This is a genomic window from Anaerocolumna sp. AGMB13025 (assembly GCF_029689925.1).
Lineage (GTDB): Bacteria > Bacillota > Clostridia > Lachnospirales > Lachnospiraceae > Anaerocolumna.
The window spans coordinates 1,713,088-1,828,430 of the sequence record NZ_CP121445.1 but is presented as its reverse complement, the minus strand read 5'-3'; the positions used below and the strand labels follow the sequence as shown (position 1 = coordinate 1,828,430).

Genomic DNA, 115,343 nt, shown 5'->3' with positions numbered 1-115,343 from the left:
TTTGATTTAATTTAAGTTTGGAATCTCTATATTGTAGATAAAAGGTTTTCAAGCAGATGGCACTGTAATCTCTTGTAGTAATAAAAAGATCCTGAACATTGTCATCGACGTCTATATCCGCCAGACTGACAGTATAATACTGGCATTTCAATGTTTTCTCAAATACAACTTTATCATTAATATATACGGTTAATGTTTTCTTAGTTTCATCGTTTTTCACATCTATTTGCTTACAAATTACCTTTTCGTATTTTCCATCGCTATCCAAATCCTCATTGTATACCGTTTCTAAATCCAATTCTTTAAACTGTGTCGGCGTCGGCGCAGACGCACTTACCTTCGAACTATTCGCAACACCAGATAGTAGTGACAGAACTATTACCATACATATTATTTGCTTTTTCCTAAACATAATAAACTCCTCGTACAATAAATTTATATCCTAGTTAATACGTTACTGACTTAATATTTTTGTGGCATATATGAACGGGTATCTATTTATCTGCAAGGTTCCTAACGTATTGATATTTTATCTCGTCTCTCAATCTATGCAGTTTACAGTTACGCTTAATAAGGAATCATCCTAATGTTAAAATTGTTCCTAATGGAACATTAGCTAATGTTACTCACTTAAAGGTTTTTCTAATACTATAATTATTATGGAATATTATAACAACTAATTCTTAATTTTTTCTTATCATTTGTTTAACGTTTTACTAAATATTACATGTTTTTTTACATGTAAATGCTATCTTAAAAGGAAAAGGCAACTCTCATTTTAGCCTAAGATATCTAGTTATTATTTTCTCCGTATGCAGCACCTTTTTGAACCAAAAACGGTTTATACTAAATAGCACCTGTTTTTAAATTAAAAAAATCTCTAAACCTTATTCTAAAGGTTTAGAGACCATTCTAAGATAGACGACAACCAGATTTGAACTGGTGATCAGTGTGTTGCTGAACCCGACCATCAAGTCCTACAATACCAGTATATTCAAGGGCGGTAGCCATTCTGTAACCGACTTACTCAAATGTTATACACAAAAAGGAAAAATTCTCAAATTTCACTTAGAATACTCTTTTTCCAAACATTTAAATTAAGGCAGGAAAAGCTCCTGCCCTAAATTTTGTAATACAGTTCAAACAAATTATCAAAAATCTTTTATTTCCTTAGCTAAGCTAAAAGGAATTTCTTGACCATCTATAGTTTCCAGATATGCTATTTCATGATGCATGTAATCAACTATATCACTTGCCTTGTAATTTCTAAATTTATTTATAATTTGGTCTAGTATATCCATTTCATGTGCATCTATAAAAGAAAAATCAATATTATTGTTAGGGAGAATATGGTATCTTGTATTATCATAATCTTCTTCTTTTTGTACATTTATATTTTCTAATTCCAAAATCTTATAATGTCCTTTGGGTAAAGCCCCCAAATCTTCATGACAATATACCAGACCCGTCATAGCTTTACCTTGTAATTTATAGCTCAATGCATCAGAATACCACAACATTTTCATAAGTTTAACCTTATATAAATTATTAATTCTTTTTGCAAAATATGAAACAATACTTTCTAGTTTATCAATATCTAATGTTTTATAACCATTAAAATCGGATGGTTCTATATAATTTAAGTATTCACTCTCTAATATTTGGCGTTTTAAATATTCTTTACCATATTGTAATAAATTCTTATTTATTTTATCTTTTATTATCAAAAACTTGGATTCACTAAATTTATCTTTATTTTTATTTAGATATTCATATGTCTTCATGGGATTGTCACTTATAAGTCTTAAAATATTATCATACGCTTCATCTTGAATTGCTTTACTTTCATATCTTGAAATTGTTACTTCTCCCCATCCGAGTAAATTGGATAAATCACTTTGAGATAGCCCATATTGTTCTCTAACTTTTATGATTTCTTCAGAAGTTAGCAGTCCCTTTTTTACTTTATATGCGTTTCTTGCATTTTTCATATTTTCATCTAATATTTTGGCAGGAACAAATTCATTTTCATCTTCGTCTTTCATATGATTACAAAAATAATAACATTCTTCGTATTCTACTTCTTCTCCTTTAATTGTTATAGCAGATATTCTTTTTCTCTCTTCGATTTCATGCTCTTTCTCACACAATGGGCAATCCATCAAGATTCTCCTTACTAAATAATCTTGCATTGTCGCTCCTCCTTTTAATAGGCATTTGCTAACACTGATTCATGCTTTATGTTCTCAAATGTCCATTCCTTCCAATTTTTATTTACTATCAACTGTATTATTTACAGTATACTTTTAAAACATAAAATTACCTAAAGTAATTTCTTCTATCTGTACGGGTGTTGCATCGAATACTCTGCATAGTGAAATGACAGACATATGACTTTATTTTTTTCATCTCTTACTTTAAGTTTTATGTAAATCTCTTTTCCATTAATATTTTTACCAAATACAAACAACAGTGGTGGGTTATCATCGTCTCTATCATACAAAGTTTCTGAATAATCTTTTACGGTTAATTCTTTTACCCTTTCTAATACATCTGATGAATCATAATCTAAATCTGCCAATGTATAAGGTGTTGAATATTTCTCTTCTTCTCCATATTTTTTCTTGCTTATAAAAACTAAATTCTTTTCGATAATAAAATGTTCATTGTTTATAACTGTAAATAAATCATTTATAAATTTTAGGACATCTTTTTCTGAGGAACTTATTTTTATTTTTATATCTGACACCTCCAACTAATACTATCTTATTATTTACTATCTACATATATTATACACTATCATTTGATAGTAGTCAATGTCAATTGATTGTTCCATAATATTATTATAATAATTTGCACTTAAAATTACCCATTTCCAATAATTCTAAATTAAATTAAAGACACCTGTTCGTTTTACAAGAGAACTACCACAAAATATCGTAAAAAAAGAACTCAGCAAAAATTCTCTGAGTCCTTATCGTAATCAAGTAATAATAACAATCCATATCAAAAAGATTGTCGAATGTTTTCATCGTAGCTGTTTTACAATTGTAGACCATGGAATGTACCTTTGTCGTATCGCACCATTTACAAGAATTCACATACCCCTCAAGGAACCTTTTTCCCTGTAACCTTGTTATTATCGACTATAGAAGGGAATGCTCATAATTTTTAGGCATTATCCGATTTTCACTCTCATATCCACTTCCCAATCATCGGGTATCTCAAAAAAGTGGTTTATATCATTATCATCGGTTAAATAAAAATGTAACTTTCCTTGTTGTATCTCTTCGTTGCGGTCTTTAATATTCTGCAACCTTTGTTTTTCCGATATATCAATATAATGTAATTCACACTCAACTCCCATATCCGCGTAAAACTGACGGAGTTCATCACGTTCTGAACGTGACCAGAATCCATTTTCACATATGACAATTGCCCCTGCTTTTGCTGCTTCGCCCGCTTTCAGCTTTACATAATCTTCAACTTTTGCGCAATATTCTTCATATTTTTTCGGCTCATTATCATACAACTCTGCCCCAAACAAACCAAGCATAAGCTCATCTTGGCTGATATTTACAGCATTTAACTGCTTTGCAAGTTTATTTGCATAAGTGGTTTTGCCAGAACCGATTTTGCCGCATATTAAAATGACTTTACCCAAAGAATCACCTCCATATATTAGGGTGACATAGAATATCATGGAGTCACTCCATTTAATATTTATATGTTAAAATCCTGTCCCATCTGAGTTCTCCGTTTCGAAATCATGATCTTCTCCCTGTAATTCTCCACGTTTAAATCTCATGTAGCTATCCACAGGCTTTGATGTTATAAGTACTATGCCAATGGCAATGCAAATAATATCTACCGCCAGCAAAACCAAATTAAATACCGATAATAATGCTAAAGTTCCAGCTAATCCATTAAATAAGGCATAAATTACAAGCAACCATTTTGCCACCTTATTGCCTGCGTACAGGAAATAAAGGAGTGCTCCGATAAATGCTAACCGCACTAATCCTTGAATTACGCTCGTTGATCCCCCTTCTGCCGACCCATAAGCCATTACACTAATAACTGAAATTACATTAATCAGAACTAACGCCAATGCTACTCCATTTAAAACTTTCCTACCCTGTTCTACCATATTCATTTTTCTTCTCCTTGTAGTATTATTATATCATTTATAGCTTAAAGTATTGGGGGTCTGTTAATACAGCTGGACATAGGATGAGGCGTAATTCACCCACATATTCTCCGATAAATGAAGAACGTAATCTGCCAAAACTTTTAACAATCCCAACTCTTCGTTCATTACTTCATTATAACACTCCAATTTTGTAACAACAACAAAAACCAGATCAAAAATTCGCCTATACTCAATAGAAATGCCAATGTGAAGATAAAACCTGCTTCACATTGGCATCCATTATTATATATTGAGTTGTTTTCTATACAATATTTTAGTAAGAATTTAGGAATTCTTTTCTACCCAGGTAGCAAAAGCACTTAAAAAGCTGTCTATAAACTCTTTTGTACCCGCATTGCTTAACGCACCGGTCTCATCAATTAAGGTGTGGTAAGCGCCAATATATGCTTCCGGCTGGGCAAGTGTAAGAACATTTAAAAAAGCAAGTACCTGACGCAGGTGATGATTTGCACCAAAGCCGCCGATTCCGCCAGGAGACTGACTGATAATGGCAGCCGGTTTGCCGCTCCATACATTTTTGCCATAAGGTCTGGAAGCTACATCAAGGGCATTCTTTAGAGCTGCAGGTATGGAACGGTTATGTTCCGGTGTGATGAAGAGGAAACCATCCAAAGCCTGTATTTCATTGCGGAATACCGTATATGCTTCAGGATCTGCACCGTCATAGTCCTGATTGTAAAGAGGAAGTCCGCTGATATCAATCAATTTAAATTCGAAATCTTCTGGTGCATGATTCTTCACATACTCAGCAATACTTCCGGAAAAAGAATTCTTTCTTAAACTACCATTTATAATACCTATTATTTTACTCATAATAACATACCTCCAATTTTTTATTTTTTTTGTGATAATTACTGATTACATACTGTAAATCTTGTACGGATAAACCGTGGATTTTCTATTTCATTTAAAATTGCGACTGCCATTGTTCCGCTTGTTACAAGGGATTTGCCTGTTGCAGAGGTCAGCAGATGATCCTTACCTAAAACAGGAACCGTTGCCTCTCCGGCAACAAACTCTGCCGAAGGAGATACCCCAACCCAGTTAACATTTTCGATACTGCGCAGGAAGTTAAGAGTTTTATAGGCTTCAATAGGAATAGAAATCCAAGAAGCAACTTCCGGAGCGGTTTTTAAGGTATCCAAAAACAGCTTATCCTCTTTGTCCAGCAGACTGGCTGCGCCAAGAATAAAGAATAACCGCGGGTTATTAGTTTCTCTGAACATAGTAATTAGCTTTGCAGCTAAGTCTAAATGTAAATATGCTTTATCCGGGGTAGTTGCAAAAGCATTGATGATGACATCAAAACTATCAAGATCTGCTTTTGATAAATCAAATACATCTTTATCGATCACGTTTACACTGCTGCCCAGCAAGGAAACGGCTTTCTCTCTATTTCGCACGATTGCTGTAACTTCATGTCCCCGTGATATACTCTCTTTGTAAAGGGCGGTACCGGCCATACCGGTAGCACCGATGATTGCAAGTTTCATACTATACCTCCTTACTATGGAATAAATTCCTTTGTGATTTCTGCCAGCGTAATGACTGACAGCTCTTTTTCTATGGATTTTTGAATATTACCGTATACATGTTTTAAAGTTTCTTCAATATTTGCCCCAACGGGACATTGCTGGTTGGTATTGTCATGTATACCAAACATCTGTGGATGATCCTCTACAGCAAGTAATATATCAAGAAGTGTAATATCCTCTTCTTTTCTTGAAAGCCCTGTGACACCAAGCTTAGTGCTGGTCTCAATCAGCTTCGCATTCTTCAAACGGCTCATCAGACGCCGAACCAGCACCGGATTGGTGTTAATACTGGAAGCAATATACTCAGAGGTAACGGGTTTAACCTCCGTCAATGCAATTACACTTAAAATATGAATACTAACCGACAGTTTCGTTGAATACATAAGCAACTCCTTTTGTAACAATTATAGTTACAAATACGGAAGTTGTCAAGTACTTTATTATGCATACAACATATTTTAGAAAATTTTTTTAAAAACATGATAAGATTACGCTTGAATGATTTAAAAAAGGCGTAAAAGTTAAGAATTTTTACGCCCCAAAATTACCACTATTCATTTTTTCATTTTTCATATATTAGAACATCAGCAGATTTGGACTGGTAGCGATACTCGCCGGTATAAAGGTGAATTTTAATTTATTCCGTCTGAGAGTATCCACCATGCCCAACGCGGTGATGCTATAAAAATCTGGGATGCACCTTTAGGATTCCATCGCACTACTTGTTAAAAATACATTGTGTCTCCACTCCAAAACATTTGGTACAGGATATACATTTTGCTGGCGTTCTGTCACCGCTAACCCAGCGATTAATCAGTTCCGGTTCACGGATAAAAGGACGGCACATGGAAAGATACTCAATTTTTGTTTGGTTCACAATATCCTCTAACCCGTTAATATCTCTGATGCCACCAACACATATTACTGGAATAGAAAGATTTTCTGCGAGTTCTGCGGCATAATTTTTAAAGTATGGTTCTGACTCAGGAGTTACTTTTCTGATCGTTCCTTCACCAGCTCTGGAAAGTGCTGTACCACCGCTGATTTCAACGGCACTTAAGCCTGCTTTTTGTAACATTTTACATAAGTCAAGACATTCGGTAAAGGTCAGTCCCTGCTCCATAAAATCCTCACAGTTTACTTTAGCAAGCACCGGGTACTCTTCTCCGACAGACTTAACGATACGTTCAACGATTTCCACAACAACTCTTGCTCTGTTTTCAATAGTTCCACCGTATTCATCCGTCCTTCTGTTGTAGTATGGAGTTAGGAATCTGCTCAGCAGATAGCCATGAGCAACATGAAGCTGTACCCCATCAAACCCTGCTTTTTTAGCCCTGACAGCTCCGTTTACAAAAGCAGCTTGCATTACTTTTATATCTTCTTTTGTCATTTCTGTTGCCCCTGCTATCGTCGGTTCATTATCAAATACGCTGGGAGCCCATAATACGCCTTCGTTCCTGCTTCGGTTCTGTGCACCGTTACAGACAAGTTGAAGTATAATTTTAGAGTCATATTGATGCACGGTATCGGTTAATTTTTGATATTCGTCTATAAAGGAATCATTATAAATAGCCATTTGTCCCGGTACTATTTTTTCAAGATCCGTAACGTTAGTCAGTCCGGTAATAATCGTTCCTACGCCGCCTTTTGCCAGCTCCTCAAAATGAGTGATCAACTTTTCTGTCACATGGCCTAAAGCATCTGCCATTCCGTCATGGGTTGCAGAACGGACAAATCTGTTTTTAAGTTTCATTCCTGATAATTGAGTTTCATCAAATAATGTTTTCATACTAATGCTCTCCTTAATCTCTTTTAATTTCTTTTAATCGATTTCATTTCTTTTAATTAATTTTATTTCTATTAATCGATATTAATTTCTTTCATTGATTTTAATCGCTTCTTTATCACTTCGATCATTAACTTTCTCTATCACATGACTATACTAATTTCTTTAATCGTATTCTTAAGATGATCATTTTTGAGAATGCTCGTTCTAATTACGACATAAAATAAACATTAACTATCAAGAATAGCTAACGAGAACTCAGTAATTCTGCGCAGTTTCTCCTTATCAGCAGAATTTCTGGAAAGTATTCGAATTCCAAGTAATGCATTGTGCAAATACTCTGATAAGATATCAGCATCTAAGCTGCAGTTAATTTCTCCTGCCAGCTGTCCTTTAAGAACAAGGGCTTTAAAAAAATGTTCTGTTTGTGTAAATGCTAGTTCCACTCTTTCTTTTACTTCCTTATCCCTTGGTGCTAACTCTGCTGCTGAGTTTACAAACAGGCAGCCCCATTGTTTGTTATCCCACATCCCTTCTACTACCCGATCAAAGATCAGTCTGATTGATTCTTTCGCTGTTTTGGCCCTTAATGCTTCCCTCTTTAATTCTTCTTGCATATAGTCCCCAAAAACATCTAATGTTTTCATAAATAGCGAGTGTTTATCACCGAAGGTATCGTATAAGCTTCTTCTATGGATTCCCATATGTTCTACCAGTTCACTCATAGAAGTTTTCTCATAACCTTGTTCCAGGAATAATTCCATGGCTTTCCATAGAACAACACTATCTTCAAATTCTTTACAGCGACCCATATTTTTACCACACTGCACCACAAGTTACTTGCGATACTGCCACAGATTATAATGTGAAAGAATCATTTTGTGGCATCCTTTCAATTCTTATATTTTCTTTCATCTTTACCCTCTGGACACATTATACTTTTTTGAGAACGATCGGTCAAGTATTTTCTTCATTGAATTTACTACACATTAATATACTACTTATTAGTAAATTAACTTTGTGAATATTATCCGAGCTTCTGTTATCCCAGTTAAATATAGTCATAAGACAAAGATTGACAATGGGCTTATTCTATTATCCGAAGAGGTTAATTGAATAAGCCCATGACAATAATTTTAATAATCCTAAAAATTTTCAGAGCACTACTATTCAAATGCGATTTAATATTTTTTATGTGCATAATCTGCAACGCAAAACATTTTGACGAATAGTAACAATTAGCAAAATGAACCTGCCTACCCTGAACTGCAAAAGGCAGGTTTATATTTATGCTATTTTTCTTTTCCACTTTCTACCTTCCGGTATTGCCAGAACGTGATTTCAAACATCCCTCTTCCCTCCGTTATGGTAAAAAGCTGTGTCGCGAAGTCTTTACAGGCATCCAGTGTCACTTTACCTTTTGTAATCATTTCCGATTGGGTATATTCCGTAGCTTCCATAGAGGCCTTCATCCGTACCAGCTCGGATATGATTTTCTTTTCGTAGCCCTGTGGAGCCGTCAATGTATAGCTCATAACCGGCTCCATAATCATTGTGCCGATTTCCCTTAAAGCCTGATACACTACTTTTTCCGCCAGCCTCCTAAAATCCGCCGGTGTACTGGTAACACTGTCGTAATCAGAGTGCATAAAAGTTACCCTGGTGTCCACCACCTCTCCGGAAATCCCTTTTTTGATGCCTTTTTCCACTCCTTCTCTTACACCATTTTGAAAGGATTTGGTCAAATCCCCGTAAGAGACCTTTGTTTCGTATTGAAACCCACTGCCCTCCTCTAACGGCTCTAAGGTAAGACCAACACCTGCCTGTAACAGATTCCCTTGTTCAAAAATGGGTACAATACAAGTAATTTTATCCAAAGGCTTCTCTTTCTTTACCGTCATTAGGCTATCAAATTCTGTATTAAGATGAAATCTCTCCGTTAACAGTATCTGCAATATTTCTTTCTGCAAATTACCAAATAATTTTAACTGAATTTCCTCTGTTTCATCGTCAATATTTAAGTCCAGATAAGGGTCTTCCAGAGCAAGTATCTGCAAGGCTTCTAAGAGTTCCCGCCTGTTTGAGGCAGGTACCGGTCTTACCCCGACTTTTAGCAGAGGCTCCGTCTGTAAAAAGTTGTGAAGCTTAGTCCTGACTCCAATCCAGTCCCCGCATTTTATTTCTTTCTGATCCATAATAACGGCCACATCACCGGCATTAACGCTATCCACTGGTGTGATTCCGCCATTTACACATCCAAATAAATTACGGATTATAATCTCGCTGTTATCTTTCTCAATAATTGTACGCATTCTTAAAGTAAGTTCACCGGAAAAGACACGAATAAATATCAGCTTATGATTATGTTCATCAAACACTACTTTGTAAACATAAGCAGAAAGTGCTGTGTTTTTATTATCCTTCGGCAAAAATAAGCTGCTGACCCCCTCCATTAATTCTATAATCCCAACATCCTTTAGCGCAGTTCCATGATAAACCGGATAAAGCTTTCCATAATTCACTCTGCTTTGGATTACTTGTTCATAGTCTTCCTTTGTAATCATATCATTGTTCAAATATTTCTCTAAGAGCCTTTCTGACATAACAGTTATCTGTTCTGCCAGTTCCGTTTCCTGATAACTTCTTTCAGAAAGACAAAACCTTTGCACATTTCCTTCATACTCGTAGATCACTTTTTGCATCAATATGAAATTGCCTGTAAGCTGCAATTTAATCTGTTCATAAACTTCATCTATATTTACACCCATACGATCAATTTTATTCATAAAAAAGATAGTAGGGATCTTCATCTGCTGTATTTTGTGAAATATAGCCCGTGTCTGGGGCTGGACTCCTTCCTTCGCAGAAATAACAAGAATTACTCCATCAAGTACTGACAAAGCTCTTTCTACTTCTGCAATAAAGTCCATATGTCCCGGTGTATCAATAAGATTAATTTTCGTTTCACCAATCATAAATGATACCGTAGCAGAACGGATGGTCATTCCCCTCTGTTTTTCCAGTTCCATAGAATCCGTCGTGGTTGTACCGTTATCCACATTTCCCATAGAATTTTTAACACCGCTGTGGAACAGGAAGCCTTCTGTAACTGTTGTCTTTCCTGCATCTACATGTGCCATAATACCAATATTTAATTTTTTCATATGATCACCCATTCTTTCCTGGCCTGAACATTTATTACTCAGGCTTTATTTGCGATATATTGCTTTCGCATCATTCATATACAGGTAATCAGCAGCTTCCCTTATGAGAACGGGCGGGTTGCCTGACATGGGTATCATGTTCTTATCTAAAATTAAGCGCAAAAAACCACAGTCAACGACTGTGGTTAAAGTTCAAATATAAATTCGAATCATCTGTTAGTCTGCTTATCTTAAATAACAGATCTTACATGAATACCAAGGTCGGCTGATTGCATCTTACTTATTCTGTTCTCAATTAAATTAAGCTTGCGCATATTTTAGCCTCCTTTTTATTCTATCTAGTAATAAAAATACAACAAAATCCTGGAACTGTCAACTATTATTTGTAAATCGACATCATTGTTAGCAGAAAGTTTATTCTTACTTACCCTTCACTTGGCTGGTATCACACTATTATGCAAAGTATTGGTCAATAATCTTCTTTATAGCAGGGTGATCCCTATCATCCTGTACAAGATAATCTACAAAGAAATTCTCTACTTCTTCATCTTTAATCTTTGCAAGAAGTTCATAGATATCATACCAAACAGTTACATAAGCATAGTTTTTGCAAAAATAAAACATCACTTCTTTAAACCTTGGATTTGATGAATAATATAACGCAGCTGCAATATTAAGGCAATCTTCATTAGATAAAGGCTCTTCCTTATTTACTATGCGATTCAGCCTTTCATCCGATATGTCTCCTGCCCACTCTATTCTTGCAGCACTTAATGCGTCCGGAAAGACTCCTTCTGCTTCCAGTATTTCCGGAGGCCATTCATAGTTCTTGTCGAAATCTTCATTCTTTAAGGATAGGTACTCTTCTGCTTTATCTTGTTTCAATTGATTCATTTTCCATAGTTTCATAATATCCGCTACAGGTGTAAGCAGTTCGTCTTCTTGTAACACTATGCCGTTTATTGATATTCCACCTTTGATATTCTGTTCCTTATTCGCTACCCGAACGGAACTTGCAGGAACTATAACAAGGGATTTTACCTTTTTCTTATCAAGTGCTGCAGCTACAGCCTTATGATGTCCATCCAGCAAAGCACACAAGGATCCGTCAAAATGATACGCAATCGCCCTATAACCATCATTTTTTCTATAATACTCAGCCTGTTCAGGATTATAAAGGCTTGGTGGCTGTGTGGGTAAGATATAATTTGGAATTCCCTCACTCCATAGACCATCTCCGCCGTATACCGGGCAGGAAGCTTTATTATAGGTTGGTTCATTATTGAGCTTCCAAAAGAACTCGCCATTCCCATTTGTAGGGCACAATTCCGTATCAACAAGGGCATAATATCCAGTTGGCAGAAGTCCTAAAAGAGGTTTCAGATTGGTAAGGGACTCTTTAAGTGAAACAAAATTTTGATTTATTACATCCCTTAGTTCAGATATTACTTTCTGATCGCTCATGTTCAATCCATATCCAGCCGCTACAAGCTTTTCACAGGTTGGGCAGAAATAGGGGTCATTTCCTTGGAATTTAATTAAGGGAGTGTTTCCGTAAACTAAGGTGGCTAATGCTTCATTTTCTTGATAGCTATATTTTACGGACAATAAACCTTTCCCGTTTTTTACATAGAAAACAATTCCATTGCCTCCCCAGTTTGACTGATGGGTATTAAATGATTTTATTGAAATTATATCGGTGTTGGATTTCTTAAAGAAATTATGAAACACTGTTCCCTCCTATTACCACTTTCATTACATTAAGTATTCCCCACCTGCTATAATGTCATCTCGTATTGCTCTGGTGATGTCATCTTTCGTTATGATAGAATATACTTTGGTTCCATACTTTTCCTCTATTCTTTGAGCACCGGTCATTAAATCACCCTCTCTTGTTGACATAAAATCTGCAATAACTATAACAGCGGTAACTTCTATGTCAGCCAATTTTCTCAATCTTTCTATCCTCTCAATTAAATTACTACCTGAAAAGATCAAGTCATCTATGAATATAACCTTTTCTTTATCACTTAAGGTATGACCGCATATTATCCGCCCCCTGCTATCAGGAACAAGCCTGTCATGACAGTAATTTACCGTCATTCCGTATTTTTCATACAACGCAATGCTTGCAGCAGAAGAAAATGCTATTCCGTGGTAAGCCAGCCCAACTAATGTATCATATTCAAGGTTATTGTCCCTGATAAAATCAGCAAAAAATCCTCCGACTTTAGAGATCTGATCGTTTGTCTCAAATTTTTCTGTATTAATACTAAATTTCGTCTCCTTACTAGAACTATCATTATCTACGACTATTTTTAGCATCCCATTGTTTACCATGAATTGTATAAAGCGCTCCTTATTCGTCAACGCGTTAAGCTTAAACCCAAATAATTCATCGATGGTCACTCCAAAATAATTAGCGATCACAGGTATTATAGAAATATCCGGCTGTGCCACTTCATTCTCCCATTTACTTATTGCTTGATATGAAATATGCAAAACATCAGATAATTCTTCTTGTGTAATCCCTTTAAGCTTTCTTAAATATTTGATTTTTTTACCAATTGAAACCACTTAAAAACCTCCTATAGTTATACTAGTAAAGAGCTCTTTTACAGTTTCATTATAACACTAATACAATACACTACAATAACATGAAAGTTTAGTTCATCTCAACCAACAGTTGAAAAAACTAATTGCTGGATTGTCACCTGGGCTTAACACTTTTCACAATATTAAAAAATGCTTTATAACTTACCACAACACTTCTTAAATTTCTTTCCGCTGCCGCAAGGACAGGGATCATTTGGGTAGACTTTTTTCGTATTCTTCGTCATCGTTCCATTCATTCCGTTTTCAAAAGAAAAAGATGAGATATCGGTGGCTGTTGCATCCAGATCGATCTTTATCCCCATCTGACCTAACTGTTCTCGTCCTTCGACCAGCATTCCAGCTGCTTTTGAACTTCCTGGAACTATTGTAGTTGAGTCAGAATACAATGTTGTCTGACGCATCGCTTCATCCGGGGTACACCCATGATTGCACCACAATCTAACAGAATTCATAATCTTCATTGCATACCCGAGAAATTCATTTACTTGATCGGTATCTTCAAAATCAATGCCATACCCTTGCATGGATTCAAATATAAACTGTGCATATTCGTGTGGATCTCTCTCTTCTCCGGACTTTCCCATGTCAGTCGCCTGATCATGAAGTTCATTCATAAAATCATCCATACATTCGTTCACGGTTACTCCGGCCTTTTGAGCAACATTTTCAAAGTTAGGCAGAAACTTTTTCTCAACATACTTTCGCATTTGTTTTTCTGCATTGGATATTTCATAATAATTATCATCCGTATATCGCAGAAACTCTCTTTTAGACGGATGATACATCTGCTTTAAACCTGCATCTTCATATAGAATACGAAATGAAGACGCACCCACGGATTTATAAAAACGTTCAAGATCTTTTTCCGTCACTTCTCTTTTCATTTTACTAAAGAACTGCAACATTTTTTCCTGTTCATTCTGATACGCATCCACAAAGCTACTATGAAGCAAAAGACCATCCATAGTTGTACATACGACCGGAACTGCATCTCCAATCAATTGATGCAACGTACATGTACACATAAATTCAGGGGTAAACATCACCGTATTTTTATAGTTCCCATCAACATGGTTATATCCTTTATCATCAAATTTATTCTCATATTCAAGTATTAGAGTCTGCAGTTCTGCAACATGTATAACGCCGTAAAGGTTTACAGCTGCCATTGCATAATCAGCTACTAAACGCATGTACTTTTTTCTCTTTTGATACACTTCATTTTTTGCTAATTCGTTATATCGTTCCGGACAACCAAAATTTTCACATAAACCCAACAGTGCTTCATCTGTTTCATAAAAAGTCAAACAAAATCCTTCAAAAAGGGTATCATCTCCCAGGACATCCGCCATCAATTCTACTCGCTGTGCTTTCTTTAGCTTCGTCTCTGAAAATTCCAGTTCTTCTATCTTTTTAAATGTTTTTAGAGCTTCTTTTCCTATTATGGTATCTAATTGGTAATCTATTGTTTTACCGGTTTCTTTCTCTATTACAGGAAACAGATCATCCCTATCTGCTTTTTCTACTAAACGGAAATCATTATTTCCTAAAAGAATCCTAACCATCAGCTCATATAATAATGTCACGTGCTGCGGTTTGTATTGTTTTATATGATTTGCAATTTGATCTCTGCTTTCCCTCATTCTTCTCCTTCTCCTATCCATGGAATCGAAAAATTTTCATCAGAAATTCCATCCTCCATCCCCCACCAAAAACCAGCGAATGCATCAAGAACACTTCCAAGTTTTGTAACCATTATATGTCCAGCCCTTCTGTTCTTATCTCATATGGAACTTCATTTTCCTCACACCAGTTTTTTGCCTTTTTACAAAGTGTAATCAGTCTCCATGCATAGTAACTTTCTGAAATTCCTAAACGATTAATTTCGTCCTTAAAATTTCGATATGGTTTACGCCCTCGCAGCACGCGTAAGAGCTTTTCCTGATTTTGGGGATTCGGAGTAGCATATGCAAACTCCTCCATGATCTCATATTCATGAATATCATACTGATTCGGAAGCCGTACATATTTATCTGTCGTATCAATTTCTTCAGCCAAAGCCTCAGCTTCGTCATCCCTTTCGATCCAGGTTCCATCTGATAAAGATACGATTTCTCCGGTTTCCATATTCAAATATTGTTCCCAACCATCCATTATCGCTTCCATAGCATCAGCTATATATTCAATACTAACAGTTACTTTTTCCATTATAAACATCTCCTCTGACGGTAAGTTTATTAGTCAAAATTATTAAATGCGGCACAATCATCCTGCCATACTTTCATATTATCTTTGATTATAGAACAGAGATAATTATAATCTTCTTTCGATACGTATCTATGTTTATTCATACACTTGTAGAATTTTTTGATACTTGCTGCCGTTGTCTTTATTGTTCCTGGAGTAGACCACATACACTTATGTATGAAAAAGTAGCCTAAAAACATATCAATCTTACTACCACAGCCTTCCTGCATCTCGAGAGGAGCTTCTCTTGGAAGATAATCGTTAATGTAAAACTCTACATTATCAACATGATTACTTATTGTTTTGTGAGTAAAACCGGATTCCATCAAATCTCTTTCAAATATTTCAAGATATCTATTATTTTTTTCTTGTTGCTGCTTGCACTGCATATCATACTCTTCGTAGTTCATTGAAATCCCCTTTCATCTATTACAAACTCCTAATCAAATGGTAACTCTTCTACTTTCTTTTTAGGCTTTAAACTTTTGTTATCTGATTTAACCTGCTCTGCCAAATCTATCTTCATACATTTCCCTAATCCATATTTTCACAGGGGCTTTCCACTGTTCATTTTTATTTGGTATATTTTTTAATAAGCTCTTAGGATTGAGTCCCATTTCTTTTGCCATTTGAATTTCTTCATCATTAAGCTTGCATCTTCTCTTGGCTTCAAGCCATAATTCCTTACTGTATGCCATTAATTGTTATATCCTTTTCATCAATGATAGATTTCTTTACATTATCCCAGTATGCTCCAGTGCCTCCTTAATTGCTTTTCAATTGGACACTGTAACAGTTTACATCCTCAGACTTCGGCTTGTTATAATAAGCACAAATCGATTTTGCTCCTTTATTTTACATTCATTTTATCATTTCACAACGAATATTACAATTATTTTCAAATTTCCTGTTTCAATTTACTCTACACTATAACACACAAGAAATAAGTTAATAGCCATCATATTTTCTAAACTACAGACTATACATTGTTCTGCATATAGTTCTTTTCCCTGCATAGTAACAAATATAAAAGCCCCCCAATTGAAGCACTTAAATATAGCACGCTAACTGGGAGGCTGGCTGATACGACGGTATTAATTCCATCGTTCTTCTTTATTCACTTAATTTTCTAATCTTAAAATACAGCTTTATTTCACTACTACTTTTAATTTAACAGAGGTACTACCGACGATGCAACAACATAAACAGTTCCTTTTGAGGGTATACGGAACCTATGCCAGAAGTAGAAATCCAATCCGATCATTCGAATACCAACCGACAAGGAGCGGCAGCCATCCACAGAAGTTTTTGAAAGGTGAAGGTTGCTCCTTATAATCAGATATGATCTTTTAATTATTATCTTCCGCTATTACGATCAGATAATCCTCCTCCTGGAAGGAGATTCTTTCTGATTTCTTAGGATTTGTTACAACGCGAATACCATCCTCTGCCACTTTCTTATAGCCGACAGCAATTTCGCCTCTCTCCTTCGCTATTTCTGTAATTGTATAAAAGTCTGTTTCCACACCGGTCTTAACATAACGTGATGCTTTCTTCATATATAATTCCGAACCATCCGCATCCAATAGATCTTCAAAAAGAAGCGCCAGTTTTCTGTTCTCCGCGACTTGCGTTATAATCAGGTTTGTAATTGTACTTCCAACGACAAAATCATTCACATTAGCAACCTTGGCAAGCTTCTGGTTGCTTACGGAACACATTTCACTGGTAATATTAAATTCTCTTTTCCACTTACTTTCAATATCTCTAAGCTGTATCAGTAATAAAAGTGTTTTAGCATCCGCACTTTCCATATCGCTCTGCATATCGCTCAACAGCAAGATATCCTCCGCTGATTCCTTAATCAGCTCCTCTAATTCACTGCGTTTATAAATATCGCATTGCTTTAATACTACTGATATATTCTGATATCTATTGCTCTCTATATCATCTGGAAATTCTGTGTTAGCTACCGTTATCTCAGTTCCCGGTTCAGTATAATTATCTAATTCTGCTAAAATATCCGGCATAAAATTATTATATCCGAGTATGAGAAGTGGTCTCTTGCTCTCTGTTACTCCGTTGTTTGCTTCCGTCTTGACAGATAAATCCAGTTTTACTATCTGGGAATTTGGCTTTGAAGTGCCATCATCCTCTGCAAGGTGAATGATGTAATCCTTCGAACTTATTTTTGTATCCATGGGGGGATTCATCATAACAAGCCCATCCTTCTGCAATCCGATTACAGTTGATATTTCAAACAGATTCAGCACCTCTCCAAAGGTTTTGCCCTCCAGTTCCGGAAAATTTTCAAAATAAAATTCATCTCCACCAAAATCAAAAAACTCGGTAAGTACCATGGACAAACCAGGCTGCCTACAGGTATGGGCAATAATTCTTGATATCGCATCCTCAAAGAATAATATCTCTGCCTTACCTTCTCCTGCAATTTTAGCCGCTCCCAGGTTAGCTTTATCATGTATGATAGATGTAATATGAAGGTCATTATCAAATGCATTCTTTGACTTTAAGTAGTTTAGTGATGCTAATATAACCTTGATAACCGAAAAGTCGTCTTCTTCATTGATAATAATTGATTTGCTGTTCTCAAGCGCTGCCCTTTCCAATAGATAGGGCTCTGTTACTCTTCCTGATTTACATATCACTCTTGTGGTTTTAAAATCCTTTATATTGCCTTTAATTCTTTCCTCCATAATTTCTTTTTCTTCGTCACCCAGTACTACAATACAGTTTTTCTTATGATTAGCTCCTGCTTCTATCAGCTCGGTTAAAATCGTATATATACTGTCATTGAATCCGATTACTACAGTATGTCCGGTTTCGATTACTTTTGAAGTACCTTTTCTTAAATCATTCAGCTTTGATTCAAAACCCGTACTGATAATACCGATTAATATACTTGTTATGAAAATTCCGCAAATTGTAACCAGTGACATTAGTAAGACGTACCATACATTTGTTGTGTTATCACCGGCCAAAGTTCCTGCATCAATTGCATGCATGAGACTTTGCCAGATAGATTGACCTGTTGCAAGATCTCCATTGGTTAATGCACCCAAAACACCTGCTATTACTACCACAATCGCCGTTATAATAAATAACACCTCAACTAATGCAATCGTTCCCTTTGACATCAGATTATCAAACTGGTATCTGACTTTGTCCCAAAACCTCGGTTTATTCTTTTTCATTCTATCCTCCGTGATATTGTATAAATAAATTTATACTTATTATACCATATATTGGCACTTTGTGTATAATTATGTCTATCCATTTATTCAAATTATTTGAACAAATGGATCGAAGTGCATTATACTTACAAATATTTAGTTGTCGCTTATGGCACAAAATTTATCATGTCATAGAAATCTATCATCTTTATCATGAGACTGACTAAATTTTATTTCATATAATATAAAATTAGTTATATTATACTGCTGTAACCAATACAAAAAAGTCCGATTACTATGAATCGGACTTTTTTGTATATCCACTGATTATATTAAGTATTAACTACCTGCTATAATATCATCTCAAACTTTACCTTATTGACAATTAATTTCAGAACTATTCGATACTATCCAAAATTTTTTTAAGCATAACAACTTCTTCTTTCGTCAAAGTAGTCCCTTTTCCCATCTTCTCGTGTTCTGGTGCCCAATCACGAATATCATATTTGGGCTCTGCTCCATTCCAACTGATTAGATTAATTTCTTTTCTCCAGCCCTTCGCATTTTCGGAAAGCACTCCTATCTCTTTTACAATATCATATTTTATATCTGCCATATTTATCGTTTCCTTTCATTGAATTCCTTCTTATAACCTCTGACATTAATTCTTTAAAATTTGTAATTATATCATATTTACTATTTTCAGAACTGATTGCTTTAATTCCGTTGATTAAGGTAAATTATAAACTATCTAATGTGACATAGAATAACAAAAAAGACCGTTCAATGTAATAATCCCGTTCAATAAATTATGCATTAGTATTGGACCAAGAAGGCTCTTTGTCTTAAGAAAAGTTATCCCATAAACCACTGCAAAAATCAAGACAGTCAACTGCTGAAACCCGTCTATGTAAGTTATCTGTGGTGGAAACAGCTCATAATTGATATGGCCTATCAAGAAATTAACTGTTGATAAAAGAATTACAGTAATGTACAATCCTGAATTATTCTTATAATAATTCTTAAACAGTACCAGTAAAACTGTTATCACAAATCCTCTGAAAAATAACTCTTCGCTCGTTCCGCTAAGCAAAGTTTCAAATAAGAAATAGCCTATAACATTTCTTGTATTCACTGGAAATCCCATATCGAAAATCAAACCATTTCTGACCATCAGATAAGAAACACCAAATTGAAGAACTGCCCATACTACACAAAAAACTATTGTATATTTAATGCTGACCTTATAATCATTCAGGTTAAATCCAAAGTCACGTGTTTTTAGATGAAACAGCTTAACTGCCGCCCATATTAAAATCAAATAAACAATTGCCTGAAATATGTGATGCAGAATTAAATACATAAACGCATCGTCTTGATCAATATACTTATAAAATGGATATAGCTTGAATGCCATCCCGTATAAATAGTTACCCATATAGTGCTGAATTACAATTGATAGTACCAAAAACAGCGTTATGATTCCGACCAATTTTATTCTTCGATTTACCACCATTTTATAATCTCCCTAACCAATTACATTATTTTTTATCATAATCTTTTTGATAGATTGTTTTTCCATCATCAGATTTACATTCAATTTTTGTCAAAGAGTAGTCAGAGTTTATATTAATGTCAACAAAACCATGTTGATTTTCACCTATATTTATAGTGATAACTTTAGATTCAGGATAATAAAGAATTACTTGTTTTATTTGATCATTATTAAAATATCCTGAGGTTACATGGAACTTTTGGTCTTCTGTATCAGGGTAGCTTCCAATAAACTGAGTAATCTTAACGGATTCATCTTGTTCGTTAGCATAATCCTCAAAATAAGCTAATTCCCATTCATCTTTTTGTTGTTTCGCAACTGTAAATCCATAATATAATGATTGATCATTTTTTATAAGAAAAACTAAATAACTAATATTATCAATATTAGAATAATCTTCATAGGAAATACTATTTGCTTTTTCATATCGCTCATTAATACTGTCTTCTGTTAAGTTTTGTATAGATGCTGCAGCTGGAAGCAGCGCTTCCTTTTCAGTAGTAGAATAGCTGCTAAACGTACTAAAATCAGCATTTTCAACTTTTTGTTTATTGCTGCAACCTGATAATAATACTATAAATAGGCATGCATACACTACTATAAGCTTAAAACTTTTAGGCATATCCAAAAGTAGTTATTACTATCAAGTTATTGCTTTAACTATAACAGTAATACATTGATTTGAGAATACCCTTTTTACAAGGGAATCAGACTTCTTTTTCTCCAATCCAAGTTTTTGTATTAACTAATATCTCTTATCTTATTTTTCATCTTTTAAAACCTCAATCATGATTAATGCCCCATACTTAAAACCACATTCAAAAGCATCCGCTGTTTCAAGTGCTACAGTTTCAGTATGTAATTCCATTAGCTTCATGATAGTTTTATAGTCTTCTTCCGAAACTTTGTTTTCTAATGATTCCATAACCTTAATTGCCTTATTGTTGATATTACGATATTCCGGATTTTTATCATAAAAAAATTGATCCCGGTTAAGATAGGCATAATATAGCTTTTTAAGTATTGACTCCATTCTGTTTCTTTCCTTTCATTATAATTGCTAGTTTTATTTTCTCTTATAATTATAATATTTCAACTATTCCGAATCATCCATATACCTTTCTGACCTAAATTTGCTTTTACTATATTTATTGCATCTATGTTTTAAACAAAATCCTTTTATGTTCTTCATTAGAACATTATTTATCATAATTTGAGATAAAATAGTTTTGTGTTCCAATAAAGAACAGAGGTGAATATTATGAAAATAGTTTTAGATTCCGAAGATCGCAATGTTATAGGTTATCGAATAAAATCAGCAAGATTAGGTTGTAAAATGACTCAGAAAGAGTTATCAGTAAAGCTTGAAACTTTAGCAGTTTATATCGACAGAGCAAGTATTTCTAAACTTGAACAGAAGAAAAGAATTGTTACTGATATTGAGATATTAGCTCTATCAAAAGTATTAAATGTTAGTATTCCATGGTTATTTGGTTTAGAAAAATAGAAAACCAATGTTCTAATAAAGAACATTGTAACATGAAGCGTATAAATAGTAAATAGACATTATATAATGTATAAATACCTCCAAAAAACGATATCTACTTACATCTCAAGAATTGTGGTAAAGGCATGTACTCGGAATAATACTTATCCCAATTTCTTCAACATAATTATCTGCTTTCCCTTTGCTTATTCTACGCTTTTATTAATCTCTGTAATTTTTGATAATTCATGTTTAATATCATCTTCAATAATAGCTGCATGGGTTGCTAACCTTAATATTGGTATACCATATTTTTCAAATATAACGTCCTTCTTTTTATCTCTTTCTAACTGATCTGGATTATTTAAATGAAATTCTGTACCATCTACCTCAATGGCAAGAACCGGGTTATGGTTAAATTTATTAAATATAATAAAATCCACACTGCTTCTTGGTTGTTTTATAAAATTTTTTTCAATTTCAGTACATTTATCCTGATTTAAAAAGATATCAGAAAGCCTAACTTCATGTGCAAATGAATAACAATGATAGATATCTTGCTCGAGTAATTCTGATAAAATTGAATATATAATCTTCTCACTTTTAAATTTTATTTTTTCTTTAGCATTCTGCATTGCTTCTTTTCTTGCCAATAATCTGATAGAATAATCCTTATAAAGTAAATCAAAAACAGAAATGACTCGTCCTTCTTTTATATTATTTACATTGTGATATTCTATGTACTTTATCAAATCACCGACGTCATTTCCATTCTTATAAAATGCATCTGCATTAGTAATAAGAATTAACTGATTTTTCGCTCGTGATACAGCAACATTAATCATTTGCGGGTTATTTATAAATGACATCTTTACTTTTGCTTTTGCTGATTGGTCTAGTACCGTAGAGAAAACTATAATTGGCTTTTCTCTCCCTTGATACTTGTGAATTGTATCCTTTTCAATTTCTTCTGAATTTATTTTATTTGCATATTCTATTTGCATTCTATAAGGTGAAACCAATCCAATATCACTCAGATTTTCTGAGTAGAGTTTTATGTTATAGTCATTCTCATTTTTGAGTAAATAATTTAGTTCTTCTAATTCTCTCTGATTAAATGTTCCTTTTCTTCCCTTATTGAGTTCACGCATATGGTTTCCCTCAGACGTTTTTATAACATTTATCGCATTACTATTTGAGTTACTGCTATATATAATTAGGTCACCCTCATAATACTTCATATTACAAAATCTAATAATATCAGGATGGCATCTATAGTGTTCTTGCAGTAAAGTCCTTTCTATAGTATCCCCATATAAACAGTCAAGAGAGTCCATTATATTTTTCGTATTATAATCGTAGGCTTCATTTTCAAAGTTCATTTTAATTTTTTCTGGTATATGTGGTAATTGCTTTTGATCACCTACAATAACAATTTTTTTAGCACATGATAACGGTATCACCGATTTCACAAGATCTAATGTGGAGGCTTCATCAATGATAACATAATCAAACATAAATTCTTTAGCTATTGAGTACGTCACAGAATAAGCTGTGCTTAGAATTACCGGATAATCTTTAATGAAAGAATCAAAGTTTATTTTATATGAGTCAATTATATATTTTTTCTTTTTCTTAAATCTTTTACTTAAATAATGATGAAATATTATTTTTGATATTTGATGATGCTTATCTGCTAACTCTTCGAAATTTTGACTTTGCAGTGTTTTATCATATTCTACTAGCTTATCTTCCAAGTCTTTAATCTTTAAACTATAATAAATTTGTTGAAAACGAGTAATTACCTCATAGTCCTTTTCTTGAAGATACTTAAATCTATATATACCATACTTCACGAAAAGCTTAAACTTATTCTTAAGTGTTAGCTTTTCTTTATCCGTTATCATAATTTGATGATCAATCAAAAAACTAATTATTTTATCATACCCTAAATTTATAAAACTAATATATTTATTGTCAAAACCATTTATATTATGTGCATTATTATAGTATTTTTCCTCTAACTTTAATGCATTCAATTGCTCAGTTGTTATTCTCTTTTGCCTATCTTTTTCCATCAATAATTCCAATTGATTGCTCAATTCTACTAACTTACTTTGAAGCATTTCTATATTTTCTTCATCAAGATCCTTGTTATATAAATCTAATGAATCTATACCTTGATTTTTAAAAAAATTCTCTTGATTCTCCTTGCTTCCTAACAAAGCAAAAATATAACTATAACCATCTTTTATAAGCTTATCTTTGACATTATCAACTGCTGCATTATTATTAGATACAATTGCAACATTCTCACCTCTAATAATAATATTCGCAATTATATTTAATATTGTTTGTGTTTTACCAGTTCCAGGAGGTCCTTGAATGATGCTCAATTCATTTTTTAAAACTTTCCTTGTTGCTTCCAGTTGACTCTTATTAAATCTAAATGGAAACAGTAAGGGTTTGTCATCTTCAAATGTTTCAAAAGGAGTCCCATTAAGGTATTTATGCAATAATGAATTCTCACTTATAGAGATATTCTCATAGTATTTACCTAGCGCTGAAAAATCATCACCAACTTTTATACTATTGGCAATTTGGGTGAATTTCGCAAAAGGTCCAACGGATTTCTTTCGAATAATCACTCTATTTTTCGCTTTAAAGAATGTATAGGGGATGTCACTAGCTTTATATCTTACTATATACTCATTCTCATTCTCTTCATAATCAGCTATTTCCTTAGTTTTATCAATACCATCAATAAATATATTTTCTATAACCATATTAATTCTCGCCTCTGTTATTATAGCTTCATCATAATTTTACTGCGTAAAATATGACATAAAAACCTTCCCTCAAATTTGTTATTAATGAAAGACTAGCACATTTTGTAAATCTTTGCAATATATGTGTGTGACAAGAATGTATAATTACACCTGGACTGAAAACTGGTAATTTCACCTCTTCCTATGTTCCAAATCGAAAACAAAAAGGAGCCAAGGATTCTCTTACTATACTCTCTAATATAACCTTTTGAACTGAGATTGAGTCATTGAAAAACAAAGCACGATTCCAAACCATCACTATAGCTTATCTTGCTACAATTACTTTATATCATGCAATTAGAACATAATTTACGTCTATTCTGTTTCCTCAACCTATACATTTTTAAGTAGTATATATGTTCCCACAAACAATAAAAAAGGGGTCACTGGCATCAAGATCTCTGCTTACATTTTACCACAGAAATTTCAAAGCCTATATCAAGCCTAATCAGTTCAAGTTATATTTACATAAAGTATTTCTTATTTCTAAAAAGCTTATATACTTCCGCCCGCTTGTGCTATAAAAAAAGATACCGCACCAGAAATATTAATTACGGATGTATTAATCTCTCTTTGTGCGGTTCTATTCTACTTAATAATTACATCATATTTGGTAATATCCATCGTTACTTCACCCTCAGTTACAAAAGAGATACCCTTCGCTTCCAAAGAAGTATAAATCAAGGAGGTCATAGCCTGTTCCCCGTCGTTTGCAAATACCTCTACCGAGTATTTATCCATTAAGATACGTAACCTAATCCTCCCGCCCTGATCTTTTACTTTCATGGTACGTGTATGTATAATATCCCTGTTAAGACCGGAGTAAGTACGGTCAAACGTAAGGCTGTTTTCTTTTGGATTATAAATTATTTCAGAGAAAAACTGACTGTCTGATGCCAGTCTGACAGTGAATTTCCGGTAGCCGCCCTCTTTTACATCTACCGTGAAATCCAGTTCTCTTCCACGTATATCTTCAAATTCTTTTTTCCCATTTATCGTTACGGCATCATATTTCACTTCATTCTGATAATACTGTTCCAGCTCCCGTACCGGATTCTGATACAGTCTGTTATGAATAACCTTTAGTTCCCTTGGAATCGTCATGAGCCCAGACCATTTAAAATGAGACGGAGTAATATGATTATCCCAGCTTTGCATCCAGGCAATCATAATCCTTCTTCCATTTGCAGTTTCCATTGTCTGGGGTGCATAAAAATCCAGGCCGTAATCAATTGCCGCTGCCTGCTTTCTGATTAATGTATTGTTTTCCTTGTCAAATTCTCCAATTAGGTACAGCGTATTATTGCCATTGTGAAATTCTAATCCAACAGCGGACATCTCCTGCGGCGAGGTAATCATCACATGCCTGCCATCCACCTCGAAAAAATCAGGGCATTCCCACATCTTTCCATAGCTGTTTTGACTACGGTCCACAATACTTACGAATTTCCACTTCTTTGCATCTTTAGAGGTGAATAAAGCGATCTGACCACTGGAATCACTGCTTCTGCTGCCGACTACCGCATAAAAAGTTTCTCCCTCTTTCCATATCTTAGGGTCCCTGAAATCTTCCCTGCTGCTTCCTTTTGGAAGTAAATCACTGGTTATGACCGGATTGCATTCCAGCTTTTCATAATTAACACCATCTCCAACCGCAATACACTGAACCTGTCTGACTCCGCCGCCTTCTTCCGGTGCTGCCGCCGATACACCGGTATACATCAGGATATGTGTTCCCTCCTGTTCAACTGCACTGCCGGAAAAACATCCCTGTCCGTCATAAACAGTATCCGGCGCCAAAGCACAGGGCAGCTGCTCCCATTTAATAAAATCCTTTGATTTACTGTGTCCCCAATGCATTGGTCCCCAAACGGTACGATAAGGATGATATTGGTAAAATAAATGATATTCTCCCTTATACAGGGAAAAACCATTGGGATCATTAATCCAGCCAACGGGAGCACTCACATGAAAGGAGGGCTTTTGTCCTTCCGGTATTTCTTTCTTAACCTCACTCTCATACTTCCTGGCTTTTTCTAAAGCTTCACTCATTTATACTTCCCCCTTCAATTTTTTGTAGTTTTTCTAACAACGGGATGCTATGGAGATGCGAAATTTTATTACAGACTATACGAAGAACTTTTTTGATTATTACATACTGCAGAAAGCTGTAAGTGTGGAAAGTCTGACATACGATGGCGTAGACTTGATAAAGAAGACCAGCAACAAGTGACATAACCGAGAGGTTGCTAATAAACGCATGTCAAAGATTCGTATCATATGTATAGCACTATATGAAAATTATTCCATGTTATCCTTTTTGCAAACATTAAACAAAGAATCATGCGAATAGTGGCACTAGGAAAAACACTAGTGCCACTTTGTTAAAATAAATTATACTTTTTTCCTTAAAACTAATTCATATCCCATACTATTTACTATTTTACAAATGGTTTTCAAAGCAGGGCTATGTTCCCTTTTTTCTAATCTAGAAATTTCTTGTTGAGTACTATTTGATATAATTGCAAGTTCTTTCTGAGTTAAATTCATCTCTTTTCTTATTTGTGTGACATCATGCAACAATATATATTCATTCCTACTATTTTCCCAAGCTTTTTTAAACTCGGTATCCTTAGCTGCTTTCTTTAATATTTTTTCTTTTATATCTATTTGTTTAAATGGCATAATACACACTCCTTTCAAAAGAACTTAGATATATTATACATCATTTTTGTTGTATTGGCAATACATCATTTTTGCTGTATTCTAATTAGTTAAATATTGTAACAAGGGTTCTGCCTTTCTCGGTCAATTAACATTCCACTCTAGGAAAGCGAGTCTTGAAAGTGCCAGTGCTGCTATGGAAAATCTGGTACTTACCTCTATTGATTTATATACAAATAGAAAATTTCTCCGTAATCATATTACTGAGCCTGCTAAGTACAGTAATATTAGCAAATCAAGCATTCCTAAGTTTTAAAGGATATTAATACTCAAAACATCTGCACCTGCATATGGCTCATGCCTTTTACTGCCCGCTTTAGAGATGTCACCATCTCCATTTTAAATGTCTATTTATCAATCAACCCAAGTTCAATCATGCTTTTCGCAGTTGCCATAATTGCTTCTTCTGCTGATCTTGGCTGCCAGCCAAGCAATTTTTTGGCTTTTGCATTGCTGCAGGCGGTGTTCTGACCTAAGAACGTCGCCGGCATACGCAAATCTTTGTTAAATACTGCCAGGAATTTCACGAGAATATCAGGCATCACTTTCGTGGAGACTTTTTTCGCTGCACTACCTAAGTTTCTCTGCAAAATTTTCGCTTCCTCTTTATAGGTCAGGTTTTCGCCTGACGTAGCAAGGAACCGCTCTCCTGCGGCTTCTGGACGTGTCATTGCGAGCAAATGTAAGTCTGCGACATCTCTCGCATCAACGCAGTCAAAGGCGGCTTTCAAGAGGAAACGCATTTTGCCGTCTAACATCCCTTTAATAATTTGGTTGGAATGGGAATAGTCCTGGCCGAGTACCGGCCCCATGACCGCCACCGGATTGACCGCTGAAAGCTCCATATTTTCTTTCTTGGCAAACTCCCAAGCTGCATGTTCTGCCATTGTTTTGGAACGCTGGTACGCATCAATATTACTCGTTAAATCCGTCCAGTCTTCCTCTGTAAAAACCTCAGGATGAGATTTGTGTCCTGCAATTACCGACCCGGAAGCTGAGGTTAAGACTACACGTTTCACTCCCGACGCTTTCGCTGCCTTCATCACACGCAAGGTGCCCTCCACCGCCATTTTAACCATCTCATCGCCATCCTCCGGACGCGTAGCTGGTGTCGGTGATGCTACATGAATAACGTAAGAAGCTCCGGCTGCCGCCTCCATCCAGTTCTTATCACTTGTCAAATCTGTCTGGATGAACTCCAGATTGGTAAACTCAGTTACACCACCCCGTGCCAGCATTGATTTGACTTCGTCCTGCCGTGATATGGTACGAAGGGTCGCCCGAACCCGGTATCCCCCCTTTAAAAGTTTTAAGATTATGTGTACGGCGATAAAACCGCTTCCGCCTGTTACTAAGACCAATTCTTTTTCCATGATAATATCCTCCTTCAACTAATGTTTCACTTGTAACGTCTGTGGCTTTAGTATATACTATCATCAGATTGAAATCAACTCAGATACGATCATCTGTGACAGGGAAGGAGGTATTGTAATGGCAGCTACAAAGCATGCACAGGAAATTAAATATGATACCAAAGATTTTATCACAACAGCCCTGCTGCAAATGTTGGCTAAAGAAAAGCTGCAGGCGCTGACCGTTTCTCAGGTCTGCAAACGGGCAGGCGTAAGCCGTATGGCTTTTTACCGCAATTTTGACGGACTTGAACAGATTTTATATGAGTATTACCAGCCAAAAATTGCGGATGTCTTTGACACGATTCGTCTAAATTCACAAGATTCTGCCAAATTTAACAGCCAGTTTAATTTTTTCAATATGTTTGGTGATGCTTTGCTCTCGTCTGCGGACCGTGGATTTGAGCCAATTATTCAACAGATTTTCATAGAAGAAATTAAGAAATTTTATGCCCCTGACTGCGAGGGTTACCGGACAACTTTCATGTCTGCCGGTGTTTACGCGATTTGGCGAAAATGGTTACAGGAAGGGCAGCAAAAGCCTCTTAAAGAGATAATGAAATTTTTGAAGCAATTTGATATGATAAGGGATTGTTGAAAGTGAGCATGAATGGTAAGATGAATGGACTTCACTAACTAGTGAATATCTTTCGGTATCATCTGACTCAATCATATGGAAAGAACCATAAGCATTTCCTCTCATGTTTTTATGCATTCCTTGTGTAGTTAAAAAAATATCCTGCCACCAAGATACCTATTTTCTCTTAGTGGACAGGATATTTTCTTAAAGTGTATTATCTATTGTGGTGATTGTTTGTCTGTCATGATTCCATCCTCTGCTAATCACATTCAACTCCGCAAAACCTTCTCCATTGGCTTGCCTTTTGCCAATTCATCCACCAGTTTATCAAGCCACCTGATTTTCTGCATGAGCGGTTCTTTGATTTCCTCGACGCGATGCCCACAGATCACACCTGAAATTTTGACGGCATTTGGGTTTATCCCCGGGGCTTCCTTAAAGAAGGTTTCGTAATCTACATTCTTTACGATCTGCACTTGCAAGCCAGAATCGTCATACCCTGTCAGCCAACAAATCACAGTATCAACCTCTGCTTTGGTCCGACCTTTACGCTCCGCCTTTTGAACAAGCAGCGGGTAGACAGTTGAAAATGCCATCTTGTATACACGTTCGTTTGTCATAAAGTATCATTTCCTTTCGCTTTCTTCTTTAACTTCCAGTTAATCCCTCATGCTTTCGATTCGCCTTAGTTTCTCCGTGTCCCGAGCCGGAGAGGAACCAAAGAAGCGGGAGTACTCTCGATTAAACTGTGAGGGACTCTGATAACCAACCTGATATGCGGCACCGGCTACTGTAAAGCCTTCAAATGCAATGAGGTTTCTAGCCTCCATAAGCCTTAACTGCTTCTGAAATTGAATGGGGCTTAAACCCGTTGCCCGTTTAAACTGACGGTGAAACGTATTTACAGCCATACCAGTTTTTGCTGCCAGCTCACCGATGTCTATTGACTTCGCATAGTTATCACGAAGCCATATTATAGTCTGTGAAATCTTTGAGACATTACTTTCCCGCAGACCAAGCTGCCTTAAATACCACCCTTGCGGTCCCATCAGAACGCGATAAAGGATTTCCCGTTCATAAGCCGGTGCAAGAGCGGGAATATCTCTGGGTGTTTTCGTTAACCGCAATAAGCGCAGCCATGCTTCCATAAATTCCATGTCTATATCACAAGCATCGAACTGTTCAAAAGGAGCCGGTATCAGATCTTCCGGAAGATCTCTTAATAAACTCTGAAGAACATTCTGCTTCAGCTCAAGACCGAGGGACATGTAAGGACGTCCATCGCGGTCTGAATGTACACTTCCTGCTGCGGGAACATGTACGGGTAATACATAATAGGATGGTCCTTTCAGGGTAATGTTTCGCTCTCCAATGGAAAGAATCTTTGTTCCCTGAACCGTAAAACCAATCGTCGGCTTGTATAGCGCTGTTAGTTGATGTGTGGGAATGTCTCCCTTAATCATACTTAGCCCCGGTACTTCCGTTTCAAGTGGCCGGGTGCCTGCTCTTTCCATTAAATTGATAATTTCATTTAAAATTTTATTCATACACATATTCTATCACATCACCTCCTGTTTATCAACACAGTTCTATAAGCTTCCGGCATTTTTAGGCTCTTTTTATATTGCTACATTTGATATTTATGGTGATTAAAAATCATCATTGGTGTTTTTAGGCAATGAAAAGGCATCATTGGACCTAGCTTATTTCAGTAGAAACGGCTAAAATAAAATCCAGATCAAACAATAAAAAGGAGGATCTTATGAAAATTGCAATTATAACAGGTGGAAGTAACGGCATTGGAAAAGCGAGCGCACTTGAGCTTGGAAAACGTGGAATCAGCGTCATTCTCACCTACAATTCCTATAAGGACCGTGCAGAAGCTGTTGTTAAGGAAATAGAGAAGAATACAGGAGTTCGGGCTGTCGCACTGAAGTTGGATCTGACACAACTGTCAACCTTTAAAGGTTTCGCTCTGGAAGTGAAAAAGAACCTGAAAGAAATTTGGAACAGAACTACCTTTGATTACTTAGTTAATAATGGGGGTGTCGGTGGACCAATGATGTTCACTGAGATGAGCGAAGAGTACTTTGACAAGATTCTGAATACGAACTTCAAAGGACCCGTTTTTTTAACACAACATCTGGTCAGATTCATGGAAGATGCCGGAGCAGTTGTAAATACCACGAGTTCCTCAAAGAATCAATCCTTTCCGGGGTACTCTGCCTATGGCTCTTTAAAAGCAGCGTTTTCAACCTGGACCCGCTATATTGCCAAAGAACTTGCACCGCGTAAAATTCGGGTCAACGCAGTTTCTCCCGGTCCTACCCACAGCAATTTTGGTGATGGAGCCTTCGATAAGCATCCAGAATTCATACAGCCCCTGGCAGAGCAATCTGTATTTGGCAGAATCGGACAACCCGAAGATATTGCAAAAGTCATTGTAAACCTATTGTCCAATGATTTCGGCTGGGTTACAGCTCAGGATATAGAAGTGTCTGGGGGACATTTGCTTTAAGAATGAAAGGAATTTTGGGGGTTGCATTTTTTTATGAGCATCCCCCATGTTTCTTATATAGCACCGCTCTCCCATTAAGATAAAACATATCCATGTGGGAATTCCTCTATTACCTGCCAAATCCCGAAGTAAAATAGCCCACAGGAGTAATAATAGGTATAAGTAAGCTCATCCTTATCAACGGCAACAATTCAGATTGCGTTTCCATCTAGGTAAATAAATAACTTGTCATCGATAAGGAACCCAACACACAGCTATCGTTATAGACCGATATCTTATCCTCTTCATCGGACGCACCCAATATATATAAGATTGGGTAAAAATGCTCCGGTGTTGGTACTGCTAATTTTGCTGTTTTTTCTAAATGTAGATAATTTATTACCGTTTCATGATTTCTATTGATTATACTTTCTTTGATATAATCGTCAAACTGATATGCCCATTCAAAACCTTTATCCTCTATTCCCCAATCAATCAGTCCCAGATTGTGAACAATATTTCCTGAACCAAACAAAAGAACACCTTGATTTCTTAAGGATTTTAACTCCTTACCGATCTGATAATGGACCTCTGGCGGTGCTGCGGCATCTATGCTAATCTGAAAGACTGGGATATTCCTTTCCGGGTACATATGGACCAGAACTGACCAGGTACCGTGATCAATGCCCCAGGAATTATCAAATGCACTTTGTTTACTGATTAAGTTTTTTACCTTTCCTGCAAGTTCCCGATTACCTTGAGCTGAATAAAGAATCTCATATAACTCATTCGGAAATCCGTACATATCATGAATCGTCTTTGGATTTTCCTCATTCATAATCTTTGTACCTTTTGTATACCAGTGAGCTGAAATTGATATGATTGATTCCGGTTTTGGTATTTGCTCCGCAATTTCCTTCCAGCCTCTTGTATAACGGTTATCTTCTATTGCGTTCATAGGGGAACCGTGACCTACAAACAGCATCGGCATTTTAGACATATTGCCAACTCCTTTCTTTTATCTGGACATGAGGTATAAATACTTAAGATATAGTTTCATTTTACACCAGACTATAGGTAAGATGCAATAATCATGTTTTTGAGTGACAAACAATACGTGACGTCTACAACCTGTACACCGGCAGGAACTATGAACTGTGAATTATCACTAGTTGAGAATACATCCGGATGTTAAGTCGTTAATCATTCCAGCTAATTATTTAGCGATGTACCACCATTATGGGAGATCTCTTTCCACTAATTATAACCAAACGTATCCAACTTCAGTGAATCTGGCGCCTCCGACTTTCGTTAATACATTGTTTCCGGTATTTTATTTATCAAAATAAAGATGCCCCCAAATGATGGTTGATTTCATCATTTTGGACATCTTTTTATCTTTGATACTATTACTAATATAGTAATGTTAACTTGCAGCAGAACAGAGATAACTAAAATAGGATTACCCTAGTTTATCTTTTTTACATTCAGCATTCGGATTGCATTGAGAATTGCCAGGATTGCCACACCTACATCTGCGAAGATCGCCGCCCACATAGTTGCCATGCCTAAAGCACCCATCAATAGAACCACAGCTTTTACTGCAAGAGCAAAGGTTATGTTCTGTTTTACGATACGAAGGGTTTTCTTGGAAAGCTTAATGGCAGTTGCCAGTTTGGAGGGTTCATCCGTCATGATAACGATATCTGCGGCTTCAATGGCTGCATCGGAGCCAAGACCTCCCATGGCGATACCAATATCGGCTCTGGCTAAAACCGGGGCATCGTTAATGCCGTCACCTACAAAGGCTAGTTTTCCCTTTGCTGATTTCGTTTTAAACAATTCCTCCACCTGCTGTACCTTATCTCCTGGAAGCAGTTCTGTATATACCTTATCAAGTCCAAGCTGTACAGCAATCTTTTCACCGATTTTCTTAGCGTCACCTGTGAGCATTACTGTCTCACGAATATGAGCTGCTTTTAATTCCCTGATTGCAAGGGCTGCATCTTCCTTAACTTCATCGGCAATCACAATATAACCTCGATAGGAACCATCAATCGCCACATGTACAACGGTACCAATAATATCCTCAGATTCTTGATAGGAAACATTTAATTTCTTCATCAGCTTGACATTACCTGCCGATACAGTTTTACCATCTACGATTGCCGTCACACCATGACCTGGGATTTCCTCTACATTAGAGATACGGGTGCTGTCTATTTCCTTCCCATAGGCCTTTTTAAGGGAAATCGAAATGGGGTGATTGGAATAACTCTCCGCATAAGCGGTCAGCTCTAACAGTTCTTCTTTTTCAATATTCTGAGGAACAACTTCTTGTACCTTAAATATTCCCTTGGTCAGGGTACCGGTTTTATCAAATACAACTACTTCTGTTTGGGCAAGTGCCTCCAGATAGTTGCTGCCTTTTACTAGGATACCGCGCCTTGATGCTCCGCCGATGCCACCAAAAAAGCTTAGTGGTATGGAAATGACCAGGGCACAGGGACAGGAAATTACAAGGAAGATAAGCCCACGGTAAATCCAGTCACTAAAGGTTGCCCCCGGTATTACAAGGGGTGGAATGACTGCCATCAGTGCTGCAACAATTACAACTACCGGTGTATAGTAACGGGCAAACTTGGTGATGAAATTTTCCGAGTTTGATTTTTTGGTACCGGCGTTTTCTACCAGGTCTAAAATCTTGCTTACGGTGGATTCTCCAAATTCCTTAATTACACGGGCAGTAAGCAGACCATTTATATTAATGCAGCCGCTTAAAAGACTGTCTCCCTCAGTAACTTCTCTGGGAAGGGATTCTCCGGTTAGTGCGGAAGTATCTACCGTAGAACTGCCTTCTATAACAATCGCGTCCAAAGGCACTTTTTCACCGGCCTTTATGACTATGATTTCATCAATCTGCACTTCATCCGGATCAACCTTTTCCAGGTTATCCCCCCGCTTTACATTGGCATAATCGGGTCGGATGTCCATAAGACTGGCAATGGATTTTCGGGATTTATCCACTGCATAGCTCTGAAATAGTTCACCTACCTGATAGAACAGCATAACCGCAACACCTTCTGCAAAATCGCCAACAAAGAAAGCACCTACTGTTGCAACACTCATCAGGAAGTTTTCATCAAATACCTGCCCGCGAAAAATGTTTCGTACCGCACGCCAAAGCACGTCTCCGCCGATAATCCCATAAGCGGCAAGGAATATGACAAGAGAAATCATCCTATTATCTGTTTTGTAGAAAATACCTACTGCATAAATGGCGGCTCCAATCAGGGTTTTCAGTAGTCTTTTCTGATTCGATGTCAGTTTCATAATTAAGCCTTCTTTACGATAACATCAGGTTCCAGTTTTTTCACAATAGCCTTCGCTTTTTCTACAATACCTTCAAAGGCTTCATCGTCACCCTCAATTACCATTTTGGTAGTCATAAAGTTTACAGTAGCGGCTGTTACACCCTCCAAAGCTTTCACTGATGTTTCAATTTTTGCTGCACAGTTTGCACAATCCAGACCCTCTAGTTTAAATGTTTTTTTCATGATAAAATCCTCCTGCTTCCTTATTTTATATTTAAATTCATTTTAATGACAGTTGTTTGTTCGTTCAACTGATAATCCTATTATAGTTGAGCAGACGCTCAACTGTCAAGTGTTTTTTATGAAAATTTTATAAACTACTTTACTTATCAGCATAATAACGGCTATACTTTACTTATGAGATGGAGTTGGAAGCGTGAAAGAAATATATTATAAGAAAGGTTGCCACACTGTGCATCTTTCACACATTCTTATTTGTGGCAGTATCCCAGGCCAGCCTGGGATATGCAATGGGTGTAAAGCGTGAAAGAAATTTACTATAAGAAAGGTTGCCACACTGAGCATCTTTCACACATTCTTATTTGTGGCAGTATCCCAGGCCAGCCTGGGATATGCAATGGGTGTAAAGCGTGAAAGAAATTTATTATAAGAAAGGTTGCCACACTGAGCATCTTTCACACATTCTTATTTGTGGCAGTATCCCAGGCCAGCCTGGGATATGCAATGGGTGTAAATCATGAAAAAAGAGGAATTATTCTGTGATTGTGACGTAATCCACTCAGAGGTAGTGGAGGCAGTAAAAAATAATATGCCCGAAGATAATGAGCTCTATGATCTCTCGGATTTTTTTAAGGTTTTAGGAGACAGTACAAGATCAAAAATCATCTGGGCTTTGGACGAGCATGAATTATGCGTCTGCGATCTGGCTGTACTGCTTGGCATGACTAAATCAGCAATCTCACATCAGCTGCGTGCATTGCGTGAAGCTAATCTTGTGGTAAACCGCAGGGATGGCAAAAATGTATTTTATTCCCTGGCTGATGATCACATAAAACAAATTTTTGAAAAAGGGCTTGAGCATATAAGAGAAAAGAAGCTGGAAGACTAGCCATATTAAAAAAACTAATTTTGTTCTCGTAGCAATATCAGTAAGTTCTAGTATTAGCATTTATGGACTATTAGATACCTAAATTATGTTTTAATATTCTAAATGGAAGGAGGAAATCAAATTTAAGATTTCCTCCTTCCATTTATTATTTCTAAAATCAAACCAAACTCTGAATAATTGGAGTAATTGTATACATGGACCCAGACTGCTCCTGAAGGATTTTTAATGAATCCCATGCACCGGAATCACCCTCTATTCTAAGCACTACTTTGTGATTCCGGTTTTGGGAAAATGTTCAGGAGTTTCATATAAGGCTATTCGGTTATAGGGGGTGCGGCATCAGAACCGCTTTGGGATATAGTCTCATAATCATCCTGTACAGCAAGGGAGGAAGAACTTAGGTACTGCTTCAACCAGGTAAGTGCAGGTCTTTCGGTACCATTACTGCGCAGCAGATAAGAATTGGCAATCCAGGTATGACCCTGTGCATATCCCCAGAAAGTAACACCTTTTACGGATGCATGCTGATAGAGTACCGGGAAAAGCTCCTGCATCTTATTTTTCTGGGTAGTATCATCGGCAATATTAAGATCCAGTTCAGAAATATAAATCGGCAGCCCTGTAGCTCCAAGCCTGTCCAGTTTTGCCTTGACATTAGCGACATTGACGGTTTCAAGACCATGGGCTTGACAGCCGATACCATCAATAAGTCCTCTGGATTTTAATATATTAATAACTTTAAGGTAAGTATCGATGCTGCTGTAATTGTCGGTTAAAATGTTATAGTCATTAATTAAAAGCTTTGAATTTGGGAAATACTGACGGGCTTTTTCAAATGACCATACAACCCAATCCCAACCAGTTCCATACAGGCCGTTGTCACCACCTATATCATTTTTCCAGCTGGGAGGATTATGTCCCGGCATAGCTTCGTTTACAACATCGACAAATTCTGCATTGGGAAAATTCTGGCCGGCAGCTTTTATCCAATTTTCAACTGCCGTTTTTCTGTTGGCGGAGGAGAGATTGTTTACCCAGCTCGGGTATTGTGCTCCCCACACTAAGGTATGGAACTTAAATGGAATCTTGTTGGATTTGCAGTAATTATACATTGACTTGGCAGTACCAAAATTGTAGGAGCCCTGCTGTGGTTCACAGGATGCCCACTTAGTGGCATTTTCAGGAGTCAGCTGGTTCCAGTAGTCAGCAAAGCGGGTAGGCGGATTCCCGTCATACCAGATATTGCCAACCCATTTTTGCTTGCCTGTAGCCATAGCCGCCTTGACTGTTGGTCCAAAGCTGCTGCTTACAAAACATAAAACCAAAAGCGCGATTACCAGAAGATGAAAGCTTCTAAATTTGTGATTATTTCTCATATTAAACATTTAATACCCTCCATTCTTATTTTTAATATAATAACTTTTTGTACCGCGTAAATAAACTCTTCCATCCCCCCCTTATAGAATAATATTTCGCGTAAATTAGCACTAATCCTGTTATCATTCTGTCGAACCAGTTGAGTTGTTACCATTGGGTCTTTTAAGAACAGGCGGCTTGTAATGCCGTACTTCAATCACTTCACATAATAACTATCAGGTACAATTTAGACAATCACAAGGAAACCTACTGCACCGATCAGTTTCTTTATAATTACATAATAAACTTTGCCATACTTCATTACTATAGACATATTTTTACTTCGTTCTCTTTTATTTACCCATTTGTAAGAACGTGTCTTCTTACCTTAACAGCTTTACTCATGTTTGCTTGATAATACTTCAATATGATATTCTTGTGGTGAACGACCGGTAGCTTTCCTAAAAAATCTAGTGAAAGAGGCTGCTGTTTCGTAACCGACCATTTTAGCAACTTCGTAGATTTTAACATTTTCATTTTCCAATAGTTCCTTCGCTCTTTTTATACGGACACTGTCTATGAAATCAGAAATGTTAACCCCCAGAACCTGTTTGTAAAGTCTGGATAGGTAGGATGGATTTAAGTAAACCTGCTCTGCAAGTCTTACCAGAGAAAGATCTTCATCCATATGCTCCTCAATGAATTGTTGTAAATAGCTGATTGCTTTATCCGCTCTCTTTTTTTGCTCTTCGCTCTGGAGCGAGAAAATCAGATCGGATAGTTGATATAGGTAAGCCACCGCCTCTTCCCAGGATTCAAATTTATCGATTCGCATCAGTCTGTTCTGATCGAGGTGGAAGGCGATTTTTTCGGTAAGCTTGCAGCGGTTGATATAAGACAAAAGAGTTAAAGAAATCCTATAATAGGCTTCTATTGCTGCATTGCTGTTTTTACTCTTCATTACTTTTAAAGGTAAGACCCATTCTGTTAAGGTTTCAAAAAACTTGTCCTTTTGTCCTGACTCAAGATATAATTCAATGGTTTCCAGTCTCTGCTGCCTAATCAGCAGCTCCAGTACTTTGATATCGGCTTCCAGTTCAGGTACCTCCGAACTGGTATTGATAATATCGCTTTTCAGTTCATTATCTACTAATAGCATTTCTATATTTGAGCCGATTCGGTAATTCAGTAATTGATTCAGGGAATAATATTTTTTTGATAGGTGCTCCCACCTGCAGGGTTCACCACTTAATACAAAGCTGATGGAGGTATCTAGAGACTCCCGGCAAACAGACTGAATCACCTCAAGGGTTCCTTTTAGGAATGAAATTGTTTTTTTATAATCAGCAATCAATTCTGTTTGAAGCTGGCTTACTTTAAGTAAATCCTTTGGTTGCAGGAACAAAACAAATCTATAACTTTCGTCCATTACACAGACACTTGTAATCCTGGTGTTCAGATACTGGTCAATCATTAGCCTTATGGAGTACAGGTATTGCATTTTGCTGCTATAGGATAAATCAGTCGGAAAATTGTCAACATGACCCAACAGCAATAATACCGGCTTGTCCGGATTCATTGTAATTTCTAGTTGTTCAAATTGGGACCTCGTTATATTTTCCGGCGGATCTTCGTGGAGCAAATGTAAAAAGAAGTCCTTCTGAAATAACTCCAGCGCCATATTCATCTGTTCGTTAGCCATATGGATCAATTTCTCTATGTTTATCCCATTCTGTATGTCTTTAATGGCATTTTCAACAGCTTTTATCAGCTTCTCGTGTTTTTCTGTTTTTCCGATATAACTTATGCCATTGTGCTGATTTGCTTTATATATATATTTGAATTCATTATAACGGGTAAGAAATATAACCCTGCATTGAGGCCAATTTCTATATATTACATCCCGTAATTGCAAACCATCAATCTCAGGTATTCGTATACCTGTAAGCACGATATCAATTCTAGTTCTGTTCAGCCATTTTATTGCTTCTTCCCCGGAATATGCCTTATAGACATCTAAATCCATATTTTTGTTTATAAATACTTCATATAACCCGTTTACAATAAATTCTTCTTCATCCACAATCAGTAATCTGTACATATTTATACCCCCTCGGTATTTTAATATTTAATGTTACTATTGCTCCCCAAAATTAATATAGATACCTATAAAACACAACAAACCATCAACCAGTTTACAAGCCGATGACAGATGATCATTTTAGTCACCTCCAATTCTTACTTATTGCACATAAGTGTACTTTTCAAAGTTAACACACCAGCATCGTCATGACAGATATATTAACCAATACTAGTATATTTGTTCAAATTCAGCTTTTACGAGCTGATAAAAAAGGATATCTATCGCTTATCCTTTTCAGAAGTAAGTCGGCTCCATATGTTATGAATGAATTTAGAATGAGCCTTTGTATTTTTGATTTTTGTATTCTCTAAGATGCCTTGGTAACAGAATGAGATTTTCATCCCCTATTCTGGTCATGTTTTTTTTGCTGATAAACTAAAATTAAGAAAAAGGGGATTAATTAATGATTGTAGCTGCTTTATTCAGCCCGCTGCATAAGAATCTTCTGATGGTATACCTAATTTTGTGTCTCTTAGTTTCTAGTCACTTTGGATGTCAGTAATATTATACTGCCTTATACATAATTTTACAATATATTTTAGATAAGTATCGATTGAGCGTGATTGTTAAATTCATTAAAATTTTTGCTGCTTCTGTATTATATATCGCATAAAAAACCTCTTGACAGTTGAATATATGTTCAATTATAATACAGTTGAGTGGTTGTTCAACTGTATTATAGTCGCTCAACCGTATGCATTTGCTCAACTGTATTGCAGTTGCTCAACAGTATATCTTTCGTTCTACTGCATTGCATTCGCTCAACTGCATTGTATTCGCTCAACTGCATTGTATTCGCTTAACTGCATTGCAGTTTAGTAACAAATTAACAATTTTTTGCAGGAACGGTAATTGAACTGTTAACCCTTCAGAGAGAATATACCATAATTGATATAATTATTGGCGGACTTGATTCCGAAATGAATATTTAAGTTACAGAAAGTATTAGAACTTACAGATTGTATTAGCACAAGGAGGATATGTATGAGCATATTATGTAATTTAGGTTTTTGGGTTTTTATATTGTTTTATGGAAGTTATTTGAGCAAACAGCTGTTGCTGAAACAACAGGGGATAGCAAGTGACCGGCTGGGACGAGGCAATAAACCGAAGCAGACTCTTATCATTGAAAAACTCCTTAAGGCTGCCACCTTTTCGATGGCGGGAGTACAGATCTTTAGTTTATACAATGGCGAAGGAATTAATCTGTTTAGCTGGTCTAACCGGATGCAATATACCTGGTTATTCATTTCCTTTATAGGCGTTGCTGTTTTCATTACCGCCATGATAACTATGAAAAACAGCTGGCGTGCAGGTGTGGATGCGTCGCAACACACAAAACTTGTGAGAAATGGAATATACCGTATCAGCCGTAATCCGGCTTTTTTAGGCTTTGATTTGTTCTACCTTGGATTTGCCCTGGCATACTCCAATCCGCTTCAGATTGTTTTAGCGGTGTTTTGCATTACTATGCTGCATCTTCAGATATCAGAAGAGGAAAAGTTTCTGCCCGAGGTATTTGGGAAGGATTATCTGGATTATAAAAAGTCGGTTGGACGCTATTTTTTATTTTTTTAAATATCTAAATCATTCTTTTTTGCCCTTGCATATCCGAAGATATTTGGACATCAAGGGCAAAAAAATGTTTTTGAATATCATAATAGGATTGCTTTCATACGTAGTATTTCTTATTCAATGACGGAAGAACTATTATTCAGTTTGTTCAAGCCGGTATTGGCTGTTCCATCCTACCTGCTGCTGCCATAGAACCAGTTCCAGCTATGACAATCAGACGGAAATTATCCGATATAGAATTTGGCTTAATGATTGGTGTTATCTGCAAAAATAAGAAATTGGAAAAAGCTTCGGAAAGTCTTTATAATGAATTGCTTCATGTGTTGAAAATTATGACCAAGCAACAAAAAAATCAACAAAGAAATCAATAAAAAACCAAAGAGGTTGTTGCAAAATCCAAACTGCAAATTACCAGGAAGAGAATGCGGATTCTTTTTTGCAACAATCCCCTGCTTAATTTATGATTTACTTATCCTTACTATATGACTTTAACTTCAATATGTTTTAATAAAACTGTGGCAAATCCTAATAAGATACCAAGTTAATTATTCATCCCCATAAAATTGAAACCACTTAAAATCAAAACTACTGCCTGGTAAAAACAGAAAGCTTACCTTCTGTTTTCCAGTAACTTTATTTACCTCGAATTCATATTCTTGATAATCAGCCGAATATGGAATCTCAAAACTTTGTCTTTCTTCCGATTCATCACCTTCGAAATTAATGTTTATGGTGTTATTATCCGTTCTTGATTTTCCGCAGATAACCACTTTTTTTATACCGCAGTCTCCAAAATCCATATCCTTAAAATCAATGGCCACATTATTTCCTATCTTTTCTATTGCTTCCTTTGTAACAGTAAAACAATCGCCATATATGTTACTGTATTCCCTGGCTGATAGTCTGGCAAAGGCCTTTTCATAATAAGTAAAAGTAAAGCCCTGGATATCTAATTTGTCCTTTATCCCGATACAAAAGGTAGTAATTCCTCTTAATCGTTTGGGAAGTTTATAAGTCTCGGTTTGATACGTATTCCAAATAAAATCCTTATCATATACCGTATCCAAAAGCAGCCTGGAACCTTCCTCTCCCGGAATCCCCTCCCAGAACTCAATCTGGGTCGAATTATGGCTTAAATGATAGATTGGCAGTGTTATTTCATCTGATCCATAATCACCAAAATCTACATTCCTAAAGCCTAAATAGTTCAAAGTATCATCGGTTGCTACTCCCCCTAACAGCCCGCTATGGAATTCTCTGTTGCCATAGTTGTAAAGACCGGCTGAGACAAACTGGTATGGATTTATTAAAACCTCACCCAAACCGGTTATTTGAAATTCCAGTTCCGAAATAACCTTCGGACTTTTACTTCCGTTTTTAGCAGTAGCGAGAAGGCGGAACTCACCGTCTCCGAGTGCTGTAATAACTGCCTCCCTGCCTTTTGTCTCTACCCTGGCTATATTGGAAATAATGCCGTTTACCGTCATGACTTTCCATTCAATCTCGTCATAGGTAGCATTTTCCGGAAGTATCCTGGCAGATACAATTGTTTCTGGGTTTTCTTTGGTTAAATGGTTTACCCCTTGGTTTACCAGTTCAATTTTACGGATCGGTATTTCTTTCACCTCTGCTGACGGCGTATTCTCAGTTACGGCGGAAACTCCGGGTATCTTTTTGCAGGGCAGGACTTCTAAGTGCAGGACTTCTGTTTCCATTCCCGGTGAGGAAACCTGGCAGGTAATACTGCCTGCCTCCTGCTTTGACGCTATCATGGCAAGAAGTTTTCCGGAGAATAACCTTCTATTGGTCCCTTTATAAGAATCATAGTCCGTGCTGTCACCATTGTCCAGACCTACAAGTCTTCCGGCACCGCTTACCCTTACTTCCACCCGGTTATTAGCATTCCTGACAGGAGTTCCATCCTTATCGGTCATGGAGATTTCTACAAAGACCATATCCAGACCATCCGCCTTTAGTGCAGCTTTATCCGGTTTTAAAACAATATTTGCCGCATCCTCAAAGGAGCTTTGGATATCTGTTGCTATAACCCTGTCATTTTCATCATAGGCTACCGCTTTGATAATGCCCGGCTCATAGGGAATCTGCCATTCTCCGCTAAGTTGTTTTCCGTTTTGATGATCAATACAAAACACGCCTAAAGAAGTATCCTGAAAGAACAGTTCTATTTTTGGTGCATTAGAATAGACTCTGATATCGATTAACTGCCCTTTATTAAAGTCCCAAAAGGGAAGAAGGTGTATCATAGGATTTACTTTGTAATCAGTCCATTCAGCCTGATAAATATGGAAGGCATCTTTTCGAAAACCGGCGGTATCGATCTGCCCGAAATAAGAATTCTTCGTAAAGTAAGGCGTTGGCTCACCTATGTAGTCAAAGCCGGTCCAGATAAACTGTCCAAGACAAAATTTTGCATCCCGGTCATCTATTATATTTTTTTGTGAATTTTTTGCGCCCCAATTGGTTGAACAATTTCCCAAAGAAGAGCATTGCTCGTCTTCATGGGTGACAAGTATATTACTGGCCGGGAAATGATAGATGCCCCTGCTTTGTATGGTAGATGCCGTTTCACTGCCATAGATAATCCAATGAGGATATTTTTTATGATGTTCTTCATATAAGGCTTCCCCGTAATTATAGCCTGCGATGGGAAGTTCTTCGGTACATTTTTGTGCATTCTCCCATTTCATATAATTAGAGCCTATCGTTACCTGGCCGTTTTTCTTAGGGTCGTGCTTAAGAACCAGATCCCGAAGCATTTTGGTTATTTCTAATCCTCTTTCACTGGCATGAGTATCATAAATCTCATTACCAATACTCCACATAATAATGCTTGGATGGTTTCTATCCCGTCTAATCCAACTTGCTACATCCCTTTGGCACCAGGTAAGGAAAAACCTGGCGTAATCATATTCTGTCTTCGGTCGTTCCCACATATCGAAAGCCTCTGAGACAATTAAAAACCCTAATTCATCCGCTAAATCCATTAATTCCACCGCAGGCATGTTATGGGAAGTCCGGATTGCATTAACCCCCATTTCCCTGAGTATCATAAATTTTCTCCGAAGGGCAGCTTTGTTAACAGCCGCTCCCAAAGCTCCCAAGTCATGGTGTTCGCATACACCGTGAAGCTTAATCCGGTTTTCATTCAGGTAAAAGCCATCGTTATTGTCAAACCGCAGGGTACGGAATCCAAAGTTCTGGCTCACTGAATCTGCCTTGCATACTGAATCTTTCTGGTTTACTGAATCTTTCTGGCTTACCGAATCTTTCTGGTTTAGCGAATCTTTCTGGCTTACTGAATCTTTCTGGCTTACCGAACCTTTCTGGCTTACTGAATCCACTTGGCTTTCCTCAATGAAAATCTCTGTCTTTAATTCATACAAATTGGGTTCATGGAGATTCCAAAGGAGGGGATTGTTTAATGTTAAAACCTGTGTATACCTTGTAACTTCTTTATTTAATTCAATATCCTCCTGAAAGACAGCTGCCGTGTTCCCTGCTTTATCAAAAACTGTATTCTTAAGGATACCCTTCTTATAAAGTCCAGACTCATCGATTAATTCTGATTCAACCTCAAGCTTCCAGCCCTCTGCTTCCTTACTGGTAGTTATATAGATACCATCTGAAATGAAATGGACCGGTTCTGTGACCTTCAGCCAGACACTTCTGTAGATACCGGCGCCGGAATACCAGCGGGTATTTAGATTCTGGTAAACCACCCGAACTTTAATCTCGTTTTCCCCTGGTACTAAATAATCCGTAATATCAAATTCAAAAGAGGAATAACCATATTTCCATTCCCCCACCATACGGCTTCCCACATATACGGTAGAATCCATATAGACTCCTTCAAAATAAAGAAAATAATGCTTATTATCAAGGTCCTCTACCTTCAAATTCTTTTTATACCAGCCTTCACCAGTCTCGTACAAATCCTTAGTATTATAAATCAGCCAGTCATGAGGTATATCAACCACCTGCCACTGGATGTCTTCCTCATTTATTCGTTTAAGAGAGGTTCCTACATCCTGTTTTGTAAATTTCCACTCATCATTCCATAAATATTTCATTTTTACACCCATTGCATATCGCAAGTTTACTTGCGATACTGCCACAAATATAACTGGTTGAAAGAATCATAATGTGGCATCCTTTCTACTCTTTTATTTTCTTTCAACCTTTAATTCCTCCCTCTTATTTCATACTGCCGTTAAATGAATCAGATATCCCTTAAAGTCTCCAGATAGTTTCGTTAGATTCAAACCAGCGAACATTAGCGTATCCCCGCCATAAATCCTGTCTTCCCCTTCAATTTTATAATTCTTATTAGGGTTAAGACCTTTTAGATAAATCCTTCTGCTATGGCAATTGGGCCTGTTTAACACCTGAATATAGGTTACCAGTGCTTCTTCTTTCTCTTTTGATACTACCTGATAACAGTCGTAAAAATGATTTTCCCTATATGAGGCAATCCGGTAATAATCACCGGTGCGGATTAACTCATTGTACTTCTTATATAAGGCGATCTGCTCCGGTATCAGTTTCCGGTCTTCTTCCGGTATTTTGGTTACATCCAATTCGTATCCAAAGGTACCGGCAAGTGCAGCATACCCCCTTGTTTCAAAAGGTGTTACTCTTCCCACACTATGATTCGGACAATCGGATACATGAGCACCAATGGAAGAAAAGGGGTATAGGAGTGCTGTCCCTTCCTGTATTAAGAGCCGTTCAATGGCATCCGTATTATCGGAACACCAAATCTGGGGACTATAATACAGCATTCCCGGATCAAATCTGGCTCCGCCGCCGGAACAATTTTCAAGTAATAAATCAGGGAATTCTTTTAAAAGGCGTTCCTGTAATTCATAAACCGCAAGGACATAGCGATGGCTTAATTCACCTTGTCTGTCTTTTGGAAGCCCCAGGCTGCCTAAATCCGCCAGCTGTCTGTTCATATCCCATTTTACATATTCAATATTGGCACTTCTAAGGATACCTGCCACGCTTTCATAAGTGTGTTCCAATATCTCTTTTCTTGTTAAATCCAGAACATATTGGTTTCTGCATAATCCCCTGGTACGTCCCGGTATTCCGATTGCCCAGTCAGGGTGCTGACGGAATAAATCAGAATCCGGCGATATCATTTCAGGCTCAAACCAGATACCGAATTTCATTCCTAATTTATTTACTTCCTCCACTAAATTCTTTAAACCTTTGTTTATTTTTTCCTCATTTACCTTCCAATCACCCAATGCCCGGTTATCATCATATCTGTTCCCAAACCAGCCATCATCCATTACAAGCATTTCAATTCCAAGCTTTGAGGCTTCTTTGGCTATGGCTATCAGTTTATCTGAATTAAAGTTAAAGTATGTCGCTTCCCAATTATTAATTAGAACCGGCCTCTGCTTATCTTTATATTGTCCTCTGATCAGATGGTTTCGGTATAAATCATGATAGGTGCGGGTCATTCCGCCAATCCCTTCTAAGGAATGGACTAATACAACCTCCGGTGCTTGAAAGGTTTCTCCCGGTGCTAATTTCCAGCAAAAATGCTCGGGATGAATTCCCATGACTGCCCGGACGCAATCAAATTGATCCAGCGAAACATTCCCGATAAAGTTACCGGAATAGACAAAATGCATTCCATAAACCTCTCCTGTCTCCTGGGTTGCACCTCCTTCCTTTAGAGCAAGAAACGGATGGTATTGGTGGCTGGATTCCCCTCTGGTAGACCCAATTCCCTGAAACCCGTGACATACTTTGCTCTCCTGAATATGCCTCTCCCTTGCCCAGGAACCATGGAGGGTAATAAGCTCAAATTCTCTATTATCCATGTCAATACAGGCGGATAACACTTTGGTTAAATATAGTTCCTTTTGTGAAGTATTTTTAATCAGGACACTTCTTATGATAGCGTCTATTTCTTCAAAGACAGAATAGAAAAGCGTAACAGCCAGCCCAAGATTGGGATCTGTCAGCCTTAATTCCAAGGTCGCACATTGGTCTTTGTCTGCAAAAACCGCAGGTAATCCCATCAGCTTCGGTTTTCCGCCGTATATTTGATAGGACTCATAACATAATTCTAAGGCCTCATATCCCTCCTGATCCCTGATTTCTATTGCACTCTCTCTAAAATCACCAACCCCACCGGTTGGGTATTCAAAGGGAAACGTATCTAAAAAGGGAAGCTTATCCCGTTCGTTCGTAGAAGGGGTAAATGGCGGTTCTTTTATTCTTAACAGGTCCGCCCCATCTATCCCCCTTAATTTTTTCCCATAATAAACGTGCCCTGCATATTTTTGATCTGCAATTTTTATTAAATAACTACTGTTTTTTGAATCCAGTTTAAAAAGACAAACGTCTTCATAATATTTAATCGTCATTTTATACCTCACATTTTAGTTGATTACTTTATTGATATGTCTTTTCTTTCTAATATTTCAAGGGGCTGCTGCAAATCCTTGAATAAATTACCTGTAAGAGAATAAGGATTATATATTGCATCTATTTTGTGGAAAGTATGGGCGTATGGCTGCAAGAAAGAGAAAACAGCCGTTTATTCGCACATACTTGGAACAAAATTTTTACAATAATATAATCCTTATTCTAAATCCAGGTTTATATCCTACAATGTAGCGACAGCCCCTTTTCTATTACTTGAACAACGATTTAAACACCGGCAGAACTTCTATTTTTTATTTTACAACTGCTGCTCTGGCCTGTTTTTGTGCTTCTGCATTTGCCTTGTCTACTGCTAACACCTTATCGTAACCAAGACCCAGGGCAGTATCCTGCATATCCTTAATGTACTGATTAAATTCTGTCTCATTTTTAGCAAATACTGCTTTCCAGGAGTATTCCTTAATGACTTCCTGTATCTGGTTTCTAATTGTGGTAATATCAGACGCTTCGGCCGGAGTGGAAAAACCGCTGCCAGGAGAAACTACGATCTGATTGTTTTTTGTAAAGTAATCAACTGCATTTTTAGCAGCCATATGTGTCTGCCAGTCCTTTTCAATATCAGAAAGGCTCTTTTGAGTGAAGGAATCCCATAAACTATAATCATAAGGGAAGCCTGTATCAGGATTCACTTCTCCGGCAGATATGGTTTTATAATTTAACTGTGACATACCATCCTTATATTTTCCGCCGCCTTGTTCCTGAGGCATATCTGTATTGGCTGGATCTGTCATGCACTGATAACCTAAATCCGTTAACTTCGGCTGATTATCTGCCATATCCCAAGTAACTCCTTCTGCTCCTGTTGTAATTAAGGTAATCGCTTCCGGAGAATAATACCAGTCAATAAAATCCATTAATCTTTCTTTATCCTTTGCTTCACTGCCAATCATCATACCTACACCCGGATTTCCTTTTGCATAACATCCCCAGGTATATAATTTGAAATCATTGATTGCTGCCGTATCAAAGAGCTTGCCTTCCCCTTTATGTTTATCTGAATTATAACCGGCAGACAGCCAAGGCCAAGGAGACCAAAGGATAGCACCATCCACATATTTATTATAGACGGTATCATAGCTCTGGGTTGTAGAGTCCGGATCAACAAGCCCCATCTGATTTGCCTGGTAAAAGAACTTAAGTCCTCTGATATATAAGGAATCACTATCCAAAGTACTCTGAGGTTCTGCGGAATCATCTGCTTTTTGCCATAAAAATCCCGTATTGCCATATCCATAATAGGAAGGTATCTGAGTTGCTATATTCATAAACGCTCCATCCCAGTCTTTAAAGAAGGAGAAAGCATATGCTTTCTTACCGGCGTCGCTTACTACATTCATATCCTGCATTTGCTTCATAACCGGGAGCAAATCTTCCATGGTTTTCATTTCGGGATAACCCATCTGCTTATATAAATCCCATCTTAAGTAAGTACCAAAATTCAAGGTAGTACCACCTAACGGTTGTGTAGCCGGATTCTCTGAAACTTCCGAGGGAATTCCCCAGGTACCTGGTGTTGTGCTGTTATTCTGATTGGAAAAATCGATAGCATCCTTATATTTCTCCAGATTTTTCTTACCATTCATCATATCTGTCATATCAACAATTAATTTCGCCTCAACTAAATCCTGGAGTTTTCCTCCCGACATAGGATAAATGATTAAATCACCAAGATTACCGGCGGCACTGCGTGTCTGATATAACGTTTCTCCGCCGCCAGCTACATTGGGAGAAATAATATTTAATTCCATATTAAATTTGTCTTTCACAATTTTTGCAAACCAACCTGTTTGAATTCCTTGATAATTTGCAAGTTGATCGAATACATCTACGGTTATGAAGTCCTTATATTTACTTCCATCACTGACAGCAGAACTCTCCTGGGTAGTAGCAGTATCGTTTTTTGTCTGACCGGTTTCCTCTTTATCTCCTTGTTTACTCCCTGAACAACCGGAAAGCAGAGATGCGACCATACCCAGACATAAAAGTACACTAATAATTTTTTTCCTCATTTTTTTCCTCCTATACATTATAAGTTTTATAATAAAATATAAATTTTATTATCCTTTTATAGATCCCATCATAATTCCCTTAATAAAATACCTTTGGAAAATAGGATAAATAAATAATATGGGCAGTACAACTATGATTGAAACCGTCATTCTTATGGAAGTCGGTGTCTGTTGTGTTATTAACGACTGTACATTTACACTGCCGCTGGTATTCGTCTTAACCAGCTGTGCAAGGGAATTAGCCTGGTTAATGTATACATAGAGCAGATACTGCAAGGAGTAAAGCTTTTGGTTTGTTATATAGATCAAAGTATCTCCAAACGAATTCCATTGTCCTACGGCAGAAAAAATAGTAATTGTTGCAAGGATTGGTTTTGAAATTGGAAATATAATCCTGAAAAATACGGTTAATATTCCTGCTCCGTCAATTTCTGCCGCTTCCTGCAAAGAGGCAGGCGTTGATTCTATATAAGTCTTAACGAGAATGATATTAAATGGCTGTACAATTGCAGGAATAATATATACCCAGAAGCTATTTGTTAAATGAAGATTTTTCATAGTAAGATACATAGGTATCAAACCGGCGTTAAAATACATGGTTACTACCAGCATCCGATACCATAATTTTCTTTTCCACATATCCTCCTGGGAAAACAAGAACCCGAGAAAAGCGGAACTCATTACGGTACAGGCGGTTCCAATTATGGTCCTGCCAACTGAAATCAAAGCTGCCCTTGAGAGCCCTTCCAGCTTTAGGACCTGAATATAATTTTCAAAATGTATCTGCTTTGGCAGGAAGCGGATAAAGCCATTGGCACTTAAATCATTTGCGCTTATGGTATTGATGATAAGATAGTAAAACGGATAGGCGCATGCTATGGTAAACAAAGCAAAAAAAGTATAGTTAACTATGTTAAATGCAATATCCTGCCCAGTATTATTCTTTATTTTTTTAAGTTTTTTCATATGAAATCCCATCGCACTGCCACAAATAAAAGTGTGAAGAATCAATATGTGGCATTCCTTTCAGTTATTATATTTTTTAGATTCACACGATACACCCATTATATAATTGACTGTCCCCGGGTTTTTTTGGATACAAAATTGATAAAAACCAGCAGTGTGACGCTAACGATACTTTTCATCATGCTAATAGCGGTAGCCAGTGATAAACTGCTTCCAGACATACCAATGTTATAGACATACAGATCCAATACCTGTATATGTTCTTTGTTAAAGGCATTCTGAAATACATAATATTGATCCATACCATTATTAATAAAATTCGCCACACTTAACATCAGCAATACAAAAAAGGTAGGCATTAATTCAGGAATCGTTATATATCTCATTAATTTAAAACGGTTTGCACCATCGACCTTGGCTGCCTCATATAATTCCTGATCGATACCTGCAATGGCTGCCAGGTACATAATTGCTCCCCAGCCAAGTCCTTTCCAGGTTCCCCAGAGCCACATGGCTAAATAGGTGTGCGTATCACTATCCAGGAAATTAATTACACCCTTCGTAATTCCCCACTCCTGTAAAAGTGTATTTACTAAGCCCGTATTGGAGAATAAATTAAAAGCAATCGAATAAACAAGAACCCAGCTGATAAAATTGGGTATGGTAGTTAAGGTCTGTACAAGTTTCTTAAAGGGAGTGCACTTGATTTCATTAAGAAATACGGCAAATAAAACCGGAAAAAATGATGTTGCTATACCAATGGTACTCATTGCGAAGGTATTCTGCATTACTTGCCCCAGCTGTTTTAGCTGCATTTGATTTGCAAACAAAAGCTTAAACCATTTAAGACCTACAAAATCAGTTTGAAATAACTTCAAAGGTGCCTTATAATCATAAAAAGCATAAATCCAACCATGTAATGGAAAGTAGGAAAATGCAAATACTAATACGAGAAAAGGAAGAGTTAATAAAAATAATTGCTTCCCGCGTTTTGAATGTCCATTTTTGACGTTTTTTGATGCTGACACTGACATCTAGTTCTTTCCTCCTCTCATAAACACCGCTATCAGATACAAAGCCTGGTCTGACGAGTTTGATGTCTATGTTTTTGATTTACGTAGATTTTATCATTCTGCCGGGATTCCATCTACCCTAAATATCCTAGCATTTCACTTTAAAAATACATACTTAATTCTGAAATCCTCTAAAATTTAAAGAAATTAGGTAGAATTTTTTAGGTGGAAATAGAAAAGCATAACTGTTATTATTAATTACTAACAATAAATAGTCTATGATATTCTATATTGTATACACAATGCATATAAGCATCTTGTTATTTTACAAAATAGTACACTTAATATATAATTGTTCTAAGAGGGCACTTTCCTTGACAGAACTATAACAGCTACGATACTTCTACTACAAGAAAGGCAGATGTGAATCAGTTATGTATACAGTTTTAATTGCTGATGACGAAGCTATCATCAGAAGAGGTTTAAAAAAAATCTTAGATTGGGAGACCCTGGGGTTTAAAATAATCGGTGAAGCCTCCAATGGAGTCGAAACTCTCTCTTATATAAATAAAAATAATCCGGACATTGTATTAATCGATATTAAAATGCCCGGAATGGATGGATTAGAGGTTTTAAGCAGAGCACGTTCCAATAAGTACAAAGGAAAAGTTATCATCTTAAGCGGATATTCCGATTTTAAGTATGCTCAGGAAGCAATCCGGTACGATGTAAAATATTATCTGACAAAACCAATTGATGTGAATGAACTAAAAACTGCTTTATCCTCCCTGCTAGAACAAATTAAGGAGGAATCAAGCCATCGTTTAACGGTGAATCATTATAAAGAAAAAGCAGAAAATACTATTTTATTGGATCTGCTCCAGGGTACCGCTGATTTAACAAGTATTAATTTTGATGATTTGCATATGACCTCTACTATTTACCAGGTTTTAATCTATGAAAAATACAGCCGCAATATTGCAGATATCACTTATCATTTCTCCGAACTATTAAAAGTGACGAATCAGGATAACAGTTCCTTTCATAGTGTGAATGCCGGAAATAATGAAGTAATTATACTTAAAGGCGAATTTGCAATTCAAAAATTCAATGAATTCCTAAACCGTTTTGAACGGGAATTGAAACCACAAAAAGGCTCTCCTCTGGATTCTTTGTTTATCGCTTATGGACGTACCGTAACATCACCTAAGGATATCCATATCTCCTATAAAGACTCCTCCGCTTTGTTACAACGCCGCTTTTTCTGTGAGGTTGACCAGCATACCATCGGATATAAACAGCTGCCGGTAAATAATAGTAATGCCTATTATATGACCCATGACCTGCTATTAGATTACTGTTCCAGGCTGGTTGCTTATATTCAGTCCTTCAATCGCAAAGCGGTTGCCGATACCCTCCATAATCTGGAGATTAAATTGTACAATTCAGAAGACAGCATTCATAATATTAAATTATTTTTAACTGATTTATTTATAGAAATCAAAGATAAATTAAATAATCTGTACTCTACAAAAAAGTTGACCATACCAACCAATACACAGATTATTGATTTTATTCAGACCAAAAATTATCTTTATGAAATTTTTTTATTCTTTACCGAGCAGTTTGAAGTAGTTATGAACTTAATAGGTAATTTTTCCCGCGATAGTGTTATTGATGATATTCTTTATTATATACAGCACAATTATATGGATAATATAAGATTAGAAAATATAGCTTCTCTTTTTGGATATAACAGCTCCTATCTGGGCAAAATATTTAGCTTGAAGCTTGGCGAGAGTTTCAATTCCTATATAGACAAGGTAAGAATAGAAAATTCAAAAGAATTATTAAAACAAAAGTCCTTAAAAATATATGAAATTGCAGAAAAAGTCGGTTACCAAAATACAGACTATTTTTATATGAAGTTTAAAAAGAATACCGGCATAACCCCAGCAGAATACCGAAGAAAGAATGTTACCCCTAACGATTCTTGTAAAGACCTTTAGGTTACACCTTCATACAGGAGCAAATATGATTCTACCCAAGAAACCCCATGCTGTATTACGCATTAAAGTCAGAAAACAGATGTACTTTATTTTAATTCCATTAATTGTCATACCGGTTTCCTTTATCGGAATTGCCTTAACTTCCTATTTTGTAAGAGCTTTATACGAACAAACCAGTTCCCAGCTGGCTTCTGACAATATTCGTGTAAAGTCTATTATCGTTGATTGCGTTATTAATCTTTTTAATGTGTCCTCCGACCTGCTGGATGATAAATCCCTTCATAAAATATTAACAACCTCTTATACCAGCTCCGAAGATGCTTTGGCTGCAATCTCTGACTATGACCGCTTTCAGGATTATATGGATACCACCACTTCCATGACCTCAGTAACGGTATATACCACAAACCCTACTCTTCCGGACGGTAAATATATTAAAACCGCAACTCCTGAAATTATAGAAAAATTATTCTCCAAGGTATCTGTCCCCTCCGGCAGTTCCTGGGGTTATAATTTTTTTGACCGGACGATTGGTAATACTTCCTCGGAATTATTATTGGTTCGTTCTATTCCCTTGGTAAAAACTCAGTATTCTGCTATTTTAGTTATTACAGTCAGCAATAATTTTTTAAAAAATAAAATCCAGAATAATTCGTTATACACGGCTATATCCCTGAATAAGGAGCCTATATTTTTCAGCACTACACGCTCCATGCAGGGAAAAGACCAATCCGTTTCAATTGATTATGATTCAAGGTATTTCCTTACTAAAGGTCTGATTCAGTATAAAGATAAAACCGTATTCGGTTATATCTCTTCCCTGCCCGTATACCAGTCAAAGGATATCCTTTATGCTACGACCATTGATTTTGGTGCTATTGGTAAGTTTATTAATATTGTTATTATGTGTGCGGCCATAACACTGCTCTCTATTATAATTCCATTAATGGGCATTGTTTTTTACACTAATTTTTTCAGTTCCCGCATAATAGCCTTAAGGCAGGCTATGAAAAATGCCAGCAGGGGAGACTTTCATATGATTGATTCTCTTCGGGGAGATGATGAATTGTCGGAAACTTTTACAGATTTACAGCATATGGTGTTGGATTTAAAAGATAAAGAAGCAAAAATGTACGAAGCTCAGTTACTTGAAAAAGAAATGCTCAATCAACAGCAGCAAATGGAATTTAAAATTTTGGCAAGTCAGATAAACCCTCACTTTATATACAATACTTTAGAAACAATCCGCATGCTGGCTATTGAAGAAAATAACCAGAATGTATCCAGTGCCATCCAGCTGTTAGGCAAATCCCTACGCTATGTACTGGAAAATGCCGAAACCTTTTCTACTACTCTGGACAAGGAGTTAGATTACATCAATGTTTATTTACAGATTCAAAAACTTAGATTTGAAGATCGAATTGATTATACAATTGAGATACCAGAACAGTTTTCACCCACCGAATATCAGATACTTCCCCTGCTATTACAGCCCATCGTTGAAAATGCAGTATTGCACGGCCTTGACGATATATCCAAAAATGGTGCTGTTATCGTAAGGCTTAGTACCGATAACAACACCAGATTAATCATTGACATTATAGATAACGGCAATGGAATGCCGCCAGAGGTAATTATGGCCTTTCACTCTGACAACACACTGGATAAATCTGCTTCTGACCGAACAAGTATTGGTTTAAATAATATTAAAAGACGTATCCGCTTATTCTATGGAGATAATTACTCCATACATATTATTAGCTCCAACAGGGAAGGAACACATATTCAATTGGTTCTTCCTTTGATACCTATTTAGGTTCGAATCCATTCAGAAAAAAGGTTCAATGCCCTGCCCAGAACGGTTTTCCTCCGCCATATGTATTTCAATTCACGGATAATTTCTTTCGTACTTTATACAGCAGTTACCGTTTTGTTTTACTTATATTTTGGAGTATGATTAATCTTTCTATAGGCATATTCGTTAGCATATTGGTTAGCATCCAAAGTTTGTTCTGTTGGTACACCGACCGACTTCCTTATTAATTTGTGTTAAAGAGAGGACTTTTGAATATTTGCTTAAATAGTATTCTTTGTCCTCTGCTATTATATTTTGAATATTTATGAATCTATCTATTTCTTTGTAATTATTATAAAAGCCAAAACTTACCCTTACCATACCAGGAAATAATGCATCGTCTTCCTCATACTTTTGTAATGTATCATTCTCACTAAGCCCCAGCAATCTTTCACAGTATGGGTGAGTACAGAAAAATCCATTTCTTACCGCAATTCCGGCTTCGCCGGAAAGTATGAGGGGCAGAATATCGTGGTGAATCCCTAAAAGATTAAAAGGAATCACACTTATGGTATCTCCTTTGAATGGATCGCTGTAAAATTTGATATCAGGTATATTCTTCATATGGCTTATCGCATAATCGTATAACGCCTTTTCAAGCTTGTAGATCGTATCCATACCTACCGATTGAAGGGTTTTTATAGCCGCAGTCAAAGCAACTACCCCCATGATGTTGGGCGTACCCGCTTCTTCCTTCCCTGCCGGTTCATCCCATTGAACACGCCCTGGGGTTACAAGCCTGATAGCACCACCACCTTGAAGAAATGGATTCGTCTCCATAAAATCGTCTTTGGGTCCGATCAGGACACCGGAACCGAAAGGGGCATACATCTTATGAGAAGAAAAAGCAAGATAATCAATATGCTCTACTGTGTCAAAGGCCTTCATATCAACAGTGGTATGGGGTACTAACTGAGCACCATCCACTAATATCTTGGCATCGTATTTATGGGCAAGCGCAGCTATTTTATGAATTGGGTTCAGATATCCCGTTACATTGGAAGCACCAGTTACACTCACCAGTTTGACACTCCCCCGATACCTTATTAGTTTATCCTCCAAGTCCTCAATAGATAATCTGCCCTGCTTGTCAATTTCTACATAATCAACCTTAAACTTATCTCTCCACGGAAGATCATTGGCAGCGTGTTCCATACTGGTAGATAGAATTACTTTCTGGTGGTATTTTTGCTGGCTTAAGATGAAGGAAAGCATATTGATAGACTCAGTAGTGTTTTTTGTAAATATAACGATATCTTTTTCTTTATCAGAATTAACAAAGCTTTGGACGACTTCTCTTCCTTGTTCATAAATATCCGACGATACCTTTGATTTATACCCTGCTCCTCTGTGTACGGAGGAATACCATGGTGCAAATTGGTTTATCTCCTTAAGGACCGAATATAATATCGGCGTGGTGGCAGCATTATCAAAATTGATGGCAGTTACTTCTTTACCGTCTGATAAGGGAACTTTTTGTTCGGCACCTATAATTAGATTACGCAAGTTATTATTTGTTGGATCATATCTCATATATTGCTCCCTTAGTATCATACAATATAATGTATGTATCCGGGGAAGCAAAGGTTAAGCATAAATCGATAGAATCACCAGAAACTACTATAAACTTTACGAACTCTTTCGACATTATTTTTTATATTATTGAGTACTGGACAGCCGCACTCATCCATAACTGAGGGTACCATTGCATAATATTCCAAATGCCGACTCCGTACAGATTAAACTCCGGTACCAGTTTCAAAAACACCTCATAGCTTCTGGCATCCCAGAAACGTACCAGGTATTCATCTCCTGAATAATAATAAAATGAGATGGAATTGGTTAAAGGGTCATAGGTAATCTGTGCATTATATTGTGCCGCCAGCTCAAGAGCAGCCTTATAACTAATGGCCCTGCCCTGGGAGGAACCGGGAATAAAAGGTAATTGATAGATATAGCCCTGCATGGGAAGACCAAAAGAAACCATGTCAGAAGGCACCATTTGGGTAAAATCTGAAATAATCCTTTGGTAATTTTCGGTACAAAGCGTCCCAAGTGACAACCGATCGGAATATCCGAATTCATACACAATCAGAGTAATTCCTGAGAGACCGCAGGTCATAAACTTGTAATCAAAACCCATAATTGGATTTTCAAAAGTATCCATGACCTTATAGCCTGCCGAAGTAATCCTATCAAGCATCTTTGCAGCATGTCTGCGATACTGGTCACGGTATCTGGGGTGGATATAAGGTGTATGAAAACTTACCCCGCTGTACCCCTTGGTATCCAATATATGAAGTATTTGATCGATAAACCTGTCTTCTATTGTGATATCCGATATAATAGAATCAACCACCTCCATAGCATCTTCGTTGCTATTATTTGGGGCGGCAGGAATAATCATCATGATAGGTTCCGTACCATATGCTTTTGCAAGTTTAATTATGTCTTCATCCTCTAAGTTATTTAAATCACCTGAAGCAGATACGGTATAACTGTATACCGTGAGATAAGTCAGATAGGGTAAGGTCATTTGCAGGGTTTTTGTATCAATAAAGGGATATGCATAACCATTGGTAGCAATTGTATGTTCTTTTTCCCCCCGAAAGCTGATAACTATTTCATCACCGGCATAGATAGACTGTCTATCCGATAATTCCGGATTATACCGAAGCAGCTCTATTACAGTCGTACCAAAGGCATCTGCAATCTGAGCTAAAGTATCACCTTCTTTTACGGTATAAGTGATTTCTGGTATCAGTATAATAAGAGCTTCTCCTATTACAAGGGTGTCCTCTTCCGTGAAGTTATTATATATTTTTAATTTTTCAGCAGATACACCATAATAGTCTGCAATAGAGAGAATGGTCTCTCCAGGTTCTACCACATGAATAATCATTACTGCCCTCGAACGGTTTTGTTTCATTATATGTGGTTTATTGACAAAGGTTTCTTATTTGGTAAATAGTATAAGGTGAATTCAAATTGACCTCATTTATGTTTGGAAAGTATCCTTGAAACTACTTATAAAGAAATATAAACAATTATGTAATATTGTGTTATAATTTAGTGTATAAAACAAACGAAGGAAGGCAGTAGACTATGGAAAGAAAAAATGTTTGGAATAAGTATGACGAAAAAGAATTGCACCAGTTAGAGGATCTCAATAGAGATTACCTAAACTACTTAAATAGCGGAAAAACGGAACGTGAGTGCGTGAAAATCAGTGCAGAATTAGCAAAAAAGGCTGGTTATAAAAATCTCGACGACATAATCAAAAATAAAACCCCGTTAAAAACCGGAGATAAAGTATATGCAATAAATATGAACAAAGCAATTGTTTTATTCTTAATTGGTGAAACTCCAATGGAAGAAGGAATGAATATTTTAGGAGCACATATTGATTCCCCAAGGCTTGATATTAAGCAAAATCCTTTGTATGAAAATTCTGAGCTGGCTTATCTTGATACTCATTATTATGGGGGAATTAAAAAATACCAATGGGCAACTATTCCACTGGCCATTCATGGAGTGATTGCGAAAAAAGACGGCAGCGTTATAGATATCGTAATCGGAGAAGATGAAAATGATCCAGTTGTGTTTATTTCTGATCTTCTGGTACATTTAGCTGGGGAACAACTCACCAAGAAAGCCAGTAAAGTTATCGAAGGCGAAGATTTAGATATCATCATTGGTAACAAGCCTCTACAGGGAGAAGAAAAAGACGCAGTCAAGAAGCAGATATTAAAACGAATCAAAGATACATATAATATAGAGGAAGAAGATTTTATTTCGGCAGAATTAGAAGTTATTCCGGCAGGAAAAGCTAGAGAAGCTGGGCTTGATCGAAGTATGATTATGGCCTATGGTCATGATGACAGGGTATGTGCCTTCACCTCTTTAGCAGCAATGCTTGAACTGAATCATGCAAAAAGAACCGCTTGTACACTTTTAGTCGATAAAGAAGAAATCGGAAGCGTCGGGGCAACAGGAATACACTCTAGATTTTTTGAAAATACGGTTGCCGAACTGTTAAATTCCCTGGGTATCTATTCAGAACTTACCTTAAGACGGACACTTGCAAATTCAAAAATGCTGTCCTCCGATGTCAGCGCGGCTTTTGATCCCACCTACCCGACTGCATTTGAAAAAAACAACACTGCTTTCTTAGCCAAAGGAATGGTCTTTAATAAATATACCGGTTCCGGTGGAAAGTTCGGTTCCAATGATGCGAATGCAGAATATATAGCCCAGTTAAGAAAGATTTTGGATGATAACAAAATTTCGTATCAGACAGCAGAACTTGGTAAAGTTGATGTTGGCGGCGGCGGTACCATAGCTTATATTTTATCTCACTATGGAATGGAAATCATCGATTGCGGTGTAGCCGTTTTAAATATGCATGCCCCCTGGGAAGTAGTGAGCAAAGCCGATGTATATGAAACAAAAAAAGGTTACACAGTATTTTTGACTTCAACATTTTAAACCTATGATAGGATACCCTTCTAAGTAAATTACGACCACTTATAACTCGTTCATACAGACCAAAACAGGGAATAGTTTTTGAGTATATACACACTGCTTTTCTAGAGATTCTGACAAATATACCGGACTCTCTTTAAGTAGTATATACTCACACTATTCCCTTGAGGCCAATTTTATATTAATATCTACATTTTGGCATCCACTTTTAGATATCCACTTTTTGTTGTCTACTTTTTTATTTCTGTGTTTTGATTTCTACCTTTTGATATCTACGTTTTTAAGTCTGCCTAACTTTTCAACCAAATACCACTAATTTCAATAAATACTTATTTTCGTAGAATGATTACTTTTCATACTCATGAGCCCCATAGAATTTTAATGCTTCACCGATAAAGAGAGCTGCACCCTCCCCATATTTTTTGTCCGTTCCATTTTGAAATGCAGCGTTTGACAAATAAAGTTCTGCCATATACCCCCAATAATTATTTCCAACTTCTATTTTTAGTTTCTCATGCTGTTTTGCAGTTTCTTTTACTATTTCTTTCACAATATCCTGAATTGCTTTCGTAGAAGGATCTATATTTAATTGATCAGTAAGGTTTTTATAAAGAGTATTTATCTTTGGCTGAGTATCTCCTAGATTCGCTTTGAGTGCTTCCCCGATAAATTTAGAAGCACCTTTACCATATTTTTGGTCAATTGCCTCCATCCACTCAGGAAGAATCAGATAGATTTGCACCATGGAATACCAATAATTATTATCCTCATCCAATTTAAAAATCTCATAATCTCTTTTGGCTATATTTTTAATTTCCTCCGCAATTTGTTGAATTTCCTCCGACAATGGATCTTTTCTTATGTCAGATACCAGTTTCTGATATAATTCGCTTAATTTAGAATGCTGATCCTCTAAAACGTCCTTTTTAAACTTGTCGTATTCTTCAGCAATGGTAAATATTTGGCTTCCAAAATTTTTCTTCATGGCGTCCACAAAATTTTCAATGCTGCCATACTGCTTTATCGCCATTTTAGCAATTTCATCTTCTTTCGCTTTACATTTTTCAATCAATTCATCATATTTCTCCATTCCACCATAGCTTTTGATTATTTTATCCTTATATTCCTTTTTGAAATCTTCCAAAGCTTTAAAATATTCGGTCATGTCAAATTCTTCAAAACTCATATTGTTTTCTCCTATTAATGTTTTATTAATCAGTTCAATCATATTATTAATTCTATCGCATTTTAGCATCAGCAGTTTCCTTTGATCTTCCAGAGCTTTGGTTTTATCATAGTTCGAACTATACATGATTTTTTTCACTTCTTTTAGCGGTATATCAAGCTCTTTATAAAACATAATTTGCTGCAAAATTATTAAGGCTTCCTCATCATAAAGCCTATAACCTGAGTCTGTAATTTCACTCGGTTTTAATAATCCTATTTCATCATAATAATGCAGCATGCGTACGCTTATTCCTGTTAAATCTGAAACTTGTTTTACAGTTCTCATATCGCCCCTCCTCTAGATTCGAGTATTAAACGGATAAAATTAGCCGGCTATAAAATTTTATTTGTTATTTAACTCTGTAATTATCTTACACTATGACACAATGTCAGAGTCAATCACTTTTTTACAATTTTACAATTTTACAATTTGAATTCATAGTAATTTTGCAATTTCAGCAAGAAAAATCCGATAGTAAATTTTCATGATTTACACCCATTGCATATCCCAGGCTGGCCTGGGATACTACCACAAATAAGAATGTGTGAAAGATGCTCAGTGTGGCAACCTTTCTCATAATAAATTTCTTTCACACTTAGCATCTCCCGCTTCACTTTCGAAATCAATGCCTTTTATGAATTGATACACTCCGAAACCCTCCGGGAAATTCCCACACTATTTGGCACAATCTTGGCATACAAAATACCTCGTCAATACTTATCATATCGACGAGGTACTTGTAAGTAAGAAGGGAAAGCCAGGAAAGTATTCCAACTTTTTAAGGCAGTAAGTACTACTGTAAATCCATTTTTAAGATTTTCTTTTCTCAAGGAGATTAAATAGAATTAAACAAATTCCAGCAACAGAACAAATGAAAATAAAATTATCAATTGAACTTATGAATTATTATCAAGTGAACTCATGATTGTTATCAAGTGAATTCACGAATTTGTAAAATTTTAGCTCTATAACTGATTCTCGAGATTTGTTAAAAAACGTTCCAAGGCCTCACCAATATCAATATCCATGCGCTCTGCCAGGACAATCAGCCACCATATACATTCGCTAAGCTTATGCTCTAATTCTGCTTCTGAATTGCCGCCTTTTGGCCAACGTCCCTGCTGGGACATCGTTAATCGTCCTACCAGGCCGGAGTCTGTCAGAAATGCTAATGCATCTTCCTCAACCGACCACTTTTGACCATGATATTCCTCTTCTAATTTATGATAACTTTCTCTTATGGCAACGGAGCGTTCTATTATCTTGCTAAAATTCATGTCTTTCATATTTATACCTATTGCATATCACAAGTTTGCTTGCGATTGTGGCATCCTTCCAGTTTTTAATTTTTCTTTCAACCTTATTAAATTTCCCGTTTCCGTTATCTTTTTAAGATCAGCAGCAATTATTTTAACTATAACATTTGCTTAGCTGATGTAACCGTAATCTCTAATACTCGGCTTAAGAATTCGAATTTCTTTTTCATCATATTAAATTCTGCGCCAGAACTTATAAATCTTGCGGTTCCTTCTATAACAAAACCGGTTCCCTGATAATTATCATATCCTTTTACATTTTTACTTCCTAACGCCATTTTTATCTTATTATTAACCTTTATATTTTTCTCCGTTGTGTGCATTATTCCAGCTGGAATTAGAATTCTTTCGTCTTCGGTAACCACTAAATAGGAATTCCACTCATTTACAATATGAGGTTCTTCATTACCCCATGTTACAATTGTTACGATACCCTCGTTTTCTAATACTTCATGAAATTTATCTGACAGCATATGTTTCCTCCTTGATGTAGAAATAATTTATTTCAGTGCAAATTATTGGTTTGCTGCTGACTTATAATAGCATATATAATACGACAACATTATGTCATATTATAGATACTATTTGCCTGTGAACATATCCCTGCTGATTGTAGACCTTTATCTGTTACCATTCTTGCCCTTTTCAAGCAAAATATCCTCTGGTAGACGTAACAACTTATTGTTTTAATCAATATATCATTTCATCCAGGCATTATCATGAAAAGGCTGTTGCAATAACCAGGGTATTGATTATGGGCATAGAAAAAGGACTATATTTTGAAAAATTTTGCTCCTAGACCTGCGCAGAGGCTACATTCTCTTCCTTACAGCCATTGGCACATACATTCCACAAATTTTAATCAAAGTATAATCCTTATTTTCTCAGGAACGACAATCTCAATAAATAACTACAACCTCAATAAATGCATTCTTAAATGCATATCTATTCAGCCATATTATGTCATTCTATTTATGGTAGAAATTAATAATAGCCTTTCCAATAAATACAGAGGAACCACTCCCGAATTGTTCATCATTTGCCCTTATCAAATCATTATTCTCCATATATTCCTTTGCCAGTTCCAGAAGTAATGGTTTAACATCCTTCATCTGATACAGTTGTTTTGATACAAAATCATATTCTCCAATCAGCTTTTTAATCTCAAAGGAGTTAATATCTTCCTTTTGCAGCAAAGAAAGTTTCTTATAAATTCCACTGATTCTGTTTTGATAAGATTCCATTATTTCTGATGAATTTGGATTATTTACGGTTTCCATTGCTGCTTCTTTGCTTCCATACCACTCTATTACTTTTTTATAGTTTCCTTGTGCATGTTCACTTCCGGCATTAGCCACGAACTCCTCCTTGTATTTTTCTATATCACCATACTTATCTGCTATTACCTTTACCTGCTCCTCACCCATATTACTCATCATTGCAGCAAACATATCCTCAATCTCATCTCTGCTAAACTCTTGAAAACTCATTGAATTATCTCCTTTCAAAATATCATCAATCAGTCCTATCAGACCATCTAATCTGCTTCTTTTTATTAGAAGCAGTTTTTTCTGATCCATAAGTGTTTTATTTTTATCAAAGTTTGGATTTAACATGATGGCCTTTATATCTTTTAAGCACATATCAAATTCTTTGAAAAACAACTGCTGAAGCGTTTCTAATGCTTTATCGTCATAAAGCCGATACCCTGCTTCACTTAAATCAGTTGGTTTTAATAAACCTATTTCATCATAATAATGAAGCGTGCGCACGCTGATACCTGTTATTTTAGATACTTCTGTTACAGTTTTCATTTTCAATACCTCCTTTGATACACTTAATTTACACCATCACGTAACGTGAGTGTCAATAGCCTAGAACTCACTTTGAACTCACTTTGTAATCATTATACATTTATTACTCCAATACTTGCTAATTTTTCTCCAAATTCCCTTGCTTGTTCCCTGACATTAAATTTTTCTAATAACACATTTGGATCAGCATTACAAGACGGGATTATGAATGAATACAACCTGGTTTTAAACTCCAACGCAAAATCCTTAATATATTCCTCCAAGAATAACAGCCCATTGCTATTCTCAGCTCCTGCCGTTGCTAGCATAACAAAAGCTTTGTTTTCAAACTTAGGATTGGCAGAATGACCGTTCTTAATTTTAATATGACTATACATACGGTCCATAAAGCCCTTCATCTGAGCAGGAACCGTACCAAAAAATAACGGCATTGCAAACACAATAACATGATAATTTGTCATTCCGTAAACTGCTTTTGAAATATCATCGTTAATGAAACAACGATATTCCTCTGATTTTTGGCATCTTCTACAACCGATACAACCATTACCGACATTCTTCATTGATGCTAGATTTATCAAATCAACCGTAGCTCCTTTTGATATCGCACCTTCCTGCACCCATTGAACTCCAATGGAAGTATTTCCATTTCTTCGAGGGCTCCCATTTATAAACAATATTTTATTTGACATATAAACACCCATTGCATAACACTCTGTAAGCAGATGTGTTACTGCCACACATAAAAAGGTTGAAAGAATCCATAAGTGGCATCCTCTCATTCATAATATTTTCTTTCAACCTATCCTCTCCCTGAAATTTCCCTTTATTTTGCTTATCCATTCAAACTCCAGCTTTTTTTAAATAATTTTTTTATTTATTTTTTTATTTATTTTATGCTCTCTAGTCATAAATATAAAAAGATTCCCCCAAGACCTTAATAAGCCTTGGAGGCATCATATCTTGTTATAGGCTAATACTCAATAGAAATATCTCCCACGTAAACTGCTTTCCCGGAAATACTAACATTTATTAATGAGTTCTTTTTTTGGGCATATACCCTTACTATTCCCTTACGCCCTATTTCAGTTCCCTGCTCTATTTGTAATTCAGTCTGGTTGGAAGGCTCGATATAGGTCATATAGTAAGCACCCATCACTCCAGAAGCTGTACCCGTAACCGGATCTTCTACGGTTCCTGAACGGAAAGCGGAAAAATGTCTTCCATGCATTGTACACGTTTTTTCAAAGGTTTCTAAACATATCGGATGGATGGAAGCCGTTGGAATTTGGGTTAAAATTTCTTTAAATCTTTTATTATCCGGCTTCATACGTAAAAAGGCATCCAGGTTTCTAACCGGAAGAATTAAAGTCCAGATTCCAGTGCTACCATAAACAACCGGAAACCTTAAATCAAGGTCTCCCCTTAATAGTCCGATTGCCTCTGTCAAATGGTCTAAATCCCCTTGAAATTCGATAAATTGTGCTGGTGCTTGAGCCATCTTAATCTCTTGATGTTCCTGGTCAAAATGTATATTAAGAATGCCAGCCAAGGTCTCTATGCTCAAATCCTGTGAGGAGGTAATACCATTTCTTTTCATCAGCCCATAAATTGAAGCTACGGTACCATGCCCACATAAATTCATCTCATGCCCCGGTGTAAAAAAACGTATACGTAAGTCTGCTTTATCGGATTTTAATAAAAATGCAGTCTCGTTAAAACCTACATTTTTAGCTATGCTCTGCATCTGTTCTTCTGACAGATTATCAGAATCAAACACAACCCCCGCAGGATTTCCTTTACCTGGAATATCTGAAAAGGCTTCATAGTGAGCAACCTTTATTGTATTTCCTTTATCAATCATTTTATTAGGTTCAGTCAAACTTTTCCCTCCTTTTTCTCAATTATACAAAAAAAGCATCAGCCATACAATCCTATGAAGAAATAATATTTAAAAATCCCCGGTCAGCTGAGCATATCAAGCTGAACGGGGATTAAGTTTACTTGTTTACAAAGGCAATAGGCAATATACAATAAGGATTAATTTATTCCTATGCTCGACTAATAATCTTTATAAACCGATAAGCCATGCTTTATGCAATAAGCGTATAATTTACCCCCAGCTGTTACAGGGAATCTGCAAGTTGGACTTTGCTCGGGGTACAAGCGGTTTAGTAATACTCTGTCGCTTTTTACATATGCCACAAAAGATAGATAATGATCTTTGGTCATTGGATGATCAAAGGTGACAAAGTAATCCATATCGATTTCTTCCACTGTAATCTTAGGTAACGTTGCTGCTTTCGTGGGCAGAATCCGTTCTAAATGTCTTCCGCAGCAGAAGATAGAAGCACTTCCTGTGCTAACTAGTATATTGCCACAGGAGGGGCAGACATAAAAACGTATTTTATCAATATTACCGCTGTCGGGTTTATTGGATGTAATTTCACCCTCCATCATCTGTTTCATATCAACACCTAAAATGGCAGACAGATCGGGCCATAGCGAAAGATCGGGACACCCTAGACCACATTCCCATTTTGAAACGGTCTTGCTTTGTATTCCTAGTGCATCCGCTATATTTTTTTGTGTAAGGTCTTTTTCCTTCCGTAGTTTCGCAATTAATTTGCCTATCTTCACACAATCCATGACTTCACCTCCGTTACTGATTAGTATATCATATTTACAGAAATCTTGCGATTATTTGTACCAGTCTTGCAGGAAGCTGCTTTAGTTCCGTAATATCCAATGTATTCTCAACTCCGTAAAGTTCACGGATTGCTTCTTTATCCTGTCCAATGGCTGCAGCAAGAAACTGGATTCCTTTTCGTCTGAATTCCTGTAACGTATCTTTCATATCATGAGCAGCTTTTTCACCTGTATAATCAGGCATCGCCTTAGGCTGCCCGTCACTGACACTGATAATTAATTTAGTTTTCTGTGGTAATTTAAGCAATCTATCAGCTATAATACGGAGTGCCATACCATCTCTGTTATTGCTGCGGGCCTGAATATTCATCAGCGAATATTTATCATCCGGGTCTTTACTTTCAAAATCTACATAGGAATAAATAGACATTTGTTCCATTTTGGATTTATCCGCCGTGTCTCCATAAATCATTGCCGGAATGCCGCAGCCCGTGCAGAATTCGTATAGAGCGACTGCAGCCTGTTTCGCGGAATCTAAGCGGCCAAAAGCTGACATGGAGGCTGATTCGTCAATTCTAAGAGCAACTGCAAGAGAAGTTTCTTCCTGAGGCGGACGTTTACGGGCAAATACGCGAAAGTCTAGTGAAGCTATCTGATCTGCACAGAATTTTGTTCCATAGAGCTGGGATTTTACAAATTCACTGGTAACTTCATGTTCTAAGAGTGGGTTTGTCTTACGGATCAGTTCCCGAATGACCGGCAATAAATCGGCAGTTATTTTATTATACGCTTCCCTGTCCTTAGGTGAAGCTTCCGGCCGATGAACAATAAGCTTACTTGCTTCATGGCAGCTTCCTTTCACACTTTGCCTGGCTTCTTTGTTTAATTGTTTTCGAAACTCTTGTTTTTGATCTTTGGTAACTGGCTTATCAAACTCATGATATAGAGGGGTACCATTTTCTCCATTATCATTGCTTGTAGTATCTGTACTATCATTACTGCACGTATCTGTTTGCCCCTCACTATCTGCTGATTTTCTGATTCGAACTGCTTTATTATCCCCTTGCTTTGATTCTGCATAATATTCTCCATCTTCGGAAATAGCAAGTTCCAATACTTCATCATTTTCTTCATTTAAAAACAATGGATGGATGGTTTTTAATTCTTTCATTTTTTCTATGAATCCATGACTTACCAGTGCCTGCTCTAAAATGGCAAGCTCCTGTGGATCCGTTGTGATTTTATAAAGCACCTTATAATACAAAGTACTTTGGATGGAGGCCCCACTAGCAACTGCATCCACCCAAAAGAGATAGGAGCGCATCCCTGCTGCACCTTTTATTGCATTAGCCCTGGCTGTTTCATCGAGCAGAATAATCGTATCGGCTAAAAGAGAAAGTATCTTGTCAGATTGATATCCCGTCTTAACTTTTGCCCGGTCCATCATAACTTCTTTTGGAGGTAAGTCCAGTTTCTCCGCATGCTGCACCCGGTCACGCAACGCTTCATTTAAAGGACGGCATCCATTGTAGCCCCGGTTTGTTGTAATTACAGCAATAAAATCCGGATGCCTATGCACGATACGGGTTGGCAGGTTTAGGCAGCCATCCGGTTCCAGTGCGGAATTCAAAGCCATTAATACTGCTGCATCCCGTATCACAGTTGGCTCCTGAATCTCTAACAGCCATCCATTTTCATAGGCACGGACAATTTCTGATGGATAATAACAATATTCAACTGTATCGGATTTCTTACTTTCCGACATTACCGGAAGAATCGAACCCAGCACATCTGATTTATCCATATCAGCGAAACAGGTTACTTTTGTATATGGCAGGTTAAAATCGGCAGACAGGGCTTTGGCAATCTGGGTTTTCCCAGAGCCTGCATCACCCTCCAGCAAAATGGTACTGATTTTCATTTCACTTTGATTCCAATTTCTAACCACTTCTTTAAATATACGTTTTTCTGCTTCACTATCAATGTGTGAAGGTGGTTTTTGCCAGACAATGGACTGTTCTTCCTTTGTTAACTGTCTGGCAGGTGACAAAATACAAGTCTTTCTCATCTTACTATAACTCCAATTCTTCTAATATGCGGCTAAGTACCCGTCTACGCTCACCAATTATTTCTCCTAAATCATTCAGGCTTTGTGCAAATGTTTTTATGTCTTCATTGATATTGGGATTATCGATGCATACTTCTATCGGTAATACCCCGCCTTGTACTCCAACTCTCTCGACTGTAGGCTTTTGCGGGTCATATAAAAGTGGATAACGATATGCCTCCTTAAAATAAAGTAAGGTTCTAGTCAAAAAAATGGTAAGATCAAAAACTTGATGAATCGGTAACTCCTGTGCCAAAACCAATTCATCCTCCTTATTCACGTTCCAAATCTGGACAGCAATCTGCCCATTTTTATTTTCTTCCTGCACAGGTGAACCTAAGGTTAATTGTTTCACGTCAGATTGATAAGCATTTCTGCCGTCTATACGATCATAATTATCTGATATAACAACTATTCTTTTCTTCATCGCCATAACCTCTTTGCCTTTTTATCAAAAATAAGACACTGTTCTATTAGACTTTCTAATTTTGATGATTGATCCTCTTTGGGGTCATCATACTCTAATACTTTAACTACTGAGAGTTCAAAACCTTCTATTCCATAGATATTCCATAGTCCCTGTAACTGTTTATTTGGATAACTGTTCGTCGACAGTTTGAAATTTGTGCTGTTAAAGCTCGCTTTGGTATCTTTCGAAACACCTAAGAATACCTCGCCGGTTGCTTTACAGCGGTAAGAAATCACACCCATTTCCGGATGTCTGTTTTTATAATTTTCCAATAGCTCTATTTTTCTTTTTATATCCATTATTTTTCACCTCGAACTTAGTATATACTAATGTAATTTAAAAAATAATCCACGCTCCGTAGACACAACCCTTCTGCCCTTAGGGTAAAAAAATCACCCAAACCACATTGCCTGTGAATTGAGTGACCGTTATCTCATTTTTTTCTTCCTGCACCGCCGCCCCGGCTGCTGCCTCCGCCGCCGGTTGATCTGCCAGCTCCCGAGGAATGACCTGTTGACGCACTGCTTCTACTGCTGCCGGAAGATCTGCCGGCTCCACCACCACGGCTGGAACCACCTCCAAAAGAACTGCTGCCGGAAGATCTGCCGCCTCCACCACTATGGCTGGTGCCACCTCCAGAAGAACTACTGCCGGAAGTTCTGCCGGCTCCGGAACCGCTGCCCCAGGAACTTCCTCCGGAAGATCTGCGTCCTGCCCCGCCCTGACTGGCACTGGAGGAACTTCCTCCGAAGAAACCACTTCTTTGTATGGGTTGCGGTTCCCTATTATCATAATCCACCGACGGCCGGCCATAATGTCCCCAATAGCCCTCTGGACCATAGAGCCTGATATGTCTTGCGCTATAGGGATTAAAAGGTACCCCATACCTCCTCTGATAATGCTTCCTGCGTCTTCCCCTGACAAATAAAAGGGCTAGTATTATCATAACTAAATATACTTTCCAGTTGTCTTCCCCAGAATTTTGATCCGACTGGATATCCTGCTTATTACTATTTTCCTTATCCCCGATTACAGCGCTGTTATCCTTTTTGTCCTGTACTTTCATATTAGCCTGTAATAGTTTATAAAATCGGTCAGCCGTATTCATGGCACCCTGGCTGTACTTTTTTTCGGCAAACTGTGGTTCCAGTGTATTATCCAGAATGTCCCGCAATACATCCTCCGTTGCAAAAACTTCCGCCTCTGCCCCTGGAAGTACCCAGTAATTATCATCTTCCTTATATAAAACCAGCAAAACATCCTTACTGCCGGCATTAATATCCGAAAAGGTGTTAAACGCATCCTCCTGGAAACTCAGCCCCTCTTTGCAATAATCTTTTGTAGCTACATAGACTCCTGCACCGTATAATTGATTAATTTCATTACTTTTACCATTAATATAGGTTTCTGCTTTTTTACTCAGGATACCGGCTTTGTCATAGGTATACTGAATCGCTGCCTCTGAGGAGGCATCTTTTGTTTCTTCCTTTTCCCCTGTTTCGGCAGCTTCGTCATTTCCTAAAAGCCACTGTCCGCCTAACTCCTGTATAAATGCTCCGTAGACTTTTTCCGCTCCTGCACTGTAATCCTTTGCCGCAAAATCCGGTTCCAGGTATTCGTTTAAAATACCGGATATTTTTCCGCTGGTCAGGCTGTCTTCCAAACCTTCACCCTGCATGGCCCAGTAGTCATCATCTCCAACGGATAGGAGAATAAGAAGTCCATTGTTTTTCTCTTTGGAGCCGATACCCCATTTATTAAAGAGCTTATAGGCATAGTCTTCTAATGAAACACCATTAGTAAAATCAACCGTTACCAGTACGACCTGCGTACCGTTCTTTTCATCTAACAACTTCCCGTATTCAATGATTTCTTCTTCTACTTTTTTATCTATAACACCTGCAAAATCGTTGACATACAATGCATCCGTGGGTTTTGGCAGCTTCTCCGCCGCCTGGCTTTTAAGGGGTATTACTCCAACCATTAGTAATAATAGTATTACTTTAAATAATTTCTTCATCCTGTCCCTCCGCTATTCATACAATTCCAATGGTTTGACCATAGTCAGCTTTCCAAACAGCTTTGCCGGAAAGACTTCTAAAATACGATTAAACTCCCGGGCTTTCCCGTTATAAGAACTATGGGACAGAATTAATTCTCTGGAATTTACATTTACAAGAAAACTCTCTATGTAATACCGGTCCCGTTCACTTAGTTCCATTGCCTTTATATCCTGGTATAAAACCATGGCGGCTGCCACTAATTGTTCTCTTGCTTTATATTTTGATCCCGGACCGTTTGATTCTGCCAATAATTCCCTTTTACTTAAAATATCCGTTATTCTCTCATCTTCTTTATCGATATATCTGCCCGCCACAATCGTAAGATTATAACATTCATCCGATATATATTCCAAATCACTGTTAATGCCCTTGCCGTCTGACTTTTCCCCGTTATAAAAAACTTCCAGGACTTCGTTTCTCAATACCATCAGGGAATGATGGGAACCGTACATACTGGATAATATAACAAGAACGGCAGTTATGACAACGGCAGTTTTTTTAATTTTCAGAACTTTCATTTTTACCTCCCGACAAACACTTACCTTTTCCATTCTTCTAAATATTGATCCTGTTTCAGCATTGTCTCCATAACTTCCATATCGATGGAGATTTCCGTCGTTTTATCTTTATATAAACCATCCAATATATTATGAAAGGACTCCGTTAGTTTTACCATAAAGCTTTCAATTTTTGAAATACTAAAAGCAAGGTTTTTCCCTGCCTGTCCGCCAGCTTCAAATTCCTTATAAGCGTTCAGGATTTTTATCGCAGCGGGTAAATAATAATCAAAGAACTGACTGGCCTTTGAGGCTTTATTCGGCTCGTTCCTCACCTGATCTATAATTTTAGCCGACACCGCTTCCAATTGCTTAACCTGTTCTGCCATACTAGGATTGCTTATATTCTGACCTAGAAATTTTAACCAGTTAAGATTTTTCACCGCTGACTCAAGCATATCATCCAATTCCTTGTCACCGGTATCAATATATCCCAGACCTTTCTTTTTGTCCTTCATTGAAATTACATAAGTGCCAATAAAAAATACAATACCGGATACAATTGCAGCGATAAGGAAATCCGGAACACGGTATAAGGGAAAAAGGAGGGAATAGGTCAGCCAGACCAGACCGATAAGGTATATGGGAATAACAGATTTTGTTTTAAATTGATGCAAAAGCTACACCCCTTTGTAGAATATTTTTTTCATTTTATTACATTATAGCAATTTATACCTATTTTCACAAGTTAATTCAGGAATACTAATCCTGCTTTAACCCAATTTTAATATCCTTCTTATGGCATAGTAAAGGCCGTAAGTCGATATTTTAACCGGACTCACAGCCATTTTTTATATTGCAATATCATATGATTATCTATGGTCAATTCCTACCTGAGCAGATTCATTGATTAAACGATTTCTTCTGTCTCTGCCAATCCTCAGGAGTACAAGTTATTATCTTCCTATCCTATAACTGCTCCAACATCTGTGCCGGATTCTTTTCTGCCTTCACATTACCAAAGGCTTTTACAATGATCCCTTCTTCATCAATTAAGTATGTGGTTCGAACCACACCCATGCTGACTTTACCGTAATTCTTTTTTTCCTGCCATACATCATATGCCTGAATACAAGCAAGTTCTGTATCAGAAAGCAAGGTAAATGGGAGCCCATACTTTTCCTCGAACTTTTTATGAGATGCCACACTATCCTTACTTACCCCAAGGACTACCGCTCCCTTTTGCTGAAACTGAGGATATAACTCGCCAAAGTTGCAAGCCTGCTTGGTACAGCCCGGAGTATTGTCCCTGGGATAGAAATATAAAATAACCTTCCTGCCCTTGTACTCCTCTAACTTGTGGATCTGTCCATTCTGATCCGGCAATGAAAATGATGGTGCCTTCGTTCCTGTTTCTAACATGATCTGACCTCCTGGTTCTTATGTTAATTATTCTTTTGTTAATTATTCTTTTGCTAATTCTTCTCTTGTTAATTCTTCTTTCTAATTCTACTTTTGCTAATTCTTCTTTTATTCTGCTTTTATCATATTCTTTTCACTAATATAACCTCAATCAATTCCTGCATTTCTATATAACAATGCCTTCACAGTGATCGATTTCATGTTGTATAATCTGTGCAATCCATCCGGAATATTTCTGGTGCTGTTTCTTAAAATTCAAATCTTGAAAATCCACTTCAATATCCTTATACCTGGTGGTTCTGCGAACTCCAACCAAAGAAAGGCACCCTTCCTCCGTCTCATAAGCACCGAACTTCTTTACAATCACTGGATTAATCATAGTGATATAAGCAAAACCCATACTCACTACTATGATTCTCTTCTTTACGCCAATCATATTAGCAGCCATTCCCACACAGCCTGCTTCATTGGCTTTTAAAGTATCAAGTAAATCCTCAGCCACTTGCTTGTCTGCTTTTGTAGCCGGTTCTGACTTCTGATTCAGAAAAAATATGTCCTTCATAACTGGTCTTACCATTACATACCTTCTTTCATTTGTTCCAAATAGTTGTATATCAGGGCATTCTTCTCTCATAATACAACTCTTTAACTTCCAGCATTTCTTAGCATTTAATTCACAAATTCTTTCGGTTAAAATCAATGATTAGGGAAACGAAAAAGCAGTTTTGGTTTACCAGTGAACTGCCCCTTCGTTTACCCTATTTTTGTTTTGACCTGATTGAACAAGGTGTGCGTCCCTTAGCCAGTATCAATGGACTTTCAATCTTTGTTCTATTCCTTTATAATAACATAGTTTATCAAGTTTTCCAAAGACTTTCTTTTTCTGTAACTGTTTTTAGCACGACAATAAGCCTATAGGAAAGAACCTTAATTCTTCCCCCCATACCCTTTATACGTAGCATAAACTTCATCTGCATATAGATTTGCCAGAATAGGACGGCCATAAGAATCTGTAGCTCCCGGATACCAGTAATCTCCTCCATTATAATGCAATAAACCATTATAGATGTTGCCGAATTTACCAATCTTTTCATTTAATATCAGTGCACCTAAACATACTTGATCTTGTTCACTGCTGTGATTATAAGTACGGCCAAAGGTAGAGCTGAATTGAGATAGATATGCGTTACGTGTATTTGGTTCTACCTGCATTAATCCGTCACCGGCTGATGGGCTGCCTGGTAAGCCTGCTCCAAAGCTGCTTTCCTTTTTGATAACAGCACACAGCAATAATGCAAAATCTCCGCCTTTACCAAATTTATTATCTACGTTCATTGTATAAGTCCATATGTTGCTTGGAACTTCGGAAGGCTTTGTTACAGAAGTATTTGGTGAACCGATATAAATCTTAACCGATGACATTTTGTCATTGACCGTATCGCCGACCCAGGAAGAACTTGAAGTATAGGTCCATTTTGTTCCTCCAAAATTATCATTCTGATATACTTCAACTGTCCAGCCACTTGGAACCTTGAGTGAGGACATCCAGTCATTGGGAATTCCTTTTGCATTCAGCTGGGATAGTGTGTAATTACCTACTGGAAGAGTTATTGCAGTTCCACCATAGTTAATGTCTGCGTAGAATGTCACTCCATTTGCTGCCGGTGGCGGTGTAGTTCCACCGCTGCCTTTGTTCCATAAAGCAGGAACATTGGATGGTTCCCAGCCTACGAGAGAAGTATGTGCCTGAATACAAGTGTAAGTACTTCCACTATATGTTACTGTATCATTTACCGCATATGCTGTATTGGGAGCCCAGGCTCCTCTGGCGGCTGCGCTCGCTGGAATGGATATGCAAAATGCGGACAGGAATAAAGCTATGACTACCATAAGTGACAGGGCTTTAACAGATAACCTTTTATTCGTCATTTTCAGACCTCCTTGGATTTTCTTTTTGAGTGGCTCACTCCTAATAGGAGCCACCGTTTTAACGTTCTTTTACAGTACCTCAAAGTAAGCGGGGTTCTCTCACAGATTATTGTACTCTTGTCAGATACCATTTCTGGGCATCCGTACCATTATCGGTCCATTGCTGTACTTTTGCACCATCTGCTGTAGAGGAATTATCCACATCCATTACTAAACCGGTCGCTTTTGATACCACTTTGTAATATCCGTTTCCTACATCCACTAGTTTCCACCGTTGCGCATCATTTCCATTGTCATAGCACTGTTGAAGCTGCAGACCTACCGTTGCTTCTCCATATGGTACATCAAGACATTTTCCGCTGTGTACGGCCGTTAACTTATAATACCCGCCTCCCATGTCGTTAATGTAAAACTTCTGGTTATCGGCATTTTTATAGGTCCATTGATGCATCTTTGCTCCGTCGCTCGTGGAAACCTCCGACACGTCCAGCACCTTCCCGCTGCACTTGGCAGCCAGGGTGTACATTCCTCCGCTTACTATGGGTGTTGAAGAAGTCTGACCTTGGTATACCCTAACATAATCCACAAGCATTTGTGAGGGGAATGGTGTCGAGTTATTCGGGCTGCCTGGCCAATTTCCTCCAACTGCAAGATTTAATAGAATAAAAAATGGCTTCTGAAATTCCTCTGTTCCGCCTGTATTGTTCTGTATATAAAATTCATTGAAGATAGTTCCGTCCACAAACCATCTAATATAACTGGAATCCCATTCAACGGTATAGACATGGTACTGAGAGAAATCAAGCGCTCCGGAGACCTTTCCGTAATCCGCCTGCCCGTTAGACTCCCAATGTACAGTTCCGTTAACGTAAGAATTACTGTTGACACGTTCCATTATATCGAGTTCACCGCATTTCGGCCAGCCTACCGAGGTTATATTACTGCCTAGCATCCAGAATGCAGGCCAGAGTCCCTGACCGGTAGGCAGCTTAATCCTTGCTTCTACCTTACCGTAAGTAAAACTGTAATGACCCTGGGTTTTGATTCTTGCGGAGGTATAATTCATTCCACCATAAGCTTCTTTCCGGGCTGTAATGACTAGATTTCCGCCGGATACTGAAAGATTTTCGCTTCGGTTGGTATAGTATTGCAGCTCGTTATTACCCCAGCCTGAGTCGCCTGTCCCTGTTTCTGCCGTCCAATTGGAGGTATTTAAGGTGCTATTGTTAAACTCGTCGCTCCAAACTAAGTTCCAGTTGGTTGCAGCTTGTGCTTTATCCGCATCTGCAAAAGGGAGCATTGAAATAGCAAGGACCAATGCCAATAGTATACTACTTAACACTTTTATTTTTTTTAACATAATTGTATCTCCTTTCATTTTGATTATTTTTTGGTAATTGTGAAATTATTTAGTTTTCTGAATCTACCATACAAATTAATACGAATTTCATAGCTTCAGTTGCTCTTTGGGCAAGATTCAGCTCTGAAATTGTATTAATTGCATGGTAGATAGATACAATAATAGAGTTTCTCAATTGCCTATGATTCTTTACCAGCCTACTCTAATAATTAGTCCCAACGGATCTCCTACCTCCAGATACGATGCCTGGCCATTCACATCATCATAACAGAAGCCGTAAGCCAGCCCATCGATACTGTGATTGTGCCAGAATTTTGCATAATAATTAGCAGGAGCAGCCCCATAATACTTTGCCTGGTTGTTCCAATCCGCAGTATTCCCATAGACATGTCTGTTCAATGCGGCGCAAACGGCTGCATCACTGGCTCCTCCGATTCCCAGTAGTATATCTCTGGTTGATATATTCGAGTAACCTGAAAAATAGTTGGCATAAGCGCCTCCTGTGTTAAACGGCCCGCTGATTGGGCAAACAATACGGTAAGGTGCCTGCAGGGTTCCTAAAGACTTAAACTCGACAGGTACTTCATTCTGGTATTTGGAAAAAAGTCCTGCACGGGTCTCGGATTCTAATTCTCCTACCGTTCTGTCATAGTTGCCGGACTTATTTACCAGCCTGTGCTGGACGGGAAATCCGAACTGATCCACTCTGGTGGTATTGCCGTGGTATCCGCTGTCATCTACCGTAAATTCCACAAAATCAAAATACACATCCCTGTTAGGATCCGTAGGATTGTTTATATCCGGACCTGCAAAGCCGTCATTATAGGTTTTAATGTAGCAGGTTGATCCAACACTTAAGAACATCCTGCCAGATCTTATCTTCGGAAGATTCACCCAGGAGGTTTCACTTACTTTGTGGTAAATATTCGCATAATTTATCCCGTTCTTGGTCAGATGTCCCGGGGCGTCATTTAAGCTTTGGGAAATAGGAATCAGATTACCGGATAAATCCAGATAACTCCATGCTCCGTTAACCGGATTTATTCCGATAACTCCCCAGTAGATGTTACTGTCCGTATATGCACCGCCGGTTCCGTTCATAACCTTGACACTGACTCCCCCTCCTGAAGGATTTGGTATGGTGGAAGCGGCTATGGAATAAATGGAACCCTGTGTTGTTCCTCCTGAACCAGATACCAGCGTAAATAACCACCTCTGGGCATCTGTTCCGTTATCCGTGTATTGCTGTACCACCGCACCGTCTGTCGTCTGGGAACTCCGGATATCCATAGCCAATCCGCTGACCTTGGAGACTATTTTGTAATAACCTCCTCCTGCATCCACAATACTCCAGCGCTGTGCACTGGTACCGTTGTCCGTCCATTGCTGCAGCTGGACACTGTTGCTGGTAGAACTATTTGGTACATCCAGAACCAATCCGCTGTGCATTGCAGTAATCTTATAATATCCGTCTGATTGTTTCTCTACCTTAAACTGCTGGTTGGTTGTTTCATAATTGGTCCATTGTTGTAATTTGGCACCGGCAGCGGTGGATTTATCAGCAATATCCAGTACTTTTCCGCTGACTTTGCACGTAATCTTATAAATTCCTCCGTTTTTTAACCCGGCTGCTTGTCCTGTATATGTAAAAGTAGATGTGTCATAAGCCGGGGTGCCATTGTTATAGGTAAAGAAATATTCAATTACAGAGTCTGCTGCCGATTGGATGCTTTGTTCATATCTGGCCGTTCCGGAATTATAGGACATTCTTAGGTTTTCCTGTGCACCGGAGTTCACTTTGTAATGGACATCAACCCAGGTGGTGTTTAGGTTGGATTTAAACCATATAATCCCATTACTGCCGGATATTTCTACACCCTGAGTGTAATCTGCCGCTAAAACTTTCACAGAGAACAGTATTGATAACATCAATACCAGGCCCAAACTGCACTTAAGTAATTTCTTTGTCATAGCTATCCCTTCCTTTCTTGTTATTATGACTACTTATAATGTCTTCTTATTCAGTCTTATTTTATATCTTCTTATGTTGTCTTCTTCTGCGGTTTTCTTATGCCTTCTTCTTATTCTGTCTTCTTATGCCGTCTTCTTCTGCTGTCTTTTTCTGCTGTCTTTTTCTGCTGTCTTCTTATACTGCTTAATTCTGCTGTCTTCTTATACTGTTTAATTCTGCTGTCTTCTTAACTGTTTACTTCTGCAGTCTTCTTATTCCGTCTTCAAGCAACATCAATTGTATTGCATTTGACATATACGTTTTATTCTATTAACCCCTCCCCTCCTAGACAGTGTGTAGAAAAGAACAGAAAAATTTTCCTACAATCTCACTTTCCCATCATTTGGTATATATTGTAAATGTCTAGACTTGTGATTTTATGATTATTTTTGGCATGTTTTTAATTCCGGTTCATTTCCTGATTCCTGATAACCAATCTGTCTGAGAGCTTTTAGGACATAAATAGACCGCTTACCTTCAAAAGCTTGAAAATAAGCGGTTTGTACGACTTTATATAATTAGATCATACCAATACTCCTCTATACCTGGAATTGAGTAAATTCTACTATAACCCGCATCAATAAGTAGCTGTGCTGCAACAGAACTTTTATATCCCTTTTGACAATAAAGAATTACCGGCGTATCCTTTCTTTCACAGACCGAATATGGGTTATTTGATATATCTAGTAACGGTATACATATGCTGTCTTTTATATGCCCTAGGTTGTATTCCTCCTTCGTCCGTACATCAATCAGCTTTGCATTACTTTCATTACGCAGCAACTCCCATGCTTTTTCGGGGGACAGCTTTTTGCTTTGCACTTTATTTTCCATTATCTGAGGAATACGTTGCTCCGGGTCAAGCATCCTCGCTAAGATTGCGGAAGCTTCCTCACGGGTTATGCACCCCTTTACATCAAATACATTATTGTCACGTCCGAGCATGATACCTTTTACATACACCTGCGCTATATGCATAACACAGCTATGGCAGGAATATAAGTCTTTCAGATTTTCTGCTGCCGACCATTCGTATTCATCTTTTTCTCTGAATTCTGTTAAAAGAGCTTCATGTACGATTCTAGCCGCGGACCGACGTTCAATTGGTTTACTCGTATTTGACATATCATAGTCTTCTATTATGCCCATTTGCAAAGCATACTCCATATATCCTGATGACCAGGTATCTCCCGTTTCCTCCAAATTGACTTTACTACTTTTTATAATCATTCTTACAAACTCTTCCGTTGTAACCTGATCCTCGGATTGAACTATCATATTTTTCATATTGTTAAACTGCGGTAACTCGTATGGTTACATTGTCATAAGCGTCAATCCCTGTAACCGAGAAGATCTTGGAATCATTTACAGCCTCTTCACCGGTCCATATATTCTTTATTAAGTAACTTTTAGCAGTTCTAAATTTATCTGCATCAATCATTTTATGCCCGACATAATTGATAATACAGTCTACATCAACCGAATACTGATTTGGATCCCGTAAGCCGTTTAGATTGATGAAGGACAATGCAATATCTCCATTCGCCAGAGGTTTTGCTAGAATATCAATTCGGTTGTTATTAGCGACATATGCGGTATCAGGCTTGGTATTATCAATAGAACAGAAGATTCTTTTTGCCTGAACTCCCAGCGTATCCTGATTCAATGCAATGATGTCTTTGTTCGCTATAATCTTATAAAGCTCATCTCCCTTTGTAAGTCTCCTTAGATCCATTCCCAGCATTAGTGGAGAATTCATCATACACCACATAGTCATATGAGTTTTGCTCATCGTATTTGTGATTCCGTTCATGCCGATTACAAGCATATCCGGATCATTCCAGCCTTTATCAAGTCCTGCGAACTCATCCATAATAACTGCTTTGTTATACTGAGAAGTTATACTTGCTGTATTGTTTGAACTCCATTCAGCTAAGCCCGGATTACCGTCAGAACCGACACAAAAGGTTATATCATTAAGAATACGCCACGAATCACCAACCTTATATCCCCAGTTTTGCGGCTGTGTTTTTCCCCATTCACAGATAGAGAATACGATATCATGATTGGGGTCTGCCTTGTTTAAACCATCTAGTAAAGCAGCATAGGAATTAAGAGTATTTTCCTGTCTTCTGTGATTCATAATACGTATGATATTTTCTCCTTTTTCTAAAGATACTATTATTTCCTGCGAATCTGTAAAATCAGTAGTGCTCTTCGTTAATGGAAGCAAATTATCAAAATATCTGGTTTCATTCTCTGCGTGTCCTACAGCAAGCTGAAGCCAACGCCCCGTCCCAACCTCCTCACCACTTGCGTAATTGACGGTTATCGTATATTCTCCTGAAACAGGCGCAGCCACAGTAAACCCAAGCTCACACCAGCGGTCGCCTACAGGTGTTGTGCCCACATTCGTTCCATCGAACGTACCGATATTGGATATATAGTTATCATTGTTTTTTGTTGCACCCTGGCCTAGCAGAATTCCATCCTCAAGGGCATTTAAAGTTATTTTTAATTTATCTCCGGAGACTGTTATGCTTCTGAGATTCGGAGCATAGGTATATTTTGCATTGGCTAAATCCGAGAATGTTGCATTATCCCAAAGGTAATAACAGTTATCAACCTTTAGAAAGTCAACACCCCAATCAATATATGCACTTGTATCGACATCCTCAAAGCCACAGGTTCCTACCGCAGAGCCTGCACAAAGATTGGTTCCAATATCATTATACATACCAAATTTAAGCCCCTTGCTATGTATATAATCAGATAAGGCCTTAAACCCCTTCGGAAATTTCAAAGTTTCATTCGATAGTAATCCATCTACACGTTCAGACTTATAACAGCCATCATCGAGTACAATATATTCATATCCCAACTCTGCAAGCTCCAAATTAACAATTGCATCAGCCATTGCTTTCGTTAGAACCTCGTTGTTCTTACTGCCAAAGGCATTCCAACTGTTCCAGCCCATCCCAGGGAGGCGACCCTGCTTTTTATTCAAAAGCACCTTTCCATTTGAAAAAGCAGGAAACATATAATCAGGGTCCTTAATTTCGTCAGGTTCTGTCCTTGATGTAGTCTTTACTTTTATAGGGTTATTTTCTGCATTAACTTTCATGTATTTATTCACACGAAATCCTCCTTAAACTTGTACTTTTTGATATGATAAAACAAATTAATATGTAATTAAATAGGTTTATATTGAGTGATTATGGGATAATGTGATATTATGAATACAGGAGTTGATACAATGAAATTATATTATGCAAAAAGTCCCTTAATGTCATGTGATATCTATCCCATGCAATACGGGGAACAACAATGCGATAACGGATATTCCTTTGGACCCGCAGTACGTAATTTTTATTTAATCCATTACGTCTACAGCGGAAAGGGTGAACTGCATATTAATAATAAAACTTATAAAATTCATGCAGGACAGTTTTTCCTTATTTATCCAAAACAAACAGCATATTATAAAGCGGATGACAATAATCCGTGGCTGTATCGATGGATTGAATTTGACGGGAGCTTTTCGGAAAAGCTTATGTCTGTGACTGGCTTCTCACAAGAGAACCATGTGATAAATGATGATAACGGTGTTGGAAGTGCACTTAAGAATATTATAGATTTAGGCTGGACTGACTATGAACTAATTATGATTCATTTTTGGTCATTTATCGCTACCCTTACAAAGGGAAAATTATTAAAGAAAGACGAGAATACGGCAGAAACCTATGTCTCTAATGCAAAAAATTATATAAGAAGTAACATTCATAAACAGATCACAGTATCTGAAATTGCACTTTTTTTAAACATAGACCGCAGTCATCTAACACGTATCTTTAAAAATATCTGTGGTATAAGCACGCAGCAGTTTATTATTACTCTTAAAATGGATATTGCTTCACAATCTCTTAAAAAAAGCAGTATGACGATTAAAGAAGTTGCATGCAGTGTCGGATATGATAATCAGATGGAATTTACGAAGCTGTTTAAAAAACACTTTCAAACAACACCAACACAGTGGAGAGAAAAAGATGGTTTTGAGCAGTCTGTGAATCATTATGAGCCGAAACAATGACTTTGCTCATTATCTATTCAAACGTTTGGGTTTTTTCAATGCTGTCTGTATTGACCAGCACATAAAGTACCCTCTAAACTTTACGGGTTTGGAGGGGTACTTTAAAAACCGGTGTGCATCCCATTGAAATTAGCTCGCTCCAATAAGCAAAGCCAAATATCCCCATTCCCATATTAAGCTATTAAAACTATTTTCCAGATATTCACGAATATCTTCTTGGTCATATCCCATCATTCGTGATATAACAATGATATAATTACGAACCACTGTATAAGACAGTTTTTCTTGTTCACCAAGTAACCAACTTAGAAAGATTGCATGCCGCATCATCGTATATTCCATAGCAATCCACTGAATCATAACAACCATACTTTCTAAATCAGATTCTGGCAACAGACTATTTGAGAAAATTTCTGCAACCAGGTAATTGCGAAATAACTGTTCAAAAGTAGAAAACTGCTGTTCAAATTTCTGTAAATGAGCCAGCATTTTTCGCCTGTCATAATCTCTCGATAAATTTTCCGCAATTACAGCGATTGGTTCCAGATAACTGGTATATAGTTCTTGCTTTCGATAATTTTCAGCCATATCCAAAAAAAGTTCATTATTTTCTTCAAACGTATCTAAACTTTGGAATTGCAAGTTATCTATAGTATCTGATAATTCTTTTAAAACAGCTTCGTCCTTATATCCGTCTATCCCTTTTTTTAATACAGAATCCTTTTGATGAATATCCAGAAGAATATAAAAAATCATCATCACACTCTTTGATATTGAAAAGTGATGATTTTGCATAATAGTAATCATCATAGTTCGAATCTGCAGCAAAATGTCTCCATCCATCTCAAACATGTTCATCGTAAAACAAATTTTATCCTGCTGATTCATCAAATCCACAACTTCCGGGCAACAAGGCACCAAAGAATATTCCTTTCTATCTGCAAATTCGTGTAATTGCCGTGGAAAAACTGCACAGGTTTCAGACAAAATTTTATCTCCAAAATTCAATACCAGCTTGCAAAGTTTCTGTTCATTTAAGAAAGGACACTGCTTCTCTTCATTCAATTTAATGATATGTGTACCATCTTTTTGTTTTACATATTGATCTAAATTATTATTGTTTTGCTTTGCGCTTAAGCGGTTCCATTTTAGATAAGTATCCTCATCTACTGCAATTTTCCATTCTTGACAACAAGTAAATGAACACTTATCAGCAATACAAGTAAAAGTGTCATAGTAGTCCGTTTTGATTTCTTTCTTCATAATCATCTCCTTATGTGCTGATTGGGTCATTTTGCATACTTCATATTTCTCAGTGCTTCTGTTAATCCAGTAAATAACTATTTGATTTATTCTGCTTGCTTTATACTTGTTTGCTCATAAATATTTTTTCATATTCCAAGCATAATTTCATCCTCAACTGAAAGCATAGTTTCCCCATAAAATCAAGTTTCGCTGCAAATTTCTGTCAGATTGGCTAAGCCGTCATTGACATTTCAATCCAATTCTTCCGTCCATGCTGTTACCAACTTATTTAATAGGTTTATTAAAGCTACCTGTTCCTCATCAGTAAGGGCATGAAACATATCATGGGACATTTTTTGGCGAGCAATTCCAATCTGCTTGCGCTGTTCACTACTCTTATCTGTGATAAATACGTTGGTAATCCGCTTGTCATTTTTATTTTGTCGGCGTTCAATATATCCACCGCTTTCCAGCTTTAAAAGAAGCTCCGTAAGAGAGGGCTGACGAATTTGTAATTTTTGCGCCAATTCTTTTTGGCTCATGCCGTCTGTTTGTAAAAGTTCCCGCAAAATTCTGCCTTGCCCCTCTGGGACTCCTCCAAGGCTTTGATGAACCTTTTGGCGTCCCCTGGATATAAGGCTAATACATTGTCGAAACAAAGCTGACAAAATCTCAGAATTATCATTATTCATCAGTAAACTCCTTTCTATTTGTTAGGTACCTATGCATATTATATAGGTGCCTATGTTTTTTGTCAATACTTTTAAAATTTATTTATGCTTTTCTTATACAATTAATTTATATCTTAATATTTTGCATACAAAGATCATCCCTTATTTGATAAGTTCAAGCCCATGCACACAATACACTTGACCGGTTCGCACCAAGCACTCAACGGGTGGCATGGATCAGGAACCCCAATCAGCGTTTAAGAAATCCTAAAGCGGCTTTCGGTCACCTTATGAAGCACGGTGTTGTCTATGACCTTCCTTTGACCTCTATAAAAGGGCAAAAAACAAGGCCGAAAAACGCTCTTTTTCGGCCCGATTTTTGCTCAATCTTTACTTCCAAACCATTACACATAATGGTTAATCCACCTCTTTGTCCTCCAAACCACATTTGGTCATCATTATTATCGACTCAACATGGGTTGAAGAGCATAAGTAAGATACCATTTGAACATAGTGAAGCCTTGGCAGTACTGTATTGAAATATTTTCTACTAACTCTTTTGTGACTTTTCTGTTCCTCCGTCAGTAACTTCATCTGACTAATAGCAAGGGCTTTGAGTTTTATAAGCCGATTGCCTTGCGCTCAAATACCGGAGTGTATTCAATTGGTGCATCCACTGATACCGTTATGCCGCCGGTATATTTTTCCCCGGTAGAGGTCAATATCCACTCACCGGCAGGGAGATATACGTCTCTCTTGAATTCATTGAGATGAAGAATCGGCGCTACAAGATATTTTTCACCAAACATATACTGATCCTGAAGTTCCCAACATTTCTCATCTTCCGGAAATTCATAGAACATAGTACGAATCAAAGGTGAGCCATTCCTATGAGCTTCTTCATAAAGTTTTTTGATATAATCATGCATACCAATACGAATATCATAGTATTTCTTCATAATCTTATAATTATCTTCTCCATAACTCCAAAGCTCATTTGGCTGGCCTGTATGAAGGTAGCCGCCACCCCAGTCTCTGTTATCCAGCGGCGGGATGTTGTAAGGACCTCTGTCCCCGTGCATACGCAGTACAGCTGAATAAACAGCGAACTGATACCAACGAATCAGGAGATTTCTGAAATCAGGATCATTAACATCCTCTGTCATAAAACCGCCGATATCTGTGGTCCACCAGGGAATGCCTGCAAGTCCCATATTTAGTCCGCACTGTAACTGGTCTGCAAAGGCCTCAAAAGTACTTGGCACGTCACCGGACCAAACCACATTGCCGTACTTCTGGGAGCCGGCCCAGGCACAACGAAGCAGATTTACAACCGGCTTATTTTCCTTACTCATTTCGTCATAGAATACGCGGCTGTACATCTGGGGATACAAATTACTAATACTAAGTGCCGGTCCATCACAATATCTGTAATTCTCAAAATCATACACACCATAATCCGGTTCAGAGTTATCCAGCCAGAAAGCATCAATGCCAAAGTCGTAATAATTTTTTTTGCACACTTCCCATACATACTTGCGTGTCTCAGGATTGAAAGGGTCTATCTCCACGCAGTCTCCCTGATAATCATAGGTTTGGGCGGCACCACGCTCGGTCTTAATCAAAAGGCCTCTCTCCATCATCGGACCAAAGTTTTCACTCTTGCGATCCACAGAAGGCCATACAGATACGATAACCTTGATTCCCATAGCGTGAAGTTCCTCTACCATAGCCTTCGGATTCGGCCAGTACTGGGTATCGAATTTCCAATCCCCCTGTACTGTCCAATGGAAAAAGTCAATAACAATCTGGTCAATCTTAATGCCTTCCTTCTGATACTGCCTGGCAACTGTCAGAACCTCCTCCTGGGTTCTGTAGCGCAGCTTGCATTGCCAAAGTCCCATCAGATCTTCCGGAAACATATCAGCATGACCGGTAACTGCGGTATAGTTTGCCAGAATCTGCTTCGGTGTATCTGCCACCGTGATCCAGTAATCCATCTCCTTTGTAGATCTTGCAATCCACTCGGTATAGTTCTTACCAAAGGTTACACGGCCAACAGCCGGATTGTTCCAAAGGAAGCCATACCCTAAGGAAGATACAGCAAAAGGAACCGAGATCTGGGAATTACGCTGAGCCAGTTCCAAGACACAGCCCTTTAAGTCCATATCATTTTGTTGATATTGGCCCATACCAAAGATTTTCTCACCTTTATTACTTTCAAATTTTACATTTAAAGAATAATCGGTTCCACCAATGATTCCCTTCCACTGGCGGTTAATCACTTTCAAGCAACGGCTCTCTTTTGAAATGGTTCCATCATACATACGGAAATATTCTCGAAGGAACAACTTGTCATCTTTATAACAGGAAATGATACCAACAAAATTCACCACTACCTTAATATGACCATTGGTAATGGAAGCAATTTCCCTCTGATCAATCGTTCCATCTCCTACCAGGTGATCTTCCTTTTCAATTTTTACACTGCTATCTATCGTCTCAATATTTTCAGTCAATGCCCAATCATTTCCATTAAACTTACCAAGCATGGTGGTACGTATTCTGACAGAATCCTTACCCCAAGCTTCAATTCGCCCCATTTCGCCATTATGGTAAAATACCAAGGCTCCATTGTCATCTAAAAATTTCATAGTACATCCTCCTTTTATCAATTGATTTTTGGATTACAATGATATAATACTCTATAGAAGATTATAATACTTATAGAATACTATTTATTTATGATACTATTCTATGATTTAGTTACCTTCCATTTTTATTTAAGTAAATTTTCGTTAATACCATTCAGATTACATTGTAAAATAAAATATTTGCCAAATCGGTAAGCACAATATTATAGTTCAGAGAAATATAATGGCAATCCCAGATTTTTCTAATAAAGGATGACCTTGGAGGCTATAACCTCAATAACTGGCTGTAAAAAATATATCATATTTTTTACAGCTATTTGTCAGTTTTTAAAAGATATTTTCTTGTTTTTATAAATAATATATCGAATTCGTTACTTAAAATCAGTTTTCGTTAACAAATTTTTACTTTACACAGAAAAATTTTGGCAGTACTATTATGGAGCAAATTTGAAATATATGGAATTTGCATTACAATATCACCTTAGCAAATGAGTTAGTATTAAAAAGGAGGACACTATGGTTAAAAATGTAAAAAGAACTTTGATCTCTCTTGCTTTCATGATTGCTATGATAGTAGCTATCATTCCGAAAGCAACCGTAACAGCAGCTTCATCAGATTACTCCCATCTAGTTGGTAATTCTGATGTAAAAAAACCTTCGGTTGGAGGTAATTTACAGGTACTTGATAAAAACGGCATAATGACTTTATGCGGCAAAGACGGAAATCCAATTCAATTAAGAGGTATGAGTACTCATGGGTTACAGTGGTTTCCAGCGGTCATTAATAATAATGCTTTTGCAGCTCTTTCCAAGGACTGGGAGGCAAATGTAATCCGTCTTGCCATGTATGTAGCTGAAGATGGGTATGCAAGCAATCCCTCCGTTAAACAGTCCGTTATAAATGGAATAAACTATGCGATTGCTAATGATCTGTATGTAATTGTAGACTGGCATATGATAAATCCGGGAAATCCAAACAACAGTATCTATTCAGGAGCCCAAAACTTCTTCAATGAAATCTCTGATCTATATCCAAACAATAAAAACATAATTTATGAATTATGCAACGAACCAAATGGTGAAAATGGAGGAGTATCAAATGATGCTGCCGGATGGGCCGAGGTAAAAGCTTATGCAGCTCCTATCATAAAACTCTTAAGAAGCAAAGGAAATGAAAATCTTATCATTGTTGGTTCTCCCTTCTGGAGTCAAAGACCTGATTTGGCAGCAGATAACCCAATTGATGACAAAAACACAATGTATTCCGTTCATTTTTATAGCGGTACCAATCCGGTATCAAATGTTGATACCAATAGAAATAATGCGATGAGTAATGTAAGATATGCACTGGAACACGGGGTTGGAGTATTTGCTACAGAATGGGGAACCAGCCTTGCAACGGGTACTACTGGACCATATTTAGCAAAAGCGGATGCATGGTTGGATTTCCTTAATGCAAACAACATAAGCTGGTGTAATTTTTCACTGTGCAACAAGAACGAAGTAGCCTCTGCACTAAATAGTTCCACCAGTTTTGATCCTGGTTATGATAACGTATGGTCACAGAGTGAATTAACCACCTCCGGTCAATATGTACGGGCTCGTATTAAAGGAATATATTATGCCACTCCAGATGATCCCATGCCAAATAAACCTCAACCACCAATAGATTTTTCTTCCGGTTTCTGGGATTTTAATGATGGAACCACGCAAGGATTTGGTATTAATGCAGATAGCCCGATTACTTCCATTATGATACAAAACGCAAATAATGCATTAGAACTTCGCGGACTGAATACCTATGGCAGCAATGATCTATCGGAAAATAACTTTTGGGCAAATACCCGGCTTTCCGCTGATGTCTGGGGTCAGTCCATTAATATATATGGTGATACAAAACTTACAATGGATGTTATATCACCCTCACCAACCAATGTTTCGATAGCTGCTATTCCCCAAAGTACCAGTAATGGATGGGCAAATCCGACAAGAGCGGTACGTGTCAGTGCTAATAATTTCATAGCACAGTCAGATGGTACCTATAAAGCAGCCTTGACGATTACGCTTGACGATAGTCCCAATTTCAAATCCATATCTGCTGATTCCAATGATAGTATCGTAACAAATATGATATTATTTGTTGGTGCAAGCTCGGATGACATTTCTTTAGATAATATAAAGTTCACAAAATAAATTAAGCGGAACCCATTTTACAATTGAAGAAAGAGCCGACAACTGTGATTATACTCACAATTACCGGCTCTTAGGAATTTTTAAGCAACAATGCTGCCGTCAGTCAGACAGCAGCTAGTGTATGGTGGGAAAATGGTACGTTCTAATAAAGCCTTTATATCGTAGGTTATTACAGTAAATACTCAATACATATATCTCCCACGTAAACTGCTTTCCCAGAAATACTAATTTGCCAATAGATCAATTGATTTTTTGGGTTACAATGATATAATACTCTATAGATGATTACATTTATCTAAAATACTCGATATTTTTGATACTATTCTATGATTTAAGTTGAAGTATCGCAGGCAAGCCTGCGATATGCACGGGCTATGTTTGAATGTTCCCTTCAAACTACTTATTATAGCAGTATCGCAGGCAAGCCTGCGATATGCACGGGGTATGTTTGAACGTTCCTTTCAAACTACTTAGTTATAGCAGTATCGCAGGCAAGCCTGCGATATGCACGGGCTATGTTTGAACGTTCCTTTCAAACTACTTATTATAGCAGTATCGCAGGCAAGCCTGCGATATGCACGGGGTATAAATATGAAATATACAATTGCTGCATCTCAAGGTAATAAAGAACAGCGACAGCACAGCTCCTCACTGGTTCCCTATAGTATTTATGATTGCCATATACCAGATTTATTTCCTAACGTACCCATGCACTGGCACAACGAATTTGAAATTGATTATGTTGTGCTGGGAAAGGGCGAATTTATCTGCGGAGACGAACGCTTCCCTGTAAACCCCGGGGATATAGTTATGATTTCTCCCAATATGCTCCATGCCGCCTATCCTTCTTCCAACATAAATCTGCATTATATTGCCTTTGTATTTCACGCCAGTATGCTTGGGCTTGAAAGCAATGATCGCAGCAGTACCCAGTGCATACGACCGCTAATCACTGGACAACTGCGTGTAAATATGAAATATGACTTAAGCCACCCGGATTATTCGGTTATCCGTTCCCTGACAGAGACGCTCATAAGCTGTGCAAACAAAAGTAATCCTTATGACGATCTTTTACTAAAAAGTAATCTATTGCAGCTTTTCTGGTATTTTGAAAAAAAAGGAAATCAATCATCCTCCAGGGACGGTGATATCAGTTATTCTTCCCTAATCCGTCCGGCTCTGGAGTATATGACTTATTACTATATGGATTCCATTACGATTAATGAGCTTGCAGCTCGATGCGCCATCAGTTCAAGTCACTTCATGAACTCCTTTAAGAAAGCTGTTGGCTGCAGTGCAATTGAATTTCTGACCCACCTTAGGATTAAAGCTGCCTGCACAGCGCTGACAGAAACAGAAGATGACATATCAACAATCTCCTATAACTGTGGCTTTAACAATCTGTCTAATTTTAATAAGCAGTTTAAGCAACTTACAGGATGTTCGCCTCGGGAATACCGAAAACGATGAAATTCCTCGCTCCACCTGTCACAGTAAAGTAAGGAATTCATTCAAAGTATACTCATAAATTCACTTTATAAAAACACAAGCGCATAAAATCAGGCTTTCCTCTCTGGCAGACAGACCGTCTTCGCATGACTTGAACGTTCAAAAAAGATGCCCACCAAACCTAATACTCTCTTAGCTCTGCAGTTTTGCTTATTCATATCCAAATAGTACTTGACGCAAAAAGGATAAATGTCTGCCTATAATCCTTGCTATAAACCCTACCAGAACTGCCGCCACTATTGTACCTTCTCGAACACCATAAAGGCGTTTTGCAAAGCAAAAGGATAATATCCCTGCTGCCACCGTCATCGTAATATCAAAAACAACCTTTGTAATACCAAATTCTGTTTTCCATTGAAATACAATCGCCCTTACAAAGGCTTCTCCCGGCAGCATAACAACATCCGCAAGGATTTCCATATACACGCCGATTCCAAGAATTATACAGCCTGCCAAAAGGCATAAAATCTTAGCAACGTACCATTCCGGTTGAACAGATTTAAATAATGCTATACATATATCAATAAAATACCCAAATACAATCGATACCGGTATCTGCAGTATATGCTCCAACTTAAAATTATTCTTTAATATCAACAGCTGCAGTAATATCAAAAACAAGCTAAAAAATATAGTAAAATTACCCAGTGTAAAAGGTAAATTCAAACTCAACACATACGGTATGGATGAAATCGGCGATGTCCCCATATCTGCCTTTGTTATCAGGCTGACTCCCAGCGAGTTAATGAAAATCCCTATAATAAATATGACGTATCTCCTAATCTTTCCCACAATCATTTATCCTTTCATCCTTGATAAATAACATCTTTTTCTTTTGTATGATCTTCTCAAAAATTTCTTCGCCCAATCAATCGCTATCGGAGCTTTTCTAGCGCGAAACAATTATATATTAGTTTTTTTATGCCTATAATTTGCATCATAAAAACTTCCATTTCTGATACTATCGGTCATCCCTTTATAAGGTGCTTCGTTAATAACATCATCATTATCAATGCCAGCAGATCCGATATATGTAATTACCGCGAATTCCGGAACAAGATACTTTGGATAGGTAGCGTATTTCTCTCTTGCTTCTAGCATTGTATCTATATGTTCATTCTGATATGTGACTGTAATTTCCGGATGGTCGTGTACCCATTTAGGGAAGAAAATCACACCATGCAGTTTTCTTTCATTTGGCATAAAATCTAACGCTACATCGGTACCAGTAGGTTCTGTCCAAGTAATTTTAAATACACCGTCTGTTAGTTTTACAATATTTGCCTCTTGATCAGTAACCCAACGTCCGGCAACCATTCCTCCATGGATTCTGTAATCTACAGTATGTTCATTCTTTGCATACCATTCATATTCCCAACCATTATCATAAGTATAAATAAAATGTGTTCCAATAAAATCTGATAAATCTTTAAAAATTTTTTCTGACATTAATTTTCCTCCAAACTATGAAATAATAAACATGTAATTAATTACATATTAAAATGTTCGTATTTATGCTATACTATATCTTATAAAATGTCAACTATATTTTTGGAGGAGTAACATGGCACAAAAAAACTTATTAAAGTACATTATTTTAGGTTTGCTAGAAAACGAAAAAAAAACGGGTTATGATCTAAAAAAATTATTCGAAACAGAAATCGGTGAATTTTGGTCTGCAAAGCATAGTCAAATATATCTAGAACTAAAGCGCTTGGAAGAACAGGGATATATTTCTTCTGAAACTGGTTTATTTGGTAATAAGATTGAAAAGACATATTATACCGTTACAGATAAAGGTAGAAAAGTACTAAATAAATGGGAGGTAACCCCTACTGGAGAACTCCCAATAAATAAGGATGAGTTTATTCTTAAACTATATTTTATTCATGATAAAAATGACAAACGAATTTTGGAAATGCTGGTCGAGCAGTATAGATTACATGATTCAAAATTATCACATTTACAAGAGCGAATGTATCTACTATTCAAAGATGAAATATCGCGTTCTAAAAACTATGGTCATTTTTTAATACTAGACCTTGCCATTCGAAGAGAACAAGAATATATTAACTGGATAAAACGAGTGTGTGAAGAAAAGTCTATAAATACTGATCTTCTATAATAATAGTCTGAAGTTCAGGCTGCCAATGCACTTTTTTCTTCTGGTGTTACATTATGATTCAGCTCCTTTCTCGGGTAAAAAGGCGTTGCCTTTTATGTAATGACAGCGCCTTTACGTTCTTTAATTCAGTCGTATTGTTGTTTTCCCCACATTTATTGATAATGCTCGCAAGCCCTGGATTTTTTTACTTAGGCATTGCATTGACGCTGTGCTTTCCAAAATGGCTCTTTTAACCTTTTATTTTACCCTCCAGCTCCAGCTCATTTATAGAATTGGAAACAAGCAAAACATCTCGGGATACTCCAGTTCAACCGTTTGCTTTGGATAAACTTCCAAGGTAAATTCATTATTCAGTTTAAGCTTTTCATTCTTTGCCCATTTCTTAGCTTCTTTTTGTCTTGCCATTAACTTTGTATCCACCATATCCTGATGGTTTTCTCCATTAAATTCAACCTTGACATACTTTCCTGTTGGAATTGTAAAAGTCTTAAATCCAGCCTCCACCTCATGGATTTCAGTTATTTCAACACCAACTATATAGTCTGGTACTTTATTCAAACAAACTGCATATTCAATCTCTTTATCCCTACGATTAGGAGTACTGTTCTTTATATCCTCCGTGTAATTGTCCCACATTATTCCAAGACTATTAAAATTAATCGGTAAGCCAGAACTCTGTAAATTCAACCCATAAACTATAATTTCTGTCTCAATGGTTATGACCTCAATATTACACTTTTCTTGATACATTTCACATTTCCTTTCTAAGCATGATTATTTCTAAACAGCATGATTATTCTTATATCCTGCATGACTATTTTTATAAATAGAAAAAGGTCCTTCGACATTTTATTTCTTATCGAATGATGAAACGGAGTACGCTAATCGCCTCCGATAAAGCTAATTCATTACACAATCTTGCCCTTTAAGTCAATTTCATCCATAATTCCATCTTTGTTGTTTCAGGAGTATGTGTGTCATAATATTCAAGACAAAATGCCTCGGTCTGAAGCTTGTGATTAGGTAACCATGTACTAAATAAATATTGCTGTGCTTTATATAGGGCATCTGTAACTAAAAAAACAAAATTCTCTGCTTCAAATGAGCAAACAATATATTCACCCTGTGGCTGTATCCATTGATCCATCTTGTTTTCCATCTCACAATTATTTACATCAGCAGGTATTCCTGCAAAGTAATTGTAAAATCCATTTTCAGAACAAGGTAACATAACTCCGACTTCTTCTGAACCTGTTACCATTCCCAGTACCTGATTTTTATATACATGTATCTCTTCCCATAGGATACCTAATATATCCACACCCGGTTCAACTGAAAGCCCTGCTCCATATTCAAGCGGTAATTTCTTTGTAAAACCTATATATGTAACATCCTTTTTAATATGTTTCCGATTCATCTCAAGCACCATGCCATTTGTTATTAAAGGTACGCCTTCATCAATTAGTACATAATTCAATAAAAGCTCGGGCTTTGTCATATGATTTAAAACTTGAGGCTTTTTCCGATATTCGGTTGGAGTCATTCCATAGGTCTTTTTAAAAGTCCGTGAGAAATGCTCATGTGTTTCAAACCCAAGCTCCTGTGCAATATCAAGTATCCGTTGATTCTCATCAAGCAAAATGTCAACTGCTTTCGCCATACGTCGGAGCCTTATATATTCAGCAACAGGTTTCTTTACTAACCTACGAAATAATCTCTGATAGTAAAACTGTGATAATCCCGCTTTCTCCGCTAAATCTGCAATACTGATTTGTTGATTCAGATGGTCTTCAATATAATCAATGGTATTTTGAATTTGTTCCCATGCATTCATTGCTGTACACCTCCCTAAAGACATAATATCAGATAATAGAAATATATGCTTGTCTAGGAATGCTCTTTTTTTCATAAACTACATTGTTATCATATTTGTATCGTTTTGATATGACTATTGCTTCTTTCGCGTTCAAGCTTTTCGCATTTTAGGGGCAGTGATTGATACATGCTAGATATTGCTGATAATTTCCCTTAAAAACAGGTTTTATATAAACTATCTCTCAATAAAAGGCACTTACTATTTCTTTCAACCCATCACTGAACTCCTCGAGATACTAGCTCTTGCAAGGCCAAAACCTTGATTATTAAGCTCATTATTTTTTATGTGTTTACATTGTCATAGGTACTGGTATGTTCCTGTTTAATGCTTACCATGGTTCTAAAAAAGGGGTTCACCCCGCTACAAGGTGGGATAATTACTCATTACCCGGAAGCATCACTTTTACTTCTTCAATTAACTGCCTTAGCTGCATGCAGGCATTAGAGCTATCCGTTCCGGTTGCCGTAAAAATAGAATTCACTTTATCATGGTAGCCAAGTGGGTGAATATTAAAACCATCTATCATACCAACCGCCTTTTTTTCATTAAGGCAGTATTCTTCATTTATTGCAAACAATACTTGGTTGAGGGCTGAAATGGCTCGAACAATATGTGCAGTAACATAATAAAGATCATTTTTCCTGGCATTACTTTCTGCAAACATTAATGAAAAACCAGCTTCAAATCCAAAGAATTCAATAATAGCTTTCTTCAATTTTGGAGGATATTGTTCCGCAATACTCTTTCGTAGAGAGATATTCCCATTTTTATCCCATAACATTTTGCATACTGCCAATTCACCCATGTACATCACATTGATATAGGCATGGGGATGTCCAGTTTGATAATGTGCCGATATATTTCCTTTTTGGCATTCTGCAATCACATTCTCAACTCGTTCAACATCACGTAGAATAAAGTCAACATGGTATCCATCAATAATGAGCCAACCTCCGCCATTAACCCAATTGCCCCACTCACCTGGAGGAACGATCAGGTTTTTCCTATGCTCATCATCTATAAGCTGTGCTGCCTTATTCAATGATACAAGATCGAATGTTGCATTTTCATAATAGATTCCGATGTCAATATCGGATTCAGGAGAATGTGTTCCCCTTGCACGCGAGCCGCCAAGTACAACGGCTTCTATACCTGAAATAGCTGTCAAAACTGTTACAATTTTCTCTAATACTATTTTGATTTCATTCATGTATAACTCACCATACTTTCGCTAATATCAATAATTGTCAGTTCACTATTTTTTGTCTTCAGCAGGGTCAGGCCTCAAAACAATGTTTCCATGTCTATCTCTTAAATATCTAAAGTCTCTCTCCATATTTGAACCCCCAATTTTAGTTCAATTTTATCATTCAATTCGTTAAAAAACAAATAAAATTTCATATAGCTTTTGGCTTGTGAGCAGGATACAGACCGGGTCAGACGGTTTGAAACCATAATTGACCAGGAAATAGACCGGATGTCAAGATTGTTAAATGATATGCTCTTTCTTGCAGGAACCGGGGAACATTCCTGGACTCTCACCGAAGAGGTTGTTATTGTATCCCTGTTAAAAGATGTTTACGACTCCTTTCAGGAAATTGCTGCAGAGAAAAAGCTGGTGTTTAAGCTACCGCGACCATTCCCACTGAGAGAATGGTCGCGGTTTTTATATGCACTGTTCTTTTCTCATTATCGCTCAGCTTTTTTAGTTCCAATCTGAACAACCAGTTTTCAACCTTTAAGATAGTGCAACCACGTATCGATCCGTGCGGTTTCAGCGGCACTTAGAATTCCCTCAAATCTAAGTTCAAAGCGTTTTGCTCCTAGTGTTTCATCTGTCAAACTAAAAACGGAGGCTGTATTTTCATACATTGAGGCAGCACGGATGAGACCGTGATATCCAACCGGCAGGGAAGCTGCTTTGCCGGCTCGCCACCGACCCATCGCCGAAAGTGTCCGGCAATTGCATACAATTTCACTGCATTGCATAGAGCATCCGGCACAGCGTCCATTTCGCTCCGCACAGCTTCCCAAAACGGAATCCGCCAATTTGCTCATTTTACTTATGGATTCGGCAAATGGGCTGCCAGCACCTAATACAGAGGAAACCTGCCGAATCAATGCTTCTTTTGCTTTTGTCCGTACACCCTTCTCCATCATCTCAAATAACTGCAATTCGCTCAATGGTGCATACCGCAAAGTGTATCCGTTTTTTTCACAGAGTGCTTCTGCTTCGCTGCGAAACAAGGAATTCAGATAACAGGCTGTTTCACCAACACATAGGATATAGTTTGAGGTTAAATCTCCCCTTGCATATTGTGCCCAGCGGATAAAATCTTTCTCTGAAGGCAGACCAAAAGCAAAGGCTTTCCTCATTTCCTCTAAGAGTTTCTCTTGCTTCGAACCTGACGCACAAAGCATAATATCCCCAGCCAGTGAAACGGCAAATATAACATTGGCTGTCTCGCTGTTTTTAATTAGCTGTTCCCACCTCGGTGCAATCACCGTAGTACTACCGTGATTCAATTCCTTGAACTTTGAGGCAATAAACCGGGCATACAGACCATCATTTTCCGCACCCATGTTTTGTGGAATCATAATCTGTAATTTGCTCTTTTTATCGGCATACTCCATGCAATCTCCAAGCAGCGCCGTCAAGCTGAAATACTCCTTGCCACGGGTCATGGTCCGACCTTTTGCAAGACTCTGCAAAGAAGTGGGCGGAATCTCCATGACCTTATAACCCTTATGTAACAGATAAAAGGTCAGCAGCGAAGAATAAGGATATAGGCTTGGAATCGCCAAGGGAGTCTCTTTTGAGACCGCATCAATACCGTGTTGAATTATAGTTTCATTCAATGCTGATGTTCGTAAATTTGTCTTCGTGTTTTCCGTGTTACACCCCATAACGCTGTTTGCAAATGCTTCTAAACGCGTTATAACACCAACCGGGCTCGAATGCTCATCAACTTCAATCGCTAGGTAGGGCTTACCGCCCATTTCATTATCAAACCAATGGGTAAGCATGGTATCTGGTCCGCAACCATGATAAGTCAGATAGATGGGATACAGATTCGGGTTATCACGTAACTGCTTTGCCGCCATTAAAACATTTCGGCCAAAGGGCCAATACAAACTAGAGCGGCTTCGCCCGAGATACGATTGATCAAACAAACCTTCCTGTGCACTTGGAAGGTCATAAACCTTATACCCAAGCCCTTTCAATTTTTGTTTGATAGAAAGGCTGAGTATCGGGTCTTCCAACCCATAGGAACGTGAAACCAATACAAACCCAGGTTCCTTTTCAGTCGTAACCGGTAGTGATTTGGTTCGAAGGTTTCGCATTGGGTTTGCAAAGTCTATTATCCCGCTTTTGAAGGAAGCCCGAAGGATTTCAATGCGTCCATGCCCCAATTGCTTTGCAATATTACTAAGGGCAGTAAAAATATACTTTGGTTGGTCAATGCAAATGTCTGGTGCAAGCAATTTAATCCCCTTATCTTTCAGTCCGACACAAGACTCTAATATCTGCGGAGCTTTTTGCATATAGACACAGATTCCCTTGCCATGAACGGAAGGCATTAAGAGGTAATCCACCTTCTGCTGAACAAGGGCGGCTGCATGCCCCACCGCCAGCTTTATTGGGAAACACACTTCCTCTTTGACATTAGCCTGTCCAAGCTCTACCATAGCATCGCTGCTGACGTCGGAAAGAAGCACATTGTAACCCAGCAGGTAAAAGAAACGACCTAGAATAGGAAACACTTCATAGTTTATCAAAGCCCGCGGAACCCCTATGGTTTTCTTTCCACGTTTATGAGGGAAGGTCAGTTCATCAAGGGAATCAAGAGGCTCTGGCTTTTGTTTTTCGAGAGTCGTAGATTTGCTCCCTAAATTTTCGTCCCAATTATTAAGTGTAAACCCTTTAAATAAGCTGGTCTTATCACCAATTTCGCTTTTAGCAAGCAGCGCGGCTCCTACCGCCCCGCTTACGCTGAAATAAGGAGCAACTACGATACGATTTCCAAAAGCACTGACAAATGCAGCAACAATGCCCGGGTTATATGCCACACCACCCTGTAAAACAATACGGTTTCCTACGGATCTGGTACCTACCACCCGATTCAAATAGTTGCGAACAATCGAATGACAAAGTCCCGCCGCGATGTTCTCACGACTGGTTCCTGTTGCAAGGAGTGCAGCGACGCGGCTTTCAATAAAGACCGTGCAGCGCTCACCTAAATCAGAGGGGGCATCTGCCGCTAGTGCCATATCCCCATATTGCGCCAGGGGAATATCTAGTTTTGCTGCCTGTTCCTCAACAAAGGAGCCGGTGCCGGCAGCACAGATTTTGTTCATCTGAAAGTCTCCTGTACGCCCATCCCGTAGACTGATATATTTAGAATCTTGTCCTCCGATTTCGAAGACCGTATCCGCGTCTGGCGTAAAATGAGCAGCAGAGGCTGCCTGTGCGGTAATCTCGTCTTTGATGGAATCCGCTCCAATCAAGCGGCCAATCAGCATTCTGCCGGAGCCTGTAGTAGCCGCGGCCCCAATGCATACTGTATCTCCGTATTTCTTTCTAATAAGAGCGAAACCCTCGCGGACAGCCTGCTTTGGATCGCCTTTTGTCCGCAGGTATATTGTCTCAATCACATTTTCATCCTTGCCCAACAGGACAATATTCGTACTGGTGCTGCCGATGTCGATTCCCAAATAGCAACGTTCGCCCTGTACATAAGGGCGAGTTTTGTGTAAATAATCTACAGCTGGTGGCACAGGTAACCGGGGTAATGTATGGGCTTTCAGTTTTTTATGTTTATCATTGGTTTTACCACATAACTCAATGAGTTTCTGAAAAGACAGTTGAATGCCCTGTTTATCTGCCAATGCGGCCGCACCAATTGCTTGTGTGCAGTCAAACCCGTCCGGTAGCAGCAACTCGTTTTCGCCCAGCTCAAAGATATCCTTTAGTGCACGTAAAACTCCTGTATTGTGACCGACCCCGCCCGCAAGAAGCACAGGTTTTTGCGCTTTCAACTTTCTGGCAACTACCGCTTTGTAGCTTCGCATTGATGCATAACAAAGTCCCAGCAGAATATCAGCGGCAGGGACCCCCTCCTGCTGATGGTGGATAATGTCGGTTTTGGCAAACACACTACACCGCCCTGCAATATGTGGGATGCCTTTGGCCTGTTGTACAAGACTTGAGTATTCCGTTAGCGGAAGACCGAGGCGTGCCATCTGATCTTCAAAAAAAGCACCTGTTCCGGATGCACAGCTGTCATTTTCTGCAAATTGCGGCACATCCTCCTTAAGCCCGGTGATGTACCTGGCACTTTGCCCGCCGATTGCAATCACGGCGGTGGCAGATGGTGAGATTTGTTTCGCACCTTCTGTTAAAGCTACAATGTCACCCACGGCGGGTAATTCCAGCAGGCTACCCTCTATTCCGCAAACCAACGCATAAACATCATTTGTGGTTAGTTTCTCCGCCCTTACATCCAAAAGTGAGTTTTCAAGTACTAAAAGCGGGTTCCCATGATGAAGGCGATAGATCGATTTTAACAGCACACCTTCTTCACTTAGTATAGCCACCTTTACTGCAGAAGCACCTATATCAATTCCAATTTTCTTCATGTAATTCCTTTCTGATATCAATTGATACCGTGGTGGATCGCCCGTGACCCCGCGTAACTAATTACGTACTAGTCCGCTTGAATGACGATTCTTAGTGCCGGATGAGAGTATTATTTTTCTTTTTCGACAGCCGAAATCCTGTCATAATGACCTTCAATATCAACTAAAAATCGTAATATCGTAGCCTGCTCCTCGGTACTGTAGTGATCAAAAATGGCCAGCCACTCTTGTTGAGCCTTGTTATGAATTTTTTTATGCTCCTCATAGACGGATTGCCCGCTTACAGTCAGTTTAAAATAAATTTCTTTATTATTATCTGGTTCCTGGTAACTCTCGATTAAACCCTTACTTAGCAATCTCTTGCTGATTTTACTTATGCCCGCTCGTGTCAGTCTCATCTGCTCTGAAATTTTTGTTACATTCGGATGGTCCGTCTTGCCTATACAATCAATACAATGTACTTCTGTAAGACCGATTTCTTCCAACAGACCATCTTGTTTATGCAGATATACATCCGAGTATTCCTGCATTTTTATTAATATATCTAATATTTTCAGTGCCTGGCTCATAGAATTCTCCTTTTTTGTTAACGCGTTTACAAAAAGCAGTTTACAACAATATTGTTAACATGTCAACAATATTTTATATAAGAGCTTGCGCTACATTTTGTAAATTAGCTTGCGCTATAGACCCGTCCCCCAGTCTCTTTCCGTCTAAAGTCCTTCCTTGATGCGGGGGGGGACCATGGTACGCTTACATTATTATTTTCAAACACACTCTAGTACTTTGAAAAAATGAGGCAAAATTCGCATTTTATATATATGCCAATTTCGCCTCATTTTTCTTGAAAAGCTATTGTAGAAAGACTTCATAGATTCTTCCTCATTTATATTCGGCTGCCATATTTTACTGCCATATATGCTCCCCAATATTGCAGATTAAAAGCTTCCTTTGCCCGATTCATAGATTGAAAAATTATAGTGTAAAGTTCATATATTCATGTTATAATAAATATACAAATTTTTACATATAGGAGGTATTATCCATGAAAAAGAAAATTAGTATTTTCTTGCTCGCGATTTTACTGACCGCCATGACACCAATATCCAGTGTTTCTGCCGCAGAAAGCATAAACGTACAGGCCTTTAATGGAAATACGGCAGCTAAAACAAACACTATTAGCCCAAATTTCAGGCTGGTCAACACAGGGACCACCCCGCTGCTGCTCTCAACCGTTAAACTAAAGTATTATTTCACCAATGACGGAACCCAGTCAAACAACTTTGCATGTGACTATTCTACAATCGGTTCTGAAAATGTAACGGGTACCTTTGGTACATTGAATGCTGCCAGCGCAGACCGATATCTGGAAGTCGGTTTTAAAAGCAGTGCAGGAACACTAGCCCCAGGTACAGGTTTAGAAGTAAAAACAAGAATATGGAAATCGGACTGGACTGATTTCACACAGACCGGTGATTATTCTTTTCAAACTTCTGCTGTCTACGTTGATACCGACTCTATAACAGGTTATGTCGGAGGTGAACTGTTATGGGGTATTAATCCGGGCGAGGCTGTTACCCCTACACCCACTGTAACCATTACACCTACTATTTCACCATCACCTACTCCCACCATTAATCCGACAAGCACCCCATCACCTACTCCCTCCCCAACTGCAACCGCCACACCTACCGTAACACCTGTACCTGACTCAAACGTACTTTTTATCGGACGTTTTGACACCAGTGATCCGGCAGGTCCTAAATTCTCCTGGGGAACTACTACCATAAAAGCAGATTTTCAAGGAACAGGCATCAGCGTAAACTTAAAATCCACCGGTGATAATTGGTTCGAAGTAATAATCGATGGTAATGTCAAGACTCCCATTAACGTTACTGCCCAAAGTTCCTCTCCCATCCTTCTGGCTTCTGGTCTGACAAACGGTAATCATACTGTTGAACTGGTAAAAAGAACCGAAGCCTGGGTCGGAGATGTGCAGTTTCTGGGATTTACAGTCACAAATGGCAGTCTGTTAGCTGCTCCGACTCCCGCTTCACGGCGTATAGAGTTTATTGGAGATTCCATTACCTGCGGTTATGGCAATGAAGGAACCAGCCAATATCAGTCTTTTACCACCAGGAATGAAAATTCTTACCAGGCCTACGGTGCGATTACCGCCCGTCTATTGGAGGCTGATCCGATTACGGTAAGCTGGTCAGGAAAAGGTGTGATTCGTAATTATGGAGGAGACACTACCGATGTAATGCCTTCTATTTACTCAAGGGTACTAGCTTATGATTCTACTCTCCAATGGAATCCCAGTCAGTGGATTCCCCAGGTAGTTGTCATAAATCTTTGCACGAATGATTATAGTATCGGCATACCGGACAGAACCGCTTTTACAACTGCCTATTCAAACTTAGTAGCACGTATCCGGACCCAGTACCCGGATGCCCATATCTACTGCGCAATGGGTCCTATGTTAAGCGGTGACAGTCAGTCTAGTGCAAGAGATTATATCCGCGGCGTAGTGAATGATAAAAATTCTGCCGGTGATCCTAAGGTCCATTATATTGAATTTCCTGTACAGGAATGGGCTAATGGTTACGGCGAAGACTGGCACCCCAGCTTAATAACCCACCAATTAATGGCTGACCAGCTTGCAGCCAGAATAAGTGCGGATTTAGGCTGGTAAACATAAGCTCTATGGCTCTAGGGCTTTCTGACAGCAGAATCTTTCTTTAGCCTGTTTGGTTTCATCGATATCCAATTGCTAATTAAAAAAGAAAATCATATTATCTTACATATATTCGTCTAAAAATAAAATAATATAGATAAGATTAGAAGGAGGCATTTTATATGGAAATAATGGATAATTGGCATGATTGGAAAAAGACTCTTGGAAAAGCGGTTGACCTTGGAGAAACTGTTGGAATGTCTGATAAGACAATAACTAGTATATCTGAAAAAGTTGGGACTTACCTTTCAAACTATGTTAGTCCTCATAATGATGAGGAAAGACTTTTAAAGGAAATGTGGGATGCCGCAGACGAGGATGATAGGAAAGTTTTAGCTAAGATTGTTGTAAAAATTGTTGATAAATAATTAACCCTAAAAAAATGTTTATAAGGGTTAAGAAATGGAACGGATGTCATTGCTCTCATTAGAGAAATGACATCCGTTATTATTTATTGTATTATGAGCTCCTCTGTAAATACAGATTTATCCTAACCAAGCTGGTAAAGTGCATCTATAATCTTATTTCGGGAATTTCGTTATAATTCCTAGTAAATACTGTTTCATCAGTGCGAGATCAAGTGCGTTAATGCTACCGTCACCGTTTAGGTCAGCAGCGTACATATCATCACTTGCAGGAAAGTCGGTTACTATGCCGAGCAGATATTGTTTCATTAAAGTAAAATCAAGTGTATCTATATTGTTGTCTGCGTTTACATCACCGATTTTTGGTGTAGGGGTTACATCTGTACCAAAAAAATTATTTTTTTGCATTTCAGCCCATATAGCATCTGCTGCTGCTATGCTTCCAGCTGTGGTAGGATGTATGCCGTCGGACAGAATGTATTGGGAATATTTACCTGAAAAAACAGGCCTTAAATCTAGCCAATAAGCTTTTGGCGTTATTGACTTATTTACCTCATTCTGAATTAATGGTCTGAGTACATCCAGTTTTCCCTTTAAGCCACCTAGATCTTGCTGCGGGTCAGGATAAAACAAATAGAATACTTTAACAACACCATCTTTTCCCATTTGCGTTAACAAATTTTTCACGGAATCCGTTGCATTTTTAATAAAAGGGCTATTCGCATTATAGGGTGGTTGGCCGGTACCCATCAAGCAGTCATTTCCTCCGCCATCCATAATAACATACTTTACAGTACCTGCTTTTACACCATTTTTGTACTGGTCGGGAATTGACGGTGCCATTCCTCCATAAAGCTGAGTCCCGCTTACTGAATTATCCCGAAATTTGTCACTCGAATCTAATATTCCCGCATTTTTAGCGTTTTGCTCCAATCTCTTTGTGATTTCATGGGATAATGCTAAAAATGAATCCCCTATAATAAGTACTTCACTTCCTTTTATTTTGGCAGGTGCTGCTGTAGCTGAATTTGATGCTAAACTAACTCCTGCAAAAACGCATAGAACTACTAATGCTATAACCCGTTTGAAATTAATTTTCATAAAATATCCTCCCAATATTTTTAATTTCATTTCGTTATACCGATTGACCATTCGAATCAAGAATGGTCAATCGAACAAACGATTACATCGCCGGTAGTTTATACCGCACTTTGTCCAGGGAACGTCGTTATAATACCGAGTAAATATTGTTTGAGCAATGAAAAATCCAGTGCATCAACGGTACCACTCACATCTAAATCAGCCAGTGTTGGATTTTTAATCGTCTCTAATCCTAAAAGGTATTTTTTCATCGATATTAAATCGATGGAGTCTATTTTCCCATCGGAATTTAAATCACCCAAGCTTCCTGAATTACTTCCTGTACCAAATTTAAACCAGTTCAGGTTGAATAAGTATCCGCTTCCTCCCGTAAATTTCAGATATAGGTCATGTTTTCCGCTTACTCCGCTAACACTGCATGTTGCAGCAGCCCAAGTCTGCCAATTACCAGTTCCGGTAACTGCACAAGTACCTATTAAAGTCCCGGTAAGACTATCCAGTCTGATTTCAATATTACCTCCGCTGGCGGCGCTGGCTACTCTGGCCTGAAAGCTTGCAGCACCATTGCCGAAATCAATATTGCTGTAAACTGCATAATCCCCGTTTTCAATATATCCGACATTCTCCCCGCCTTCCGTACAGTTTTCGGTTTGAACTCCCGATTGGTTATTGTAACTTTCCGCTTCAATCTGTGTAAAGGCAGATCTTGGGTCAGGAGTTGGCACAACACCCCCGGTATCGAGTCCGGCACCATCAAACGGAATAACGATAACCTTACTGCCATGGCTGTCGTTACCCAAGTCTTTGTCTTTTGCAACGTCTATTGCCGCCAGTGTCATCGCAACCACATGACCATTCTCCATATACACATTGGGACGTTCTAATTTATTCCAATGATTGACCGTACCATTTGAATAGCGGATAAAATTCGCTGTCGGGTCATAGGCATATCCCGGTTCTAATTTCCAGTTACTGATACCATCTTGGGAAGTGATGTGATACGCCTTACGTGTGTCCCACTTATTGACAATAATATGATAAAGACCACCACTATACCACATAACCGGATCTTCCATGTTGCCGGTCGGACAACCGGGAATCTTTGCATAAATATTGGTTCCTTGAATGGTGTAAGGTCCAAGGACATTATCAGCAATACCAATTACCCCATCTCTTTCAATCAACCCATAACGGCCATCCGGACGAAGCATAATGTAAACATTCGACGCTGTATAATTGGATGAGTAAGCATTTGAAGCAATCGATACACTGCCAAGCTTTGACCATGGTCCATCCAGAGAATTGGAGACAAAAATGTCCGCCGGCCGCCTGGTTTCGCTCACGAGTATAGCATACCGCCCGTCTTTTAGTTGCAGCGGAACCACGTTGTGACCTTTACCGCCCTGATCGTTGGGCCAGCACATACCCTTGTCTGTATAAGGTCCATACAGATTGGAGCTCGTCGCATGAACAGCCACAGAGCCAAACCACCCGTTGTGGCCGGCAGATTGATCCCACCGGCTGGCAAACATATGATACGTGCCATCAGGTCCCTTAATGATTCCTCCATCCCAATAAGCATACTTTGACATAGTCCTGTCTTCCAAACCGTTTGATTGATCACGAGGGCCCACTGCCGCGGCGCCCCAGCAAGACGACGATAGGGAACCTACAATCGGCGTCGCTTTAAAATAATCAATGTACGATGCAGCAGCATGTACTACCTCGAAAGATATCAGTAATAAAACAAATCCAACAATAAATATCGATTTTTTTTTCATACTCTAAAATTTCCTCCTTATTTGAATTTAACAGGTATTGTTGTAAACAACTTTAAAACCCACGTCTTTAAGGCAAATAAGGTAATTCCGTAATAGTACCCAGCAGGTATTTCTTGAAAATGGCAAAATCAAGTGCATCAATTGTACCGTCAAGATTCAGGTCTCCGGCCGCAAGGTCATTTTGTACCGGAAAATCCGTAATAGACCCAAGAAGGTACATTTTCATCAAGGCATAGTCTGTTTCATCGACACTCCCATCTCCACTAAGATCTCCGGCGGTTACACTTCCACCGGTAAATTTGAACCAGTTCAGGTTAAATAAGTACCCGCTTCCTCCCGTAAATTTCAGGTATAAATCATGTTTTCCGCTTACTCCGCTAACACTGCATGTTGCTGCAGCCCAAGTCTGCCAATTACCAGTTCCGGTAACTGCACAAGTCCCTATTAAAGTCCCGGTAAGACTATCCAGCCTGATTTCTATATTACCTCCGCTGGTGGCGCTGGCTACTCTGGCCTGAAAGCTTGCAGCACCACTGCCGAAATCAATATTGCTGTAAACTGCATAATCCCCGTTTTCGATATATCCGACATTCTCCCCGCCTTCCGTACAGGTTTCGGTTTGAACTCCCGATTGGTTATTGTAGCTTTCCGCTTCAATCTGTGAAAAAGCCGATGTCGGGACAGGAGTTGGCGTTGGAGTTGGAGTTGGAGATGGCGTTGGTGTAGGTGTGGGAGTTACACCTGTGCCGGTGAACTTCCACCAGTTGATGTTAAATAGAGAACCACTTCCGCCGGTAAATTTTAAGTATAGGTCATGTACTCCTGTTGCACCGCTTACATTACAGGACTTAGTAGTAAAGGTCTGCCAGCCTCCGGTACTTGAAACAGCACAAGTTCCCACCAGTTTCCCGGTCGCACTGTCAAGGCGGAGTTCAATATTCCCGCCGTTGGTTGCCGAAGCTACTCTTGCATCAAAAGATACCGCACCAGAACCAAAATCTACCCCTTTTACTTTTATCCAGTCCCCATTTTCGATATTACATACATCCATTCCGCCTTCACTGCATGTTTCTGTCTCAACACCGGATTCCCAGCAAATTGTTTCAGCTTCCGTTTTGACATATGGGTCTAGATTACTAAGCTGGTCCGGACCATTTTGGGTAATTGGAATACTGGGAATTGTGCCATCTGCATTGTATTTGAATTGTTCCAAGCCAACACTACGATGGTAGCTTCCACCTCCAGGTAAAGAACCGGTATGGTAAAAGAGGTAGGAACTTCCCTTATAATCGGTTACTCCCGGATGGTTCGTATAGCTGTTTTGCGACCCCATAATAGATCCCTTGGAGGTCCAGGGTCCGGTAGGACTGTTGCTGGTAGCATAGGAGATATTTTCGGATCCTCCAGACATACCTGCGTATACCATGTAATACAAATTATTGCGCTTGTAGAACCACGGACCTTCGACATAACTCGTTGGTTTCGGAGATGCCTTAACAATACTGCCTGAGTATGAAATCATATCTTGATTCAACTTGACATAATAAAGATCACCGTTTCCCCAGTAGAGATACGCCTGTCCGTTGTCGTCAATGAATACGGTAGGGTCGATATCCTGGGCCCCATTATTGGTGATTAACGGTTTCCCGAGAGGATCGGTGAACGGCCCGGTCGGGCTGTCTGATACCGCTACACCGATTACCCTTGCGCCACCGGCGTTTTTCCGGGTCATTGGAACATAGAAATAAAACTTCCCGTTCCTGTTAATAACCTGACCAGCCCATGCATCACCCTGCGCCCAACTGAATGTTTTGTAAGACAACGGTGATCCATGATCCGTCCAGTTTTGCATATCGGTGGATGAATAGCATCTCCAGTCATTCATGGTATAAAAATTATTGACGATGGTGTCCTCATCATGAGTGGTATACAAATAGCAAGTCCCGTTATAGACCATCGGGGCCGGATCCGCAGTATAATTTGTCTGTACGATTGGATTGTCTGCATAGCACACTGTTGCACGAAATAGGGAAATAACAAACAGGAAAACTACAACTCTACATACTTTTTTCATGGATTTACCTCCAATTCAATATAAATTTTCGTTATAGTACCCAGCAGGTATTTTTTTAAAACGGCAAAATCGAGTGCATCAATTACACCATCCGCATTTAAGTCCCCGGCCGCAAGGTTATGTACTGGAAAATCTGTAATTGACCCTAGAAGGTACATCTTCATCAGGGAATAGTCTGTTGCATCGACACTCCCATCTCCATTTAGGTCTCCGGCGGTTACACTTCCACCGGTAAACTTGAACCAGTTCAGATTAAATAAGTATCCGCTTCCACCCGTAAATTTCAGGTATAGGTCATGTTTTCCGCTTACTCCGCTAACACTGCACGTTGCAGCAGCCCAAGTCTGCCAGCCTCCAGTTCCGGTAATTGCACAAGTCCCTACTAAAGGACCGGTAAGACTATCGAGCCTAATCTCAATTTTACCTCCGCTGGTGGCGCTGGCGGCTCTAGCCTGAAAACTTACTGCACCGTTGCCAAAATCCACATTGTTGTAGATGGCATAATCCCCATTCTCGATATACCCGATATTCTGTCCGCCCTCGTTACAAGTTTCGGTTTGGGTTCCCGACTGGTTATCGTAACTCTCTGCTTCGATCTGTGTAAAGGCCGATTTCGGACCAGGGGTTGGCGTAGAAGTAGGAGTCGGGGTTGGCGTACCATAATCCGTAAATCCATTCGCGCACGCCATTTGTGAAAAGTTCCACAGGCTTGGTTTCCAAACTGTCCAATCGTGACCTCTTCCCGGAATTTGATAATAGGTGCAAGGGATATTATTGCTCTTACAAAAATTAGCTATGCCGTCACTGTAAGATAAATTATCATTGGTTCCAATGCAAAGAAACAATAGCTTCATCTGCTGACGGGTAGCCGATGGATCTGGAAACAACCTGCTAGTCGGATAGGCAACAGGTCCGCCGCCTGAAAAACCTCCCACATAGGCGAATTTGTTCATGTTTGTACACCCAATATTATAGGATTGTGGACCACCATACGAGAGACCGGCAATTGCTCTGTGAAGGCGGTCCGTATATACGGAATAGTGTGAATCGATGTATGGTATAAGGCTGTCTAGTATATCACCTGGAAGCTTATCATCAGATATTGATGATGTATTAGCATTTGGTGTTACAATGATAAATGGCTGAATATTGCCATCGGCAATCAGGTTATCCATAATGACATTGGCTGCACCTCCGCCTGTAAACCAATCAGCTTCACTCCCGCCGTAACCGTGCAATAAATACAGGACGCTGTATTTCTCGCTTGTTGAATATCCTGGCGGCAGGTAAATTCTCGCCTTCCTCTGGCTGTTGGTCGCTGATGATTGATAAGTAATACTGTTGACCTGCCCATGTGAAATGTTGTTCCTGGTCTGGTCATATCCTGTCGGCGGCATGGCTGGGAGCGCTGCCGCGGCCACGGGTTTAACAGGCATTGCCAAAAGAACTGCAAGAGCGAAAGCTGGTGCTATTTTCTTCGCAATTTCATTCATTAAGGTTTTTAGTCTCATTATTTATATCCCCTTTCTTTTATATCGCCGGTATCCCCCAAAAATACACGGCAGCATAATTAGAGTACACTATTTTTAAAGCGAATAAGGTAATTTCTGTATAACACCCAGCAGGTACTTATTAAAAACGGAAAAATCAAGTTCATCAATGACACCGTCAAGATTTAAATCCCCTGCTGCAAGGTCATTTTCTACAGGAAAGTCCTGAATGGATCCAAGAAGATACAGTTTCATCAGCGCATAGTCTATTGCATCTACACTCGCATCTCCATTCAGGTCTCCAACCGGGTATTGGGGAGTAGAGGTTGGTGTGGGAGTTATACTTCCACTAGTAAATTTGAACCAGTTGATGTTAAATAAGTATCCGCTTCCTCCCGTAAATTTCAGGTATAGGTCATGTTTCCCGCTTACCCCGCTAACACTGCATGTTGCAGCAGTAAAAGTCTGCCAATCGCCAGTTCCTAAGACTGCACAAGTCCCTACTAAAGGACCGGTAAGACTATCAAGTCTGATCTCAATATTGCCTCCACTAGTGGCGCTGGCTATTCTAGTCTGGAAACTTCCCGCACCGCTGCCGAAATCTACATTGTTGTATACAACATAATCTCCATTTTCAATATAACCGACATCCTCGCCGCCTTCTGTACAGGTTTCAGTTTGGATTCCAGACTGGTTGTCGTAACTCTCTGCTTCGATCTGTGTGAAGGCTGATCTTGGGCTAGGTGTCGGAGTCGGGCTGGGAGTCGGGGTGCTACCACCCGGTACATCATTTAACCTGAACCAGTCAACATCCATATAACCTGAACTTCCAGAAGGATTAAAATTCATAATAGCATACTGTTCACCTTGGAAAGTTCCATACTGCCAATCAAAGCCCATCGTTATTGAGGTTCCAAGCTGTTGCCAATCTCTGCTGTCATCTTTCCAATAAAACTTGGCTTGCTTGTTACTAAAATTCATATCTACCCGAAAATATAAAATATTTGCAGTTATATTATTAACCGTTGCCTTTACGCTATCTTCCTCCGACATTATTATGCGCTTAGGATCCTTGGTCACTGCGATATAACCCCGTGGATCGCCTAACATTCCTAATCCGCATATATCTCCAGGCTGCATGGCACTGCAATCAATTTTAATGGTGCCAGAACTTGTCAGACCCTGACCCTTTTGAGTTAAACTGTTTCTTGCATTCCAAAAATCGGAAGCCGTAGTGGCTTTTAGCCTTAAGGCAGATCCGGTCAGGGACCATTTTGAATTATCCGGATTATGATTCCACATCCACTGAAGTCCTAATGTATTGCCATTAAATTCATCGGAAGCTGCCGGTACCTTGACGGGTTTGTTTTGAATTGGTTTAGTATAAGTTGATTCAACCTGACCTATATGCCCTGGTCTGCCAAACATTGGCCAGTCATTCTGCCAGGTAATCGGACAGATTCTGGTAGGGCGGCCAATTGCACCATCATCCTGATGAAGATAGCCCCAGTAACTGCCATCAGGCAGATCGACAATACCTCCCTGATGTCCGCCTTTTCCGGCCGTACACAGGGTAGTAGTTTCACCATAAGGTCCCCAGATATTCGAGGCCCGGGAGCATACTAATCTTTGCGCAGGCACAGCGTTAAATAAATAATATTTGCCATTATGTTTCGCTATATGTGAACCTTCCACGTTATTGTAAGAAAGAATTGTCCGGGATGACCCCGTTGTAGCACTTAAGCTCGAATTCAACTGTATCATACTGATCTTATTTTGCCAGGCTCCGCCATAGGCCAGATAGGGAGTTCCATCATCTTCAATAAATAAAGCAGGATCAAAATAACTGCCGCTCAATTGACTGTAATTCCATGGACCCGCTACATCTTTGGCATAATAAATGCGGGTATTTTCGCCGTTAATCGTAACCACCACATAAAATGTACCGTTCTTATACGCAATAGAAGGAGCGAAACATCCTCCGCCGTATTTCACGCCGCCCTGCATATTATACGCATTATTGCCGGTGAATGAGGTAATGCAATGACCGGCAAGTTCCCAGTTAACCAGATCCTGAGATTTTAAAATAACCAGACCCGGTACATTGACAAAAGTAGAACTGGCTAAATAAAAATCATTACCAACCCTGATTATGCTGGGATCTGGATAGTCAGCGAATAACATCGGGTTGTTGAAGGTGCCGTCTTCATTATCGGACTGCCAGGCATATACGAAAACCATTTGCGAAAGTGATAGACACAATACTAATAAAAAAGCAATTGTTTTTCTTAATCCAGAGCCGCTTTTTCGTCTCCAAGTACTTAACATACTAAAACCTCCTTAAATATTAACTTTCAATTAATTTAATCCAGCATGTGCCTGAGATCTTTATTGAGAATAAGGTAATTCTTTAATATCCCCCAGCAGGTATTTTTTTAAAACCGCAAAATCAAGTGCATCAATGACACCGTCAAGATTTAGATCCCCCGCTGTAAGGTCATTTTCTACAGGAAAATCGTTAATTACCCCAAGAAGGTACTTTTTCATCAGCGTATAGTCTGTTGTATCCACACTATTATCTCCACTTAGATCCCCGACCTTGTAACTACCGCCACTAAACTTCCACCAGTTCAAATTAAACAGGTAACCACTCCCACCGGTAAACTTTAAGTATAGGTCATGTATTCCCGTTGCACCGTTTACATTACAAGTCTTGGTAGTCCAGGTCTGCCAGCCACCGGTACCCGAAACAGCACAAGTTCCCACCAGCTTTCCGGTCGGGCTGTCAAGGCGGAGTTCAATATTCCCGCCATTCGTTGCCGAAGCCACTCTTGCATCAAAGGATACCGCGCCGGAACCAAAATCAACACCTCTCACCCTGACCCAGTCCCCATTTTCAACATTGCATACATCACGTCCACCTTCATTGCATGCTTCTGTGTTAATGCCGGCTTCCTGAGCCATTGTTTCAGCTTCATTCGTGCTATAAGGATTTACATTCTTAAGCTGAGTCAAGCCGTCCGTTGTAATCTTGACCTGCTGCATGGTACCGTCCGCATTGTAATACAAGCGATCCAGACCCACACTTCTTTGATATGTTCTTGCATCACCTGAAGAAGCTCCATTCGCTATGGCTAGAGCCCTATTGTGGTAAGCAATGTACCAATTCCCCTTAAATGAGAATATGGACTGATGGTTATTGTTGCCTTCATTTTGAGGAGGATTCGGCAATACAGTCCCTTTGTATTGGAATCCTGTCATTGGATTGTCACTCATCATATAGTCTATCTTAGCAGCCCCCTGGGAAAAATCCGTTGAATAAGAAAAGTAATATTTTCCATTGTACTTATGCAGGTAGGAAGCCTCAAAGAAACGCGGCGCTACAATCTGTGATGCTGACCCGTTAATACTGATCATATCACTGCCCAGCTTGATTACCCTCGTATTCCCCTCACCATTTCCTCCAAAATACATATACGCCTGTCCATTATCATCAACAAAAACGCCTGGATCAAAGCACCAAAACCCACTTGGCGGATTTACACCAGGAGTACTGCCGTTTACCAGCGCTTTTCCAAGTGCATCCTTAAAAGGACCTGCCGGGCTGTCACTTACTGCAACACCGATTCCACTGGCACTATTCCCGTAATACATATAGTATTTATTATTTTTGTAGACAACCGACGGAGCCCATGACAGCGATGCCCAGCCAGACGCTTTGAAAACCTCGCCGTGGTCGGTCCAGTTCTTCAAATCATCGGTGGATATGCAGGTAATATCATTCATAATATAGCCAGGACGGTTCGAATCATATACGTCATGGGAACAGTAAAGGTACAGCCTTCCGTTAGCCTCCAGTCCGGACGGGTCAGCAGTATAGCGCTGGTAGAATATCGGGTTATCCGCGAATACGGGAATAACGTTTGAAATAGAAACCAGTGCACAAATTGTGAGCAGAATTGTTAAGTTCTTTACTCTTTTTAACATAATTTGTTCTCCTTTCAATCTTTTATGAAGCAGGATTTAAAATACTGAAACTGGTCATAAAAGGCATATCCGTAACCAGCCCAATTCCAGGGTATATTAAGAATAGCTGGTGGTGACGGAGTGCTGTAGACATAGGCGTATAAACCTCCTATAGCCTGGGAATTATAATTTAGATTAAGGGTAATTTCGATATATTACCCAGCAGGTATTTTTTGAAAACTACCAAATCCAGTGAATCAATGGCACCGTCAAGATTTAGGTCTCCGGCTGCAAGGTCATTTTGTACAGGGAAATCGTTAATTGAACCGAGGAGAAACATTTTCATCAAGGTATAGTCTGTTGCATCAACACTCGTATCTCCGTTAAGATCTCCTATCAGAGTAGGGGTTACACTCCCGCTGGTAAATTTAAACCAATTCAGGTTAAATAAATATCCACTTCCTCCCGTAAATTTTAGATATAAGTCATGTTTTCCGCTCACCCCGCTGACACTGCAGGTTACATCAGCAAAAGTCTGCCAATCGCCGGTTCCGGAAACCAGACAAGTCCCTACTAAAGGACCGGTAAGACTATCCAGCCTGATCTCAATATTACCTCCACTGGCGTTACTGGCGGCTCTGGCCTGGAAGCCTGCCGCACCGCTGCCGAAATCGATATTGTTGTATACAACATAATCCCCATTTTCGATATACCCGATATTCTCCCCGCCTTCTGTACAGGTTTCCGTCTGGATTCCCGACTGGTTGTTGTAACTCTCTGCTTC

At 38.3% G+C, this 115,343-nt stretch carries 93 protein-coding genes and 1 pseudogene (2 of these 94 only partly in view); 16 read left to right on the top strand and 78 right to left on the bottom strand.

The genetic code is table 11. The features are described from left to right. The 22 genes from QA584_RS07485 to QA584_RS07380 form a co-directional block, all read right to left on the bottom strand. On the bottom strand, positions 1-412 hold the start of the coding sequence (locus tag QA584_RS07485) for a hypothetical protein (protein ID WP_278273891.1). Its footprint begins 434 nt before the window's first position; the window shows 412 of its 846 coding nt (coding positions 1-412); the start codon lies at positions 410-412; the stop codon falls past the left edge of the window. 739 nt (positions 413-1,151) lie between these two features. Next, a complete protein-coding gene (locus tag QA584_RS07480) occupies positions 1,152-2,192 on the bottom strand; it encodes a type II TA system antitoxin MqsA family protein (protein WP_278273890.1) in 1,041 nt (346 codons plus the stop codon). A 146-nt stretch (positions 2,193-2,338) separates the two neighbouring features. After that, on the bottom strand, positions 2,339-2,755 hold the full coding sequence (locus tag QA584_RS07475; RefSeq protein ID WP_442870347.1) for a hypothetical protein: 417 nt from the start codon (positions 2,753-2,755) through the stop codon (positions 2,339-2,341). Positions 2,756-3,178: 423 nt separating this feature from the next. After that, the gene (locus QA584_RS07470; RefSeq protein WP_278273889.1) at positions 3,179-3,664 is read right to left on the bottom strand and encodes an AAA family ATPase; all 486 of its coding nucleotides are present in this window, start codon (positions 3,662-3,664) and stop codon (positions 3,179-3,181) included. 66 nt (positions 3,665-3,730) lie between these two features. Continuing rightward, entirely contained in the window at positions 3,731-4,156 is a 426-nt protein-coding gene (locus QA584_RS07465; protein ID WP_278273888.1) for a hypothetical protein, read from the bottom strand. Between the two features lie 321 nt (positions 4,157-4,477). Next, positions 4,478-5,026 (bottom strand): NADPH-dependent FMN reductase, encoded by a 549-nt coding sequence (locus tag QA584_RS07460; protein WP_278273887.1) that lies wholly within the window; start codon positions 5,024-5,026, stop codon positions 4,478-4,480. 38 nt (positions 5,027-5,064) lie between these two features. Continuing rightward, positions 5,065-5,706 (bottom strand): NAD(P)H-binding protein, encoded by a 642-nt coding sequence (locus QA584_RS07455; protein ID WP_278273886.1) that lies wholly within the window; start codon positions 5,704-5,706, stop codon positions 5,065-5,067. Positions 5,707-5,720: 14 nt separating this feature from the next. After that, positions 5,721-6,131 carry an Rrf2 family transcriptional regulator gene (locus QA584_RS07450; protein ID WP_278273885.1) on the bottom strand — a complete coding sequence of 137 codons (411 nt, stop codon included), beginning with the start codon at positions 6,129-6,131 and terminating at the stop codon, positions 5,721-5,723. 335 nt (positions 6,132-6,466) lie between these two features. Further along, positions 6,467-7,540, bottom strand: coding sequence for an NADH:flavin oxidoreductase (locus tag QA584_RS07445; RefSeq protein WP_278273884.1), 1,074 nt, complete (start codon positions 7,538-7,540; stop codon positions 6,467-6,469). A gap of 227 nt (positions 7,541-7,767) precedes the next feature. Then, on the bottom strand, positions 7,768-8,349 hold the full coding sequence (locus QA584_RS07440) for a TetR/AcrR family transcriptional regulator (RefSeq protein ID WP_278273883.1): 582 nt from the start codon (positions 8,347-8,349) through the stop codon (positions 7,768-7,770). A 480-nt stretch (positions 8,350-8,829) separates the two neighbouring features. Next, positions 8,830-10,701, bottom strand: coding sequence for an elongation factor G (locus tag QA584_RS07435; protein WP_278273882.1), 1,872 nt, complete (start codon positions 10,699-10,701; stop codon positions 8,830-8,832). A 453-nt stretch (positions 10,702-11,154) separates the two neighbouring features. Beyond that, complete coding sequence (locus tag QA584_RS07430) at positions 11,155-12,432, bottom strand: hypothetical protein (RefSeq protein ID WP_278273881.1); 1,278 nt, start codon at positions 12,430-12,432, stop codon at positions 11,155-11,157. Between the two features lie 24 nt (positions 12,433-12,456). Beyond that, positions 12,457-13,278, bottom strand: a complete 822-nt coding sequence (locus tag QA584_RS07425) for a helix-turn-helix domain-containing protein (RefSeq protein WP_278273880.1) — start codon at positions 13,276-13,278, stop codon at positions 12,457-12,459. A 173-nt stretch (positions 13,279-13,451) separates the two neighbouring features. Continuing rightward, the gene (locus tag QA584_RS28825; protein WP_278273879.1) at positions 13,452-14,960 is read right to left on the bottom strand and encodes an SEC-C metal-binding domain-containing protein; all 1,509 of its coding nucleotides are present in this window, start codon (positions 14,958-14,960) and stop codon (positions 13,452-13,454) included. 112 nt (positions 14,961-15,072) lie between these two features. Next, positions 15,073-15,525, bottom strand: coding sequence for a UPF0158 family protein (locus QA584_RS07415; protein ID WP_278273878.1), 453 nt, complete (start codon positions 15,523-15,525; stop codon positions 15,073-15,075). A 29-nt stretch (positions 15,526-15,554) separates the two neighbouring features. Next, a complete protein-coding gene (locus QA584_RS07410; protein WP_278273877.1) occupies positions 15,555-15,974 on the bottom strand; it encodes a hypothetical protein in 420 nt (139 codons plus the stop codon). A gap of 87 nt (positions 15,975-16,061) precedes the next feature. Beyond that, positions 16,062-16,262, bottom strand: a complete 201-nt coding sequence (locus QA584_RS07405) for a hypothetical protein (protein WP_278273876.1) — start codon at positions 16,260-16,262, stop codon at positions 16,062-16,064. A 651-nt stretch (positions 16,263-16,913) separates the two neighbouring features. Continuing rightward, positions 16,914-18,776, bottom strand: a complete 1,863-nt coding sequence (locus QA584_RS07400; protein ID WP_278273875.1) for a CASTOR/POLLUX-related putative ion channel — start codon at positions 18,774-18,776, stop codon at positions 16,914-16,916. 376 nt (positions 18,777-19,152) lie between these two features. Continuing rightward, positions 19,153-19,371, bottom strand: a complete 219-nt coding sequence (locus tag QA584_RS07395) for a YdbC family protein (protein WP_278273874.1) — start codon at positions 19,369-19,371, stop codon at positions 19,153-19,155. A gap of 135 nt (positions 19,372-19,506) precedes the next feature. Next, entirely contained in the window at positions 19,507-20,271 is a 765-nt protein-coding gene (locus tag QA584_RS07390; RefSeq protein WP_278273873.1) for a CPBP family intramembrane glutamic endopeptidase, read from the bottom strand. Positions 20,272-20,296: 25 nt separating this feature from the next. Next, entirely contained in the window at positions 20,297-20,938 is a 642-nt protein-coding gene (locus QA584_RS07385) for a hypothetical protein (protein ID WP_278273872.1), read from the bottom strand. Between the two features lie 132 nt (positions 20,939-21,070). Next, positions 21,071-21,343, bottom strand: a complete 273-nt coding sequence (locus tag QA584_RS07380) for a DUF6809 family protein (protein ID WP_278273871.1) — start codon at positions 21,341-21,343, stop codon at positions 21,071-21,073. A 228-nt stretch (positions 21,344-21,571) separates the two neighbouring features. Between QA584_RS07380 and QA584_RS07375 the strand changes: the two genes are divergently transcribed. Further along, the gene (locus tag QA584_RS07375) at positions 21,572-21,817 is read left to right on the top strand and encodes a helix-turn-helix domain-containing protein (protein ID WP_278273870.1); all 246 of its coding nucleotides are present in this window, start codon (positions 21,572-21,574) and stop codon (positions 21,815-21,817) included. A gap of 185 nt (positions 21,818-22,002) precedes the next feature. On the opposite strand, the gene QA584_RS07370 is transcribed toward QA584_RS07375, so the two are convergent. After that, positions 22,003-24,582 (bottom strand): AAA domain-containing protein, encoded by a 2,580-nt coding sequence (locus tag QA584_RS07370; protein WP_278273869.1) that lies wholly within the window; start codon positions 24,580-24,582, stop codon positions 22,003-22,005. 630 nt (positions 24,583-25,212) lie between these two features. Further along, positions 25,213-26,676, bottom strand: coding sequence for a glycoside hydrolase family 32 protein (locus tag QA584_RS07365; protein WP_278273868.1), 1,464 nt, complete (start codon positions 26,674-26,676; stop codon positions 25,213-25,215). 55 nt (positions 26,677-26,731) lie between these two features. Here QA584_RS07365 and QA584_RS07360 point away from each other — a divergent pair, with 55 nt between their 5' ends. Further along, positions 26,732-26,857 carry a hypothetical protein gene (locus QA584_RS07360; protein ID WP_278273867.1) on the top strand — a complete coding sequence of 42 codons (126 nt, stop codon included), beginning with the start codon at positions 26,732-26,734 and terminating at the stop codon, positions 26,855-26,857. Between the two features lie 161 nt (positions 26,858-27,018). Here QA584_RS07360 and QA584_RS07355 read toward each other — a convergent pair whose 3' ends face one another. Continuing rightward, on the bottom strand, positions 27,019-27,309 hold the full coding sequence (locus QA584_RS07355) for a helix-turn-helix domain-containing protein (protein WP_278273866.1): 291 nt from the start codon (positions 27,307-27,309) through the stop codon (positions 27,019-27,021). 386 nt (positions 27,310-27,695) lie between these two features. Continuing rightward, a complete protein-coding gene (locus QA584_RS07350; protein ID WP_278273865.1) occupies positions 27,696-28,721 on the bottom strand; it encodes an SDR family oxidoreductase in 1,026 nt (341 codons plus the stop codon). Between the two features lie 118 nt (positions 28,722-28,839). Between QA584_RS07350 and QA584_RS07345 the strand changes: the two genes are divergently transcribed. After that, positions 28,840-29,358 (top strand): TetR/AcrR family transcriptional regulator, encoded by a 519-nt coding sequence (locus QA584_RS07345; RefSeq protein ID WP_278273864.1) that lies wholly within the window; start codon positions 28,840-28,842, stop codon positions 29,356-29,358. Between the two features lie 251 nt (positions 29,359-29,609). On the opposite strand, the gene QA584_RS07340 is transcribed toward QA584_RS07345, so the two are convergent. After that, a complete protein-coding gene (locus tag QA584_RS07340) occupies positions 29,610-29,960 on the bottom strand; it encodes a DUF2200 domain-containing protein (RefSeq protein WP_278273863.1) in 351 nt (116 codons plus the stop codon). 39 nt (positions 29,961-29,999) lie between these two features. After that, on the bottom strand, positions 30,000-30,893 hold the full coding sequence (locus QA584_RS07335; RefSeq protein ID WP_278273862.1) for an AraC family transcriptional regulator: 894 nt from the start codon (positions 30,891-30,893) through the stop codon (positions 30,000-30,002). 209 nt (positions 30,894-31,102) lie between these two features. Between QA584_RS07335 and QA584_RS07330 the strand changes: the two genes are divergently transcribed. Then, complete coding sequence (locus QA584_RS07330) at positions 31,103-31,858, top strand: SDR family NAD(P)-dependent oxidoreductase (RefSeq protein ID WP_278273861.1); 756 nt, start codon at positions 31,103-31,105, stop codon at positions 31,856-31,858. 208 nt (positions 31,859-32,066) lie between these two features. On the opposite strand, the gene ygiD is transcribed toward QA584_RS07330, so the two are convergent. From ygiD to QA584_RS07315, 3 genes are all read right to left on the bottom strand, one after another. Further along, a complete protein-coding gene (gene ygiD, locus QA584_RS07325; RefSeq protein WP_278273860.1) occupies positions 32,067-32,837 on the bottom strand; it encodes a 4,5-DOPA dioxygenase extradiol in 771 nt (256 codons plus the stop codon). A gap of 467 nt (positions 32,838-33,304) precedes the next feature. Further along, positions 33,305-35,164: a heavy metal translocating P-type ATPase gene (locus QA584_RS07320; protein ID WP_334306025.1), complete on the bottom strand. Its 1,860-nt coding sequence runs from the start codon at positions 35,162-35,164 to the stop codon at positions 33,305-33,307. Between the two features lie 8 nt (positions 35,165-35,172). Next, a complete protein-coding gene (locus QA584_RS07315) occupies positions 35,173-35,394 on the bottom strand; it encodes a cation transporter (RefSeq protein WP_278273858.1) in 222 nt (73 codons plus the stop codon). 514 nt (positions 35,395-35,908) lie between these two features. Here QA584_RS07315 and QA584_RS07310 point away from each other — a divergent pair. Then, a complete protein-coding gene (locus QA584_RS07310) occupies positions 35,909-36,280 on the top strand; it encodes an ArsR/SmtB family transcription factor (protein WP_278273857.1) in 372 nt (123 codons plus the stop codon). Positions 36,281-36,594: 314 nt separating this feature from the next. Here the strand turns inward: QA584_RS07310 and QA584_RS07305 are convergent, their stop codons facing one another. Then, a complete protein-coding gene (locus QA584_RS07305) occupies positions 36,595-37,665 on the bottom strand; it encodes an endo-1,4-beta-xylanase (protein ID WP_278273856.1) in 1,071 nt (356 codons plus the stop codon). A gap of 368 nt (positions 37,666-38,033) precedes the next feature. Continuing rightward, entirely contained in the window at positions 38,034-39,737 is a 1,704-nt protein-coding gene (locus QA584_RS07300; protein WP_278273855.1) for a response regulator transcription factor, read from the bottom strand. Positions 39,738-40,763: 1,026 nt separating this feature from the next. Between QA584_RS07300 and QA584_RS07295 the strand changes: the two genes are divergently transcribed. Continuing rightward, positions 40,764-41,357 (top strand): methyltransferase family protein, encoded by a 594-nt coding sequence (locus tag QA584_RS07295; protein WP_278273854.1) that lies wholly within the window; start codon positions 40,764-40,766, stop codon positions 41,355-41,357. Positions 41,358-41,899: 542 nt separating this feature from the next. Here the strand turns inward: QA584_RS07295 and QA584_RS07290 are convergent. From QA584_RS07290 to QA584_RS07270, 5 genes are all read right to left on the bottom strand, one after another. Continuing rightward, positions 41,900-45,445, bottom strand: coding sequence for a glycoside hydrolase family 2 TIM barrel-domain containing protein (locus QA584_RS07290; RefSeq protein WP_278273853.1), 3,546 nt, complete (start codon positions 45,443-45,445; stop codon positions 41,900-41,902). Positions 45,446-45,574: 129 nt separating this feature from the next. Continuing rightward, the gene (locus tag QA584_RS07285; protein WP_278273852.1) at positions 45,575-47,761 is read right to left on the bottom strand and encodes an alpha-galactosidase; all 2,187 of its coding nucleotides are present in this window, start codon (positions 47,759-47,761) and stop codon (positions 45,575-45,577) included. Positions 47,762-48,073: 312 nt separating this feature from the next. Beyond that, positions 48,074-49,849, bottom strand: a complete 1,776-nt coding sequence (locus QA584_RS07280; protein ID WP_278273851.1) for an ABC transporter substrate-binding protein — start codon at positions 49,847-49,849, stop codon at positions 48,074-48,076. Positions 49,850-49,897: 48 nt separating this feature from the next. Then, positions 49,898-50,815: a carbohydrate ABC transporter permease gene (locus QA584_RS07275; protein WP_278273850.1), complete on the bottom strand. Its 918-nt coding sequence runs from the start codon at positions 50,813-50,815 to the stop codon at positions 49,898-49,900. A gap of 98 nt (positions 50,816-50,913) precedes the next feature. Next, positions 50,914-51,849, bottom strand: a complete 936-nt coding sequence (locus QA584_RS07270) for an ABC transporter permease (RefSeq protein ID WP_278273849.1) — start codon at positions 51,847-51,849, stop codon at positions 50,914-50,916. A gap of 413 nt (positions 51,850-52,262) precedes the next feature. On the opposite strand from QA584_RS07270, the gene QA584_RS07265 reads away from it, so the two are divergent. Beyond that, positions 52,263-53,837, top strand: a complete 1,575-nt coding sequence (locus QA584_RS07265; protein WP_278273848.1) for a response regulator transcription factor — start codon at positions 52,263-52,265, stop codon at positions 53,835-53,837. 25 nt (positions 53,838-53,862) lie between these two features. Further along, on the top strand, positions 53,863-55,653 hold the full coding sequence (locus QA584_RS07260) for a sensor histidine kinase (protein ID WP_278273847.1): 1,791 nt from the start codon (positions 53,863-53,865) through the stop codon (positions 55,651-55,653). Between the two features lie 177 nt (positions 55,654-55,830). On the opposite strand, the gene QA584_RS07255 is transcribed toward QA584_RS07260, so the two are convergent. Both QA584_RS07255 and QA584_RS07250 read right to left on the bottom strand, forming a co-directional pair. Continuing rightward, positions 55,831-57,225 (bottom strand): aminotransferase class V-fold PLP-dependent enzyme, encoded by a 1,395-nt coding sequence (locus QA584_RS07255; RefSeq protein ID WP_278273846.1) that lies wholly within the window; start codon positions 57,223-57,225, stop codon positions 55,831-55,833. Between the two features lie 121 nt (positions 57,226-57,346). After that, positions 57,347-58,594 carry a LysM peptidoglycan-binding domain-containing protein gene (locus QA584_RS07250; protein WP_278273845.1) on the bottom strand — a complete coding sequence of 416 codons (1,248 nt, stop codon included), beginning with the start codon at positions 58,592-58,594 and terminating at the stop codon, positions 57,347-57,349. Between the two features lie 203 nt (positions 58,595-58,797). Between QA584_RS07250 and QA584_RS07245 the strand changes: the two genes are divergently transcribed. Then, positions 58,798-60,180: an aminopeptidase gene (locus tag QA584_RS07245; protein WP_278273844.1), complete on the top strand. Its 1,383-nt coding sequence runs from the start codon at positions 58,798-58,800 to the stop codon at positions 60,178-60,180. A 343-nt stretch (positions 60,181-60,523) separates the two neighbouring features. On the opposite strand, the gene QA584_RS07240 is transcribed toward QA584_RS07245, so the two are convergent. The 20 genes from QA584_RS07240 to QA584_RS07145 form a co-directional block, all read right to left on the bottom strand. Beyond that, entirely contained in the window at positions 60,524-61,690 is a 1,167-nt protein-coding gene (locus QA584_RS07240; RefSeq protein WP_278273843.1) for a MerR family transcriptional regulator, read from the bottom strand. Positions 61,691-62,370: 680 nt separating this feature from the next. Then, a complete protein-coding gene (locus QA584_RS07235; RefSeq protein ID WP_278273842.1) occupies positions 62,371-62,691 on the bottom strand; it encodes a MazG-like protein in 321 nt (106 codons plus the stop codon). A gap of 128 nt (positions 62,692-62,819) precedes the next feature. Next, positions 62,820-63,194, bottom strand: a complete 375-nt coding sequence (locus QA584_RS07230; RefSeq protein WP_278273841.1) for a pyridoxamine 5'-phosphate oxidase family protein — start codon at positions 63,192-63,194, stop codon at positions 62,820-62,822. Between the two features lie 495 nt (positions 63,195-63,689). Continuing rightward, positions 63,690-64,535, bottom strand: coding sequence for a MerR family transcriptional regulator (locus tag QA584_RS07225; protein WP_278273840.1), 846 nt, complete (start codon positions 64,533-64,535; stop codon positions 63,690-63,692). Between the two features lie 92 nt (positions 64,536-64,627). Further along, positions 64,628-65,227: a flavodoxin family protein gene (locus QA584_RS07220; RefSeq protein WP_278273839.1), complete on the bottom strand. Its 600-nt coding sequence runs from the start codon at positions 65,225-65,227 to the stop codon at positions 64,628-64,630. A 281-nt stretch (positions 65,228-65,508) separates the two neighbouring features. Next, positions 65,509-66,417: a PhzF family phenazine biosynthesis protein gene (locus tag QA584_RS07215; RefSeq protein ID WP_278273838.1), complete on the bottom strand. Its 909-nt coding sequence runs from the start codon at positions 66,415-66,417 to the stop codon at positions 65,509-65,511. A gap of 179 nt (positions 66,418-66,596) precedes the next feature. Next, complete coding sequence (locus QA584_RS07210; protein ID WP_278273837.1) at positions 66,597-67,184, bottom strand: helix-turn-helix domain-containing protein; 588 nt, start codon at positions 67,182-67,184, stop codon at positions 66,597-66,599. A 34-nt stretch (positions 67,185-67,218) separates the two neighbouring features. Next, on the bottom strand, positions 67,219-69,252 hold the full coding sequence (locus QA584_RS07205) for an AAA family ATPase (protein WP_278273836.1): 2,034 nt from the start codon (positions 69,250-69,252) through the stop codon (positions 67,219-67,221). Between the two features lie 4 nt (positions 69,253-69,256). After that, positions 69,257-69,718 carry a DUF6530 family protein gene (locus QA584_RS07200; protein WP_278273835.1) on the bottom strand — a complete coding sequence of 154 codons (462 nt, stop codon included), beginning with the start codon at positions 69,716-69,718 and terminating at the stop codon, positions 69,257-69,259. After that, on the bottom strand, positions 69,715-70,059 hold the full coding sequence (locus QA584_RS07195; protein WP_278273834.1) for a GIY-YIG nuclease family protein: 345 nt from the start codon (positions 70,057-70,059) through the stop codon (positions 69,715-69,717). The genes QA584_RS07200 and QA584_RS07195 overlap by 4 nt, the downstream gene beginning before the upstream one ends. Positions 70,060-70,193: 134 nt before the next feature. Beyond that, the gene (locus QA584_RS07190) at positions 70,194-71,780 is read right to left on the bottom strand and encodes a TPM domain-containing protein (protein ID WP_278273833.1); all 1,587 of its coding nucleotides are present in this window, start codon (positions 71,778-71,780) and stop codon (positions 70,194-70,196) included. Between the two features lie 12 nt (positions 71,781-71,792). Then, positions 71,793-72,341 (bottom strand): hypothetical protein, encoded by a 549-nt coding sequence (locus tag QA584_RS07185; protein ID WP_278273832.1) that lies wholly within the window; start codon positions 72,339-72,341, stop codon positions 71,793-71,795. A gap of 20 nt (positions 72,342-72,361) precedes the next feature. Continuing rightward, entirely contained in the window at positions 72,362-72,997 is a 636-nt protein-coding gene (locus QA584_RS07180; protein WP_278273831.1) for a 5-bromo-4-chloroindolyl phosphate hydrolysis family protein, read from the bottom strand. Between the two features lie 292 nt (positions 72,998-73,289). Continuing rightward, a complete protein-coding gene (bcp, locus tag QA584_RS07175; RefSeq protein WP_278273830.1) occupies positions 73,290-73,742 on the bottom strand; it encodes a thioredoxin-dependent thiol peroxidase in 453 nt (150 codons plus the stop codon). Positions 73,743-73,908: 166 nt separating this feature from the next. Then, positions 73,909-74,319 (bottom strand): peptide deformylase, encoded by a 411-nt coding sequence (locus QA584_RS07170; RefSeq protein WP_278275122.1) that lies wholly within the window; start codon positions 74,317-74,319, stop codon positions 73,909-73,911. Between the two features lie 350 nt (positions 74,320-74,669). After that, entirely contained in the window at positions 74,670-75,671 is a 1,002-nt protein-coding gene (locus QA584_RS07165; protein WP_278273829.1) for a carbohydrate-binding protein, read from the bottom strand. Positions 75,672-75,777: 106 nt separating this feature from the next. Beyond that, positions 75,778-77,031: an RICIN domain-containing protein gene (locus QA584_RS07160; RefSeq protein ID WP_278273828.1), complete on the bottom strand. Its 1,254-nt coding sequence runs from the start codon at positions 77,029-77,031 to the stop codon at positions 75,778-75,780. Positions 77,032-77,220: 189 nt separating this feature from the next. Next, the gene (locus tag QA584_RS07155) at positions 77,221-79,002 is read right to left on the bottom strand and encodes an RICIN domain-containing protein (RefSeq protein ID WP_278273827.1); all 1,782 of its coding nucleotides are present in this window, start codon (positions 79,000-79,002) and stop codon (positions 77,221-77,223) included. Between the two features lie 550 nt (positions 79,003-79,552). Beyond that, positions 79,553-80,329 (bottom strand): rhodanese-like domain-containing protein, encoded by a 777-nt coding sequence (locus tag QA584_RS07150; RefSeq protein WP_278273826.1) that lies wholly within the window; start codon positions 80,327-80,329, stop codon positions 79,553-79,555. Positions 80,330-80,333: 4 nt separating this feature from the next. After that, positions 80,334-82,178 carry an alpha-galactosidase gene (locus QA584_RS07145; RefSeq protein WP_278273825.1) on the bottom strand — a complete coding sequence of 615 codons (1,845 nt, stop codon included), beginning with the start codon at positions 82,176-82,178 and terminating at the stop codon, positions 80,334-80,336. 120 nt (positions 82,179-82,298) lie between these two features. On the opposite strand from QA584_RS07145, the gene QA584_RS07140 reads away from it, so the two are divergent. Continuing rightward, complete coding sequence (locus QA584_RS07140; protein WP_278273824.1) at positions 82,299-83,132, top strand: AraC family transcriptional regulator; 834 nt, start codon at positions 82,299-82,301, stop codon at positions 83,130-83,132. A 129-nt stretch (positions 83,133-83,261) separates the two neighbouring features. Here QA584_RS07140 and fliB read toward each other — a convergent pair whose 3' ends face one another. The 3 genes from fliB to QA584_RS07125 all read right to left on the bottom strand — a co-directional run bounded on the left by fliB (position 83,262) and on the right by QA584_RS07125 (position 87,702). Continuing rightward, positions 83,262-84,395 (bottom strand): flagellin lysine-N-methylase, encoded by a 1,134-nt coding sequence (gene fliB / locus QA584_RS07135; RefSeq protein ID WP_278273823.1) that lies wholly within the window; start codon positions 84,393-84,395, stop codon positions 83,262-83,264. Between the two features lie 233 nt (positions 84,396-84,628). After that, positions 84,629-85,069 carry a MarR family winged helix-turn-helix transcriptional regulator gene (locus QA584_RS07130; RefSeq protein WP_278273822.1) on the bottom strand — a complete coding sequence of 147 codons (441 nt, stop codon included), beginning with the start codon at positions 85,067-85,069 and terminating at the stop codon, positions 84,629-84,631. A gap of 599 nt (positions 85,070-85,668) precedes the next feature. Next, entirely contained in the window at positions 85,669-87,702 is a 2,034-nt protein-coding gene (locus QA584_RS07125) for a glycoside hydrolase family 31 protein (protein WP_278273821.1), read from the bottom strand. Between the two features lie 516 nt (positions 87,703-88,218). Between QA584_RS07125 and QA584_RS07120 the strand changes: the two genes are divergently transcribed. Together QA584_RS07120 and QA584_RS07115 are read left to right on the top strand one after the other, a co-directional pair. After that, positions 88,219-89,895 (top strand): cellulase family glycosylhydrolase, encoded by a 1,677-nt coding sequence (locus QA584_RS07120; RefSeq protein ID WP_278273820.1) that lies wholly within the window; start codon positions 88,219-88,221, stop codon positions 89,893-89,895. A gap of 591 nt (positions 89,896-90,486) precedes the next feature. Beyond that, entirely contained in the window at positions 90,487-91,365 is an 879-nt protein-coding gene (locus QA584_RS07115) for an AraC family transcriptional regulator (protein WP_278273819.1), read from the top strand. A gap of 189 nt (positions 91,366-91,554) precedes the next feature. On the opposite strand, the gene QA584_RS07110 is transcribed toward QA584_RS07115, so the two are convergent. After that, positions 91,555-92,196, bottom strand: coding sequence for a YczE/YyaS/YitT family protein (locus QA584_RS07110; protein ID WP_278273818.1), 642 nt, complete (start codon positions 92,194-92,196; stop codon positions 91,555-91,557). A gap of 111 nt (positions 92,197-92,307) precedes the next feature. Beyond that, positions 92,308-92,853: a phenolic acid decarboxylase gene (locus tag QA584_RS07105; RefSeq protein WP_278273817.1), complete on the bottom strand. Its 546-nt coding sequence runs from the start codon at positions 92,851-92,853 to the stop codon at positions 92,308-92,310. A gap of 115 nt (positions 92,854-92,968) precedes the next feature. On the opposite strand from QA584_RS07105, the gene QA584_RS07100 reads away from it, so the two are divergent. Beyond that, positions 92,969-93,529 carry a PadR family transcriptional regulator gene (locus QA584_RS07100; protein ID WP_278273816.1) on the top strand — a complete coding sequence of 187 codons (561 nt, stop codon included), beginning with the start codon at positions 92,969-92,971 and terminating at the stop codon, positions 93,527-93,529. Positions 93,530-93,793: 264 nt separating this feature from the next. On the opposite strand, the gene QA584_RS07095 is transcribed toward QA584_RS07100, so the two are convergent. From QA584_RS07095 to QA584_RS07085, 3 genes are all read right to left on the bottom strand, one after another. Continuing rightward, positions 93,794-94,279, bottom strand: coding sequence for a GyrI-like domain-containing protein (locus QA584_RS07095; RefSeq protein ID WP_278273815.1), 486 nt, complete (start codon positions 94,277-94,279; stop codon positions 93,794-93,796). 175 nt (positions 94,280-94,454) lie between these two features. Continuing rightward, positions 94,455-95,363, bottom strand: a complete 909-nt coding sequence (locus QA584_RS07090) for an AraC family transcriptional regulator (RefSeq protein ID WP_278273814.1) — start codon at positions 95,361-95,363, stop codon at positions 94,455-94,457. 418 nt (positions 95,364-95,781) lie between these two features. After that, positions 95,782-96,615, bottom strand: a complete 834-nt coding sequence (locus tag QA584_RS07085; protein WP_278273813.1) for a nucleotidyltransferase domain-containing protein — start codon at positions 96,613-96,615, stop codon at positions 95,782-95,784. 267 nt (positions 96,616-96,882) lie between these two features. Here QA584_RS07085 and QA584_RS07080 point away from each other — a divergent pair, with 267 nt between their 5' ends. Continuing rightward, positions 96,883-97,125, top strand: coding sequence for a hypothetical protein (locus QA584_RS07080; RefSeq protein WP_278273812.1), 243 nt, complete (start codon positions 96,883-96,885; stop codon positions 97,123-97,125). Positions 97,126-97,136: 11 nt separating this feature from the next. On the opposite strand, the gene QA584_RS07075 is transcribed toward QA584_RS07080, so the two are convergent. The 3 genes and pseudogenes from QA584_RS07075 to QA584_RS07070 form a co-directional block, all read right to left on the bottom strand. Continuing rightward, a complete protein-coding gene (locus tag QA584_RS07075; protein ID WP_278273811.1) occupies positions 97,137-100,346 on the bottom strand; it encodes an acyl-CoA dehydratase activase in 3,210 nt (1,069 codons plus the stop codon). Positions 100,347-100,424: 78 nt separating this feature from the next. Then, positions 100,425-101,045, bottom strand: a pseudogene (locus QA584_RS28820) (BadF/BadG/BcrA/BcrD ATPase family protein); the annotation flags it as partial. 110 nt (positions 101,046-101,155) lie between these two features. Continuing rightward, a complete protein-coding gene (locus tag QA584_RS07070; protein WP_278273810.1) occupies positions 101,156-101,614 on the bottom strand; it encodes a MarR family transcriptional regulator in 459 nt (152 codons plus the stop codon). Between the two features lie 476 nt (positions 101,615-102,090). Here QA584_RS07070 and QA584_RS07065 point away from each other — a divergent pair, with 476 nt between their 5' ends. Further along, entirely contained in the window at positions 102,091-103,740 is a 1,650-nt protein-coding gene (locus tag QA584_RS07065; RefSeq protein ID WP_278273809.1) for a cellulose binding domain-containing protein, read from the top strand. 164 nt (positions 103,741-103,904) lie between these two features. Further along, positions 103,905-104,150 carry a DUF3243 domain-containing protein gene (locus tag QA584_RS07060; RefSeq protein WP_278273808.1) on the top strand — a complete coding sequence of 82 codons (246 nt, stop codon included), beginning with the start codon at positions 103,905-103,907 and terminating at the stop codon, positions 104,148-104,150. A 153-nt stretch (positions 104,151-104,303) separates the two neighbouring features. Here QA584_RS07060 and QA584_RS07055 read toward each other — a convergent pair whose 3' ends face one another. The 7 genes from QA584_RS07055 to QA584_RS07025 all read right to left on the bottom strand — a co-directional run. Then, on the bottom strand, positions 104,304-105,248 hold the full coding sequence (locus QA584_RS07055) for a dockerin type I domain-containing protein (RefSeq protein ID WP_278273807.1): 945 nt from the start codon (positions 105,246-105,248) through the stop codon (positions 104,304-104,306). A gap of 98 nt (positions 105,249-105,346) precedes the next feature. Next, the gene (locus QA584_RS07050; RefSeq protein WP_278273806.1) at positions 105,347-107,029 is read right to left on the bottom strand and encodes a carbohydrate-binding protein; all 1,683 of its coding nucleotides are present in this window, start codon (positions 107,027-107,029) and stop codon (positions 105,347-105,349) included. Between the two features lie 67 nt (positions 107,030-107,096). Beyond that, the gene (locus tag QA584_RS07045) at positions 107,097-109,103 is read right to left on the bottom strand and encodes a carbohydrate-binding protein (protein WP_278273805.1); all 2,007 of its coding nucleotides are present in this window, start codon (positions 109,101-109,103) and stop codon (positions 107,097-107,099) included. Continuing rightward, complete coding sequence (locus tag QA584_RS07040; protein WP_331487854.1) at positions 109,100-110,614, bottom strand: carbohydrate-binding protein; 1,515 nt, start codon at positions 110,612-110,614, stop codon at positions 109,100-109,102. Before QA584_RS07040 ends, QA584_RS07045 begins: the two co-directional genes overlap by 4 nt. A 75-nt stretch (positions 110,615-110,689) precedes the next feature. Further along, positions 110,690-112,921: a family 43 glycosylhydrolase gene (locus QA584_RS07035; protein WP_278273804.1), complete on the bottom strand. Its 2,232-nt coding sequence runs from the start codon at positions 112,919-112,921 to the stop codon at positions 110,690-110,692. A 60-nt stretch (positions 112,922-112,981) separates the two neighbouring features. Beyond that, complete coding sequence (locus QA584_RS07030; protein WP_278273803.1) at positions 112,982-114,580, bottom strand: carbohydrate-binding protein; 1,599 nt, start codon at positions 114,578-114,580, stop codon at positions 112,982-112,984. A gap of 169 nt (positions 114,581-114,749) precedes the next feature. Continuing rightward, positions 114,750-115,343: the 3' portion of a carbohydrate-binding protein gene (locus QA584_RS07025; RefSeq protein WP_278273802.1), read on the bottom strand. It continues 1,311 nt past the right edge of the window; only the last 594 of its 1,905 coding nucleotides appear in the window; its start codon lies beyond the right edge, outside the window — the gene reads right to left on this strand; its stop codon occupies positions 114,750-114,752.

Coding starts and splice junctions, on each gene's coding strand:
- QA584_RS07480 (WP_278273890.1), bottom strand. CDS start 2,192: ATGCAAGATTATTTAGTAAGGAGAATCTTGATGGATTGCCCATTGTGT.
- QA584_RS07465 (WP_278273888.1), bottom strand. CDS start 4,156: ATGAATATGGTAGAACAGGGTAGGAAAGTTTTAAATGGAGTAGCATTG.
- QA584_RS07460 (WP_278273887.1), bottom strand. CDS start 5,026: ATGAGTAAAATAATAGGTATTATAAATGGTAGTTTAAGAAAGAATTCT.
- QA584_RS07455 (WP_278273886.1), bottom strand. CDS start 5,706: ATGAAACTTGCAATCATCGGTGCTACCGGTATGGCCGGTACCGCCCTT.
- QA584_RS07450 (WP_278273885.1), bottom strand. CDS start 6,131: ATGTATTCAACGAAACTGTCGGTTAGTATTCATATTTTAAGTGTAATT.
- QA584_RS07445 (WP_278273884.1), bottom strand. CDS start 7,540: ATGAAAACATTATTTGATGAAACTCAATTATCAGGAATGAAACTTAAA.
- QA584_RS07440 (WP_278273883.1), bottom strand. CDS start 8,349: ATGGGTCGCTGTAAAGAATTTGAAGATAGTGTTGTTCTATGGAAAGCC.
- QA584_RS07435 (WP_278273882.1), bottom strand. CDS start 10,701: ATGAAAAAATTAAATATTGGTATTATGGCACATGTAGATGCAGGAAAG.
- QA584_RS28825 (WP_278273879.1), bottom strand. CDS start 14,960: ATGAGGGAAAGCAGAGATCAAATTGCAAATCATATAAAACAATACAAA.
- QA584_RS07415 (WP_278273878.1), bottom strand. CDS start 15,525: ATGGAAAAAGTAACTGTTAGTATTGAATATATAGCTGATGCTATGGAA.
- QA584_RS07410 (WP_278273877.1), bottom strand. CDS start 15,974: ATGAACTACGAAGAGTATGATATGCAGTGCAAGCAGCAACAAGAAAAA.
- QA584_RS07405 (WP_278273876.1), bottom strand. CDS start 16,262: ATGGCATACAGTAAGGAATTATGGCTTGAAGCCAAGAGAAGATGCAAG.
- QA584_RS07400 (WP_278273875.1), bottom strand. CDS start 18,776: ATGAAAAAGAATAAACCGAGGTTTTGGGACAAAGTCAGATACCAGTTT.
- QA584_RS07395 (WP_278273874.1), bottom strand. CDS start 19,371: ATGGCAGATATAAAATATGATATTGTAAAAGAGATAGGAGTGCTTTCC.
- QA584_RS07390 (WP_278273873.1), bottom strand. CDS start 20,271: ATGGTGGTAAATCGAAGAATAAAATTGGTCGGAATCATAACGCTGTTT.
- QA584_RS07380 (WP_278273871.1), bottom strand. CDS start 21,343: ATGGAGTCAATACTTAAAAAGCTATATTATGCCTATCTTAACCGGGAT.
- QA584_RS07375 (WP_278273870.1), top strand. CDS start 21,572: ATGAAAATAGTTTTAGATTCCGAAGATCGCAATGTTATAGGTTATCGA.
- QA584_RS07370 (WP_278273869.1), bottom strand. CDS start 24,582: ATGGTTATAGAAAATATATTTATTGATGGTATTGATAAAACTAAGGAA.
- QA584_RS07365 (WP_278273868.1), bottom strand. CDS start 26,676: ATGAGTGAAGCTTTAGAAAAAGCCAGGAAGTATGAGAGTGAGGTTAAG.
- QA584_RS07360 (WP_278273867.1), top strand. CDS start 26,732: ATGCGAAATTTTATTACAGACTATACGAAGAACTTTTTTGATTATTAC.
- QA584_RS07355 (WP_278273866.1), bottom strand. CDS start 27,309: ATGCCATTTAAACAAATAGATATAAAAGAAAAAATATTAAAGAAAGCA.
- QA584_RS07350 (WP_278273865.1), bottom strand. CDS start 28,721: ATGGAAAAAGAATTGGTCTTAGTAACAGGCGGAAGCGGTTTTATCGCC.
- QA584_RS07345 (WP_278273864.1), top strand. CDS start 28,840: ATGGCAGCTACAAAGCATGCACAGGAAATTAAATATGATACCAAAGAT.
- QA584_RS07340 (WP_278273863.1), bottom strand. CDS start 29,960: ATGACAAACGAACGTGTATACAAGATGGCATTTTCAACTGTCTACCCG.
- QA584_RS07335 (WP_278273862.1), bottom strand. CDS start 30,893: ATGTGTATGAATAAAATTTTAAATGAAATTATCAATTTAATGGAAAGA.
- QA584_RS07330 (WP_278273861.1), top strand. CDS start 31,103: ATGAAAATTGCAATTATAACAGGTGGAAGTAACGGCATTGGAAAAGCG.
- ygiD (WP_278273860.1), bottom strand. CDS start 32,837: ATGTCTAAAATGCCGATGCTGTTTGTAGGTCACGGTTCCCCTATGAAC.
- QA584_RS07315 (WP_278273858.1), bottom strand. CDS start 35,394: ATGAAAAAAACATTTAAACTAGAGGGTCTGGATTGTGCAAACTGTGCA.
- QA584_RS07310 (WP_278273857.1), top strand. CDS start 35,909: ATGAAAAAAGAGGAATTATTCTGTGATTGTGACGTAATCCACTCAGAG.
- QA584_RS07305 (WP_278273856.1), bottom strand. CDS start 37,665: ATGTTTAATATGAGAAATAATCACAAATTTAGAAGCTTTCATCTTCTG.
- QA584_RS07300 (WP_278273855.1), bottom strand. CDS start 39,737: ATGTACAGATTACTGATTGTGGATGAAGAAGAATTTATTGTAAACGGG.
- QA584_RS07295 (WP_278273854.1), top strand. CDS start 40,764: ATGAGCATATTATGTAATTTAGGTTTTTGGGTTTTTATATTGTTTTAT.
- QA584_RS07290 (WP_278273853.1), bottom strand. CDS start 45,445: ATGAAATATTTATGGAATGATGAGTGGAAATTTACAAAACAGGATGTA.
- QA584_RS07285 (WP_278273852.1), bottom strand. CDS start 47,761: ATGACGATTAAATATTATGAAGACGTTTGTCTTTTTAAACTGGATTCA.
- QA584_RS07280 (WP_278273851.1), bottom strand. CDS start 49,849: ATGAGGAAAAAAATTATTAGTGTACTTTTATGTCTGGGTATGGTCGCA.
- QA584_RS07275 (WP_278273850.1), bottom strand. CDS start 50,815: ATGAAAAAACTTAAAAAAATAAAGAATAATACTGGGCAGGATATTGCA.
- QA584_RS07270 (WP_278273849.1), bottom strand. CDS start 51,849: ATGTCAGTGTCAGCATCAAAAAACGTCAAAAATGGACATTCAAAACGC.
- QA584_RS07265 (WP_278273848.1), top strand. CDS start 52,263: ATGTATACAGTTTTAATTGCTGATGACGAAGCTATCATCAGAAGAGGT.
- QA584_RS07260 (WP_278273847.1), top strand. CDS start 53,863: ATGATTCTACCCAAGAAACCCCATGCTGTATTACGCATTAAAGTCAGA.
- QA584_RS07255 (WP_278273846.1), bottom strand. CDS start 57,225: ATGAGATATGATCCAACAAATAATAACTTGCGTAATCTAATTATAGGT.
- QA584_RS07250 (WP_278273845.1), bottom strand. CDS start 58,594: ATGATTATTCATGTGGTAGAACCTGGAGAGACCATTCTCTCTATTGCA.
- QA584_RS07245 (WP_278273844.1), top strand. CDS start 58,798: ATGGAAAGAAAAAATGTTTGGAATAAGTATGACGAAAAAGAATTGCAC.
- QA584_RS07240 (WP_278273843.1), bottom strand. CDS start 61,690: ATGAGAACTGTAAAACAAGTTTCAGATTTAACAGGAATAAGCGTACGC.
- QA584_RS07235 (WP_278273842.1), bottom strand. CDS start 62,691: ATGAAAGACATGAATTTTAGCAAGATAATAGAACGCTCCGTTGCCATA.
- QA584_RS07230 (WP_278273841.1), bottom strand. CDS start 63,194: ATGCTGTCAGATAAATTTCATGAAGTATTAGAAAACGAGGGTATCGTA.
- QA584_RS07225 (WP_278273840.1), bottom strand. CDS start 64,535: ATGAAAACTGTAACAGAAGTATCTAAAATAACAGGTATCAGCGTGCGC.
- QA584_RS07220 (WP_278273839.1), bottom strand. CDS start 65,227: ATGTCAAATAAAATATTGTTTATAAATGGGAGCCCTCGAAGAAATGGA.
- QA584_RS07210 (WP_278273837.1), bottom strand. CDS start 67,184: ATGGATTGTGTGAAGATAGGCAAATTAATTGCGAAACTACGGAAGGAA.
- QA584_RS07205 (WP_278273836.1), bottom strand. CDS start 69,252: ATGAGAAAGACTTGTATTTTGTCACCTGCCAGACAGTTAACAAAGGAA.
- QA584_RS07200 (WP_278273835.1), bottom strand. CDS start 69,718: ATGAAGAAAAGAATAGTTGTTATATCAGATAATTATGATCGTATAGAC.
- QA584_RS07195 (WP_278273834.1), bottom strand. CDS start 70,059: ATGGATATAAAAAGAAAAATAGAGCTATTGGAAAATTATAAAAACAGA.
- QA584_RS07190 (WP_278273833.1), bottom strand. CDS start 71,780: ATGAAGAAATTATTTAAAGTAATACTATTATTACTAATGGTTGGAGTA.
- QA584_RS07185 (WP_278273832.1), bottom strand. CDS start 72,341: ATGAAAGTTCTGAAAATTAAAAAAACTGCCGTTGTCATAACTGCCGTT.
- bcp (WP_278273830.1), bottom strand. CDS start 73,742: ATGTTAGAAACAGGAACGAAGGCACCATCATTTTCATTGCCGGATCAG.
- QA584_RS07170 (WP_278275122.1), bottom strand. CDS start 74,319: ATGGTAAGACCAGTTATGAAGGACATATTTTTTCTGAATCAGAAGTCA.
- QA584_RS07165 (WP_278273829.1), bottom strand. CDS start 75,671: ATGACGAATAAAAGGTTATCTGTTAAAGCCCTGTCACTTATGGTAGTC.
- QA584_RS07160 (WP_278273828.1), bottom strand. CDS start 77,031: ATGTTAAAAAAAATAAAAGTGTTAAGTAGTATACTATTGGCATTGGTC.
- QA584_RS07155 (WP_278273827.1), bottom strand. CDS start 79,002: ATGACAAAGAAATTACTTAAGTGCAGTTTGGGCCTGGTATTGATGTTA.
- QA584_RS07150 (WP_278273826.1), bottom strand. CDS start 80,329: ATGAAAAATATGATAGTTCAATCCGAGGATCAGGTTACAACGGAAGAG.
- QA584_RS07140 (WP_278273824.1), top strand. CDS start 82,299: ATGAAATTATATTATGCAAAAAGTCCCTTAATGTCATGTGATATCTAT.
- fliB (WP_278273823.1), bottom strand. CDS start 84,395: ATGAAGAAAGAAATCAAAACGGACTACTATGACACTTTTACTTGTATT.
- QA584_RS07130 (WP_278273822.1), bottom strand. CDS start 85,069: ATGAATAATGATAATTCTGAGATTTTGTCAGCTTTGTTTCGACAATGT.
- QA584_RS07125 (WP_278273821.1), bottom strand. CDS start 87,702: ATGAAATTTTTAGATGACAATGGAGCCTTGGTATTTTACCATAATGGC.
- QA584_RS07120 (WP_278273820.1), top strand. CDS start 88,219: ATGGTTAAAAATGTAAAAAGAACTTTGATCTCTCTTGCTTTCATGATT.
- QA584_RS07115 (WP_278273819.1), top strand. CDS start 90,487: ATGAAATATACAATTGCTGCATCTCAAGGTAATAAAGAACAGCGACAG.
- QA584_RS07105 (WP_278273817.1), bottom strand. CDS start 92,853: ATGTCAGAAAAAATTTTTAAAGATTTATCAGATTTTATTGGAACACAT.
- QA584_RS07100 (WP_278273816.1), top strand. CDS start 92,969: ATGGCACAAAAAAACTTATTAAAGTACATTATTTTAGGTTTGCTAGAA.
- QA584_RS07095 (WP_278273815.1), bottom strand. CDS start 94,279: ATGTATCAAGAAAAGTGTAATATTGAGGTCATAACCATTGAGACAGAA.
- QA584_RS07090 (WP_278273814.1), bottom strand. CDS start 95,363: ATGAATGCATGGGAACAAATTCAAAATACCATTGATTATATTGAAGAC.
- QA584_RS07085 (WP_278273813.1), bottom strand. CDS start 96,615: ATGAATGAAATCAAAATAGTATTAGAGAAAATTGTAACAGTTTTGACA.
- QA584_RS07080 (WP_278273812.1), top strand. CDS start 96,883: ATGTCAAGATTGTTAAATGATATGCTCTTTCTTGCAGGAACCGGGGAA.
- QA584_RS07070 (WP_278273810.1), bottom strand. CDS start 101,614: ATGAGCCAGGCACTGAAAATATTAGATATATTAATAAAAATGCAGGAA.
- QA584_RS07065 (WP_278273809.1), top strand. CDS start 102,091: ATGAAAAAGAAAATTAGTATTTTCTTGCTCGCGATTTTACTGACCGCC.
- QA584_RS07060 (WP_278273808.1), top strand. CDS start 103,905: ATGGAAATAATGGATAATTGGCATGATTGGAAAAAGACTCTTGGAAAA.
- QA584_RS07055 (WP_278273807.1), bottom strand. CDS start 105,248: ATGAAAATTAATTTCAAACGGGTTATAGCATTAGTAGTTCTATGCGTT.
- QA584_RS07050 (WP_278273806.1), bottom strand. CDS start 107,029: ATGAAAAAAAAATCGATATTTATTGTTGGATTTGTTTTATTACTGATA.
- QA584_RS07045 (WP_278273805.1), bottom strand. CDS start 109,103: ATGAAAAAAGTATGTAGAGTTGTAGTTTTCCTGTTTGTTATTTCCCTA.
- QA584_RS07040 (WP_331487854.1), bottom strand. CDS start 110,614: ATGAGACTAAAAACCTTAATGAATGAAATTGCGAAGAAAATAGCACCA.
- QA584_RS07035 (WP_278273804.1), bottom strand. CDS start 112,921: ATGTTAAGTACTTGGAGACGAAAAAGCGGCTCTGGATTAAGAAAAACA.
- QA584_RS07030 (WP_278273803.1), bottom strand. CDS start 114,580: ATGTTAAAAAGAGTAAAGAACTTAACAATTCTGCTCACAATTTGTGCA.